At 41.9% G+C, this 115343-nt stretch carries 93 protein-coding genes, 5 tRNA genes and 1 pseudogene; 65 read left to right on the top strand and 34 right to left on the bottom strand.

The annotated features are described in order from the left end of the window. Positions 1 to 91 precede the first annotated feature (91 nt). Positions 92 to 748, top strand: a complete 657-nt coding sequence (locus Q7J63_RS16315) for a hypothetical protein (protein ID WP_304887656.1) — start codon at positions 92 to 94, stop codon at positions 746 to 748. Positions 749 to 913: 165 nt separating this feature from the next. Here the strand turns inward: Q7J63_RS16315 and Q7J63_RS16310 are convergent, their stop codons facing one another. After that, positions 914 to 1489: a pyridoxamine 5'-phosphate oxidase family protein gene (locus Q7J63_RS16310; protein WP_304887653.1), complete on the bottom strand. Its 576-nt coding sequence runs from the start codon at positions 1487 to 1489 to the stop codon at positions 914 to 916. Between the two features lie 111 nt (positions 1490 to 1600). Further along, positions 1601 to 2329 (bottom strand): SH3 domain-containing protein, encoded by a 729-nt coding sequence (locus tag Q7J63_RS16305; protein ID WP_019598072.1) that lies wholly within the window; start codon positions 2327 to 2329, stop codon positions 1601 to 1603. A 171-nt stretch (positions 2330 to 2500) separates the two neighbouring features. Between Q7J63_RS16305 and Q7J63_RS16300 the strand changes: the two genes are divergently transcribed. The 5 genes from Q7J63_RS16300 (at position 2501) to Q7J63_RS16280 (ending at position 3998) form a co-directional block, all read left to right on the top strand. Beyond that, a tRNA-Lys gene (locus Q7J63_RS16300) sits at positions 2501 to 2573 on the top strand. Between the two features lie 47 nt (positions 2574 to 2620). Beyond that, positions 2621 to 2694: transfer RNA gene (locus Q7J63_RS16295), tRNA-Pro, on the top strand. A gap of 14 nt (positions 2695 to 2708) precedes the next feature. Then, positions 2709 to 2782, top strand: a tRNA-Arg gene (locus Q7J63_RS16290). 227 nt (positions 2783 to 3009) lie between these two features. Continuing rightward, positions 3010 to 3082, top strand: a tRNA-Lys gene (locus Q7J63_RS16285). A 247-nt stretch (positions 3083 to 3329) separates the two neighbouring features. Further along, on the top strand, positions 3330 to 3998 hold the full coding sequence (locus Q7J63_RS16280) for an MCP four helix bundle domain-containing protein (RefSeq protein ID WP_304887651.1): 669 nt from the start codon (positions 3330 to 3332) through the stop codon (positions 3996 to 3998). A gap of 269 nt (positions 3999 to 4267) precedes the next feature. Here Q7J63_RS16280 and Q7J63_RS16275 read toward each other — a convergent pair whose 3' ends face one another. The 4 genes from Q7J63_RS16275 to Q7J63_RS16260 form a co-directional block, all read right to left on the bottom strand. Further along, positions 4268 to 5170 (bottom strand): sugar phosphate isomerase/epimerase, encoded by a 903-nt coding sequence (locus tag Q7J63_RS16275; protein ID WP_304887649.1) that lies wholly within the window; start codon positions 5168 to 5170, stop codon positions 4268 to 4270. A gap of 58 nt (positions 5171 to 5228) precedes the next feature. After that, positions 5229 to 5786 (bottom strand): gluconate 2-dehydrogenase subunit 3 family protein, encoded by a 558-nt coding sequence (locus tag Q7J63_RS16270; RefSeq protein ID WP_304887647.1) that lies wholly within the window; start codon positions 5784 to 5786, stop codon positions 5229 to 5231. 18 nt (positions 5787 to 5804) lie between these two features. Next, positions 5805 to 7487, bottom strand: a complete 1683-nt coding sequence (locus tag Q7J63_RS16265) for a GMC oxidoreductase (RefSeq protein WP_019598067.1) — start codon at positions 7485 to 7487, stop codon at positions 5805 to 5807. A gap of 236 nt (positions 7488 to 7723) precedes the next feature. Further along, positions 7724 to 8971, bottom strand: coding sequence for a nucleoside permease (locus tag Q7J63_RS16260; RefSeq protein WP_304887645.1), 1248 nt, complete (start codon positions 8969 to 8971; stop codon positions 7724 to 7726). A gap of 283 nt (positions 8972 to 9254) precedes the next feature. Between Q7J63_RS16260 and Q7J63_RS16255 the strand changes: the two genes are divergently transcribed. The 6 genes from Q7J63_RS16255 to Q7J63_RS16230 all read left to right on the top strand — a co-directional run bounded on the left by Q7J63_RS16255 (position 9255) and on the right by Q7J63_RS16230 (position 17569). Beyond that, the gene (locus tag Q7J63_RS16255) at positions 9255 to 10424 is read left to right on the top strand and encodes a Gfo/Idh/MocA family protein (protein ID WP_019598064.1); all 1170 of its coding nucleotides are present in this window, start codon (positions 9255 to 9257) and stop codon (positions 10422 to 10424) included. 81 nt (positions 10425 to 10505) lie between these two features. After that, a complete protein-coding gene (locus Q7J63_RS16250; RefSeq protein WP_304887643.1) occupies positions 10506 to 11558 on the top strand; it encodes a sugar phosphate isomerase/epimerase in 1053 nt (350 codons plus the stop codon). A gap of 27 nt (positions 11559 to 11585) precedes the next feature. Next, positions 11586 to 12002, top strand: a complete 417-nt coding sequence (locus Q7J63_RS16245) for a c-type cytochrome (protein WP_019598062.1) — start codon at positions 11586 to 11588, stop codon at positions 12000 to 12002. 6 nt (positions 12003 to 12008) lie between these two features. Further along, positions 12009 to 12743: a DUF1080 domain-containing protein gene (locus Q7J63_RS16240; RefSeq protein ID WP_019598061.1), complete on the top strand. Its 735-nt coding sequence runs from the start codon at positions 12009 to 12011 to the stop codon at positions 12741 to 12743. A gap of 459 nt (positions 12744 to 13202) precedes the next feature. Then, positions 13203 to 16169 carry a SusC/RagA family TonB-linked outer membrane protein gene (locus Q7J63_RS16235; protein WP_304887640.1) on the top strand — a complete coding sequence of 989 codons (2967 nt, stop codon included), beginning with the start codon at positions 13203 to 13205 and terminating at the stop codon, positions 16167 to 16169. Positions 16170 to 16189: 20 nt separating this feature from the next. Further along, complete coding sequence (locus Q7J63_RS16230; RefSeq protein ID WP_019598059.1) at positions 16190 to 17569, top strand: RagB/SusD family nutrient uptake outer membrane protein; 1380 nt, start codon at positions 16190 to 16192, stop codon at positions 17567 to 17569. Between the two features lie 87 nt (positions 17570 to 17656). Here Q7J63_RS16230 and Q7J63_RS16225 read toward each other — a convergent pair whose 3' ends face one another. Continuing rightward, the gene (locus Q7J63_RS16225) at positions 17657 to 18385 is read right to left on the bottom strand and encodes a 1-acyl-sn-glycerol-3-phosphate acyltransferase (RefSeq protein WP_304887637.1); all 729 of its coding nucleotides are present in this window, start codon (positions 18383 to 18385) and stop codon (positions 17657 to 17659) included. Between the two features lie 335 nt (positions 18386 to 18720). Here Q7J63_RS16225 and Q7J63_RS16220 point away from each other — a divergent pair, with 335 nt between their 5' ends. From Q7J63_RS16220 to Q7J63_RS16185, 8 genes are all read left to right on the top strand, one after another. Continuing rightward, positions 18721 to 18948, top strand: coding sequence for a hypothetical protein (locus Q7J63_RS16220; protein ID WP_304887636.1), 228 nt, complete (start codon positions 18721 to 18723; stop codon positions 18946 to 18948). A gap of 17 nt (positions 18949 to 18965) precedes the next feature. Next, positions 18966 to 20168: a 6-bladed beta-propeller gene (locus Q7J63_RS16215; RefSeq protein WP_370691920.1), complete on the top strand. Its 1203-nt coding sequence runs from the start codon at positions 18966 to 18968 to the stop codon at positions 20166 to 20168. A gap of 190 nt (positions 20169 to 20358) precedes the next feature. Then, the gene (gene rpsA, locus Q7J63_RS16210; protein WP_019598055.1) at positions 20359 to 22119 is read left to right on the top strand and encodes a 30S ribosomal protein S1; all 1761 of its coding nucleotides are present in this window, start codon (positions 20359 to 20361) and stop codon (positions 22117 to 22119) included. 222 nt (positions 22120 to 22341) lie between these two features. Then, positions 22342 to 23526: a hypothetical protein gene (locus Q7J63_RS16205; RefSeq protein WP_304887632.1), complete on the top strand. Its 1185-nt coding sequence runs from the start codon at positions 22342 to 22344 to the stop codon at positions 23524 to 23526. After that, positions 23523 to 24656, top strand: a complete 1134-nt coding sequence (locus tag Q7J63_RS16200) for a hypothetical protein (RefSeq protein ID WP_304887630.1) — start codon at positions 23523 to 23525, stop codon at positions 24654 to 24656. The genes Q7J63_RS16205 and Q7J63_RS16200 overlap by 4 nt, the downstream gene beginning before the upstream one ends. 124 nt (positions 24657 to 24780) lie before the next feature. Continuing rightward, positions 24781 to 25362, top strand: a complete 582-nt coding sequence (locus tag Q7J63_RS16195) for a hypothetical protein (protein WP_304887629.1) — start codon at positions 24781 to 24783, stop codon at positions 25360 to 25362. 3 nt (positions 25363 to 25365) lie between these two features. After that, on the top strand, positions 25366 to 26664 hold the full coding sequence (locus Q7J63_RS16190; RefSeq protein ID WP_304887627.1) for a hypothetical protein: 1299 nt from the start codon (positions 25366 to 25368) through the stop codon (positions 26662 to 26664). 55 nt (positions 26665 to 26719) lie between these two features. Further along, the gene (locus tag Q7J63_RS16185) at positions 26720 to 27124 is read left to right on the top strand and encodes a hypothetical protein (RefSeq protein WP_304887625.1); all 405 of its coding nucleotides are present in this window, start codon (positions 26720 to 26722) and stop codon (positions 27122 to 27124) included. A 29-nt stretch (positions 27125 to 27153) separates the two neighbouring features. Here the strand turns inward: Q7J63_RS16185 and Q7J63_RS16180 are convergent, their stop codons facing one another. The 3 genes from Q7J63_RS16180 to Q7J63_RS16170 all read right to left on the bottom strand — a co-directional run bounded on the left by Q7J63_RS16180 (position 27154) and on the right by Q7J63_RS16170 (position 30203). Further along, a complete protein-coding gene (locus tag Q7J63_RS16180; protein WP_304887624.1) occupies positions 27154 to 29379 on the bottom strand; it encodes a molybdopterin cofactor-binding domain-containing protein in 2226 nt (741 codons plus the stop codon). Between the two features lie 3 nt (positions 29380 to 29382). Then, positions 29383 to 29856 (bottom strand): (2Fe-2S)-binding protein, encoded by a 474-nt coding sequence (locus Q7J63_RS16175; RefSeq protein ID WP_019598048.1) that lies wholly within the window; start codon positions 29854 to 29856, stop codon positions 29383 to 29385. Positions 29857 to 30132: 276 nt separating this feature from the next. Next, positions 30133 to 30203: transfer RNA gene (locus tag Q7J63_RS16170), tRNA-Cys, on the bottom strand. 636 nt (positions 30204 to 30839) lie between these two features. On the opposite strand from Q7J63_RS16170, the gene Q7J63_RS16165 reads away from it, so the two are divergent. The 18 genes from Q7J63_RS16165 (at position 30840) to Q7J63_RS16080 (ending at position 54592) form a co-directional block, all read left to right on the top strand. Further along, entirely contained in the window at positions 30840 to 32096 is a 1257-nt protein-coding gene (locus Q7J63_RS16165; protein WP_026333661.1) for a c-type cytochrome, read from the top strand. 39 nt (positions 32097 to 32135) lie between these two features. Next, positions 32136 to 35222 carry a TAT-variant-translocated molybdopterin oxidoreductase gene (locus tag Q7J63_RS16160; protein ID WP_304887621.1) on the top strand — a complete coding sequence of 1029 codons (3087 nt, stop codon included), beginning with the start codon at positions 32136 to 32138 and terminating at the stop codon, positions 35220 to 35222. Positions 35223 to 35240: 18 nt separating this feature from the next. Further along, the gene (gene nrfD, locus Q7J63_RS16155) at positions 35241 to 36605 is read left to right on the top strand and encodes an NrfD/PsrC family molybdoenzyme membrane anchor subunit (RefSeq protein ID WP_019598044.1); all 1365 of its coding nucleotides are present in this window, start codon (positions 35241 to 35243) and stop codon (positions 36603 to 36605) included. After that, positions 36605 to 37135, top strand: a complete 531-nt coding sequence (locus Q7J63_RS16150) for a DUF3341 domain-containing protein (RefSeq protein WP_019598043.1) — start codon at positions 36605 to 36607, stop codon at positions 37133 to 37135. The genes nrfD and Q7J63_RS16150 overlap by 1 nt, the downstream gene beginning before the upstream one ends. Positions 37136 to 37149: 14 nt before the next feature. Further along, a complete protein-coding gene (locus Q7J63_RS16145) occupies positions 37150 to 37776 on the top strand; it encodes a cytochrome c (RefSeq protein ID WP_304887618.1) in 627 nt (208 codons plus the stop codon). A 2-nt stretch (positions 37777 to 37778) separates the two neighbouring features. Then, positions 37779 to 39068 carry a hypothetical protein gene (locus tag Q7J63_RS16140; protein ID WP_026333660.1) on the top strand — a complete coding sequence of 430 codons (1290 nt, stop codon included), beginning with the start codon at positions 37779 to 37781 and terminating at the stop codon, positions 39066 to 39068. Between the two features lie 24 nt (positions 39069 to 39092). Beyond that, positions 39093 to 40127 carry a cytochrome c oxidase subunit II gene (locus tag Q7J63_RS16135; RefSeq protein ID WP_019598040.1) on the top strand — a complete coding sequence of 345 codons (1035 nt, stop codon included), beginning with the start codon at positions 39093 to 39095 and terminating at the stop codon, positions 40125 to 40127. A 16-nt stretch (positions 40128 to 40143) separates the two neighbouring features. Continuing rightward, positions 40144 to 42027 (top strand): cbb3-type cytochrome c oxidase subunit I, encoded by a 1884-nt coding sequence (locus tag Q7J63_RS16130; protein WP_304887614.1) that lies wholly within the window; start codon positions 40144 to 40146, stop codon positions 42025 to 42027. Further along, positions 42008 to 43090, top strand: coding sequence for a heme A synthase (locus Q7J63_RS16125; RefSeq protein ID WP_304887612.1), 1083 nt, complete (start codon positions 42008 to 42010; stop codon positions 43088 to 43090). Before Q7J63_RS16130 ends, Q7J63_RS16125 begins: the two co-directional genes overlap by 20 nt. Further along, positions 43087 to 43992, top strand: coding sequence for a heme o synthase (gene cyoE / locus Q7J63_RS16120; RefSeq protein ID WP_019598037.1), 906 nt, complete (start codon positions 43087 to 43089; stop codon positions 43990 to 43992). The genes Q7J63_RS16125 and cyoE overlap by 4 nt, the downstream gene beginning before the upstream one ends. Continuing rightward, a complete protein-coding gene (locus Q7J63_RS16115) occupies positions 43992 to 44573 on the top strand; it encodes a cytochrome c oxidase subunit 3 (RefSeq protein ID WP_019598036.1) in 582 nt (193 codons plus the stop codon). Before cyoE ends, Q7J63_RS16115 begins: the two co-directional genes overlap by 1 nt. 20 nt (positions 44574 to 44593) lie before the next feature. Beyond that, a complete protein-coding gene (locus Q7J63_RS16110; RefSeq protein WP_019598035.1) occupies positions 44594 to 45370 on the top strand; it encodes a cytochrome c oxidase subunit 3 in 777 nt (258 codons plus the stop codon). A 20-nt stretch (positions 45371 to 45390) separates the two neighbouring features. Then, positions 45391 to 45720 carry a cytochrome C oxidase subunit IV family protein gene (locus tag Q7J63_RS16105; protein ID WP_019598034.1) on the top strand — a complete coding sequence of 110 codons (330 nt, stop codon included), beginning with the start codon at positions 45391 to 45393 and terminating at the stop codon, positions 45718 to 45720. Between the two features lie 85 nt (positions 45721 to 45805). Beyond that, positions 45806 to 46474 (top strand): SCO family protein, encoded by a 669-nt coding sequence (locus Q7J63_RS16100; RefSeq protein ID WP_304887608.1) that lies wholly within the window; start codon positions 45806 to 45808, stop codon positions 46472 to 46474. Next, positions 46461 to 47015: a DUF420 domain-containing protein gene (locus Q7J63_RS16095; RefSeq protein ID WP_304887606.1), complete on the top strand. Its 555-nt coding sequence runs from the start codon at positions 46461 to 46463 to the stop codon at positions 47013 to 47015. Before Q7J63_RS16100 ends, Q7J63_RS16095 begins: the two co-directional genes overlap by 14 nt. A gap of 32 nt (positions 47016 to 47047) precedes the next feature. Beyond that, on the top strand, positions 47048 to 47311 hold the full coding sequence (locus Q7J63_RS16090) for a hypothetical protein (RefSeq protein WP_304887604.1): 264 nt from the start codon (positions 47048 to 47050) through the stop codon (positions 47309 to 47311). A gap of 54 nt (positions 47312 to 47365) precedes the next feature. Then, complete coding sequence (locus Q7J63_RS16085; RefSeq protein ID WP_304887602.1) at positions 47366 to 51067, top strand: ATP-binding protein; 3702 nt, start codon at positions 47366 to 47368, stop codon at positions 51065 to 51067. Positions 51068 to 51115: 48 nt separating this feature from the next. After that, on the top strand, positions 51116 to 54592 hold the full coding sequence (locus Q7J63_RS16080) for a hypothetical protein (RefSeq protein ID WP_304887600.1): 3477 nt from the start codon (positions 51116 to 51118) through the stop codon (positions 54590 to 54592). Positions 54593 to 54646: 54 nt separating this feature from the next. Here the strand turns inward: Q7J63_RS16080 and Q7J63_RS16075 are convergent, their stop codons facing one another. Beyond that, positions 54647 to 55324: a DUF1080 domain-containing protein gene (locus Q7J63_RS16075; RefSeq protein WP_304887598.1), complete on the bottom strand. Its 678-nt coding sequence runs from the start codon at positions 55322 to 55324 to the stop codon at positions 54647 to 54649. A 288-nt stretch (positions 55325 to 55612) separates the two neighbouring features. Here Q7J63_RS16075 and Q7J63_RS16070 point away from each other — a divergent pair, with 288 nt between their 5' ends. The 9 genes from Q7J63_RS16070 (at position 55613) to Q7J63_RS16030 (ending at position 65267) form a co-directional block, all read left to right on the top strand. Continuing rightward, positions 55613 to 56248, top strand: a complete 636-nt coding sequence (locus Q7J63_RS16070) for a hypothetical protein (RefSeq protein ID WP_304887596.1) — start codon at positions 55613 to 55615, stop codon at positions 56246 to 56248. A 62-nt stretch (positions 56249 to 56310) separates the two neighbouring features. Beyond that, positions 56311 to 58800, top strand: a complete 2490-nt coding sequence (locus Q7J63_RS16065) for a heavy metal translocating P-type ATPase metal-binding domain-containing protein (RefSeq protein ID WP_304887595.1) — start codon at positions 56311 to 56313, stop codon at positions 58798 to 58800. Between the two features lie 2 nt (positions 58801 to 58802). Beyond that, on the top strand, positions 58803 to 58985 hold the full coding sequence (gene ccoS / locus Q7J63_RS16060) for a cbb3-type cytochrome oxidase assembly protein CcoS (RefSeq protein WP_019598024.1): 183 nt from the start codon (positions 58803 to 58805) through the stop codon (positions 58983 to 58985). A 3-nt stretch (positions 58986 to 58988) separates the two neighbouring features. Next, positions 58989 to 61121, top strand: a complete 2133-nt coding sequence (gene ccoN / locus Q7J63_RS16055) for a cytochrome-c oxidase, cbb3-type subunit I (RefSeq protein ID WP_304887592.1) — start codon at positions 58989 to 58991, stop codon at positions 61119 to 61121. Positions 61122 to 61133: 12 nt separating this feature from the next. Then, positions 61134 to 61325, top strand: a complete 192-nt coding sequence (locus Q7J63_RS16050; protein WP_019598022.1) for a hypothetical protein — start codon at positions 61134 to 61136, stop codon at positions 61323 to 61325. Next, a complete protein-coding gene (locus Q7J63_RS16045) occupies positions 61312 to 62268 on the top strand; it encodes a cbb3-type cytochrome c oxidase N-terminal domain-containing protein (protein WP_304887589.1) in 957 nt (318 codons plus the stop codon). The genes Q7J63_RS16050 and Q7J63_RS16045 overlap by 14 nt, the downstream gene beginning before the upstream one ends. A 140-nt stretch (positions 62269 to 62408) precedes the next feature. After that, positions 62409 to 63824: a cytochrome c oxidase accessory protein CcoG gene (gene ccoG / locus Q7J63_RS16040; protein WP_304887587.1), complete on the top strand. Its 1416-nt coding sequence runs from the start codon at positions 62409 to 62411 to the stop codon at positions 63822 to 63824. Positions 63825 to 64131: 307 nt separating this feature from the next. Continuing rightward, the gene (locus Q7J63_RS16035; protein ID WP_019598019.1) at positions 64132 to 64557 is read left to right on the top strand and encodes a FixH family protein; all 426 of its coding nucleotides are present in this window, start codon (positions 64132 to 64134) and stop codon (positions 64555 to 64557) included. A 5-nt stretch (positions 64558 to 64562) separates the two neighbouring features. Beyond that, positions 64563 to 65267 carry a sulfite exporter TauE/SafE family protein gene (locus Q7J63_RS16030; protein ID WP_304887585.1) on the top strand — a complete coding sequence of 235 codons (705 nt, stop codon included), beginning with the start codon at positions 64563 to 64565 and terminating at the stop codon, positions 65265 to 65267. A gap of 311 nt (positions 65268 to 65578) precedes the next feature. Here Q7J63_RS16030 and hemN read toward each other — a convergent pair whose 3' ends face one another. Further along, the gene (gene hemN, locus Q7J63_RS16025) at positions 65579 to 66940 is read right to left on the bottom strand and encodes an oxygen-independent coproporphyrinogen III oxidase (RefSeq protein ID WP_304887583.1); all 1362 of its coding nucleotides are present in this window, start codon (positions 66938 to 66940) and stop codon (positions 65579 to 65581) included. Between the two features lie 181 nt (positions 66941 to 67121). Between hemN and Q7J63_RS16020 the strand changes: the two genes are divergently transcribed. Then, on the top strand, positions 67122 to 68495 hold the full coding sequence (locus tag Q7J63_RS16020) for a Gfo/Idh/MocA family protein (protein WP_304887581.1): 1374 nt from the start codon (positions 67122 to 67124) through the stop codon (positions 68493 to 68495). A gap of 257 nt (positions 68496 to 68752) precedes the next feature. On the opposite strand, the gene Q7J63_RS16015 is transcribed toward Q7J63_RS16020, so the two are convergent. From Q7J63_RS16015 to Q7J63_RS15990, 6 genes are all read right to left on the bottom strand, one after another. Further along, positions 68753 to 69865 (bottom strand): Gfo/Idh/MocA family protein, encoded by a 1113-nt coding sequence (locus Q7J63_RS16015; RefSeq protein ID WP_304887579.1) that lies wholly within the window; start codon positions 69863 to 69865, stop codon positions 68753 to 68755. A gap of 6 nt (positions 69866 to 69871) precedes the next feature. Further along, positions 69872 to 70903 (bottom strand): galactitol-1-phosphate 5-dehydrogenase, encoded by a 1032-nt coding sequence (locus tag Q7J63_RS16010; RefSeq protein ID WP_304887578.1) that lies wholly within the window; start codon positions 70901 to 70903, stop codon positions 69872 to 69874. Between the two features lie 292 nt (positions 70904 to 71195). Continuing rightward, a complete protein-coding gene (locus tag Q7J63_RS16005; RefSeq protein WP_139189695.1) occupies positions 71196 to 71876 on the bottom strand; it encodes a hypothetical protein in 681 nt (226 codons plus the stop codon). Between the two features lie 183 nt (positions 71877 to 72059). Then, entirely contained in the window at positions 72060 to 72935 is an 876-nt protein-coding gene (locus Q7J63_RS16000) for an ROK family protein (RefSeq protein WP_304887576.1), read from the bottom strand. 97 nt (positions 72936 to 73032) lie between these two features. Further along, the gene (locus Q7J63_RS15995) at positions 73033 to 75360 is read right to left on the bottom strand and encodes a glucosamine-6-phosphate isomerase (RefSeq protein WP_304887574.1); all 2328 of its coding nucleotides are present in this window, start codon (positions 75358 to 75360) and stop codon (positions 73033 to 73035) included. A gap of 241 nt (positions 75361 to 75601) precedes the next feature. Next, positions 75602 to 77059: a DUF294 nucleotidyltransferase-like domain-containing protein gene (locus tag Q7J63_RS15990; RefSeq protein ID WP_304887572.1), complete on the bottom strand. Its 1458-nt coding sequence runs from the start codon at positions 77057 to 77059 to the stop codon at positions 75602 to 75604. Positions 77060 to 77109: 50 nt separating this feature from the next. On the opposite strand from Q7J63_RS15990, the gene gndA reads away from it, so the two are divergent. Together gndA and Q7J63_RS15980 are read left to right on the top strand one after the other, a co-directional pair. Continuing rightward, positions 77110 to 79026: an NADP-dependent phosphogluconate dehydrogenase gene (gndA, locus tag Q7J63_RS15985; protein WP_304887570.1), complete on the top strand. Its 1917-nt coding sequence runs from the start codon at positions 77110 to 77112 to the stop codon at positions 79024 to 79026. A gap of 46 nt (positions 79027 to 79072) precedes the next feature. Next, complete coding sequence (locus tag Q7J63_RS15980; RefSeq protein WP_304887569.1) at positions 79073 to 80455, top strand: amidohydrolase family protein; 1383 nt, start codon at positions 79073 to 79075, stop codon at positions 80453 to 80455. A 218-nt stretch (positions 80456 to 80673) separates the two neighbouring features. Here the strand turns inward: Q7J63_RS15980 and Q7J63_RS15975 are convergent, their stop codons facing one another. Beyond that, positions 80674 to 80868: a cold-shock protein gene (locus Q7J63_RS15975; protein ID WP_019598004.1), complete on the bottom strand. Its 195-nt coding sequence runs from the start codon at positions 80866 to 80868 to the stop codon at positions 80674 to 80676. A gap of 94 nt (positions 80869 to 80962) precedes the next feature. On the opposite strand from Q7J63_RS15975, the gene Q7J63_RS15970 reads away from it, so the two are divergent. Beyond that, positions 80963 to 81451, top strand: a complete 489-nt coding sequence (locus Q7J63_RS15970; protein ID WP_304887567.1) for a histidine phosphatase family protein — start codon at positions 80963 to 80965, stop codon at positions 81449 to 81451. On the opposite strand, the gene Q7J63_RS15965 is transcribed toward Q7J63_RS15970, so the two are convergent. The 6 genes from Q7J63_RS15965 to Q7J63_RS15940 all read right to left on the bottom strand — a co-directional run bounded on the left by Q7J63_RS15965 (position 81448) and on the right by Q7J63_RS15940 (position 90999). After that, positions 81448 to 82185 carry an SDR family NAD(P)-dependent oxidoreductase gene (locus Q7J63_RS15965; protein WP_304887566.1) on the bottom strand — a complete coding sequence of 246 codons (738 nt, stop codon included), beginning with the start codon at positions 82183 to 82185 and terminating at the stop codon, positions 81448 to 81450. The two genes, Q7J63_RS15970 and Q7J63_RS15965, sit on opposite strands and share 4 nt — an antisense overlap. Before the next feature lie 281 nt (positions 82186 to 82466). After that, positions 82467 to 83873 (bottom strand): ATP-dependent protease ATPase subunit HslU, encoded by a 1407-nt coding sequence (gene hslU / locus Q7J63_RS15960; protein ID WP_019598001.1) that lies wholly within the window; start codon positions 83871 to 83873, stop codon positions 82467 to 82469. Positions 83874 to 83884: 11 nt separating this feature from the next. After that, the gene (porQ, locus tag Q7J63_RS15955; protein ID WP_304887565.1) at positions 83885 to 84904 is read right to left on the bottom strand and encodes a type IX secretion system protein PorQ; all 1020 of its coding nucleotides are present in this window, start codon (positions 84902 to 84904) and stop codon (positions 83885 to 83887) included. A gap of 53 nt (positions 84905 to 84957) precedes the next feature. Further along, positions 84958 to 87447, bottom strand: coding sequence for an endopeptidase La (gene lon / locus Q7J63_RS15950; RefSeq protein ID WP_019597999.1), 2490 nt, complete (start codon positions 87445 to 87447; stop codon positions 84958 to 84960). Positions 87448 to 88513: 1066 nt separating this feature from the next. Further along, complete coding sequence (gene rseP / locus Q7J63_RS15945) at positions 88514 to 89833, bottom strand: RIP metalloprotease RseP (RefSeq protein ID WP_304887562.1); 1320 nt, start codon at positions 89831 to 89833, stop codon at positions 88514 to 88516. Beyond that, positions 89833 to 90999 carry a 1-deoxy-D-xylulose-5-phosphate reductoisomerase gene (locus Q7J63_RS15940; protein WP_304887561.1) on the bottom strand — a complete coding sequence of 389 codons (1167 nt, stop codon included), beginning with the start codon at positions 90997 to 90999 and terminating at the stop codon, positions 89833 to 89835. The genes rseP and Q7J63_RS15940 overlap by 1 nt, the downstream gene beginning before the upstream one ends. Positions 91000 to 91206: 207 nt before the next feature. Between Q7J63_RS15940 and Q7J63_RS15935 the strand changes: the two genes are divergently transcribed. From Q7J63_RS15935 to Q7J63_RS15895, 9 genes are all read left to right on the top strand, one after another. Beyond that, on the top strand, positions 91207 to 92646 hold the full coding sequence (locus Q7J63_RS15935) for a S1C family serine protease (protein ID WP_370691923.1): 1440 nt from the start codon (positions 91207 to 91209) through the stop codon (positions 92644 to 92646). Between the two features lie 279 nt (positions 92647 to 92925). Then, positions 92926 to 93342, top strand: coding sequence for a nucleotidyltransferase substrate binding protein (locus tag Q7J63_RS15930; protein ID WP_019597993.1), 417 nt, complete (start codon positions 92926 to 92928; stop codon positions 93340 to 93342). A gap of 132 nt (positions 93343 to 93474) precedes the next feature. Then, the gene (locus Q7J63_RS15925) at positions 93475 to 94746 is read left to right on the top strand and encodes an LVIVD repeat-containing protein (protein WP_304887556.1); all 1272 of its coding nucleotides are present in this window, start codon (positions 93475 to 93477) and stop codon (positions 94744 to 94746) included. Between the two features lie 67 nt (positions 94747 to 94813). Beyond that, complete coding sequence (locus Q7J63_RS15920; RefSeq protein ID WP_304887554.1) at positions 94814 to 95419, top strand: hypothetical protein; 606 nt, start codon at positions 94814 to 94816, stop codon at positions 95417 to 95419. Between the two features lie 377 nt (positions 95420 to 95796). Then, positions 95797 to 96513 carry an ABC transporter ATP-binding protein gene (locus tag Q7J63_RS15915; RefSeq protein WP_304887552.1) on the top strand — a complete coding sequence of 239 codons (717 nt, stop codon included), beginning with the start codon at positions 95797 to 95799 and terminating at the stop codon, positions 96511 to 96513. Further along, the gene (locus Q7J63_RS15910) at positions 96506 to 98149 is read left to right on the top strand and encodes a putative ABC exporter domain-containing protein (protein ID WP_304887550.1); all 1644 of its coding nucleotides are present in this window, start codon (positions 96506 to 96508) and stop codon (positions 98147 to 98149) included. The genes Q7J63_RS15915 and Q7J63_RS15910 overlap by 8 nt, the downstream gene beginning before the upstream one ends. 150 nt (positions 98150 to 98299) lie before the next feature. After that, on the top strand, positions 98300 to 99667 hold the full coding sequence (locus Q7J63_RS15905) for a cystathionine beta-synthase (protein WP_304887548.1): 1368 nt from the start codon (positions 98300 to 98302) through the stop codon (positions 99665 to 99667). Positions 99668 to 99831: 164 nt separating this feature from the next. After that, positions 99832 to 100461 carry a hypothetical protein gene (locus tag Q7J63_RS15900; RefSeq protein WP_019597986.1) on the top strand — a complete coding sequence of 210 codons (630 nt, stop codon included), beginning with the start codon at positions 99832 to 99834 and terminating at the stop codon, positions 100459 to 100461. Between the two features lie 52 nt (positions 100462 to 100513). Continuing rightward, positions 100514 to 101593, top strand: coding sequence for an alkane 1-monooxygenase (locus Q7J63_RS15895; protein ID WP_304887546.1), 1080 nt, complete (start codon positions 100514 to 100516; stop codon positions 101591 to 101593). A gap of 8 nt (positions 101594 to 101601) precedes the next feature. Here the strand turns inward: Q7J63_RS15895 and Q7J63_RS15890 are convergent, their stop codons facing one another. The 3 genes from Q7J63_RS15890 to Q7J63_RS15880 are packed head-to-tail and all read right to left on the bottom strand — an operon-like array spanning position 101602 to position 104405. Further along, positions 101602 to 102648: a VWA domain-containing protein gene (locus tag Q7J63_RS15890; protein ID WP_019597984.1), complete on the bottom strand. Its 1047-nt coding sequence runs from the start codon at positions 102646 to 102648 to the stop codon at positions 101602 to 101604. Further along, a complete protein-coding gene (locus Q7J63_RS15885) occupies positions 102635 to 103534 on the bottom strand; it encodes a hypothetical protein (protein ID WP_304887542.1) in 900 nt (299 codons plus the stop codon). Before Q7J63_RS15885 ends, Q7J63_RS15890 begins: the two co-directional genes overlap by 14 nt. Next, positions 103527 to 104405, bottom strand: coding sequence for a DUF58 domain-containing protein (locus Q7J63_RS15880; protein WP_304887540.1), 879 nt, complete (start codon positions 104403 to 104405; stop codon positions 103527 to 103529). The genes Q7J63_RS15885 and Q7J63_RS15880 overlap by 8 nt, the downstream gene beginning before the upstream one ends. A gap of 104 nt (positions 104406 to 104509) precedes the next feature. Between Q7J63_RS15880 and Q7J63_RS15875 the strand changes: the two genes are divergently transcribed. Beyond that, complete coding sequence (locus Q7J63_RS15875; RefSeq protein WP_304887538.1) at positions 104510 to 104872, top strand: DUF4296 domain-containing protein; 363 nt, start codon at positions 104510 to 104512, stop codon at positions 104870 to 104872. After that, entirely contained in the window at positions 104856 to 107240 is a 2385-nt protein-coding gene (locus Q7J63_RS15870) for an endonuclease MutS2 (RefSeq protein WP_304887537.1), read from the top strand. Before Q7J63_RS15875 ends, Q7J63_RS15870 begins: the two co-directional genes overlap by 17 nt. A gap of 197 nt (positions 107241 to 107437) precedes the next feature. Here Q7J63_RS15870 and Q7J63_RS15865 read toward each other — a convergent pair whose 3' ends face one another. The 6 genes from Q7J63_RS15865 to Q7J63_RS15840 are packed head-to-tail and all read right to left on the bottom strand — an operon-like array spanning position 107438 to position 113095. Further along, positions 107438 to 107926, bottom strand: a complete 489-nt coding sequence (locus tag Q7J63_RS15865) for a hypothetical protein (protein ID WP_304887535.1) — start codon at positions 107924 to 107926, stop codon at positions 107438 to 107440. A gap of 48 nt (positions 107927 to 107974) precedes the next feature. Further along, complete coding sequence (locus tag Q7J63_RS15860) at positions 107975 to 108610, bottom strand: ABC transporter ATP-binding protein (RefSeq protein ID WP_019597978.1); 636 nt, start codon at positions 108608 to 108610, stop codon at positions 107975 to 107977. Positions 108611 to 108613: 3 nt separating this feature from the next. Further along, entirely contained in the window at positions 108614 to 109393 is a 780-nt protein-coding gene (gene lpxA / locus Q7J63_RS15855) for an acyl-ACP--UDP-N-acetylglucosamine O-acyltransferase (protein WP_019597977.1), read from the bottom strand. Continuing rightward, on the bottom strand, positions 109390 to 110784 hold the full coding sequence (locus Q7J63_RS15850; protein ID WP_019597976.1) for a bifunctional UDP-3-O-[3-hydroxymyristoyl] N-acetylglucosamine deacetylase/3-hydroxyacyl-ACP dehydratase: 1395 nt from the start codon (positions 110782 to 110784) through the stop codon (positions 109390 to 109392). Before Q7J63_RS15850 ends, lpxA begins: the two co-directional genes overlap by 4 nt. Positions 110785 to 110823: 39 nt before the next feature. Then, a complete protein-coding gene (gene lpxD, locus Q7J63_RS15845) occupies positions 110824 to 111846 on the bottom strand; it encodes a UDP-3-O-(3-hydroxymyristoyl)glucosamine N-acyltransferase (protein ID WP_304887531.1) in 1023 nt (340 codons plus the stop codon). A 22-nt stretch (positions 111847 to 111868) separates the two neighbouring features. Beyond that, positions 111869 to 113095, bottom strand: a complete 1227-nt coding sequence (locus Q7J63_RS15840) for an HD domain-containing protein (protein ID WP_026333649.1) — start codon at positions 113093 to 113095, stop codon at positions 111869 to 111871. A 63-nt stretch (positions 113096 to 113158) separates the two neighbouring features. Between Q7J63_RS15840 and Q7J63_RS15835 the strand changes: the two genes are divergently transcribed. The 3 genes and pseudogenes from Q7J63_RS15835 to Q7J63_RS15825 all read left to right on the top strand — a co-directional run. Further along, positions 113159 to 114718: a bifunctional response regulator/alkaline phosphatase family protein gene (locus Q7J63_RS15835; RefSeq protein WP_019597973.1), complete on the top strand. Its 1560-nt coding sequence runs from the start codon at positions 113159 to 113161 to the stop codon at positions 114716 to 114718. Between the two features lies 1 nt (position 114719). Beyond that, positions 114720 to 115163 (top strand): tRNA (adenosine(37)-N6)-threonylcarbamoyltransferase complex ATPase subunit type 1 TsaE, encoded by a 444-nt coding sequence (gene tsaE, locus Q7J63_RS15830; RefSeq protein WP_304887528.1) that lies wholly within the window; start codon positions 114720 to 114722, stop codon positions 115161 to 115163. Then, positions 115144 to 115343: pseudogene (locus tag Q7J63_RS15825) on the top strand (alanine dehydrogenase); the annotation flags it as partial. The gene tsaE and the pseudogene Q7J63_RS15825, both read left to right, overlap by 20 nt.

The following is a 115343-nucleotide window of genomic DNA, read 5'->3' as shown; positions in this document are numbered from 1 at the left end:
GCTTTGTGGGATTTTATTTTTTTATTCAAAGGGTTTTTAGCTTTTGGCTCGTTTTTTTCTTAATATAAGCTGTCATCCAAACTCATTACCCATGCATTCTCTCTTCCTTTGGCTTATCCTATCAGGAATGCCTATCGAACATCAATATCCTTCTGGAATTGATCAAGAAATTCTTGAAAGCGCTGCCGATTCAAGCTATTTAAAGAACAAGGTTATCCCTGAAGAAATAAAAAAACCCGTAATGCAGGCATTGTCCTATTTTCCGGAGTTAGCGGAAGTGGACATAACCTTTGCGTTTAAAGATAAAATCAGCGGATCCATCATGCAGGCACAACCCAGGATGTTTTCTTTGCTCGTGGATACCAAAGAGAACAGAAAGTATAAAATCAATATCACGAGGTATTTGGATTTTGAGGATAAAAGTATTCCCATAGAGGAAGTGCCTTATGATGCCCTAGTGGGTTGGATTGGTCATGAATTGGGGCATATCATGGATTATTTAGACAGAAGCACCACCGGGATGATGCGTTTTGGGGTCAAATACATGTTGTCTGACAAAAAAGTGATTGAAGCGGAATTGACCGCAGATGGATATGCGATCGGTTGCGGTATGGGACATCAGATTGTCGCCAATAAAAATTTCATCCTCAACAATGATAACTTCGAAGAGGCTTATAAAGATAAAATCAGGAATCTATACATGTCGCCAAGTCAAATTTTGAGTATCCAAGAAGCTTTGGGTAAATAATTGAGCTTGCGATTTTGTGAAAGAGGGCAACAAAGTTTTTCTGCTCAAATTCTCAGCACTTATTTTTCGGGAAATATTGTAAGCGATTCTGTAAGCATAGGGAACGTCATGCGTTGGATTGTTCGAAAGCAAGAGAACGGTCAGCCAGTTAATCTTTTTTTTTGCCTACGGCATCATCCAACTGGCTGAAACCAAAGAACTGTCCTGATAGCTTAAAATAGCCCTCTTGTGAAAAGCCCGATTCAGTTCTAAAAAGTCAATCGATAGAATTTTTAACCTGATGACAACAAAATGTTTTTTGGAGTTTTCTTCGACATAGTTTGCGGATTTTTGGATATCAATTTTTCCTTTTGTTCCCGGATCTGTGTCTAATCCATATAAATTCTTTCCATGGGCAGATAGGGTGTCCAAAACCTGAAATGAAACAGGATTTTGATGGTCTATCATGGCTGCTGCCCGCATCCTCACCTGACGTTGATTTTTAGGGTCGTAGAAGAGGAGAGAGGCATTTGGGTTGGAAATCAATTGCCGGTACTTTTCAGACCTGCTGTCGGTGTGGATTTCAATGGTTTTTGACGCATGATAGGCACGTCTCAGCACTACAATTCTGGATTCTGGAAAGCCATCCATTCCTGTGGTGCTCAGGCAAACAGTCCTCAAAGGGTTTTGGGGATCAGAAACTGCCGCGTGTAGCGCGTTCCAAATTTCATTTTCAAGCGAAATCAAAGATTTTTCAATCATTTTAATTCAAGGGGTTTTCCTGGTTGACCAAAGGGGTATAAGCCCTTTGGTTCTTGGAGCTATTTGGTTTCCGCATATCCTTTTGAGGGATGACAGCTATATTGATCCGATTTACAATCGCGTGATGTTTTCCTTTTTCACGTAGCCGATTTTATCTCCCCATTTGATTTCATACCAAATGTCCTTGGAGGACTTGATGATCACTCTATGGCCGGGATCTACATTCACAATCAAATTGCCACCTGCGGTCGGCCTGTCCATTATCAGGGTGGGGCTTCCCGTCACGATTCCCCTTGGTTTTCCCACGAGAAAATTGTTGGACACAAAAACCAGGATCAAAAGGACAGCTGTTGGAAGATAATATTTAGGTTTATTGGCTTTGCTTTTGAAAATCACCAAAAGTATCAGGGAGATAATCAGCAACAGCGCCAAAGCCGCAGTTATTTCTTCTCGTAGGTCTGTCAGGAATTTAAAAAAGCGATCCCTATCACTGAGATCATAGCCAACCAGATTGGTTTGTTGTGTCAATGATTTGATTTTGGTGATGACTCTTGGGTTGGGATTAACATCATAATATTTGGTCAAAAAGAAACTTGCTTTTGCAAAATCGCCCTTCCCTTCTGATATAAAAGCCATCTTCAGTAGCATCGCAGAAGAGAAAGATTCGTCTTTTTCAAGGATCTCCTCGTAACCAATCATCGCTTCTTGGTAATTCTTGCTGCTAAACAAAGAATCCGCGTTTTGAAGCTTGGATATATTGGCTTGACAATTAAAGCTTTGTGAAAAAGCGAATAAAAATATTGTAAATTTTGTAAGAAAGATTCGATTTAGGTTTGGCATTTTGAAAATGTAGGCTTAAATTTGCAGTCCAATAACGACAAAGATTAGAAAAAAAACAAGCCTTGTCAAGAAAGAGTATTGGATTGAAAAGTCACCTGAATTAATTTGGAAGGCCTTTTAAGAATGTTAAACTTGAAAATCGAAAGGGTTTTCGCATCGAAATTTCTACTTGATTCCGTAGCTCAGCTGGTAGAGCAATACACTTTTAATGTATGGGTCCTGGGTTCGAATCCCAGCGGGATCACTACAAACTCACAAGGAGTTTGCTCAAAGTATTGGAAAGTAATTGCTCGGGGTGTAGCGTAGCCCGGTATCGCGCCTCGTTTGGGACGAGGAGGTCGTAGGTTCGAATCCTGCCACCCCGACAAAACAATGGCATGGTCCTGTAGCTCAATTGGATAGAGCAACTGCCTTCTAAGCAGTAGGTTTCAGGTTCGATCCCTGACAGGATCACAATTCTTGATCCCCAAATCATAGAATTTGTATTCCAAACTCTTGTTGAAATACCAAGCAAAAATCTATTCCAACGATTTGTTTCCAGTTGTCCAATTCAATTGTGAACAATGCTGTAGAATGACAGTTTTTGTTTGGACGCCAAAAACAATTTTGCACTAGGCATGTTGTAAGAAGCCAAAGAGTGATTGAAAATCAAAAGGATTTTCAACTAAATTAATAACAATGATTCCGTAGCTCAGCTGGTAGAGCAATACACTTTTAATGTATGGGTCCTGGGTTCGAATCCCAGCGGGATCACACAATTGAAACGGATGGTTTCAATCATCTGTTTCAACAGATTTTAAAAATCTGGTAATTCATTCAAGTTCAAAAACAAAAAAGCCTTTGATTCGTCAAAGGCTTTTTTGTTTTGCTTTTTTTATTGATTTCATTCCCTCATTTACATTTTTAAATTTGTAATTCTTGATTACTTTCACTTTATTCAATTTTTGAATTTCGGAATAAAATACGAGTGACTGAACGCTAACAAATCCAACAATAAAAGATGAGTTCCCCAAAATCCGTTAACAACAAACTTAAATTCGCCATAGCCCTCACTTTTATTCTAATGCTGATTTTCGGGAAAAATTTTCTGGAGCGCAGGTATTTCAATGAACTTGGAGAAGCTTTTGTGTCCGTCTACGAGGACAGGTTGGTGGTAGAGAGCTATATTTTTTCCATTTCGGAAAATCTTTTTAGGATCAAATTGCTTGTAAATCATTGCCAACAGGAAAGTGATTACACCAATGTCCTTGCTGAGATTGTGGCATATGAAGAAAACATTCTTAAAACTGTCGATACATTTGAAAAAACAAACCTCACTACACCTGAGGATGAGTTTTTGACTAGTTTTAGAAGTATCATTGAAAATAACCTAAGAATATCTGATTATAATTTTTTGTATTCTGAAGAGACAGGAATCAACCAGAAAAAAGTGGAGGAGTACAATTCCGCTATTGAAAGAGCAATTCTTGACTTGGAAAAGCTATCCCAAATCCAAATTGAAGAAGGAAGGAAATTGGCCATGAATTCATCCAAAGTCGTAAATAAATCGAGGATATGGGCTCAATTTGAAGTGGCTGCTTTGGTTATTCTTTTGATCTTGATCTACCTTCTCATCTATACCACCCGTAAAATCAAGTCCGCCATAGAGGATGAGGAAGAGGAATATTAAGATTTTTAAGGAAGCTGTGAGAAGGTCGCCATTTCGGCCCTAGATATAATGGTCCAGTTGGAGTCACCTATGTGTCTCAAAAAGCTTGAGTTTTCCCGACTTCAAGCCCGGGAATGACTGAGAATCCGTAATCAGTAAGAAAAGCGTAGAGTCAGATTTCTAATTTAAAATCCCGCTGACCAAAGTGGCCTTTTGTTCTTTTCCATATGCATGGAGAATAGGGTTTTTTGGACCAAGTATGTCAGCGGTTTTTTTGTATCTAAAGAATTCTAGAAAACGAGCGCTTTCATATAATTTGCATTTTTTTCAGCAGCTTCCATTGGATTTGTTCCCTCAAATCGTTCTTGTTCCACGATAAAATATTTCATTCCATTGTCCATGCCTTTTCTCAGGATGTTTGAAAAATCCAAGGTTCCAGTGCCGATGAGCGTGGATCCGGTTGGTTCTGATGGATCAATACTTCCGTCTTTGTCCTTTACATGTCCCAGAGTAAACCGGTTTGGGTATTTTTGTAAGTACTGGATGGGGTCATAGCCGGCAGTCTTAACCCAATAGATATCCATTTCAAAATCCACCAATTCAGGGTCTGTGTTTTCCAGTAAATAATCCTGGGGAACCTGCCCCTCAAGATCCATAAAGGTGTAGCCATGGTTATGGTAAGCAAATCTCAACCCATTGTCCTTGCAGACTTGGCCCATTCTGTTAAAGTCATCCGCGAATTTCTTGAAATCATCCATCTTTTTCTGCGGACCGATGTAGGGACAGATGAGGTACTTCATGCCGATGGCACCTGCCTCTGCGGCTTGTTTTTCCAGGTTTTCAAAGGTGTTCGCATGAGAAGCTATAAAATCCAAGCCAAGGTCATCGGTCATGCTCTTGAACTCGGTGTTTTTCATGCCCCAAAAGATTCCTTTTCCTCCATCGAATCCTTCGATCTGTTTGTACCCATATCCTGCGATGGATTTGATGGTTTCCACGGCATTCTCCGCCATGTTCTCTTTTACCGAATAGAGTTGAAGGCCGAATGCTGACAAGGTCCCCTTTGCCGCACCAATCGCCGGTGTTACTGCGGTGCCCTCATTTTCTTTTTTTGGGGTGCAAAATTGGAAAGGAAGGAAAGCTCCCACACCCAGAGCAGTGCTCAATTGAATGAATTTTCTTCTGTTTTTCATGTTGGGTCAAATTAAAAGAGACTGCTTGAAAAGCAGTCTCTTGATTTTTAAGTTAGCATTAGAGGGCATATGCTCGGTCACCTTTTTTGTAATCGGCACATCCATCAAACCTGCCAGGCGCTTCCACGTAGCGAAGTTGTTGGGTGGCGCCAATCTCAGAGGTGAAATAACCCAAGATCGTCAGGTCTTTCAACATCCCAATCACTTTTGGCTCTTTGTCCTCACTGGTCATCGCTTTTTGGTTAAGCTCATTCAGGTATGCAGTTCTTTCTTCCTGAGTGGCTTCCATGAATTTACTCCCGTTTACTTTTTTGAAGTCGGTTTTGATCATGTTCAATCCAGAGACAAAGGATTCCTGTTGTTCACCGCTGTAGGTTTCTTTTACCATCATCACCATGAATTGACCGATACCAACAGCTTTGGCTCCTGGAGTATCTGTTGCGGGAATGATGGCTTCTCCGATCTCATCCAAGAACGATATGTCCTCTGGGGAGAATTCAAGGCCTACGATTTGATTCTCAGGGGAGCAGCCTGTCAAAAGGACATTTGCACCGACCATCGTTCCGCCCATCATCAAGACAAAGCTTTTCAATGCATCTCTTCTATTCATTGCCATAATTAATTCATTTTAAGATTATAAATTGCCCTTTTTCATTTCTTCCACAGCAAAGCTTACTGCCCTTGCTGTCAAAGCCATATAAGTCAATGACGGATTCTGTGCTGCTGCAGAAGTCATTGCGGCACCATCTGTCACGAACACGTTCTTGGCATCCCAAACCTGGTTGTTGCCATTCAACACGGAAGTTTTTGGATCCCTTCCCATTCTGGCGGTTCCCATTTCATGGATTCCTTGACCAAAAGTGTAGCCGGCATCAAAGCCCTTCACATTTTTCATTCCAGCAGCTTCCAGCATTTCCACGGCATCGTTCATCATGTCCACACGCATTTTCTTTTCATTGTCCTTGATTTCCGCATCCATTTCCAAGATGGATAAACCCCATTTGTCCTTTTCTGTAGCACTGAGTTTGATGGTGTTTTCATGGTAAGGTAGGATCTCACCAAATGCAGTTATGCCCATGCTCCAAGGTCCCGGCTCGCTGAGCGCCTCTTTCATAGGGGCTCCAAAGTTGATTTCTGCAACGTTTCTGCTCCATCCGCTTCTGCTGGCGCCACCTTGATAACCAAAACCTCTGATATAGTCTCGGGGCTGCTCGCCTTCCACATTTCGGAATCTTGGAATGTAGATCCCGTTTGGCCTTCGGCCAAAAAGATATTTATCCTCATAACCTTCCATGGTTCCGTTGGCTCCCAATCTGAAATGGTGATCCATTACATTGTGGCCCAATTCTCCGGAACTACTTCCCAAACCTTCTGGCCAGATGTCTGTGGCAGTCCGCATGAGGATGGCAGTGGAGTTAAAAGCGGAAGCGCAAAGGAATACGATTTTTGCATCGTACTCTACGGTCTGGTTGGTTTCGGAATCCAAAACTTCAACTCCCGTGGCTTTTTTGCTGTCTTTGTCATAAATCAATCTGGTGACAATGGACATTGGTCTTAAAGTCAGATTGCCCGTTTTCATCGCTGCAGGAAGCGTAGAGGATTGGGTGCTGAAATATCCCCCAAATGGGCAGCCTAACCAGCATTTGTTTCTGTATTGGCATTGAACCCTTCCTTCCAGGGGTTGGGTCAAATTGGCAACCCTACCGATGGTCATCAGTCTGGCACCTTTGTAATAGTTTTTGATTCTTTCGGCTACATCCTTTTCTACACAGTTCAAGTCCATTGGCGGTTGGAATTCTCCGTCTGGAAGAAGGGCTAGGCCATCCTTGTTTCCGGAAATACCCGCAAATTTCTCCACGTAACTGTACCAGGGAGCCAAATCCTTATATCTCACAGGCCAATCTACGGCAATTCCCTCCTTCAAATTGGCATTGAAGTCAATGTCTGACAAGCGATAGCTTTGGCGTCCCCAAAGCAGGGATCTTCCACCGACTTGGTATCCTCTAAACCAAGTGAATGGCTTTTTTTCAATGTAGGGGGAGTCTGATTCGTGTGCCCACCAGTCCAGATTCAGTTCATTCAAAACATAATCCCTTTTCAGATTGGGATGATTTTCTATCATTTCCACTGTCCTTCTGCCTCTGTGGGGGATTTCCCAAGGGGGAGTGGTGGCTGTCTTGTAATCTTTGACATGCTCCACGTTTGGTCCTCTTTCCAACAATAAGACCTTGAGTCCTTTTTCCGTCAATTCTTTTGCCGCCCAACCTCCACTGATTCCGGAACCGACAACGATTGCATCATACGATTGATTTGCCATAATTATATGTTTGTCTACTTCAAATTAATTTTTATGTTGTTTTAAGAAGGATTTCATTGCTCCATGAAGTCCCATTTGCTGCTTCTGTTGGGAAAGGGTAGGTAAATTATTTCCTTTTTCTCCAAAATCCAAATAGATTTGGATGGAATGACTTAGAGGTGAAAGAAACTTTGGATTTCCTTTTGTCATAGTCAAAGAGGTTTGATTTTTTTGGGATCTTTTTTCAATCCATTCAATCATCCCACGCCTTTTTCTTTAAATGGAGGAACGATCTTGTTTTCCCGGAATAGAAAGAAGAAAAACAGAACGGCCAATACTGCAATGCCAGAAGGAATCATCCAAATCGATTTCCAATCATGAAGTCCATCAACGCCCAGGTATAAGTCAGAAACCTCTCCGGCAATGGCAAAACCAATCAGCATACCCACTCCGTAGGTAGCAAGTGTGATCAGCCCTTGGGCCGATGACCTGAATTGAACTCCTGCTTTTGAGTTGGTGTAAATTTGTCCTGCCACAAAGAAAAAATCGTAGCAAAGGCCATGAAGGGCAATCCCGATGATGAGTAAGAACAAGCCTCCTTCTGCATCTCCGATGGCAAACAATGCATAGCGGATTACCCAAGCAATCATGCCTGCCAACAGTGTCTTTTTAAAGCCAAAGCGGCTAAAAAACATGGGAAGCAGAAGAAGGAACAAAGCCTCTGATATTTGACCGATTGTCATCTTGCCTGTTGGATCGGAAACACCAATCTCGGCAAGGAAAGGATTTGCATTTTGGTAATAGAATGCCAGAGGAATACAGATCAGTATGGATGACACAAAGAATACAGCAAAATTCCTGTCTTTCAGCATTTTTAAGGCATCCAGTCCCAAAAGGGTGGAAAGAGAAACTTTCTCCCCTTTTTTTGCTTTTGGAGGGGTGTTTGGCAGGGAAAAGCTAAACAAGCCCAGCACCAAAGACGCTATGGAAGCCATCAAAAAGGTGTTTTTGAGCATTCCAGAGGCCATGTTGTCAGCACTGTCCCAATAAAAAAGGTAGCTTATCGCCAAACCGGCGGTGATCCAACCAATCGTTCCCCAAACCCGGATTGGAGAAAATTCCTTTTCCGGATCCTTCATCTGGTTGAAAGAGACAGAATTGACCAATGCCAAAGTGGGCATGTACAAAACCATGTAAGTGAACACAAGGGGATAGAAGCTGCCAAAATCAGTGGATTGGTACATCAGATACATGAGTACTGCACCGGATAAATGGAGCAAGCCGAGTATTTTTTCCGCATTGAAATAGCGGTCTGCAATCAAACCTATAATAAAAGGAGCGATGATGGCACCAAAGGATTGGGTCGAGAATGCAGCTCCTGTTTGTGATCCAGTGGCTTGTAAATTGGTTCCTAAAAAAGTCCCTAAAGTAACGAACCAAGCCCCCCAGATAAAAAATTCAAGAAACATCATTAGGGAAAGACGGAATTTGATTCCAAAATTCATTCAAGCAGTTGGTTATAGGGTTAAAATAGGTTTTGAGGTAATCAGAAAGCCAAACTAATTGATTTTAAATTCAATATTAAAGGTTTTTCTATTAAATTTATTTTTTGCAAAATCGCCTGCCAAAACATGCCAAAATATCGCTAGGGTCTTTACCGCTCATAACTGAATACCGCAGTAGGTAAAGTAATCTATTTCGTTTTACAGGGAAATCAAACGATAAATTATCTTTCAGGAAATTTAAGGCGAAATAATAGACTTTTAAACCATTATACCGACAATAAAAATGACAATACACAAAAAACTCAAAATGGGAATGGTGGGAGGAGGTCCGGGATCTTTTATAGGAGCCATCCACAGGAGTGCTTCCCAGATGGATGGGCTTATTGAGCTGTGTGCTGGAGCTTTTAGCAGTTCACCCGAAAAATCCCGACAAAGCGGAGAGGAATTGATGCTGGACCCTTCCAGGGTTTATTCTTCTTACGATGAAATGTTCGAAAAGGAACTGGCTCTTCCTGAATCCGAACGGATAGATATCGTGAGTATCGTGACACCTAACAATGTCCATTTTGATCCCACCAAGAAAGCGTTGGAAAAAGGCTTTCATGTTGTACTGGACAAACCCATGACACTGAATTATGAGGAGGCAATGGAGTTGCATCAAATCATCAAATCCAGTGATAAGCTTTTTTGCCTTACACACACGTATACAGGGTATCCGATGATCAAGCAGGCCAAGCAAATGGTGGCCGATGGAGCGATTGGTGAAATCAGAAAAGTGTACGTAGAGTACCCCCAGGGTTGGTTGTGGAAACTCCTGGAACACGAAGACAACAAACAGGCGGAATGGAGAACTGATCCTTTGAGGAATGGCAAAGCCGGATGCTTTGGAGATATCGGGACCCATGCTTTCAATTTGGCAGAGTACGTGTCCGGGTTGAAAGTGGCCAAAATCTGTGCAGACCTTTCCATTAAGATTCCAGGGAGAATGATCGATGATGACGGAGCCATCCTAATGCGTTTTGAAAATGATGCGTCGGGGATTTTGACCGCTTCACAAGTAGACACGGGGGTGGAGAACAATCTTAAAATTAGGATTTATGGCGACAAAGGGGGCTTGGAATGGCAACAGGAGGATTGTAACTCCCTGATCGCAAGATGGCCGAATCAGCCCAGCCAGATTTTTAGGGCGGGAACAGGCTATCTCACGGCTCTTGCGAATGAAAACATCAGGACTCCAGCTGGACATCCGGAAGGATACATGGAAGCATTTGCCAATATTTACAGGAATTTTGCAAGATGCATTTATGCATTGGAAAAAGGGGAGGAGCCAAAACCAGAATGGAAGGATTTTCCTGGAGCAGAGGATGGAATCAGAGGGATGGCATTCATTGACCATGTCTTGGCATCAAATGTGTCGGAAATGAAATGGACACCCTTGGTGGTGAAATACTGAGACCGAAATTCTTTTGAATCCGGGAGGCTCTCAATCAAATAAATATGAAAAAGAAATTCAAATAATAAACCAAATCAACCTATGAAAACCATTAAAGGACCAGCGATATTTTTGGCCCAGTTTGCAGATGATAAAGCACCTTTCAACAGCCTAAAAAGTATTTGCGAGTGGATGGCAGAAATCGGCTATTACGGCGTACAAATCCCCTCTTGGGATGGACGCCTGATCGATCTTCAAAAAGCGGCCGAGAGTCAAACTTATGCAGATGAAATCAAGGGGATAGTAAACGAAGCGGGACTGGAAATCACAGAGCTTTCCACTCACTTACAAGGCCAATTGGTAGCGGTTCATCCTGCTTACAATGAACTGTTTGATGGATTTGCGCCTGCATCACTCAAAGGAGATATCAAAGGCAAGTCCGAATGGGCCACCCAACAACTGAAGTATGCCGCAAAAGCCTCTTCCAACCTAGGATTGACTGCCCACGCGACGTTCAGTGGCGCTTTGATGTGGCAGACGGTCTATCCATGGCCTCAGCGACCTGCTGGATTGGTGGAGACTGGATTTAAAGAATTGGCCAGAAGATGGTTGCCCATTTTGGATACTTTTGAGGACAATGGAGTTGATTTATGTTACGAACTTCATCCAGGAGAAGATTTGCACGATGGCATTACCTTTGAAATGTTTCTGGAGAAAGTCAACAACCATAAAAGAGCGAATATTCTATATGATCCAAGCCATTTCATCCTTCAGTGCCTTGACTATCTCCAATTCATTGACTTATACCATGAAAGGATAAAAATGTTCCATGTAAAAGATGCGGAATTCAACCCCACAGGCAAACAAGGTGTTTACGGAGGCTATCAAAATTGGATAGACCGAGCCGGAAGATTCCGATCCTTAGGTGATGGTCAAGTTGATTTTAGTGGTATCTTTAGCAAACTTTCTCAGTACGATTATGACGGTTGGGCAGTGTTGGAGTGGGAATGTGCGATCAAGCATCCAGAACAGGGAGCAATAGAAGGTGCCCAGTTTATTTCCGACCATATCATCAGGGTAACGGAAAAAGCATTTGACGATTTCGCTTCCACAGGATCAGATGAGGCTTTCAACAAAAAAATATTAGGAATTTAAACCATCAAACATAAACGAACAACACAAATGAAATTATTAAAAACCTTATCCATCGGCGTAATCGCTTTGTCTGCTTTGACCTATTCCTGCGGTGGCGGTACGGAAAAAACTTCCGAAACCACTGTCTCTACCCCAGCAGCGGCCCCAGCCAAAGTTAGTTTGGAAGACAAACACAAGGATAATCCCATTTATATCAAGGGATTGGCCAAACTTAAAGAATCAGATTGTCTAAGCTGTCACATGGTGGAGCGAAAAATCGTTGGGCCATCTTATGCTGAAGTTGCAGCAAAATATGAGAATACAGAAGAGAATGTGAAAATGTTGGCTGGAACTGTGATCAATGGGAATGTTGGCAACTGGGGTGAAGTGCCTATGCCTGCCCATCCGGCCTTAAGTCAAGAAGATGCGGAAGACATGATCCGTTATGTTTTATTGTTGAAATAAACCAAAATGTACAAACCTTTATATACAATCCTAACCGCATCGGTACTTGCATTTTCTTGCGGAGGCAATCAACAGGAAATCGTGGTCGATGACTCTGAATTTGAAGTTGTGGAAAGTGAATGGATCAGTTTGTTTGATGGTTCGACATTAAACGGTTGGGCCAAATATGGTGGAGGGGAAGTAGGAAAAGCTTGGAAAGTCCAAGATGGATCCATTTACCTCGATGCTACCAACAAAGCGGATTGGCAAACCGGAGACGGTGGAGATATTGTAACGACGGAAGAATTTGACAATTTTCACCTGAAATATGAGTGGAGAATAGCGCCAAATGGAAACAGTGGTTTGATCTTTTTTGTCCATGAAGCCCCTGAGTTCAGTTATCCTTGGCAGACCGGTTTGGAGATGCAAGTCTTGGACAATGATGGTCATCCTGACGCCAAAATCCCTACCCACCGTGCGGGAGATCTTTATGATCTGATCGAATCCAGTGAAGAGACGGTAAAACCTGTTGGTGAATGGAACTTGGCTGAAATCATTGCAGATAATGGAGAATTAGAACTGTATCTAAACGGAGTGATGGTTGTTTCCACCACGATGTGGACTCCGGAATGGGAGGCATTGGTAGCCAAAAGCAAGTTTAAGGACATGCCTGGATTCAGTAAATTCAAAAAGGGTAAAATTTCTTTGCAAGATCATGGTGACGAAGTTTGGTTCAGAAACATAGAAATCAAAAAACTTTAAAAGTACAATAAAGTGAATAGGAGGTAAGTCAGGTTTTGTAATAAAACCTTTCAATACCGACCAAACCAAAAAAAACACCAAAAGCCATCGGTTTTTGGTGTTTTTTTGGTTTGGGGTGTTGCTCAAACCGAGAAATGAACGTTAATCATAGCGGTTTTTAAAATTCACATCATTTTTATATCCTGAGATTCAGGTTTTGCCAAATGTCACCAATGGAAAAAAAACAGTCGTTTTGTTGTGTTTTTTTATTTCTATTAAGTTTGAAAAATGCAAATAAATATTGTAATTAGAATTGAAAATTGAGATGATCCTTCAATCCATGCGATGATTTAGGACAAAGTTATTGCAGACTTGGTTTCTGTTTGATAAGGAATGTTTTTACCTGACAGAATGATATTGGTTTTTTGAAGGGTCTTTTTGATTTGATTTTTGTGTTCGGATTTATTTAAACTAAAAACTATGCGAAAAATCTACAAATTTCCATTGATTCTGGCGTTGCTGATGATCGGTTCCGGAGTCTCCATGGCGCAGTACACCGTGACCGGTGTGGTGAAAGATGATCGGCGGGGAGAGCCCCTGCTTGGTGCCAACATCCTTGTGAGAAACACGACCAGGGGAACCATTACTGATTTAGAGGGCAGATTTACCATCAGCTTCGACAACAATCAGTCTGCAGTATTGGTGATTTCCTCTTTGGGCTTCCTTAGCCAGACTTTTGCGGTAAGTCCAAGCAATAACAATCTTCAGGTGAGTCTAATCGAAGATGCGACCAGCCTGGAAGAGGTAGTGATCACCGGTTTGGCCTCCTCTGTGAAAAGGTCCAACTTGGCAAACGCCGTTTCTTCCGTGTCCTCAAAAGACCTGATGGGAACGACAACTGTTCAGACCACCGATGGAGCACTGTACGGAAAAGTGGCCGGTGCTACGATCCGGTCAAATGGAGGTGCACCCGGAGGAGGAATTTCCATCCAATTGAGAGGAATTTCCAGCTTGTCGGGGGCATCGCAGCCACTGATCATTCTAGATGGGGTTTATATCAACAACTCTTTTCAAAGAAGTGGAAGAGCAACGGTTTCCGGAGCGGGTGGGGCAAATCAAGATGATGGTGCCAACAGGCTTGCCGATTTGAATCCATCGGATATTGAATCCATAGAGGTATTGAAAGGACCCTCGGCAGCAGCGATTTATGGGACCCGGGCCAATGCAGGGGTAATCATCATTACCACCAAAAGAGGCGCCGAAGGGAAAACAAAAGTCTCCTTCTCCCAGGATATTGGATTTGCACAACCCCTTAGACTATTAGGAGTAGATGACTGGAGTGAGGAGAAAATAAATTTCTTTTTTCCGGAAGCCAGAAGACCTGTGGAATTGGAAAGATTCAGACAAGGGACAAAGATTGATTATGAGGATTATTTCTACAACAACACAGCGCTGCTGTCCAATTCAAGGATTACGATCTCTGGAGGTACTGATAAAACCAAATTCTTTGTTTCCGGAAATATCAATACAGAGGATGGAACGGTGAGAAAAACAGGCTTTGACCGCTACTCCATCAGAACCAACATTGACCATAAAATATCGGACAAGATCAAATTGGGGGTTTCCTCCAATTATATCAAATCCAATACAGATAGGGGATTCACGGGTAATCAAAACAATTCGGGAGCAAGTATCGGTTACAGCATCGCCTACGTCCCCAATTATTTTGACTTGAGACCCGATGCAAATGGGATATATCCAGTCAATCCCTATTTTTCGGAAAACCCCATTGCGGTCACCGACAATGCCGTCAACAATTCAGAAGTCAACAGATTTATCCAAGCTTTCAACTTGGATATCGATTTGTTGAAAACCAATACCAGTTTTTTGAAGGCATCATTTGCCGGAGGATTGGATTTTCTGCAGAATTCCACCTTGGTGTATTTACCGGAATTTCTCCAATTCCAAAGGGGGCAGGCCAATCCAGGAGATGCTTTTTGGGGAAAGCAGGAAAGTTTCAACACGAATTTTCAGGCAGCTTTGGTTTACAATTGGAATCTGGGAAAAGTGAACATGAACTCTCAGGCAGGCCTGGTTAGATTGGATTTCAAAAACAGCTCTCTTTTCACTAGAGGGCGTGGGCTTACCCCGGGTCAAAGAAATTTGCAGCAGGCCACAGTTCAGGAAATCAACGAACAGTTCAACAGCGAAATACAAGAAGCAGGCGTCTTTTTGCAACAGGAAGCCAATTTTGATGATAAAATCATAGGTACCGTTGGGATCCGTTGGGATAAATCTACCTTAAATGGCAATCCAAATGAGTTTTATGCTTTCCCAAGGGCATCATTGGCTGTAAACATCGCCAATTTTGATTTTTGGAATTCGACAGTGGTCAATCAGCTGAAACCAAGGATTGCCTATGGTGAGACAGCGGGTCCGGTTGCTTTTGGAAGCACTTTTACACCACTTGGAGGAGCCAATATTGGAGGATTGCTGGGTTCTGTTGTTTCCACACAAATAGGCAATACCCAAATAAGACCAGAAACAGCAAAGGAACTTGAATTTGGAGTGGATGTAGGGTTTTTCAGGAACAGGGTGTCCTTAGAAGCTACCTATTACATCAAGACCACCCAAAACAACATCCAAAGCCTTAACCTTGCCCCTTCCACCGGAGTGAACACAACGCCCAGCAATGAAGCGGAACTGGAGAATAAGGGTTTTGAATTTGGCCTTTCAGGAAATGTGATCGACAAGTCCAACTTTAGGTGGTTTTCCAGGGTTTTGTACTGGCAAAACAGAGTGAATTTGACAAGGTTGGGGATTCCGACTTACATTGCCGGTGCATTCGGATCGGGATTGGGTACTTTTTTATATGCACAGGGATATGCGCCGACCACTATCGTTGGTTCTCCAGCTGACCCCAGCAATCCAGGAGGTTTTACCTTCTGGGGCAATGCCCAGCCTAAATTCAACCTTTCTTTTTACAATACCGTCAACATCGCCAGAAATCTGGAACTCTCCTTCCTTTTGGATTGGAGGCAAGGCGGTGACAATATTAACTTGACTTCTTTTCTGACCGATGGAGGTGGTACGACCAATGGATGGTTCGATGACGATGATGGGGACGGGATTCCAAATGGCAGACAAAGACCTCCTGCTCCATTCAACAATGCTGGTCGCTGGGTACAAGATGCCTCATTTATGAAAGTAAGGGAAATAGGACTTTACTATACTATCCCAAAAACAGCCATTACCAATACATTTGGTAGCTCAGTTGAGAACATCAAAATAGGTGCATCTGCGAACAATGTTTTTCTGTTTACCAAGTATAAGGGATATGACCCAGAGACCTCCACTTTTGGTGCACAGTCCGTGGCAAACAACGTAGATATCGCACCCTACCCAACCCCTAGAAGAATCTTTTTTCATCTAACGGTTGATTTTTAATCACTTAAACCTGATAAGTCATGAAAAGAATAAATATAAATATAGCAATAGCGATACTGTTGGCTTCCGTCGTTTTGTCCTGTAACCCCTTGGATCTCGACCAAATCGATGACCCAAACAATCCTTCAGTATCCAGTGTGACTAACAATGCCTCCAAAGAGCAAATCCAGTTTTTGCTTACAGGATTGGAATCGAGGCACAGAGGATATGTGACCAATATTTCACAAGCTTGGAATACCTTTGGTCGAGAAACCTGGTATTTGAATGCCTCTGATCCTCGGTTTCAAACGGATTGGCTTGGACAAGCAGGAAGGGTGCCGGACAGATCCTATTTTGGTTTTGGGAATACGGGAGGTGGCTCTTGGGCAGCCCCGTACCAAGCCATCAAACAAGCGGATGTTTTGGTGACTTCCGCCGAAAATGCCAGTGTCCTCACAGATGCTGAACGACGGGCAGTATCCGGTTTTGCCAAAATGATCCAAGGTTTCCAATTTATGATCCCTGCCAATTTTGTTTATCAAAATGGGATCAGGATAGATGTAAAGGATCCACTTAATCCCGGCCCATTTGTTGGTTATGAAGCAGCAATGGATCACGTGAAGAGTTTGTTGGACCAGGCAGATCAGGAGCTATCCAGCGCAGGGACTGGTAATTTCCCCTTCAGATTGACGCCAGGATTCAGTGGCTTTAACACAGTGGAGGGAATTAGGCAAGTCAACAAGGCAATCACCGCCCGCGCAAATGCTTATAGGGCAGATTGGCAGGGGGTTTTGACTGCCCTTGACGGGTCATTTATAAACTTGACTGGGAATTTAAATGCTGGACCGTCACATCCTTATAACGGGCCGCCAGATGCTTTCAATCCACTTTTCTATGTCCCAAATGCAGCCATCAATACCATTGTCGTAGTGCATCCGTCCGTCCTGGATGATGCAACCCCGGGTGATTTGCGGGTTGCCAGGAAGTTCTTGCAGAGAACCACTGCGGTCACCATCACCACGGATGCCACACCTTTGGTGGGTACCCATCAGGACGCAAGGTGGGCCAGTAATACAACTCCGATACCCTTTATCAAAAACGAAGAGTTGATTTTGCTGAAAGCCGAAGCCCATGCGAATCTGAACCAAACCGCCCAGGCAGTGGAAGCAATCAATATTATCCGTAGTGCAGCTGGAATAGGGGTTTATTCGGGAAGTACTGCCCAGGCAGCACTGATAGATGAAATCCTGTACCAAAGAAGGTATTCCCTTTGGGCAGAACCTTGGGGCCATCGGTGGATAGATGCTAGGCGGTATAACAAACTCAATGAAATCCCAACTTCTTATGATCAAGGCACCATATTCACCCAGTTTCCACATCCACAGGCGGAATTGAGTTGGGATCAATACGTTGGGAATTGATTTTAAATTGAAAGATTAGTCGCGATTGATTTTTTTACCGAGGCTTTCGAATGGGATTTCCCATTCGAAAGCCTCGGTTTTTTTTGCCTATTCGTGGGTCAAAATCATGGCCTCCAGTCTTGAATAGCATTTTTCGGACAAATGCTCCACTGGGTTTTCAGCCTTCAAGGAGGTAGGCAGGATAGGGGCGGAAAAGTAAATTTCGATCACCCCTGGGCGGAGCAATAGAGATCCTTTGGGTAGCAATTTGTCTGCTCCGATCACAGCCATTGGAAGGATGGGTGTTTGGGTGTCGATGGCCAAGCGGAAAGCACCTTTCTGAAAAGGCAGCAAGGTCTTATCGGTGTCATTTCGGGTTCCTTCCGGTGCCACGATGATGGAAATTCCTTGCTGAAGTATTTCCTGCATCTTTGTCAAAGATGCCTTTCTCGATTGGCTGTCTTTGCGGTCCACCCACACAGCGACCCTTGAGATGATCAGTCCAAAAATCGGAATCTTGGAGAGCTCTTTTTTTCCCAGTCCCCGAAGCTCCTGTTTGATGGTCATCGGGATGAGGGGCGCATCCAAAAATGAGCGGTGATTGAAGATGTAGATATAGGCTTGATTGAGATCAATGTGCGCTGTCCCAAAAGTGCGGAATCGAATGCCAATCAAAAATGACCAGAGGATGGCCCAAACCCTAAGGAAAAAAAAGGAGATTTTCCCTCCTCTGGGACTGATCAAAAGTGGAAGGACAATGAACAATCCGAAAACCAACATCAGCAATATGAACAGCAGGACGGCGTACAAAGTGTAAATGGACCTGATTATTTTCATTTTTGAATCTCTTTTGTTATTTTTGGGTAATTTAAATCAATTTACTCACTCTTTGCTTGCAAACAACCCCTGAAAGCGATTTCGGGGGTTTCGTTTTTTGAGGAGGTTGGGGTGGGAATGAGAATTTTTATATAGGTTTCCCTTTAAGATTCGTTTCAAGAGATAAAATAAAATGAACTGCAAATTAAAAATATTATATCTGTTTAGGTAAAGCGAATAATCCTAAAATCTAAAAACATCTTTCTTTTTTTTAAAAATGTTGCGAATATTTTGCAGTTCGTTTTTTTTTTATTTTTAGTGAACTAATTTATTTTTAACAATTAATAATTAATCTTATGAAAAAGTTCATTTTATCCACCACCTTAGGTTTTGCAATGGTGGTAATGTTGTTTTCTTCAGGGAACGTGCAAAGTCAAGCAGCTTTGCCTGAAGAAGGCTATGAACCAAAACTTGAACCGTGTAGCTATCCTGTAGTTGCTGGTACACTTTGGGTGGTAAAATGCAGGCCAATGGAATATGCATCATGTACAGTTTCTTCTCAAATACCATGTGGGGAAGGTTAAATTTTAAATAAACCTGAATGAAATACCATTTCATTCAGGTTTATTTTCTCAAAAATTGTAATATGAAAACAAATTTCTTTTGCATTATATTGTTCGTTTTTCTTAGTTGTACAAAAGAATTCGACAAAGAAAAAATTTCAATTAATTTGAACGATACCAAAGAGTTAAAGTATTCGGATATTTTTGAAAGTTTTGAGTATATTTTTCTCCAAATACCTGATAGTGTACCGCTTATAAATCCATCCAAATTAACAGCAAATGAATTTGGGGTTTTTGTTCAGGATAGAGAACCAAATAATCTATTAATATTTAATAGTTCGGGAAAATTTGAAAAGATAATTAAATCTTCCGGGCCTGGACCAGGTGAATTCTTAAATCTGGAAGATTTCCAAATACTCCAAGGTGAAATTTTAATATTGGACAATAATTTAAAGAAATTAATAAAGTTTGATTTGTTGGGAGCATTCAAAGAGGAAAATAAAATTGAATTTCACCCTTACAACATTCATCAATCAAGCAATCAACTTTTAATGTATTTTGCGAATAGACCTGAGTACGAGAACTTTTCTATTGTAGGAAAAAATAGAAATGATCTTTTAGGGATGAAAAAAGTACAAGAAGAGTTCATAGGGATTAATTATTCTTCAACTTCTGGTTTCATAAAAGATGATCTAAGTAAAAAGATTTTTTTGAAGCTTGACACATCTTACGAAGTTGTTGTATTTGATGAAACTGGGAATATCGAAAATGAGATTGAATTCGATTTTGGACGGTATAATTTTCCAAATCAAAAGAGAATGGAATTTGGACTTTCTCCTGAAAGATATACCTACCTTAGGGAGAACAATATGGTAGAAAATTTATTTTCATTTCTTCCTCTTAAGAATAATTTCTTGGCAACAATTGTTCAAATAGGATTAAAAACCAAATACATTCTTTTAGATGAAGACTTAAAAAGATATACCGTTATTTCAAAATTCATAAATGATTTTGATCATTTTGAAGGAGATTTTTCGCCAATTTCCCAATTCAATGGGAATATTATTTTATTCAAAGATTCAAGAAGTTTTCAAAAAGAGTATCTCAAAAGTTTTGGGGGAAAATCAATCAGTTCCAATATTTTTAATAAACCGGATGGAATTCATCAGTTTTATAAAATAAATGAACATGATTTTCAAAATGATAACTTTGTTGTAATTAAAGCTATTGTGAGAGAATGAACTGTTTTTTGATTTGCAAATAGCTGAATAAACTTATCACCCGTTATTCTCCTTTTCCAAAAATTCCCTACCTTTGCAATCCATTCGATTGAATGGGGTCTCTTTGGCTGACAGTCAGGGACTTTGTTATTTACTAAAAACCTCAACCCGATGATCCTAGGGTGGTTGAAAATCAGGATTGACTTACAATATGTCGAATAAAGAAGAATTTAACTGGGACAATTTTGCCACCAAAGGTTTTGGCGAAGGTTACTCCAAGGAAAAAAGAGCCGAAATGGAGGCCCTTTACACTGGAACCCTGAACGAAATCACTGAAAAGGAAGTCATCAAAGGTACCGTAGTAGGCATCAATGATAAGGACGTGATCATCAATATCGGTTTCAAATCCGATGGATTGGTGCCCGTAAGTGAATTCCGCGATCTTCCAGATCTGAAAATCGGAGATGTAGTGGATTTGTTCATCGAAGAACAAGAAAACTCTCTTGGCCAATTGGTCCTTTCCAGAAAGAAAGCCAGAATGGTTCGTGCATGGCAAGACATCGAAGATGCGCTTGAAAACGACAAGGTGATCGAAGGATTGGTGAAGAGAAGGACAAAAGGTGGATTGATCGTAGATATCTACGGTGTTGAAGCTTTCTTGCCAGGTTCTCAAATCGATGTGAAACCTATCAGGGATTTTGATATCTATGTAGGTAAGAAAATGGAAGTAAAAGTGGTTAAAATCAACCACGCTAACGATAACGTTGTCGTTTCTCATAAAATCCTCATCGAGAAGGATTTGGAGAAACAAAAAGCAGAAATCCTCAACAACCTAGAGAAAGGTCAGATTTTGGAAGGTGTGATCAAAAACATGACCAATTTCGGTGTATTCATCGACTTGGGTGGTGTAGATGGTCTACTTCACATTACAGATATCTCTTGGGGACGTATCAATCATCCGGAAGAAGTGCTTAACCTGGACGACAAAGTTCAGATCGTTGTGCTTGATTTCGATGATGACAAGAAAAGAATTTCTTTGGGCATGAAGCAATTGACTCCACATCCATGGGATTCTCTTTCTGCTAACCTTGAAATCGGTTCTAGAGTCAAAGGTAGGATTGTAAACGTAGCAGATTACGGTGCATTCCTTGAATTGGCTCCAGGTGTTGAAGGTTTGATCCACGTTTCTGAAATGAGCTGGTCTCAGCATTTGAGAAATCCAGCGGATTTCGTAAAAGTAAACGACGAGATCGAAGCAGTTGTCTTGACTTTGGACAAAGACGAAAGAAAAATGTCTTTGGGTATCAAACAATTGACTGAAGATCCTTGGACCAAAGGTGATATGGCTACTAAATATGCCGTAGGTACCAAGCACAAGGGAGTGGTAAGAAACTTGACCAACTTTGGTTTGTTCCTTGAATTGGAAGAAGGAATTGACGGATTGGTTCACGTATCTGATCTTTCTTGGACCAAGAAAATCAAACATCCATCTGAGTTTGTAAAAGTCGGTGATGAATTGAGTGTTGCGGTATTGGAACTTGACGTTGACAACAGAAGGTTGGCATTGGGTCACAAGCAATTGGAAGAAAATCCTTGGGATACTTTCGAAACCGTATTCCCAATCGGTTCTGACCACAAGTGTACCGTTGTTTCCAAAAATGACAAAGGTGCGGTTCTTGAATTGCCATACGGCTTGGAAGGATTCGCAACGATCAAAAACCTTGAAAAAGAAGACGGTTCTTCTGTAGAAGTTGGTGAATCATTGGATTTCAAAGTATCCGAATTCTCCAAAGAAGACAAGAGAATAGTACTTTCCCATACTGCTACTTTCAGAGAGGAAGCAAAAGCTCCAAAGAAAGCCAAGAAGAAAGAAGATGCTCCTTCATCCGCTGCTCCAGCTGAAAAATCCACCCTTGGTGATTTGGATGCTTTGGCAGAATTGAAAGAGAAAATGGAAGGCGGAAAGAAATAAGACACCAGGCGCGAGATGCGTGAGTATCTTATGTCGAAGTGGAAATTTCAAATTTCTTATCCAATACAAAAAGTGGCTGTCGCGAGATGGCCACTTTTTTTATGCCTTGCTCCATCCTATGCTTTGATAGGAGCAGCGAAAGAGTCTATAAATGGGCAAATTTTTTTAAAAAAATGAACTAATAACTCATTATTTAGAGCCAAAAGTTTTTTATATTGGACAATGAAACATCTTCAACTGTGCCTATTCGCAACCCTATTTTTTTATTCCTGTGCGGATCCCAAAGAAAAGGGACAGGAAATTCCAACCGCTTATTCCTTTCAGGTTGTAGATTCATTGGATTTGAAGATTTTGGGAAATCCCATGATCACCGATGTCAGTCCAAAGGCAGATCGATTTGCTTTCCATGATTTTGCCAACAAAGAATTTATCATCACCGATAATTCAGGTAGTATTGTCAGCCGATTTTCGAAAAAAGAGGATACACCTGATTCTTATGGGTTTCTTATGGAATTTCCAGGTTTCGTCAATGAAAATCAACTCGCTCTAGTCGGAATGAAGGGGATTTTTATCTATGATTTGGAAGGCAATATGGTTAAAAGGCTAGCGCATCCTGAGTCTATGGGAGGAGCGGGTTTTATGAGTTTTTCTGGAAAGGGAATTGAAATTGTGTCACTTAATGGAAAGCAGTATTTGCTTAGTAAATCGGTCCGAACACGGGATTCTTTCGCGGGAGAACAAAGATTTTATGACAACTTCAAGGCTCTGGAACTTATCGATATTGAGGAAGAAAAATTCATTGAGATTGTACCCTTTGAGCAGGGAAGCCATTTTTTGGATGGGGGTGGTTATTTTGAAAGTGATTATGCGCCGGCACTAGAGGCTACAGACGAGAAACTTTACATCGCTTTGGGTGCGGAGCAGCGACTGAATGTCTATGACCTAAGTTCTGAAGGAGTTAAGTTGGATACCATTGTCCAACTGAGTATACCTGGTTTTGAGAAATTACCGGTAACTCCAAGAGCAGAATTTTCCAAAGGTTCAATTACGATTAAAGGCAATACTCCAGCCATCAGAAATATTCATATCGTAGATGGAAAGCTACTGATTCATTACTATGGAGGTGTTCCGGAGGAAAAAATGAAAGAATTAGAAGCCCTTTGGATCTCCGGAGATAAAGAAGAATCGGAGAAACTTTACAATCAAGTGGAAAATGAAGTAAAACAGGGTGTTTTGATTTTAGATCAAAACACCCTAAATATCATTGGAAATCTTGATTTTCCTGACAAAGTGAATAAGAGCGGTTTTGCTTCAGCAGGAGGGTTTCTATGGATGGAAAAAGCTCCAAATGATGAATTGGAAGAGGATTTTTTAAGAATTTACAAAGTAAAATTAGTTGAGAAATGATCAGATTTAAAATAATAATACTCGTGATTGGAGCATTGATTTTTGGGTGTTCAGAGCGAAACAAAGATTCCCAAGATATAGCAGATTCAAACGAATGGGAACTTGTGATTTTGGATTCAATTCAAGTGGGTTTTTTAGCTGATATAAGAGAGGGTACATTTTCTAATGGAATAGGTCTAATTAAAGATATTTCAAGTAGCACATTGATTAAGTTTGATTCTTTGGGTAATATCTTGGTGAAGAAGGAATTTCCAAAAGAAGGCCCAGGGTCAGTAACGATGTTAGAGACTTTACTTGAACATAACGGGGGATTCTTTGGAACGACTTCATTTAAAAACATTTATCATTTCGATGCCGATCTTAATTTAAAAGAAAGTTTGGAAATGCCTTTTTCGGGTGAGGCGAGAGGCGGAGCCTACAACAGAAGGAATATAGCAGTTTGGGATGAGAAAATTCTTCTTTGGTATCCCGGCCGTAATGGGATCAGTCCTTATTTAGATTGTTTTTATCGAGATTACACGCTTTTGGAATTATATGATCTTAAGACAAAATCATCAATACCAGTTGTTAGAACACCTCCATCTTCTAAATTTAGTGGTGATGACTTTTTTGGTCGACCTTATATAAATTTTACCATAGAAAACGACAGCTTGTACCTTACCTTTTCAAATGAGCCCATTTTGCATATTTATGCCTTAGGAGATAGTATTTTATGGGAAAGGAGTATTGATATCAATCCTATCGATTTTAAATTATTGCCTGGACAAAAAACTCCTGTGACGTACGAAGAATCAATGAAAATGAATGAAGCCCAGATTCACGGCATTTATTCAGATTCGAACAATATCATTGTCACCTATTATGGCGGAATAGATGAGGATACTTTTGTGAATAACAACTTAAAGGAAAGAGAAAATTTTTTCAGATATCCAGAATTCCGCAAGAATTATCTCAAAATTTACAGGGTTGGAAAAGGTTGGTCAAACGAGGTGATTCTTCCTTCAAAGATTAAATTAATACTCAATATCGAGTCTGTGGATAAATCATTCTATGCCCTCAGAGATGATGATTACCTCGGGGAAGAGCAGGATTACATTACCTTTTACAAACTTCAATTGGTTAAAAAATGAAAATCCATGCAGTTGATGCTTTTTAGTTTATTCAGATTGAAGTTTCGCGTTTTGGAAATGTTTAGCGTTGTCGCATTTCATGTTCATTTTTCGTACAGGTAGAAAGATGATAAATTCCATCAAAATGACTAAAAAACTTCTATTTTTTGCAGGGCTGTTGCTGATCAGTTTTGGAGCTTTTGCTCAAAATGAGAATGAGATTAAAGTGTATGCCGGCACTTCAAAGGCTTTTATACAAAGACAAATCCCGTGGTTTGGAGAAGGGAGTATTGAAGCCAGTAATTTCTGGGAATTGGGAATAGGGTATTCAAGAACTCTTTTAGGAAATCTTGGTGTAAGTTCTGGATTTAATTTCTCTCGGTCAGATATATTGCTCAAGCCTGCCCCTGGAGTGGAAATTCCTACAAGAGATGAAAAATTTGAAATGCTTTCAATCCCCTTGATTTTTGAATATACTTTTTTTAAATATGGATTTCTGGCTGCTGGACCATTGTTGGATTTTCAACTGACAGAAAACAACTTTTCGGACCAAAGTGGAATTGGATATCTGTTGGGTCTGGGAGGGAAATATGAAACAGGGAATCTATCATTTTCCCTTTTCCCAAATCTTAAAAGACATTCGGCCATTCCTTTTAACGGAACAGAGAACTCTAAATATATCCTGACAGAACTGGGTATACAGCTTGGCGTTGGGGTTAAATTTTAAACCATGAAAACGCGATACTTTCCTCTACTGCTAATCTTTGCATTATTAAGTTGTGAAAAGCAATACGAAGATGCCATTCCTGAAGGCGCAATTCTTGGATTCCCCAATTTGGTCGCAAACCTCAATGAGGAAGGAAGGGTTATGTTAATTTGGGATATTTCAAGATTTTGTGCGGGCTGGTCCTGCGATCCAATTGTGGAGGGAAGCAGCTATGAGGTTTTTGTGAAATTACCTGATGAAAGTAATTTTGTCAGAATAGAGCGACTAGGGGAAGAGGAAAATGAATATATGGTTCCCAATACTGAGTATGGTAAGGCTTACGAATTTTATGTGACCTCACGTCGGGCTGGACAAATAGCGACCTCAAATACAGTGATGATAGTTCCAAATCCTTTTCCTGAGTTTGAAACTGTAATGGAATTGGAGAGTTGGAATGCTATGTATTTTCCAAAAGTCAATATTCAAGGGGATAAGGTGGCTTATATTTCAGACTACCGATGGACTGAATTAGGTCAAGAATATGGTGTTTCAAGTCTTTTTCTAAAAGATTTAATAACCGGAGATACTGAGATGATTCGAAAGCGCTGTTATCATCCACAATGGTCAAGAGATGGAAGCCAATTAATATATGGAACTACTGAAGGGCTAAACCAAATAACCCAAGGATATACTCCAATTCATCTAGAAATGTATGATTTGGAGACCAAGGAAATTAGTTTGTTGAAAGGAGGTATGCATCATAATTATTTCCCAACCTTTGCTAAAGACAATGAATCAATTTTGTTTTTGTCAGATTCCTTGGAGAGAGGAGAATTTGGATTGTGGAGGCTAAACAAAAATGGGAATTCTGAAGTGCTCTTGCCACAAATTAAACAAGGTGGTCAAATATCTACTTTGGCATATTTTACCAGTATGGATGCATCCTCCCGAACTGACCTGGTATCAATAGATATTCTTAAGGAGCTTGGGAATAGGTTTATTTACAATATATATGGTTTTGATTTGAATTTTGGTGCGCAAATGCGTGACCTTGTGATTTCTCCTTGGAACGATATTTCTCCATTGTTCTCACCTTCTGGAGAAAACTCGTTGGCATTTGTTTCTGATAGATCAGGAAGAAGACAAGTTTGGGTGATGTACATTTCTAGTGGTAAACTCAAGCAGGTTTCTTTCCTTAAGGATGATTTATATATTTCTTCTAATGGAAATATTAGTTGGGTGGATCAAGGACGAAGTCTTGCTTTTCCTGTTTCCAGTCCAACAGGAGATCAAAAACTAATCAAAATCCAGATTCCAAATTAGAAATTTGTGTAGGTTTTGTTCTTTTAAAGACTGGTTTAGTGATAAATTTTAAATTATGAAAGCATCAAGATTAGTATTTCTTATTTTGGTTTTTGCCTTTGGTTGTGTTGAAGATGATGGAAAGCTAAGTTTGGAAGTAAATCAGGAATTAGCCTTTGATGGGACTTTTCAAACCAGGGGCTCTGATGAGAATCTTTTTGAAGAGGTAACCTTGAAAATCTCAAATGGATTTTATCAATCCACCACAAGTTTACCCTTTGGATATGGTGCTGGCAAGCTTGAGGTTTCTAGAAATTCAATCAATTTTATTGATACTTTATTTTTCCCAGTGCCAGCTTTATATGGTCCTTCTTACGTTTTGAGTGGGGAACATCATTATGAATTCAATGGGCAAGATTTGAAAATTTGGCGCAACAAAAACGTTGGAGCTATTGAGTATAATTTAAGTTTAAAGGAGTGAGAAATTGATTTTCATTACACTTTTTTAATTCATACAAAATACTCCTTCAAGGGCAATTCATAGACCCTTTTTTTCAATATCGAAGATAAAGCATTGACGATCGCGGCTGCAACAGGTCCCTGGGCAGCTTCGCCAGCGCCAAGTGGTGCTTCTTCCGGCCGATTAATGATATGCACTTCGACTTCAGGAACATCATTTGTCCGCATGATGGGGTAGGAGTTCCAGTCTTTGCTCGTGATTCCATTTGCATCGTATTGCACCGCTTCCATGATCGTCCAACTTGCAGATTGGATCATACCTCCTTCGGTTTGGTTTTTTAAACCATCAGGATTGATGCACTGACCGGAATCGACGACTCCTGTGAGTTTGTGCAACCTGAATTTGCCTCCTGTCGGACTTTTATGGATTTCCGCAACTACAGCACAATAAGACGCTGAGTTTTTGTATTGGGCAAATGCTAAGCCATAGCCTACACGTCCACTTTGATCTCGATTTTCCCAATTACATTTACTTTTCAGCGTTTTGATAACTTCAATGGCTCTTGGATTATCGAGGTTTTTGATCCTAAACTCGAAAGGATCGATAGCTGCGAGATTGGCCAATTCATCCATGAATGACTCCAAAGCAAAAATATTCCCATAAGCCCCCAATCCACGGAGCGCAGAAGTTCTGAGTGGACCCTTGTAATTGTGGAGGACAATATTTTTGGCTGGAATGGTGTAGAGGGGAGATGAATTCCGATAACTTCCGCCCGAAAATCCTCCTGGCTGAAATTCAAATGGTTTTTCCAGATGCCTTGCGGCAATAAAATGTCCTGCTTTTCCTCCAGGCCTTGTGCTATGGGTGTCAGACCAGATTCCACAATCCCATTCCGTGATTTTTCCCGACGCATCCAAGCCTGCTTTGAGCTTTAGGAGCATTGCAGATCCATAAGGTTCCCAAGCATGTTCATCCTCTCGCATCCATTGAACGCGGACCGGCTTGCCCGGAAATGATTTGGCAATGAATGCAGCATCTGCCGAAACGTCGTCGGCACCATTGTGCCCGTAACAGCCAGATCCGGGAAGGCCGATACAGCGAATGTCTTTGGTGTCAATTCCCAAAAAATCCGAGAGGGTGGACCTAAGGGGATACACTCCCTGTGTGGGTGTCCACACGGTCAATTTTCCGTCTTTCCACTCGGCCACCGCACAGGATGGTCCAGCGGAAGCATGCATTTGATAGGGTCTTAGATAGGTAGCTTCAAGGATTTGTGGGGAATTGCCGATGATGGTATTGATATGTTTCGCTTCTTCCACTTGCTGCGGTGGGAGGGATTTTTTTTTCATGTCGGAGAAAAGATCCGCCTGTTGGGGAGAAAGTGGTTCCGTTTGCCATTTTGCGGCTGATTTCAAGAATTCCAATGCCTTGATTGCCTGGTATTCTCTTTTTGCAATTACCGCTATAAATCTGCCATCTACCACCAGTTTCAATACTCCGGGTAGGGCAAGGACACTTTCTTTGTCCAAATCAATTAAAATAGATCCGTAACTGGGTGGTCTCAAAACGCGAGCATGCACCATTTCGGGCAAACGGAGATCATGGACAAAAAATGCCTCTCCCTGTGCCATTTTTCTAATGTCTTCTCTAAGGATACCCTTGCCCACCAATGTATGATCTTTTGGGTTTTTGAGCGGGGCATTTCCTGTGACTTTTCCTTCCAGGAATTTTCCATCCAGTAATTCCCAATAGGAGATTTTGTGTTTTCCATTCTTCGATTGGATCAGCCCGTTTTTTACGGAAAGGTTTTCAGGAGATTCATCCCATTTTTCACTGGCCATATTGACCATGAAAAACTTTGCCTCCGCGGCAGCTTTTCTGATGGATGCCCCACTTCTTTCAATCGTCCCGCTTCCTGCTGTGTATCCTTCATCAGCCGTTTGCCCGGTATCTCCATTGATAATGGTGACGATGTCCATATTGACGTCCAGCTCCTCTGCAGCCATCTGCATCAGTGCAGTTCGGATCCCTTGACCCAGCTCCATTTTCCCGGTCAATACCGTCACCTTTCCCTCAGCATCCAACCGGATCCAAGAATCAATGATGTCAGACCCCATACTTGACCTGACTTGACTTCCAGAGGAAATTCCACCATCAAGGATTTCAGATTTTGATTGACAAAAGGTGAGTGGCAGCAAATTGAAACCGATCAATAATTGTCCGGTATTTTTGAGAAATGATCTCCTGCTGGAATTTGGGGAGTTTGGGGAAGTCATGGATTAGGCGTTTTGGGATTTTTCGGAAGCCAGTTGAACAGCTTTGATAAATCTGGAATGGGTGCCACAGCGGCAAAGTACGCGGTTGAGCGCTTCCTTGATCTCCGATATGGAAGGACTTGGGTTTTCTTCCAAAAGGGAAACTGCCGAAATAAGCATTCCATTGAGGCAATATCCGCACTGGGCAGCCTGAACTTCAAAAAATGCCTCCTGAAGTGGATGGGGATTCCCGTTTTTGGCCAATCCCTCAATGGTTTTGATTTTGGCTTCGTGTAGATTTCCGCATGTCAGCAGACAAGAAGGTTGAGCCCTTCCGTCCACGAGCACCATGCAGGCTCCACACTGTCCCATTCCACATCCATATTTTGGGCCATAAAGGTTGGCATCTTCTCTAAGGATATAAAGAAGTGGTTCTTCCAAATCGACTTCGAATTCTCGTTTTTTATCGTTTATCAGCAGTTTTATTTTTTCAATCATAGCCAATGGAGTGGGGGAGTTCAATATTCAATCAAAAAATAAGATACCCATTCAGGCCCAAAAAACCAATCAAACTTATCTTAACGGTTTTGGTTGGATGCTAAATAAGGAGGAGGTCAATTGAGATGTTTTATTCTCAAAGCCTATTATTAAAACGGATATGGGCAAACATAAAAATCCGAAAAATAGATTTTCGCAATGAACAATTAAAAATTTATACCGAACGACTAAAAAAAAATACCATCTCTTTTTGGGAGATGGTATTTATGTAAAGAGAGGTCGAGAGCGGATTCGAACCGCTGTAGAAGGTTTTGCAGACCTCTGCCTAGCCACTCGGCCACTCGACCATTAGTTAACGGAACGCAAATGTAGGGATTATCTAAACTTTACCAAAACCAAAGTTTTAATTTTTTTGATTTTTATTCTTCGAAGTTGGTCTTGTTTGAGATGAAACGAATTGTGCAACATGACTATTCATTTCTTTTTTGGCTGTTTATTATGCCTTTAATCGGAGAAAAATATTGTCTTCAGAAAACAACTGAGGGTGGGAGCGGATTCGAACCACTCTGAAAGATTTTGCGAAACTTTGCCTATCATTCGGCCACTCGACCTTTATTAAATGTATACTTAAATTAAAATAAATTTGGAACGGTTTCAAAAGTGCAAAACGAGATTTCTTGAAATGTTAAAAAAATGGACGTTTTTTTTAACTTAGAGGAATTAATAGGGGCAAGTTTTGAGTGCAAATTTTATTTAGGTTTGATTAATGTCTATAAAGTTTTATTTATAAAGATTCTAAATTAATTATGATTCATTTTAAATGTATTTAAATTCCTGTATTATAGAGTCTTACAATAAAATGCGGTCTGTTTACTGATCTCTGTCCTATATTTTAGTCAAGTTTGAAATATAGAATTGGGGTAGTACATTTGCAGTGTTTATTAAAAACCTCGAAGTAAAACTGTTTAATAAGTAATAAATATATGTCGATCAAACGCTCATTATTAAGTGTTCCCCTGAGAATAAGCACATTGGCTATGGTGTTTTTCCTAATGTTGGGATCACAAGCCTTTGCAGCCAATCCAGATGTTTCTGATAGCGATGAAGCAGTTGCGGCCGGAAAGACCATTTTCAATGCCAATTGTAAATCATGTCACAAGCTGGATCAAAAATATACAGGACCTGCCTTGAGGGGAGTTTCTGACCGAAGATCCATTGATTGGGCAAAAAGCTTTATCAAGAATTCTCAGGCCCTCATCGCCACCGGAGATGCCCAAGCGAACGCGCTTTACAAGGAATACAACAATTTGGCCATGCCTGCCCATGAGTTTTTGTCTGATGATGATGTCATGAATCTGCTTTCTTACATAGAATACGGAGACAAGGCAGAGGCGGTTGTCGAAGGTGCTGCTGGTGAAGGTGCTCAAGTTGGTGGTGGATCGGGTGTTCCAAGTGAATATCTGACAATTATCGTTGCTGTTTTGGTGGTGGTATTGTTGCTGATTCTGATCGTGTTGGGATTGATTATTTCGGTTCTGACCAAATACCTCAACAATCAAAAACTTGATGAGGAAGACGATGAATTCATCAATCAAAAATTCGATGTCAAAAAACTGTTCAAAAGTGATGCTTTTCTAATCATCGTAACGGCCTTGGTCATTGCGTTGGTTGCCAAAACGGCGATTGATGGTTTGTATTCAGTAGGTATTCAGCAAGGTTACCAGCCAAGTCAGCCAATCGCTTTTTCCCATGAGCTTCATGCCGGACAGTATGAAATAGAATGTCAATATTGCCATACAGGCGTTGAAATTGGGAAATCAGCAAATATTCCTTCTGCAAACATTTGTATGAATTGCCACACACATATCCAAAATGTGGGTGGAAAAGAAGGGATCTCTACTGAAATTGCTAAGATATATGCGGCAGTTGACAACAATCAACCCATAGAGTGGGTGAGGGTGCACAATCTTCCCGACCTTGCTTATTTCAATCACTCCCAACACGTGGCTGTAGGGGGTATCGAATGCCAAACCTGTCATGGACCGATACAGGAAATGGAAGTGGTGTATCAACACAGCACCCTGACCATGGGATGGTGTATTGACTGTCACAGACAGACTGAAATAGCCGCACAAGGAAATGAATACTATGACAAATTGATGCAGCTGCATGCTGGATCCAAGGATGCTTTGAAAGTGAAGGATATTGGTGGATTGGAGTGCGCAAAGTGTCATTATTAATTATAAATCAATTAAGAAACTACTTTTCTTGAATATAAAATGAAGGAAAATAAAAAGACATACTGGAAAGGATTGGAGCAATTGACAAACGATCCCGAGTTTGTGAAGCATGCCGATAAAGAATTCCCTGGTTACTTACCAACCAACAATTCTGAAGAAACCGGATCTACCAGAAGGGATTTCCTTAAATTGATGGGATTTAGTCTTGCAGCAGCCTCTTTGGCCTCCTGCGAAGCTCCTATCAGGAAAGCGATCCCATATGTGAACAAGCCGGTGGACATCAATCCATCCATTCCTAATTTCTACGCATCTACATTTTCCTCAGGAGGTGATTATGCTTCTATTGTGGTGAAAACAAGAGAAGGAAGGCCTATCAAAATTGATGGAAATAAGCTCTCGCCCATCAATCAAGGTGGTGTAAATGCGATCGTAGAATCCTCAGTACTTACTTTATACGATAAAGAGCGTCTTTCCGGACCTCATATCAATGGAGAAAAAACCGATTGGACAACATTGGATGCCCAGTTGAAAGCTAAACTTGCCGGTGCTGGTGTAGTCAAAATAGTAACCAATACAGTTCTTTCCCCATCCACTGAAAAGTCCCTGAAACTATTTTCAGACGCTTTTGGTGGGGCCGAGGTAATTGCCTATGATCCGCTTTCTAGCTATGGCATCACCAAAGCAGCGGAAATAGTTTATGGTACTGCCATTTTGCCTACTTACAATTTTGAGAAAGCAAGTGTTATCGTGAATTTTGGAGCGGACTTTTTGGGAACATGGATTTCCCCAATCGAATTCGCCAAACAATACAGTAAAGGCAGGAAAATAACCAAGGAGAAGCCTGTAATGTCCAGGCATTTTCAGTTTGAGTCCAACCTTTCTTTGACGGGTGCAAATGCTGATTATAGAACTGCTATCAAACCATCCCAAAGTGGATTGGCTATTTTGGCTTTATACAATGCAATTGCAAAATCTGCAGGAGCCACCACTTATGCTGCTGCTCCAGTAGCGATCGAGCATTTGGAAAAAGCTGCTCAGGAACTTTGGGCCAATAGAGGCAAATCAATCGTGATCTCTGGATCAAACGATCCAAACGTGCAGGTAGTAGTCAACGGAATCAATGATCTTCTCGGAAACAACGGAGTAACCGTTGATTTTTCAAGACCTTCGAATTTCAGAAAAGGCGATGATGCCAAAATGAACCAATTGCTTTTGGATCTTAATGCAGGAAGAGTTGGCGGGATTGTTTTCTACAACTGTAATCCAGTATATGACTTTGCCAATGGAGCCGTCCTTGCAGATGGTATTGCCAAAGCAAAAGTTTCAGTATCTACGAGTGAAACCTTGAACGAAACTGCATCCTTGGTGCAGTATTTGGCACCAGATCATCATTATTTGGAGTCTTGGAATGATTTCAATCCTAGAAAAGGTGAATATAGCTTGGCCCAGCCAACTATTTCCCCACTTTTCGATACCAGACAAGCCCAAGATTCTTTCCTCGCCTGGGCTGGGGCAGCAACGAATTATTATGATTTCTTACAGGCAAACTGGAGAACATCCTTCTTCGAAACACAATCCGAAGTTTCCGATTTCCAGCAGTTTTGGGATGGATCATTGCACAATGGGGTCCTCACTATTGAGACTGAATCTGCACCTATTGCAGGTGTAGCAGACATCTCCTCAGCGGCTTCGGCTGTTGCGGCCGCTTACAAAGGCGATAATGCAGGAACTGAATTGGCGATGTATGCCAAAGTAGGGATTGGAAATGGCGTATTCGCCAACAATCCTTGGCTTCAGGAAATGTCAGATCCAATATCAAAGGCTACTTGGGACAACTACCTGACCGTTTCTCAGAAATGGGCGGTTGAAAACGGACTGAAAATGTCCGAAGGAGCTACCAAAACTGCAAATATTGTCATTGGAGGAAAAACATTGACAGTTCCGGTATTGGTTCAGCCAGGCCAAGCAAACGGCACAGTAGGATTGGCATTGGGTTATGGTCGTACCAAAGGTGGACGTGTAGCCAATGGAATTGGAGTCAATGCATATGAATTGTTAGATGCTTCCAAAGGCTTCGTGAATTTTGACATTACCGAAGGGGTCAGCATTGAGTTGACTTCAGGTTCTTATAAAATAGCACAGACCCAAACGCACCAAACCTATATGGACAGGTCGTTTGTTGTTCAGGAATCAACACTTGGGGAATACAAGGAAGATGCCTTCGCAGGCAGATACCAACCAAAAGTGTACAAAGATGGTGAATTTGTGAAGCCATCTAAAATTTCCCTTTGGAAAGGACACCAATACAGCCAGCACCACTGGGGACTAGCCATTGACATGAATTCCTGTATCGGCTGTGGTGCATGTACAGTCGCTTGTCAGGTGGAAAACAACGTCGCAGTGGTAGGCAAGCAAGAAGTCTTGAACCGACGTGAAATGGCATGGATCAGGATCGACAGATACTATAGCTCCGATGCCGAAGCTGGTGACAACAAAGCATTGGAAATCGCCGCAGAAAATCCTGAGGTTGTTTTCCAGCCCATGATGTGTCAGCATTGTAACAATGCACCTTGTGAGACGGTTTGTCCAGTTTCTGCGACAACCCATTCTTCCGAAGGTCTCAATCAAATGACTTACAACAGGTGTATCGGTACAAGGTATTGTGCAAACAACTGTCCGTATAAAGTGAGGAGATTCAACTGGTTTAAATACCACGACAATAAAGATTTTGCAACCGTAAACGTTGCCCAAAACAATGATTTGGGTAAAATGGTATTGAATCCAGATGTGACCGTAAGGGCAAGAGGTGTGATGGAAAAATGTACAATGTGTGTGCAAAGAATCCAATCAGGTAAACTGACAGCCAAACGTGAAAGTAGAAAAATCGTGGATGGTGAGATCAATGTGGCTTGTGCTGTAGCTTGTCCAACGGATGCACTCGTATTCGGTGACATGAACGACATGGAAAGCAAAGTCTCTCAGATGCTGAAAATTCAGGAAGATTCAATTTCTGCCATAAAGGAGGTCAATGAAGAAAGGGCATTCCACGTTTTGGAAGAAATCAATGTGAGCCCTAACGTTTGGTATTTTACCAAGATCAGAAATAAGGACAAAAAAGAAGCGTAAATAACAATTTTATAAGATATGCAGGTTACTTCATCCATACGCGAGCCCCTAATTACGGGCGGTAAAACCTTAAAAGACGTTACTCATGATGTTTCGAGACAGGTGGAAGGGAAGCCCAGTTTAGGCTGGATTCTTGGACTTTTGTTTTCGGTGGGTATATTGTTGTTAGGAAGCATTGCGCTTGTTGCCACCCTTTGGGAAGGTATAGGCATGTGGGGACTCAATAAAACCGTAGGTTGGGCTTGGGATATCACCAACTTCGTTTGGTGGGTTGGTATCGGTCACGCCGGAACCCTGATCTCAGCAGTTCTATTGTTGTTCAGACAAAAATGGAGAATGGCCATCAATAGGGCAGCGGAAGCAATGACAATTTTTGCTGTTATTTGTGCCGCCATGTTCCCGGTCATTCACATGGGAAGACCTTGGTTGGGTGCTTATTGGGCACTTCCTCTTCCAAATACTTTCGGTTCACTTTGGGTGAATTTCAATTCACCGCTCCTCTGGGACGTTTTTGCGATCTCTACCTACTTTTCCGTGTCATTGGTTTTCTGGTATATTGGTCTAATTCCTGACTTTGCAACCATCAGAGACAGAGCAAGTGGTTTGAGAAGAACCATTTATGGAGCCTTGGCTTTTGGATGGGATGGAGCTGCCAAAACTTGGTCAAGGTACGAATCTGTGGCTTTGATTCTTGCGGGTCTTGCAACACCATTGGTGCTTTCTGTTCACACGATTGTATCCTTTGATTTTGCAACTTCCGTGATACCTGGATGGCATACGACGATCTTCCCTCCATATTTCGTGGCGGGAGCGATTTTCTCTGGCTTTGCGATGGTGTTGACACTGATGATTGTCACTAGAAAGATGTTCCATTTGGAAGACTACATTACCATTGGGCATATTGAATTGATGAATATTGTCATCATCATCACGGGTTCAATCGTGGGTGTTGCATATATTACTGAGTTTTTCATAGCCTGGTATTCAGGAGTAGCAGCAGAGCAATACGCTTTCATCAACCGAGCAACTGGTCCTTATTGGTGGGCTTATTGGTCCATGATGACTTGTAATGTGATTTCCCCTCAGCTTTTCTGGTTCAAAAAAATCAGAACTTCCATTGTCGCTACCTTCATTTTGTCTTTGGTAGTAAATATCGGGATGTGGTTTGAGCGTTTCGTGATTATTGTAACCTCCTTACATAGGGATTACCTGCCTTCTTCATGGGCAATGTTTTATCCAACTTGGGCGGATGTGGGAATCTACCTCTTTACTTTTGGATTGTTTTTTACCTTGTTCTTGCTGTTTGCCAAGTTCTTCCCGGTAATCAACATGGCAGAGGTTAAATCTATCGTGAAGTCTTCATCGCAAAAAGCTAATAAATAATGGAAAGAGATAAGAATTTTGTCCTCGGTGTTTATGATGATGAGGATGTGTTGTTGGATGCTGTTACCAGAGTGAGAGAAAGTGGCGTTAAAATCCACGAAGTTTATTCGCCATTCCCAGTTCACGGTTTGGATGATGTACTTGGCTACAAGAGAAGTAGATTGCCGATAGCTGCCTTTTTCTTTGGGTTATTGGGGACTACTTTGGCCTTGGTGATGCAATTTTATATGATGAAAATTGACTGGCCGATGATTATCGGAGGTAAGGATTATGCTGCAATACCGGACTTTGTTCCTGTGACTTTCGAATTGACGGTCTTATTGGCTGCATTCGGTATGGTTGGCGTATTTATGATCAGTAGTAATTTAAAGCCTTGGGGTCAAGCGAGAATCTTTGATTTGAGAATCACAGATGACAAGCATGTGATGGCCATCGATATTGCCAACAATGCTGGCTTTGGAGAAGAGGCGATTGGAGATGTCCTGAAAGCTACAGGAGCTACTGAAGTGAATAAAAAAAGTTTTGAATAGGTAATATTGAAAATATGAAATTTACACATTCTATAAATTTAGTTGCTTCTTTTGGTTTGGCCTTTGGTCTTTCCTCTTGTGGGGCATCGGGCGAAAAGCCAGGCTATGAATTTGCGCCTCAAATGTATCATTCAATCGCTTACGAGCCACTTTCCCAAATCCGAAATGAAGAAGAAGGAAGTTGGTTGAGTACGAGAGAAGATGAAAAAGGCGAGTTTTACAACAGTAATCCAAACAATCCTCATGGAATGACGATGAGAGAGCCTGTTGCCAATACAGTCCCAAGAAGCAATAATGGAACACTTCCTTACCGTTTAAAGGCATTTGAATTGGAAAAAGCGGCCTTGATTGAAAATCCTGTGGAATTCAATGATCAGGTTTTGGCTGAAGGGCAGCAACTGTATATTCAGTATTGTTCCACTTGCCATGGTTTAGGTGGAGAGGGTGATGGCAAAGCCGGTGAGGTGATTGGAGGAGTAGCAAATCTAAAAGGTGGTGCTTACATCAATCTTCCAGAAGGCCATATATTCCACGTAATCACGGCAGGAAAAGGAAGAATGCTTCCTCATGGATCCCAGATTTCCCAAGAAAGAAGATGGAAAATCGTTCACTATGTTAAACAAGAAATCCAGAAGCAATAATCATGGCGCACGTTACAAACTATAACTTAAATCAAAAATTCGATTTCACATCGGCTTTTAAGAAATCCATACTCACCGTCATGGTGATTGGAGCGGTATTGCTTGCCATTGGCGTTGTTTTGGCAATTTTTGGAGGTGGACACGATTCTGCCGAAGAGGGAGCAGGCCATGCCTTTCATTGGTATCAAAGGTTATATGCCAACCTTTGGATCAATAATGTTTATTTTACTGGTATCGCCATCATCGGTGTTTTCTTCTTTGCGCTTCAGTATGCCGCGCAGGCAGGATGGTCTACCGGTTTTTTGAGGGTTCCACTTTCTTTTGGATATTGGCTTCCCTATGCTGGTGTCTTGATGATCGTGACTTTCTTCATTGCCAATCATGATTTGTTTCATTGGACACATAGTTATCTATTCGATAAAAATGATGCTCAATATGATAAAATAATCGATGGAAAAGGCAGCTTCTTTTATTGGCCAATGGACAAGGGAACTTTCCCTGTTTTTTACATTGTAAGGATGTTCTTGTTCTTTGGATTCTGGATCTTTTTCTTCAATAAATTGAAAAATCTATCCTACGCAGAAGATCTGAATGGTGGAAACGATTATTGGTATAACATCAGAAAATGGTCTGCATTTTTCATCATTTTCTTCGCTGTTTCTTCTTCGGTTTCTGCTTGGGATTGGGTAATGTCAATTGATACACATTGGTTTTCCACCATGTTTGGTTGGTATGTATTCTCTTCTTGGTTTGTTTCTGGTCTTGCTGCGATTACCTTGATTACCATTTTCCTGAAAGAAAAGGGATATCTGCCGATGGTCAATGAAAACCATATACATGACCTTGGCAAATTTATATTCGGATTTTCGATCTTCTGGGCTTACATCTGGTTTTCCCAGTTCTTGTTGATCTATTATGCCAACATTCCCGAAGAGTCTGTTTACTTTATTGAGAGACTGTCCAGCGATGTATATGGACCGTTCATTTTTGTAAACCTAGGGTTAAACTTTGTTCTTCCTTTCCTTGTTTTAATGACACGAGATTCAAAGAGACACGGGATATTTCTGAAACTGATTTGTTCTCTTATTCTATTTGGTCATTGGATGGATTTCTTCTTAATGGTACAACCGGGAACTTTGGGACACAATGGAGGGATTGGATTTATTGAAATTGGAATGCTGTTGGTATATGTTTCAGGTGCTGCTTATGTAGTGTTTGGAGGATTAGCCAAAGCCAATCTGGTTCCAAAAAATCACCCCATGTTGGAGGAGAGTTATCATCATCACATTTAATATTTATCTGATAAAACGATCATTATGTACGGTTTTCTCATCGCAATAGGCATTCTTTTATTACTTTCCATTGTTTGGATGGTATATAGAATCCAAACCCTGGTCACGGTAGTGAAGGGCTCGGATAAAAAAATCGCATCTGGCAGCAATAAAGTTAACGCTTTCCTATTTGTTGCCTTTATGGTGGTATTTGGAGCGTTAATGACTTGGTATTCAATCAAGGAGTTTGACAATTATCAGCTTCCAATTGGTTCTGAACATGGTGTTATCACAGACAGATTGTTTTGGATTACCATGGCAGTCACTGGTGTAGTTTTCATTATTACACACATTCTTTTGTTCTGGTTTCCTTACAAATACCAATACGATGAAAAAAGAAAAGCTGCCTTTTTCCCCCATAACAATAGACTTGAGGTAATATGGACAGTAGTTCCTGCAGTAGTTTTGGCATTGTTGGTCATCAGTGGATGGAAAGCATGGTCTGATATCACTGGCCCAGCGCCAGAAAATGCACACGTTGTTGAAATCATGGGTTATCAGTTTGCTTGGGAGGTTAGATACCCTGGTATGGATAATGTTTTGGGTGAATATGATTATAGGCTGATCAATGCCACTAACGTTTCGGGTGTGGATTTCTCCGATAAAAATTCATTTGATGATTTCAATACGCCGATTGTGGTTATCCCAAAAGGGGAGCCTGTTATTTTCAAAATCAGGGCGCGTGATGTGCTGCATTCTGTTTTTGCCCCTCACATGAGGCTGAAAATGGATGCGGTTCCAGGTATGCCAACCAGATTCTGGTTTACAGCTACCAAAACAACTGAGGAGATGCGTGCAGAACTCAATGATCCAGAATTTGAATATGAGATCGCTTGTACTGAAGTTTGTGGAAGAGGTCATTTTTCCATGAGAAAAGTAATCACGGTGGTAGAGCCGGCGGAATATAAAAAGTGGTTGGCTGAACAAAAGCCTTACATTGTCAACAACCCTTCTTTGGTTGCCGATTTACCTACAGAATTAAAAGAATTGGCTGAAATATCGATCAGCGAAAACAAATAAATAAATTATTAAAATTATGGCAACAGCTCAATCCGCTTTACACAGTGCTACCGCCCATGATGATCATGAGCACCATGATAATTTCATAACGAAATACATCTTTAGTACTGATCATAAAATGATTGGTAAGCAGTTTTTGGTCACCGGCATTTTCTGGGCTTTGATTGGAGGTTTCTTATCTGTTCTTTTCAGGCTTCAGCTAGGGTTTCCAGAGATGGACATGTCCTTCTTAAAACCAATTTTAGGAGGTTGGATAGATGATACCGGAGCATTGAATCCTGAATTCTATCTTGCTTTGGTGACAATGCACGGGACGATCATGGTCTTCTTCGTATTGACAGCTGGCTTGAGTGGAACATTCTCCAATTTCCTTATTCCTCTTCAGATTGGAGCAAGAGATATGGCCTCGGGATTCATGAACATGTTATCCTATTGGTTCTTCTTCATTTCCGGAGTTATCATGTTTATTTCTCTTTTCCTGGAAACGGGTCCAGCAGCAGGTGGATGGGTGGTTTATCCGCCTTTGTCCGCACTTGAGCAAGCAATACCTGGTTCAGGAATGGGAATGACACTTTGGTTGATTGCAATGACCTTTTTTATTGCTTCCTCCCTATTGGGTGGTATCAATTACATTACGACAGTGATCAACTTGAGAACCAAGGGAATGTCTTTTTCAAAGCTTCCTTTGACGATATGGTCATTTTTCTTGACCGCAGTGATTGGTTTATTGTCTTTCCCTGTTTTGTTTGCCGCCGCTTTACTGTTGGTGTTTGACAGAAGTTTTGGTACAAGTTTCTACTTATCTGACATCTACATCGGTGGAGAAGCCCTTTCAAACACGGGTGGTAGTGCTGTGCTTTATCAGCATTTATTCTGGTTCTTAGGCCATCCTGAGGTATATATCGTTTTGTTGCCTGCTTTGGGTATCACTTCAGAAGTAATTGCAACCAATTCAAGGAAGCCGATTTTTGGTTACAAAGCCATGATTATTTCCATGTTGGGGATTACTATATTGTCTTTCGTTGTTTGGGCGCATCATATGTTCGTGTCAGGATTAAATCCTTTCTTGGGCTCGATTTTTATGTTCTTGACCTTGATTATTGCGATCCCATCGGCGGTGAAAGTATTCAACTATTTGACTACACTTTGGAGGGGTAACTTGATTTTCACTCCTGCCATGTTGTTCTCAATTGGTCTTGTTTCTTTCTTTATCTCTGGTGGCTTGACGGGTATTTTCTTGGGAAATTCTGCCATTGATATTCAATTGCACGATACTTATTTCGTAGTTGCACATTTTCACTTGGTGATGGGCTCGGCCTCCTTCTTTGGATTGATGGCGGGTGTGTATCATTGGTTCCCGAAAATGTTTGGTAGGATGATGGATGCGAAATTGGGTTATATCCACTTTTGGTTGACTTTCATCGGTGTTTATTTAGTCTTCTTCCCAATGCACTACATTGGTATAGCTGGTTTTCCAAGAAGATATTACACTTGGACCAACTTTGAATTCTCTAGTATGTACACTGACTTGAACATGTTCATTTCCATTGCTGCTATTCTTACCTTTGTCGCTCAATTTATCTTCTTGTTCAACTTCTTCTACAGCATGTACAGAGGAAGAAAAGCTTCCCTTAATCCATGGAGATCCAATACTTTGGAGTGGACTACTCCTTTGCATCCAGGGCATGGTAACTGGCCAGGTGAAATCCCTTCTGTTTACAGATGGCCTTATGATTATTCCAAACCTGGAGCGAAAGAAGACTTTATCATGCAAACTGTTCCATTGTCTGCCACGCCTGAATCCAATCTTCCGCATGAGCAGGAATTGGTGAAGCTTGAAAAAGAAATCATTGCGGAAGAAGAGGAGGTTTTGATAGCGAATGAATCAAGAGAATCTTAAAATCATAAACAGCTTTCGCAGGATCAGTTTGATCACTGTGATTGCTGTTTATTTTCTTATTCTGGTCGGTGGAGTTGTACGCAGTACGGGCTCAGGAATGGGTTGTCCCGATTGGCCAAAATGCTTTGGGAGTTGGGTGCCACCTACAAGTGTTGACCAACTTCCATTAAATTACCAAGAGATCTATTTAGCCAAAAGAGTAGAAAAAAACGAGAATTTCGTTTCAATGCTCCAGAATCTTGGCTTCTCCCAAAAAGCGACTGAAATACAACAAGATAAATCCATCCTGGTAGAAGAGGAATTCAATCCCGTCAAAACTTGGATAGAATACTTGAATAGACTGTTGGGTGCTGTCATAGGACTATTTGTTTTGCTTACACTTTACAGATCCATCAGACTTTGGAATCTTGACAAAGTCATTCCCATATTAGCTGGTTTCAATTTGTTGTTGGTCCTGTTCCAAGCATGGATTGGATCCATTGTTGTCTCCACGAATTTACTGACTTGGATGATTACGCTTCACATGGTGTTGGCACTGGTGATAGTTTGTTTGTTGCTTTACATCCATTATAGGTCCCATAGATTGGCTTACGCTGTTAGGTTCAGTACTGAAAAACCAAACAGGTTATTTCTTGTTTTGGGTTTGGGATTTGTGCTCACCATTATTCAAATCGTTCTGGGTACGCAAGTGAGAGAGGAATTGGACATGGTTGCCTTTACGTTCGGGAATATGCTAAGAGGAGAATGGATTGATCATTTGGGGCTTACCTTTGCTATTCACAGATCATATTCCATATTGCTATTGGCCATCCATTTGTTGTTTATTTATAAGATTTATAAGTATTCACTTAGGCACGCAAGTGTTTTCAAATGGTCTCAAATTTTGGTTATTGTGATCTTGTTTGAAATTATATCAGGAGTAGGGATGGCTTATTTTGGGATTCCGGCTTTTCTTCAACCGATTCATTTACTTCTTGGATCTGTAGTCATAGGTATCCAATTCGTAATTTTGCTTCAATTGAACGATCAAAAAAAAATCACCACTGAAAATTCTGGTTCATGAGAACTGTAGATACAATTGACTATTCCTTCATGTTTGCATTGTCTGTTAGGGCGAAGGCTTATTATGAATTGATTAAATTTAGGCTTTCCGCCTTGGTTACTTTCTCCGCGGTTTTTGGGTTTATATTGGGAGACTCCGGAGCGATGTTTTCTTGGGGAAAGTTTTTTGCGCTGATGGTTGGTGGTTTTTTGATCAGTGGTGCTTCTGGCGCGGCAAACGAAATATGGGAGCGGGATTATGACAAGCTGATGAAGCGGACTCAAAACAGACCCCTTCCATTGAATATCATTTCTTTGACGGAAGCCTATTGGTTTACGTCCATAATAGCCGTTATAGGGATAAGCATACTCTGGATTTTCACGAATCCCTTGACCACTGGATTGGGGATTTTGAGTATGATATTGTATGTTTTCGTCTACACACCCTTGAAGCGTGTCGGTCCTATTGCGGTGTTTGTAGGAGCGATTCCCGGTGCAATGCCTCCTTTATTGGGCTGGACTGCTGCCACTGGAGCGATTTCCTATGAAGCCATGATCATTTTTGGCATCCAGTTTATTTGGCAATTCCCACACTTCTGGGCCATTGCCTGGGTAAGTGATGAAGATTATAAAAAGGCCGGCTTCAAGTTGTTGCCGAGTGGAGGAGGAAAAGATCTCAATACTGCCATTCAAATCATGATTTATACCCTGTTTTTATTGCCATTGGGATTGTTGCCTACTTATTTTGGTTTGACCGGATTGAATTCGGGGATTGTGGCAACTGTTTGTGGCGTCTTGTTTTTGGCACAGACTTTTTCTTTAATGAGGGATTGTTCCAGGAAATCAGCATTGAGAATCATGTTCGGTTCATTCCTTTATCTCCCCATTGTACAGATTTCCTATTTATTGGATAAAATATCGTAATGGAAGAAAAACTCAATTATATCGAGGCGGCTGAGCAGCCCATCGCCATGCACCCTAAGAAATTTGCCCTGTGGCTTTTTATTGTGACTGTGGTGATGATATTTGCGGCGCTTACCAGTGCTTATATTGTCAGACAATCGGAGGGAAATTGGTTGGAATTTGACCTTCCCGAAATTTTCTGGTATTCTTCTGGTATTATTGTCCTAAGTAGTTTAACCTTTCATTGGGCTTATATTTCAGCAAAAAAGGACAATCTTCAGAATTTGAGGATCGGAATGGTCATCACATCTGTTTTGGGAGTCGTTTTTTTGGTGAGTCAATGGTATGGTTGGATCGCCCTAGTGGAAAGAGATGTATACTTCGTAGGTAACCCTGCTGGATCATTTTTGTACGTTTTTACAGGATTACATGGATTACACTTGGTGAGTGGTGTGATATTTCTAATTATTGTACTAATTTCGTCCTTTAGATACAAAGTGCATTCAAAGCAATTGGCTACCTTGGAAATGTGTGTCACTTTCTGGCATTTTCTTGGCGGACTTTGGTTATATTTGTTTATGTTCCTACTTCTTAATCATTAATAATTAATTAAAATATACTTATGTCGACGACTGCTACTGCTGTTGGAGTAAGCTCCAAAAGAGGGATCTGGGGAGGCGGTAATGAGCCGCTAAAAGCTAGTTATGGTAAACTCATGATGTGGTTTTTCCTGCTTTCAGATATCTTTACCTTCGCTGCTTTTTTGATCACCTACGCAGCCATTAGGGTAAGTTACCCTGCATACACCGGTTCTGCTGATAATTTTGTTGGTTCAAATGAATATTGGCCAATTCCTGAATTGGTTTTTGAGGCGATTCCGTTTGTCCATGGCCTGCATGCCCCCTTGGTTTTTGTCGGGATAATGACTTTTATTTTGATCTTAAGTTCAGTTACTATGGTGCTGGCTGTTGAAGCTGGTCATAGAAATGATAGAAATGACGTGGTCAAATGGATGCTTTGGACGATCCTTGGTGGTGCTACGTTTTTGAGTTGCCAAGCCTGGGAATGGGGACACTTTATTCATGGAACCGATTCCGGGACAGTTTTGACATATGTAAACAGCCTCAATCAATTGGTCACTGAGACCGTTTTTGGCGCCAATATGTACGTCAATGAATATGGACCAGCTCCTTTCGCACAATTGTTTTTCTTCATTACAGGATTTCACGGTTTTCACGTGACATTGGGAGTGGCTTTGCTGTTCATGGTGTTTTACCAAGCAGCTGTTGGTACCTATGAAGAAAGGGGTCATTACGAAATGGTTGAAAAAATTGGTTTGTATTGGCACTTTGTGGATTTGGTTTGGGTATTTGTTTTTACTTTTTTCTACTTAATTTGAGACTCTAACGTATTAAAGATATGTCATTACAAGAAAATAAATCCGCACTCGAAGTGCTTCCTAGAGATGAGGCAAAGATCAAAAAAATATGGAAGACTGCATTCATCTTATTGGCCATTACGGCAGTTGAGTTTCTTCTTGCTTTCACCATGGATAGGGGCTTGTTTCTCTATTTCATATTCATTGCACTGACAATTTGGAAAGCCAAATATATCATGATGGAATTTATGCACTTGGGTGAAGAAGCTAAACCTCTGTTTTATTCGATCATTGTTCCGCTAATTTTCTTGGTTTGGTTGGTGATCGCATTGGTAAAAGAGGGGACTGAAATTTTCATCATGAGGTGGTAGTCAATAATTTCAATAAAATTTGAAAAAAGTAGGTTGGAGTTAAGATCTTCAACCTACTTTTTTGTTATAGTGACAAAGGAAAAACATGAGAGGTATCAGATTACTTCAGGGCTTGGTATTGCTGTGCATCCTAATGGTGCCAATTTTGATTATTTTATTTCTGAAAACTTTCGGAAACAACCAGTATGAAATTCCGGTTTTATTTGAAAACGGAATAGACAATCAATTCATGGAATGTGACGTAGAGGAAAATGTTCAACACACCATTCCTGAATTTTCCTTTACTTCCCAAGATGGTATTCCTACGGGGCGCGCGGAGATGGAGGGAAAAATCACCATAGTAGATTTCTTCTTTACCTCATGCCCTAGCATTTGTCCAGTGATGTCTACCGAAATGGAAAGAGTCGATGATGTATTTCGGGGAGAAGATCGTGTACAAATTTATTCCATCAGTATTGATCCGGAATATGACAGCCCTGAGGTACTTAAAGAATACGCAGAGAGGCACAATGCCAGTCCAGGGAAGTGGTTTTTCCTAACGGGTGACCAACAGGAAACCTTCAACCTTGCAAGATGCGGTTTTCTTCTTCCAGCTCTTGATGGAAAAGGTGTTCCTGATGATTTTGTGCATTCGGATAAGTTTGTGATCGTTGATGAGCAAGGAAGGATCAGAGGTTTTTACAGTGGTACCACTAGAGAAGATGTTGATTTGTTGATATTGGAAACAAAGATATTATTGTATGGAAAAAAGTAACCCGATTTTAGTAAAGCAGGATTCAGGGATGATCAAATGGATCATAGGAATATCAATCGTGGTCCCGATAGTAGTGGCCATCCTTATTTTCATGCCGGCAAAACTCGATCTCGCCAGTGATTGGGTGTATTTCCTTCCCCATTTGAATGCGGTTATAAATTCTGCTGCCACCGTGGCATTGATTATGGGTTTGGTTTTTATCAAGAAAGGAAATATACAGCTTCACAGGGCGGCCATGACCTCTGCTTTCGGCTTGGGAGCAGTCTTTTTGGTTTCTTATATTATTTATCATGCATCTGCAGAAAGCGCTGTTTTTGGTGGCGAGGGTTGGATAAGACCTGTTTATTATTTTATCCTGATCTCGCATATCATTTTGGCGGCAGTTGCTTTGTTCCCCATTTTGCTGGCCTATTATTATGGGCATACTGATCAATTAGTAAAGCATAGGAAAATCGTGAAATTTGCTTTTCCAATATGGTTGTATGTAACCGTTACTGGGGTAGTGGTTTATTTGATGATCAGTCCTTATTACAATTTCTAAACTTATTCTTCGAGACCTTCGTTTTGTCTACTATGAGTTTCACTGCTAAAATATCACTCCTCACCATAGGTTTTCTTTTGTTGCATTTACAATCCTTTGCGCAATGTGCGATGTGTAGAGCCACGATCGAAACCAATGTGAGTAATGGTGATACTTCCATTGGTGCTGGTTTGAATTTAGGCATCATGTATCTATTGGTAATGCCATATTTGATCGCTGCTGTGATTGGATTTTTTTGGTACAGAAATTCAAAAAAAAGAAAGGCGAAATTCACTTTTCAAGGTGAAAAATTTTAAAAAGGGAAAGCAAAGTTGATATTCAAACTTTGCTTTTTTACTTTTATCACCAACATGTTAAAGAAAAGACGTTTTATTCTATTATTGGCTGTTTTAGGAATCGGTATCCTACTTTCGCTAAACTATTTTTTAAACGAGAAAGGTGGCAATGAAAAGTATTTGAAACCCATTGTCAATAAAATTCAAGTAGTTGATAATAATTTCGATCAGGATTTTGTGGAAATCCTGATGAGGAATCGTCCAGATGAACCTCTTTCTTTTACCAAGCTCACGATCGAAGGAAGCCAACCCTATTATATCTATGATGAAGGGGGTAATATTGTTTACTGGTCAGATTTCACCTGGTTACCGGATTTTGATCTCATCAATCCCTTTAAAACTTACCAGCTTTTGGAGGATCAAAAAGGGATCTATTTTACAAAGGTTCGGCGGCTAACCAGAAACGAGAAGGAGTTTTGGTTGCTTCAATTGTATCCACTGTCTTACAAAAGGGATATCAACAATGAATTCCTTATTTCGGGCTTGAATCCGGAATTGTTCGGGAAGGGCAAAGTGAATTTTTCTGAAGAAAAGCAGGAAAATTTCTTTGATGTGGAGAATGTGAAAGGCGAATTCCTTTTTTCAATTGACTTTGAAGCCGGTTACGAACCTGCAGGACAGTCTACTGATGTGACGATTTTAGTGTTTTTCTTTTCACTTTTATTACTCGTATTGATCATTGGATACGATTTCATCTCCATTATCTGGCGCAAAGGGAAATTTAAAACCGCGATTGTTTATGCGGCGCTTATCCTTTCTTCCATAAGGGGGTTTATGATTTTTTTTAGATTCCCACAAGACTATTTTGATTTCGAACTGTTTGATGCAAGCAAGTATGCTTCTTCGTGGTTAAATCCTAGCCTCGGGGATCTTCTATTGAACGTATTGTGTTCTCTGATCATTTTCTCGATGTTATTGGGCGTTTTGGGAGGGAAAGTGTTTCATGAAAAATTTAAGGGCTTTAGGGAAAAATATCCGGATTGGCTCTTTTTCCTTTTGGCTTATGTATTGTCAACGGTACTTTTGTCCCTGTTTTATGGACTATATATCAATATCCTTAGCAATTCTCAGTGGGACTTGAATATTTTCGCCATTCCGACTTTCGATTATTTCAAAGGGATTAGCCTTTTCATCATTTTCTTGGGAGGTGCTGGGTATCTCCTGTTTTCAATTCTTGGGATTAGCTTGATTTTAGACAGCAATTCTCCCAAGAAAACCTATGCATTAAAGCTGCTGATTTATTTTTCTTTGCCTGTTATTTTGGTGTTAAGTTTTTTCAATTGGATTTTGTTGCTGGTGTACTTGGCTCATTTCATCATGCTGGTATCCATCGTTAGTTTTGAGCTCTATCGCAATGTTTTTCGCTTGGGGCTGAATACTTTTCTTACCTTCTTCTTTGGTTGCCTTATCGGGGCGATTATCACTGGGATAGCTTCTTACCAAGTTTTACTGCAGCGGCAGCATCAATCCAAAATCCGCTTTGGCACCCAGCAATTGGTTGAAAATGACGTCATGGGAGAATTTTTCCTGTCCGATGCCATGGATAGGATTCGCAATGATATTTTTGTAAAAAATACGCTTTTGGATCCCTTGCTTTCAAATGAAGCGATCGAGCGCAAAATCCGCAAGATTCACTTGATTAATTATTTCGACCAGTTTTCTCAACAGATCAAGGTCTTCAATCCAGCAGGTGAAAATATCCTGGACCGAAACGACCCAGTACAATTGCAGGACCTTCGGTTCAATTACGTGAAAAGTGATTATGCTACCTCGGTTAGGGATTTATATTTCATTAAGGGAGTAGATGAAGGAAAAGGGAATAGTTTCTTCTCCTTTATTCCGCTTTACAGGGACGATGTTCTTCTGGGAACGGTGTATTTGGAGCTAAGGCAATTGCGGGTACAACCTGGTTCTGTATTCCCCAAATTATTATTGGACAGTAAGTACATGGCCAATTTCAATGAAAAAGATTTCGATTACGCCGTCTACGGTGATAGTGGATTGCTTTATAGCGTTGGGATTTTTAATTATAGGGCAGAGGATATGGAGGGGTTGATAGAAAATCCCAATCTATTTGATTCCGGAGTAAACAGAAAAAAATACCATCATTTAGGTGTCAAAAACCAAGATCAAGTGGTCATTGTGTCCTCGCCTATTTATTCCGTTTACTATATTCTTGCTGATATATCCTTGTTTTTTGTAGCGTTTATTTTACTCACACTTTTGAGCATTTTATGCTATACCTTGGCAAAAGGTTTTGGGAAATTTAATTTCAACTATGCCGCAAAACTCCAAATGTACTTGAATTTCGCGTTTTTCTTTCCCATTGTGACCATCAGTGTGATCATCATTGGTCTCTTGACCAATTCCTACAGAGAAGAACTTCATCGCCAATATTTTCAAAAGGCTTCCATCATAGGGGGGAATCTCTCGGTGATGTTAGAGCAACAATCCACAGCCGAATTGGGGAGGGAGGATTTTGTGGAGTCCGTGAATATTTTGGCAGGGACCACGAACTCAGACATCAACGTGTACAGCCCAGAAGGGGCATTGATCGCCACTTCTCAACCCAATATTTTTGATAAACGAGTATTGGCAAAAATAATCAACCCCAATGCCATCGTTGAGATAGTGGAAGGCCAAAACAATCTGGCTCTGTTGGAGGAAGTGGTGGATAATTTGACCTACAAAACAGTGTATATGGCCATTCGGTCATCGGATAGCCAAAAAATATTGGCCATCGTGTCCATACCCTTCTTTGAATCCCAGACGGAGTTGGATCTATTGATCGCCGATGTATTCAGTAATATCATCAATATTTTTGTACTGATCTTCATCCTCTTTTTGTTTGTTTCCTATTTTGTTTCTCGAAAATTGACCTTACCCTTTAAGTTGCTCACGCAAAAACTCAAGGCGACCAATCTTGACAACAATGAGCTTATGTACTGGCCATCAAATGATGAAATAGGCCTGCTGGTCAATGAATACAACAACATGCTCTTCAAGCTGGAATCAAGTAAAAAAATATTGGCAAACACTGAAAAGGAAACAGCTTGGAGAGAAATGGCCAAGCAGGTTGCCCATGAGATCAAAAATCCTTTGACACCCATGAAACTGACACTCCAGCATCTGCTCAGGTTGCAGTCGGAAGGAAAACTTGATGATCCCCAAATGCTTAAAAAACCGTTGGGGACTTTGATCCAGCAAGTGGATACACTCAGTGACATAGCGACTTCCTTTTCGACTTTTGCAAAAATGCCACTTCCGAAAAACAAACTGATGGATTTCCGAGAGGTCGTCCAAGCTTCCCTGGAGCTTTTCCAAAACAGGGAAAAGGAGAAAATTGTCTTTGAGGACCATACCAAAAGTGTTTCCCTGATGGTAATGGGTGATGATCAACTGTTTGGTCGGGTGATTTCCAATCTCATTATCAATGGGATTCAGGCAAAAGAGAGGGGCAGACAGACAATCATAAATATATCCCTTCGGGAAATTGATAACCAAGTGATTTTGGAAATCCATGACAACGGAAAGGGAATCCCCGAGGAATTATCCGATAAGATTTTCATTCCGAATTTCAGTACCAAATCCGAAGGTTCCGGACTCGGACTTGCTATAGCCAAAAGAGGAGTCGAAACGGCTGGCGGAAAAATTTGGTTTGAAACCGAACTGGGAAAGGGGACTTCCTTTTTTCTTGCATTCGATCTGGTCAAATAAATATCTGAAAGGTTTTTTATTACCTTAGTGATGGCTTGATCGGTAAGTATGTTTTTGTTTCGGTGTTTTCTTTTTATCCTTCTGTTTTCCATTGCGTTTTCCAATATGTCTTTTGCACAATCGGAATCCTGTAAATGGTTGCCTATAGAAAAAACCAAAAGTGATTTTTTGCTTGATTCGCTCAGTGTCTTTTCAGAGAGTATCCAAGTGCGGGATAGATTCGATAGTACTTATACCTTTTCCTATCAGCTCAATACCGGTAGGATCAAAATCGATTTGGGAAGGGAAACTTTGCCTGACTCTTTGATGATCTGCTACAAGACCTTCCCTTATAGCCTCCATCATGAGGTGGCCAAAAGAACACTGATGACAGACTACGATTCAGGGGCGATCTTCAAGGACAATAGGGTGAAAGCAATACCCACTTTTGATTTTCGCGAAGAACTTTTTCCCAGCACCAATCTGTCTAAATCCGGAAATCTTACCCGAGGTGTTTCATTTGGGAATACACAGAACGTTTTTGTCAACTCTTCATTGAATCTTCAAATGAACGGTCAGCTTGCCGAAAACCTCAATATCAGGGCAAGCATCACGGATCAAAATGTGCCCTTCCAACCAGAGGGAAATACCCAACAACTTCAGGATTTTGACAATGTGCTGGTGGAATTGTACAATGACAAATTCAGTTTGTCTGCAGGGGATGTGGTCTTGCAGCAACGGCAATCCGAATTTCTGCGCTATTACAAAAATGTCCAGGGAGCCCAATTGACCACAAATTATAAAATTGGCGAGAAATGGAAGGCATCCACCCAACTTTCTGCATCGGTAGCCAAAGGTAAATTCGCATCCATTCAGCTGGAAATTGCTGAAGGCACGTTGGGTCCCTATCGGATTCAAGGACCGCAAAATGAACGGTTTGTTATCATTATGGCCAATTCAGAGCGTGTTTTCTTGGATGGGAGACTGTTGCAGCGGGGATTTAACTATGATTATGTGATTGATTACAATCAAGGGGAGATCACCTTTACCCCCAAAGTGCTTATTACCCAATATTCAAGAGTACGCATTGATTATGAATATGCTGAGAGGAATTTTTCGAGATCCATTTTGACTGCCAACCATATTCAGGAATCCGACAAAGTCTCCTTTTTCATGAATTTCTATCGGGAAAAGGACAATAGAAACAGACCTCTCTTTTTTGAGTTTTCGGATGCCGATAAAGTATTGCTTTCTTCAGTCGGGGATGACTTGAATGCGGCATCCATTCCCCGGGTGGACAGTGTGTCCTTTGATCCCAACAGGGTTTTGTATCAAAAAATATATGCAATCGATGATTTTGGAAATCCCATCCAATATTTTGAGTATTCAACTGACCCAGAATTGGCCCGATTTGCGATAGGTTTCAGTGAAGTGGGACAGGGGAATGGAGATTATGTCCGCCAACAGCAATTGACAAATGGACCTGTTTTTGTCTATAGGCCGCAGGTGAATGGTTTGGCCCAGGGAAATTTCTCCATTTCAACACCTTTGCCAGCACCAAATCAAAAGCAAATGTTCACCACAGGTGCGCGTTTAAAAATCAGCCCCTACGAACATGTTTATACTGAAATCGCTTTGTCCAATACAGATCTCAACCTTTTTTCCCCACTGGACAATGAGGACAACAAAGGTTTTGCGATCAAATCAGGGTTTATTTCCGAAAACAGGGTTATTGAGAAGCTGAAGGGGTACAAGTTCAAGGCCTTGACAGAAATGGAATACAACTCCAGCCAATTTTCATTTATCGATCGATTGCGGTATGTTGAGTTTGATAGGGATTGGAGTTTGGGCGCCAAAGAACTATTGGAGTCTGGCAATGAGAGGATTTTTACCGCCCAAGTGGAATTGGAAAAGGATCGGGACAACGGATTGAAATACCGTTTCAATCTCCGGAATCGGGGAGATGTTCTCGCCGGAACCCAGCATTCGGGGAATTGGAACCAGCAGTTCGGCAAAAGATTTTTCCTGAAAAATGATCTTTTTTTGCTCAATGCCGATGTAAATGAACTCAACTCCGATTGGTTGCGGTACACAGGAGATTTCAATTACCGGTCAAAAGTCCTCGTGCCCGGATATCGTTTGATGATGGACAGAAATGCGATCAGGGATATCGAGCGGGATTCAGTGGTCAGCACAGCGATGAACTTTTTGGAGCAGATGGTTTACCTCAAATCCAATGATACTTTGCCCTATTCCTTCTTTGCCGAGGCTTCTTGGCGTCAGGATCAATTTGCGGTCAATGGACTATTGGTTCCCGATACGGAAGCATTTGCAACCAATTTTGGATTGCAGCGCCGATTTGGCAATCATGATTTCAAAGGGACGTTTACCTACCGGAAATTGGAGTTTGTCAGAACCGATCAAAATGCAGAAACCACTGTTTTGGGGAAAATCGATTATCTCAATACGCTGGCAAAAGGAAACGTCAGGAATGAACTCAGCTATGCATTGGGAAATGGGCGGGAGTTTAGACGGGAATATGTGTTCCTGCCCGTACCCGCAGGTGAAGGCACCCACGCTTGGAGAGATGATAACGGAGACGGAATTCAACAACTCAATGAGTTCAATCTCGCCATTAATCCTGAGGAAAAAAGTTATATAAAAGTATTTGTCCCCACTACCGAGTTTATTCAGGCCTATTCCACGATTTTTAATTACCGGTTGAATGCGAAATTTCCGGAGGATTGGAAAAAGCAAAACAAGACACTTCAGTTTCTCCAAAAATTTTCGAATACGACCAGTTTGAGCATTGAGAAAAAAATTACCGCAAATGATTTTTGGGAAAGAATCAATCCCTTTACCGGTGGATTTGCCGATGAGGATTTGGTCTCCGTCCGACAGGTCATTCGATCTTCTTTCTTCTTCAATCGGTCTTCCTCCAAATATGGATTTGACCTTTCGGTTTTCGACAGCCAAAACAAACAGCTCCTGGCTGGTGGATTCGATGATTTGGTCCAAAAAGATTGGCGCCTAAATACCCGATTCAATTTCAGTCCCAACCTCAACTTTCGTTTTGTTCTACAAACAGGGAACCGAGCGGCATCTTCTGATTTTTTAGACAATAGGAATTACGATATCAGCCAGTATGGTTTAGGACCAGAATTGGCATGGCAGCCAAGTAGCCTTTTCCGATCCACTGCCACTTACCAGTTTACTGATAAGCAAAACATAGCCAACCAAGAGGTTCGGGAAACAGCGGTCCTCCACCAAATGGGTTTGGATTTTCGTTTTGCCAGGGTGATCAAGACCACGTTGAATGTCAATCTCAAATACACTTATATTGACTATTCAGGCAATACAAATACACCCGTAGGCTATGAAATGTTACAGGCTTTGACCCCGGGAAGCAATTTGACATGGACAGTCAATTGGCTCCAAAAAATCGGGGAAGGTCTCCAAATGAATATGGTGTACGAAGGTAGAAACTCGGAGGGCTTGGGAAGATTGGTGCACATTGGAAGGATGCAGGTGACGGCTCTTTTTTAAGGTCTTGATTCTGGGATTTGAGAAAAAGAAATGAATTCAATAAAGGGAGAGGATTCAATTCAATTGTGTCAATTCCACTTTCCTGAATTCCACTTCAGCACCTTCCGCTTGCAGGGCTATTTGTCCTTTTTTGGCCGTGGCGGCATATCCTTTGTTGACAAGGTCTCCATTGAGCCAAACAGTGATGTTGTCAGCTTTGCATTCGATCACCATGTGGTTCCATTGGCCCAAAGGCTTTTCTGAATCATCGGTCAGATTTTTGATTCTTCTTTCCATGCCCTCCGTGATCCCCCAATCTTCTTTTGGCCCACGTCTGATCTCCATATCATGCACTTGGATATCCTCTACAATACACCAAAAATCCCCTGCATTTTGATGCATCATTTGTACCTCTATGGATTTTGGGAACATGCCATAAAGTGATCTTGGTGTGGAGGCATGCACCAACACACCGCAATTTCCAGGTTTTCCCGGAAATCTGTACTCTACCTCCAATCGGTAGTTTTCATACTCTTTCTCCGAAATAAGGTGTCCTTGGGGAGTGCCCAGACTCACGAGCATCCCTTCCCTGACGATAAAGGGAATTCTAAGACTGCTGTCTTTTTCAAGATCGGGGATATCCATGTACCAGCCTTTTAGGGTTTTTCCGTCGAAAAGTGAGGTGGTCTGGGAGAATCCCTGGAGGGATAGAAAAGAAAAGAATAGAAGAGGAAGAAAGAAATGAGGTTTCATCACGGCTGTTTAGGTGTTTTTGTTATTTGAAGTTACAATAAATAAAGAGTTTCCAAAAATCCATAGGGATAATGGACAAATGTTGAAAGGTCACCTTTTATTGTGTTGATTGTTTCTATGTCCATTAAAAAATTACAGAAGAACCATAAGAGCATCCCCATATTTAAAGATAAAGGCAATATAGAACAGGAGCCAAAATAGAAACATGATTATTATCATATTCCAAGCTTTCCAAAGTCACAGACCGGCATTCCTGCATAGATTAAATTTACAGAAATGTTTGATGCCATGCAGGGGAAAATTGAGAATAGGGTAAACATGTTGATTCCACAAGAAATCATTTTACAACACTATTGTAATAAGCTGCCATTGGGTTTTCCCGAAAACCTGATCAGTGGAAACGCTGGGCTAATCTGCAGCCCCCAAAAAGTACCTACCTTGATTACCGCTCACCTACCAAAGGTTTTGGATTGGTTGCATGAACAAGATAAACCACTTGTTTTGGAGCAGGAACCATGCAGTGTCCCTGTTTTGCTTTATGATCAGGAATTTTCGACCGAAAGGATTTTGTTTCATTATGACGGAACCCCTGCTTCCGCAAATTTGATTCGGAATTTCATTTCACTTTTTTCGGAAAATATCAAAAGAAGTAAAGCCACCATAATTTCACCAAGTTTTATCCCCAAATCCAAGCAAAGAGAGGAACAGGAGCTTATCCAACTTGTCAGCAATGCTACTGCCGAGACTTCCTTTATCAAATTCAATTTCAACAGAATTGGGGATTTTTGGTCCTATGCAGTCAAGAATGAATGTACATTGTTGGTAACCACTAAAAATCACCAGGCGGAATTGGCGAAGGTGCTTTTTCATTTTTACAAGGGCGGGATGTGGTACGATCGATTGTCTTTTTACATCTCTCTTTAAATCATGCTTTTTAATGATATATATCATGTTTTCGCCTATTGATCCTCATTAACTTGCATGAAATGCCCAAACCGCATAAAATATTGACCGATCACGACACTAAACCATGTTACCATTGTGGGGAGTTTTGTGTGGATGAGATCATACACCATCAGGAGAAGGATTTTTGCTGCACAGGCTGTAAATTGGTCTATGATGTTCTTTCAGAAAATGACCTTTGTGCCTACTATGACATTGCGGAAAGACCGGGCCAAAGTCAAAAAAAGGTCTCCAAAAAGGAGAACCGATTTGATTATCTATTGGATAGAGACATCATCCGCAAGCTGGTGGATTTCCAAAATGAGGAGGAGACCCACATCACTTTCACCATCCCCCTGATCCATTGTGCTTCTTGTATTTGGCTATTGGAAAACCTACATCATTTGGATACCAATATCATTTCTGGAAGGGTGGATTTTATAAGGAAGAAAGTTCAGGTAAAGTTTAAACATGGTCAGCTCAGCCTCAGGGATTTGGTACTTCTTCTTTCCAAAATAGGCTATGAGCCGAGGTTAAACCTGTCGGATGTGGACAGGAAGCCCATTGCCAAAACTGATAAAAAACTCATCTATAAATTAGCCGTGGCAGGGTTCTGCTTCGGAAACATGATGTTCTTTAGCTTGCCAGAATACTTCTCGGGAGCTGAGCTTCTTGGGGAAAATTTTAAGTGGGCATTCAATTACCTGAACATTTTACTTTCACTTCCGGTGTTTTTTTATTCGGCAACGGACTATTACCGTTCGGCTTGGCTTTCTCTTAAAAACAGAGCCGTGAATATGGACGTGCCAATAGCCATTGGGATATTCACGCTCTTTTTTTACAGTCTTTATGAAATCCTGATTGCTGGGCAGGAGGGATACATGGATACCTTGGGCGGTCTGTTGTTCTTTCTGTTGATCGGGAAATTATACCAGCAAAAGACATATGATACCCTTTCATTCGATAGGGATTACAAAGCTTATTTCCCAGTTGCAGTGACCAAATTAACCAAGGATGCGGAAGAGGTGATCCCTCTTACCAAATTGGGGGTTGGGGATATCATTAAAGTAAGGGACCAAGAGTTGGTGCCTGCTGACAGCATACTTTTGGAGGGAGAAGCCTATATAGACTATAGTTTTGTGACAGGTGAGGAAGTACCTGTGGTCAAAAAAAGAGGCGAACTTATTTATGCTGGCGGACGGCAGAAAGGAAAAGCCATTACTCTTACTGTTCAGAAATCTGCTTCTCAAGGATATTTGACCGATTTATGGAACAACGAGGCTTTCCAAAAGGAAAAAGGAACCTCTTTGGAATCCCTGTCAAACCGCATTAGCGGAAAATTCACAGCAGTAGTGCTTTTGATTGCCTTTGCCGCATTGACCTACTGGGCTTTTACAGATTTTTCGGTTGGGATTAAAGCCTTTACAGCAGTGTTGATCATTACCTGTCCTTGTGCTTTGGCCATGTCCACGCCCTTTACCTTGGGCAATACCTTGCGGGTTTTTGGACAAGGGAAATTTTACTTGAAAAATGCTGGAGTCATCGAGAAATTGGCTTTCATAGATACGGTTGTTTTTGATAAGACTGGGACATTGACCGCAACATCTGATGCATCCTTGGAATATTACCATGTGATGGATGAAAAAGGTGCGGTATCCATGGCTTACTCAATGCCAGGGGAGCTTGATACACTCACCGAAGAAACCAAGTCTGTGATCAAATCTATGGTCAACCAATCCACCCATCCACTGAGCAACAGGATCAATTCCTGGCTGGAGGGTGTAAAGGGAGCCAATATAGGAGACGTAGAAGAGATTCAGGGGAGTGGCTTGAGACTGATTTACAAATCACAGGAAATCAAATTGGGATCGGCGGAATATACAGGCGCTAAATTCCAGTATATCAAAAAAGGTGGGAATCAGGTTTTTCTGTCTTTGGAGGGGGTTCTATTGGGTTATTTCTTTATCCAGAGTGGCTTGAGAAAAGGCATTGAAACGGTAGTCGATGAAATCGGGAAAACCCGAGAAGTTCATTTTCTCTCAGGAGACCATGACCACGAAAGGGACAATCTGCGCAAAGTTTTCGGTCCGAGGATTCAAATGAATTTTAGCCAAGGGCCAACGGATAAGCTCCTCTATATTCAAAAACTCAGTCGCAATAAAGCCAATATACTGATGGTTGGCGATGGATTGAATGATGCAGGAGCTTTGAGAGAAAGTCAGGTGGGAATCGCGTTGACCGATAGGGTTACCAATTTCTCTCCTGCAAGTGATGCGATAATGGATGCAGCGGTGATCCATAAATTGCCTGCTTATCTGGAGTTTGCCAAGACCAGCAGGAAAATCATCAAGGCGAGTTTTGGATTGAGTTTTACATATAACCTCATCGGGATATTTTTCGCGGTCCAGGGATTGGTCAGCCCAGTTTTCTGTGCCATCCTCATGCCGCTGAGCAGCCTTTCCGTGGTGATTTTCACTACCGTCTCGACAAATTATCTCGCTTACAAAAAAGGACTTAAAGACCAAATATTCTAATTATGGAAGTACTCTTCATTCTTATCGGAGTCAGCTTAATCATGGCAGGAGGTTTTTTATTCCTGTTTTTCAGGGCGATGAAAGGCGGTCAGTTTGATGACAACTACACCCCTTCGGTTCGGATCTTATTTGACCAAAAAATAAAAACAAAAGAAAAACAATTACCATCAACTAAATCAAAGTAAAATATGTCAGGAGCAATACTGGAAAAGTTCAGTTACGACAACAAAATCGTAAAGTACTTCGGCGCAGCGACCATGATCTGGGGGCTAGCCGGCATGCTGATCGGGCTGTTAGCAGCACTTCAGCTCTTTCTTCCCGAGGCCAATTTGGGAAATCCATACACCACCTATGGGCGGATCAGGCCATTGCATACCAATGCGGTGATTTTTGCCTTTGTGGGCAATGCCATCTTTGCAGGGATTTACTATTCCATGCCGAGGTTGTTGAAAACCCCCATGTGGAACAAAACCATGAGCTGGTTCCATTTCTGGGGTTGGCAGATCATCATTCTTTCTGCTGTTATTACCCTTCCTTTGGGTCTGACCAGTTCCAAAGAATACGCAGAATTGGAATGGCCGATTGATATCGCCATCACCATCGTATGGTTGGCTTTTGGAGCCAACATGATCGGAACACTTCTCAAAAGAAGAGAAAAACACATGTATGTGGCCATCTGGTTTTACCTGGCTTCGTTCATTACCGTTGCGGTGCTCCATGTTTTCAATTCTTTGGCACTTCCAGTTTCCTTTTTCAAAAGCTATTCAGCTTATGCAGGGGTTCAGGATGCTTTGGTTCAATGGTGGTATGGACACAATGCGGTTGCATTTTTCCTAACGACTCCATTTTTGGGATTGATGTATTATTTCCTTCCCAAAGCTGCCAATCGACCTGTCTATTCCTATAAACTGTCTATTGTCCATTTCTGGTCATTGATTTTCCTTTACATCTGGGCAGGACCTCACCATTTGCTGTATACGGCATTGCCCGAATGGGCACAGATCATTGGCGTCGCTTTCTCGGTGATGTTGATCGCTCCTTCATGGGGTGGTATGGTCAACGGTTTGTTGACACTGAGAGGCGCATGGGATAAAGTTCGGGTGGATCCTGTACTGAAATTCATGGTCGTGGCCGTGACTGCCTATGGCATGTCCACCTTCGAGGGGCCATTGCTTTCACTGAAAAACGTAAATGCGATCGCTCACTATACTGACTGGATAGTCGCCCACGTGCACATTGGCGCATTGGGATGGAATGGTTTCTTGACATTCTCTATGCTGTATTGGCTATGGCCAAGAATGTGGAGAACGGACCTTTATTCTACCAAAATGGCCAATACCCACTTTTGGTTGGGAACCTTGGGTATTTTGTTCTATGCCTTACCGCTTTACGTAGCGGCATTGACGCAAAGTTTGATGTGGAAAGAATTCAGTGAAGCGGGAAGATTGGCTTATCCAAACTTCTTGGAGACTGTGATTCAGATCATTCCGATGTACATGCTGCGTGCTTTTGGTGGCTTCCTTTACTTAAGTGGAGCGATTTTAATGTGTTATAACCTTATCAAAACAGCCAAACAAGGTTCCTTCCTGAAAGAAGAGGCCGATGAAGCGCCAGCCTTGGCCAAGCATGTTGAGGTGAAAGGTGAGTTTTGGCACAGGTCATGGGAGAGAAAACCAGTTTTCTTTTCTGTAATGGCCACTGTTGCAATTCTGATCGGTGGGCTTGTGGAAATCGTCCCAACCATTTTGGTGAAATCAAATGTACCGACCATTTCAAGTGTGATGCCTTATAGCGCACTGGAATTACAAGGCAGGGATTTATACATTTCCCATGGTTGTGTGGGTTGTCACTCCCAAATGATCAGGCCATTTAGATCCGAAACGGAGCGATATGGAGAATATTCCAAAGCGGGTGAATTTGTCTACGACAGGCCATTCCTGTGGGGATCCAAACGAACGGGGCCCGATTTGCACAGGCAAGGCGGTAAATACCCGGACAGCTGGCACTATCACCACATGATAGATCCCCAAAGCATGTCTCCAGGTTCTGTGATGCCTCCATATTCTTGGATGAACACCACCATGATGGATCATGGCGATGTTCCAGCCAAAATCAGGACGATGCAAAGACTGGGTGTGCCTTATCCTGAAGGATATGACCAACTGGCACTTGGGGATCTAAAGATCCAAGCGGATATGATCGTGGCCAACCTGAAGGAATCAGGGATTGAAGTCCTGCCGGACACCGAGATTGTCGCCATGATCGCTTATCTACAGCGTCTTGGAACCGATATCAAAAAAACTACTGCTACCAACCCTTAATCACCGAAAATCATGAAAGGAGAAATATTAAGCTCGATAGAAAACATCGAAATCTATCCAATTATCTCACTGACCATCTTTTTTCTGTTTTTTATAGGGATGTTTTGGTGGGTGGTAAGGGTGGATAAAAATTATGTCGATCACATGAAAGAAATGCCTTTGAAAGATGGACCTCAAAATGAGAACAGCTATGAAAAAGTTTAAGTCGTTGCTATTGCTGCTGGGAGGTTTGTTTTTGACCTTTCCAGGATTTGCCCAGAATGCAGATGGAAATTGGATGGAAGCACTCGGTAGTATGAAGAGCAGTCAATTGACATTGTTGATCATTTTGGTGGTTGTTTTGGGTGTGATCTTACTGCTGCTTATTTTGATGGTTTATCTGATGTCTTTTTTGTCATCAGTCTTGAAAAAGCAAAACCCAAAATTTGCCTTGTCAGAAGAGCAGGCACCTTCTTGGTTGGAAAGTTTCAAGGTGAAGTATGTGACTGGAAAACGCAAATCCATTGAGGAAGAAAAAGACATTATGCTCGATCACAGCTATGACGGTATCGTAGAGCTGGATAATTTCATGCCGCCCTGGTTGAAGTACGTCTTTTATTTCAGCATTGCCTTCGCCTTTATCTATGTTGGGAACTATCTCGTATTGGGCATCGGGAAAACCCAGTATGAGGAATACGATGAGGAGTTGAGGCTTGCCAGTATCCAAAAAGAGAAGTATCAGGCATTGGCCTTGGGAAGCATTGATGAAACCAACGTGCTTTTTGATAAATCGGGACCTGCTATCAAAAGTGGACAGACGATTTATGAAAACAATTGTGTCGCTTGCCATGCCTCTGATGGAGGTGGTGGAGTAGGACCAAACTTAACGGACGACTATTGGATCCATGGGGGTTCTATTCAAGATGTGTTTAAGGTGATCAAATACGGGGTTCCCGAAAAGGGAATGATCCCTTGGCAGGATCAGCTGAGCCCGGAAGAAATGCAGCAGGTATCAAGTTTTATCTTGACACTTGTAGGCAACACGTCAGCAAACCCCAAAGAACCACAGGGCGAATTGTATGAAGCTGTCATAGAAAAACCCATCGATGCTTTGACAGAAGAGGGTCTTGGGGTCGAAATAGTTGAACAAGATACGGTAGGCAATTAAATCAGACCATTAAAGTATTGTCCGGAAAGTGGGGAAGGCTTATCAAAGCCTCCCCGCATTTTGGATGCTGGTTTTGAATTGCGATTAAAATTTTAGTGAAAGTCAAATATTGACAACCGAGGCGAAGCAATGAAATCCAAATGAGCAAGCAAAATCCGCATATAGATCCTACCAAATTCCGGGATGCATTGGGAACCGTGAAGGAGGATGGAAAAAGGAACTGGGTTTTCCCAAAAAAAGTATCGGGCAAATTCTATCAATGGAGAAGTTACCTTTCTTATCTTTTATTGGGAATCTTGTTTTTGGGTCCTTTTATCAAGGTGAATGGAAAACCCTGGCTGCTCTTCAATATTTTCGAAAGAAAATTCATCATCTTTGGAGCCGTTTTTTGGCCACAGGATACCCATTTGCTCATCTTTCTTCTGCTGATTTTCTTTGTCTTTGTCATTCTGTTTACGGTGGTCTTTGGGCGGGTTTTCTGCGGATGGGCATGTCCACAAACCTTGTTTATGGAAATGGTCTTTCGCAAAATAGAGTATTGGATAGAGGGCGATGCCAACCAACAAAGGCAGCTTGAGGCAATGCCTTGGAACGGGGAGAAGCTCAGAAAGAAAGGTCTAAAAATGACTATTTTCATCCTGATTTCCTTCATGATTTCCCATATCACGATGGCTTATCTCATCGGAATCGACAATGTAAAAGAGATTGTCACCCAGCCACCTGGCGAAAACATGGCTGGATTCATTGGATTGATGGTCTTCACCGGGATATTCTTGTTTGTCTTTTCCTGGTTTAGGGAGCAAGCATGTATCGTCGTCTGCCCTTATGGAAGATTGCAGGGGGTTTTGCTGGATAACAACTCCATCAACGTCACCTATGATTATGTGAGAGGTGAGCCGAGAGGGCCCATTCGAAAAAATAAGGTGGAGGAAACTCCAAAAGGGGATTGTGTAGAATGTAGTCTTTGCGTACAGGTTTGCCCTACCGGGATCGATATCCGGAATGGTATTCAAATGGAATGTGTCAATTGCACTGCCTGTATTGATGCCTGTGATGAAGTCATGTTGAAAGTGGATAGGCCTGTCGGATTGATTCGATACGCTTCAGAAAACAGTATACAGGAAGGACGACAAAAATTATTGACTGGAAGGGTAAAGGGATATTCCGCAGTGCTTTTGGTTTTGGTCATGGCATTTATAGGTCTTCTGGCCACGAGAGATGATCTTGGGGCAACCATCACCAGATTTAGAGGGATGACCTTTCAGGAAAGGGAAGGGGGATTGGTAAGCAATCTTTATGAAGTCACTTTTATCAACAAGACCTTTGATCAGCAATTGGTGGAGATCAAAGCTGAAGATGACCGGTATAGAATAGAAGTGGTAGGGGATCAAAATTGGTTGTTGGAAGGTCAAACCAAATTTGACGGTCGGTTTTTCATCGTCAAGGATCAAAACGACATCCAAACCAATCAGGAAAACATTACCTTATTGCTCCTTCAAAACGGAGAGGTGATCGATAAAATCAAGACGAGTTTTATGGGGCCGGTCAAGAATTAGCGGGATTTGAAAAGCGGAGTTTTGGTCATTACTCGATTGATGAAATCAGTGAGGAGGCCATTTTCCAAAATATCAATACCGATTTGGGTCTAATTTTAATTAGTTTAACCCGAAAGATGCATTAGGCTTGTTAGTGAAGTTGTAACGGCACGGAAATCAGTCTATTTGGAGAATAAAATTATGTATGGTCCAATAGGGTGAGATTAAAAAAAAATATTGCAACCTACTGATTGTCAATTTATTTCAGGCTGGGATAGGATTCATATTGTATAAAACGGGTTTAACAACCTATAAAAGAAAAATAAAAATGGATTGGGGAAAAGGAATAGTACTCGTATTAATATCTTTTGGAATCTTGATGGGAACGCTGGTGACCATCTGTGTCAGACAAGACGACATGCATTTGGTGACCCAAAATTATTATGCAGAAGAAATCAAATACCAAGAGCATATCGACCGTGTGATCAACACCCATTTGTTGGAACATGAGATTTTGATTTTCGATAGCCAAATGAAAACCGTGGACCTCCATTTGCCAGTAGGAGCCAAAGGAACGCTTCATTTCTTCCGGCCTTCAGATGCGCGCTTGGATAAAAAGCTGGAAGTGAACATTACGGATTCCAAATCAAATGCGATCGATGTCAAAGATCTGAAAGCGGGATACTGGAAAGTAAAACTCACTTGGAGCGAGTCAGGAAAAGATTATTACCAAGAGAAAAACATTACGATCTAAACGCCATGCTCTGGACTGCCTTTTTGCTTGGTTTTTTGGGTTCATTCCACTGTTTGGGAATGTGCGGACCAATTGCTTTGGCCATTTCTGCAAAAGACAACAGCAGGTTTCTGGGAAATAAAATACTTTACAATTTCGGAAGAACAGCGACCTATTCCTTGCTAGGTGCATTGATTGGTTTGGTCGGATTTTCCTTGGCATTGGCAGGTATTCAGCAGTGGATATCGATAGTGATGGGTATCATTATTTTAGTAATGGCATTTTTTTACAAACGATCCGAACGAATGATTACCCAATCAGGATTGTTTGGCTTGGTGTATAAAGTGAAAAATTCCCTTGGGCACTTTCTGAAAAAGGGGGGTCGATTCGCCTTTTTTGGTTCTGGTTTGATCAATGGCTTGTTGCCTTGTGGAATGGTATACATCGCTTTGATCGCCTCACTCGCCCTTCAGAGTCCTTTGCAGGGGGCCTTGTATATGTTCTTTTTTGGAATCGGGACCATTCCCATGCTCTTGGTTCTGATGGTCTCCGGGAAAATGTTTTCTGTTTCCTTAAGGCAAAAAATGGTGAAAGGGATGCCTTATCTCGCGATGTTCATCGGGATTCTGTTTATCGTAAGAGGCTTGGGTTTGGGAGGGCACTTTGGAAGCCCAAAACTTCACCTTTTTGATTATGGAGCCGAAAAGGTGGAAATCACCATGTGCAAATAAGGGTTGTCCCAGATTTCTTTTGGGATAAAAAAAGACACATTTTAACTGAGATTTTAACCCGTTTTATGCATTACGGACTCAACTCAATAATGTGATTGACTGACAATCTATTTTTGATTTCACCCTATTGGTGTCAGGAATTATTCTCCCAATACTCTGATTTTCTTTCAGTTTCAATCCCATTTGGAAACCTATTGCATATTTCGGGTTGAGTAGGTGAAACGCATTCCCATTTCCGAAGAATTGAATGCTTTAAGATGCATGCGAAATGACTGGTCAGATTCAATACCAATTATTTCCAGAAGTGGTTTTCAGATCGCTTTGCTAAAAGTGAATTTTTTCTCGTTTCTAGTCTTCATTCTTTTGTCGAATACCATGCATATATTTCTGATAAAGGGAATTCCCTCCTCTAAGATTTCCATTCCGGAAGTGTCAAATTGAATTAGGCCTTCAAATTGAAATTCTTTCAGTTTTTCCCAAATATCTTTCCCAAGCAAGGTGTAGAAACAAAGGTTCCAGGTGGTTTTTTGATTGCAGATCAATTCCAGAATCAGTTTTTTTATTTGGATGTCCTCTTCAGTCTGCCCATGGGATTTGCTCAAGGCTAGATAGCCAAGTCCCATTTGTTCCTTGTAAAGGTCGATTTCTTTGGTGTTTTGTCCGTAGGCGTAATGCACATCGCTGATGGAACTATTGCCCAATCCCAAAAGGATTTTTGAGGGTGAAGTCGTGTATCCCATGAAATTTCTGTGCAAACTTTTTTCAATCTTTGCCACGTATAAAGCATCCCCAGGGAGTGCAAAATGGTCCATCCCGATTTCCAGATAACCCATTTGGTTTAAAAGTTCCTTTCCTTTTTCGTAGAGGTATCTTTTTTCGGATTCTTTGGGAAGGAATTTTTCAAAACTTTTCTGGGAAGGGAAAGCGGAGGGCAAGTGGGCATAGCTGTAGAACGCTATTCGGTCAGGTCTCAAGTTGCCCACCTCTCGAAAGGTTTCCTCCATGGTTTCCAAAGTTTGGTGCGGCAGGCCGTAGATCAGGTCAAAATTGACCGATTCATAGCCGATTTCCCTTGCCATATCACAGGCTTGCTTTACTTTCTCCAATGGTTGAATCCTATGAATGGCTTTTTGTACGGCAAGATCAAAATCCTGAACCCCGTAGCTGACCCTTCGGAATCCTAGATCGAAAAGAGTTTGCAGGTGTTCCCGGGTGGTATTGTTGGGGTGACCCTCAAAACTGAATTCGGCTTCGGGCAATACTTCAGTGCTTTCGTTGATGAATACGAGCATTTCACGAAGGGATTCCGGAGAAAAAAAAGTGGGCGTACCACCACCCAAGTGAATTCCAGCCAGTTTGGGTTTTTCGGGTAAGATGTCCAAATAGGTTTGCCATTCCTTCATTACGGCAGTGATGTACGGCATTTCCACCGCGTGGTTTTTGGTGATGCGCTTGTTGCAGCCGCAATAGGTGCATAGGCTTTCACAATAAGGAAGGTGGATGTACAGCGTGATTCCTTCTTGGTCGCCAAATTCATGATACGCTTTTTTGACCAAACTGATCCATTGATTGCTTTCCAGATTGATTTCCCAAAAAGGTACCGTAGGGTAACTGGTATACCGGGGTGCGGGAACATTGTATTTCTGTAAGAGTTCAGCGGAAATAGGTCTCATCGTATTGCGTTTATGAAACAAAATTCCTCAATCAAGCCCTTAAATAACATGACATCTGTTTTTTGGAAAACTGATAAAAGTCAGTACTTTCCACTTATCCTTTATATGAGGGATTAATCCAAATGAAAAATGGTTTTTTAGTGATTAATTGATATTTTGTAGATCAATTAACCCAAAACCTATGAAAGCCGATAACCATAATCCCTCCAGAAGAAATTTTATTGCAAAAACAGGATCACTCGCCATGGGCTCCATTTTTTTGAATGGAATAGCAGAAGCATTGACGATTTGGGACAAACCTGACCAAAAGATGAAACTTGCACTTGTAGGGACCGGTGTCAGAGGGGTCAACATGTTTGGAAAAGATGTGACGAGTGTCTATCCGGATAAGATAACCTTCGTGGGCTTGTGTGACAAGAATATTGGTCGTTTGAATTTTGCCAAAGAATATATCGGGGTGAATTGCCCGGTTTTTACCGATTTTGACAAAATGCTGAAGGAAACCAAGCCTGATGTGGTGATCGTGACAACCATGGACAGTACCCACCATGAATTCATCATCAAAGCACTCGAATTTGGAGCCAATGTGATCACCGAAAAACCAATGACCACGGATGAGTTTAAATGCCAAGCCATCCTCGACGCAGAAAGAAAATCAGGTAAAAGTGTCATCGTCACCTTCAATTACCGCTATTCTCCCCATAGACAAAAAATGTTCGAAATGTTAAGAAACGGGGAGATTGGGGAATTGACTTCGGTTGATTTCCATTGGTATCTGAATACCTCCCATGGAGCGGATTATTTCCGGAGATGGCATGGGTTCAAGGATAAGGGTGGGACACTTTTGGTCCACAAGTCCACCCATCATTTTGACCTGCTCAACTGGTGGATAGATTCCGATCCGGAAGAAGTTTTTGCTTACGGCAAACTGGAGTTTTACGGAAAAAACGGACCTTTTCGATCCACGAACTGCCGACCATGTACGCACAAAAACAATTGTGATTTTTATTGGGACATCACCAAAAGCAAGCACATGGTGGACTTGTATGTCAACAATGAACACCACGATGGCTACCTCCGTGATGGCTGTGTCTTCAGGGAGGAAATCGATATTTATGACAAAATGGCTGTGCAGATCCGTTATATGAATGGGGTTCAGGTCAGTTATTCACTTACGACTTATTCTCCCTATGAGGGTTACAGGATTGCTTTCAACGGGACCAAAGGCCGGATGGAGGCTTGGATCAAGGAAAGTCAGCCATGGGAAGAGGCAAATCAGGATGAAATCAGATTGACCAAAAACTTTGCGGAAACCCAAATCATCATCATTCCCCAAGGCGGGGGAGGTCATGGTGGAGGAGATACCCGTCTCAAGGACAAACTCTTCAAAGATCCCACTCTTGCGGACCCATACAGGCAATCCGCAGGCACTAGGGATGGCGCCATGTCGATTCTCGTCGGGATTGCAGCCAGAAACAGCATTGAAACAGGGAAACCGATCAAGATCCAAGAGCTGACTGATATTGAGCTGAAGGAAAGCGGGAGAGGAGCTTGAGAGCGAAAATCAGGTAAGAACATCCTTTCTTTTTAAATCATCTGGATGGTTTTATTTCGGTAATGATAAAAATTCCAAAATCCTTTGAAACCAGATGATTGATAAACCAAAAAAACCACCTGCGAAAGGTGGTTTTTTTGGTTTATCTCGATGGTATTCTATGTACATGAAGAGCGTTAAATCCCTATTATTTATCCAGAAATGACTTTTTACGCACTTGAATATACTGTGAATTTCTGTTTTTTGATATTCCTGGATCAAATCCTCCCATCAAAATCATCCCTGTCCTTTTCGGGAAGCAGTGGAAATTTAATCACAGCATTGTCCCTTGTGGACCGATAGATGGCGGTAAACAATTCGACGGTTTTACGAGCTTGTTCTCCAGTCACCAACGGATCTCTTCCCTTGGAAAGCGCTTCGAGAAAATCTTCAATCTGTCTTTCTATATAATAAACGGTAGGATCGATGGTGTGGAAAAAATCGGTGTCCGCCTTTATCCAATCTTTGAGCATGGCTTCCTCTCCGGGAATGGTCCAAAGGTCATTGACCGGAGGTTCGGCGATGCCAGAAACGCCGGCGATAAACATCGCGCCGCCTTCAGGTTGCACGCCCACGGAAGCGCCGTTGCTGCCATGGATTTGGACTTTTCCGTAGATCCCTGGTTTTTGGGAATTGCTGACAATGATATTCCCAAGGCCTCCATTTTTGAATTTGACGATGGCCAATGCCGTGTCCTCCACTTCGATAAAGGGATGGTTGAGATTGGCCCAAGTGCCATAAACCTCTTGCACATCTCCCATCATCCAAAGCAACAGATCCAATTGATGGGGGGCTTGATTGACCAATACGCCTCCCCCTTCATGTTTCCATGAACCTCTCCAGGGATCGGATTGGTAGTATTTTTCATCTCGCCAGCCCAGCATGTTGATGGTTCCCAATATAGGCTTGCCGATCTTTCCGGCATCAATGGCTTTTTTTACTCTTTGCACGGGAGCATAAAACCTCCTTTGGCTGATCACCGCCAATTTCTTCTGATGGGCTTCCGCAGCATGGATCATGGCATCACAATCTGCCAATGAAGCGGCCAGAGGTTTTTCTACGAGTACGTGGGCACCTGCTTTGAGTGCTTCCAATGTTGGGTCACGGTGATTTGGGTGGGGAGTACAAATGACCACCATGTCCAGTTTTTCATTTTTCACCATTTCGGTGATATTGTCATAGGCTTTTACACCATAGGACGCAGCAAATGAATTGGCCTTGTCGAGGGTTCTGCTAAACACGGCCCTGAAATCCGAATGTGGCAAATGTTGAAGTGCTTTGGCATGCAAATGAGCCACTTTTCCGCAGCCAATGATTCCTGTTTTGTACATGGGATTTTAAGGTTGGAGGACTACTTTATTCAAACCGGGTTCTTTGTCATACAGCCTTTTGAACCATGATGCGCCTTCACTTAGCGGTACTTTGGCACTCAACAATGAATCCACATCAATCAATCCTTTTTCCATCATTTCCAAGACCTTGGCATATTCTCCCGCAATCGCACAACTTCCTTGCAGTCGAATTTCCCTCGTGACCACGGCTTGCAAGGGGAAATCCACTTGCTGGGCAAGATTTCCGACCAAGGTGACCACTCCTCCCTTTCGCACATTTTCGATGGCCAATTTTACGGTGGCACTGATTCCGACAGCTTCGAAAACCACGTCTGTACCCCGATTATGGGTCAGTGCCAAGATGGATTCTTGAATGTCCTCTGTTTTAGAGTTGAATGTATGATCTGCCCCGAATTTCTTCGCCAGTTCCAGTTTTTTGTCATCCAAATCCACCGCAATGATTTTGCCGGCATTGGAAAGCTTCAGCACCTGAATCAGGAAAAGTCCGATCATGCCGGCTCCAACTACCAATACAGTGTCCCGCAAACTTATGGGAGTCAAATCAATTGCATGTGTCGCTACTGCAACGGGTTCGACCATGGCTGCCTGTTCAAAAGAAACCGAATCCGGCAAACGGTAGAGAATATGTTCCGGTACGACTACATATTCGGCAAATGCGCCATCCTGCCGGTATTCTTTGGGTGATACGCCCAATACTTTTCTATTGTCACTCAAGTTGTATTTTCCACGCAAGGTGTACCAATCATTGAGGGCATAAATGGTAGAGTCAAAAGTTACCCGATCCCCTTTTGCAAAAGATTGGACCTCATTTCCAACTTCCACAATCAGCCCTGATGCTTCATGGCCCATGATCAAGGGTGGGTTTCTGCGGCCTGTGCTGCCATCCATTCCATGCACATCGCTTCCACAGATTCCGCAGGCTTTTACCTGTACCAACACCTCATTGTTTTTGAAATCTGGTTTGGGTACATCTTTATAGACTAGGTTGTTGTAGGATTCCAAGACGAGTGCTTTCATGGTTGTTTGTTTTTGGGTTACAAACAAAAATACATTGATTTTCGTGAAATGGAAATCAAATTGTGTAGGAAGGCTAAAACGGATATTTGGGGGAAAATCACTGGTTTTGGTTTATTGAACCATTGGTTGATGTTCCAAAAAAAATATTCATGAATTGATACTTTACTACCGCTATTGAAAGCTGCGAAAGCCAGTTGATGCACCATACACCAAGAGTAGGAGGTTTCAGTTTCACATTTAAAACCCCTCCAATTCCGTTTTTATTTCTTGTTTTGATGAGTGGGTGATAGGATCAAAGCTTTTGTTTCTTTTGAAATAATCTCCGCCATCTTACCGTGCTCATCTTCGGGCAGCTGCAGTCTGCGACGATATATTTGGTGCCTCTTTTTGCGCCCACTCGAAGGGTTCTAAATGAGGTCCCCAGATTATAATACTCCTCCATTCCATCTTTTGTGTTTATGGGAATTTCGCTATCGGAAGTGTTGATATGAATTTTGTACACCACCTCACCGGAACTGGTTTCTACAAGCGCATAATTCAACAAAGAAGAATTGAGCATTGGTGTTCTGGGAATCGGATAAATGGATGAATTGGGATCTACCTGGTCATAGCCTTCCGATTCTCTCATTTCAGAGACATTGGCTTTGAGAATGTATTTGATGTCCAGATTAAGATTTAGGGCTTTCATGTCCTCAAGCTTATCAATGTTCTTTATTCCGTACTTGAAATATTCGTAATCAAGTTCGTATTTATCAAAAACATTGTTGATTCCCATGTTTTTAAATTCTTTTTGAATAATCTCCTTGACATAATCGTTTTGCGAATTGCTCAGCAAGGCACTTTCAGTATCCAGAATAATACCGTCAGCGGTTTCCAGACAGATTTTACAATATTGGCTTTTGGTGATCCTGGTGGTATGGCATGAACTAAGAAAAATCAACAAAATAAGAGTTGAAGGAATGAGTCTTTTCATATGGATCAAAAATATAAAAAAATAGAAGCCACGCAAAGGCATGTATAGAATCAGCCGCTATTTGTTTAGGTGAATTTCCAGGCCCAATTCAAGCCATAAAGGCGACCATTCAGTTTGATCTGAACTGTCAAAATAAGAATAGGGTCCTATGACCCTATTTCAAATAATAAAACGGCAATGAGATCAAACCTCCTTCACCCTATCCACAGCATATTCGTCTACCAATGCCACCGCCCCGTGGATGGCTGTTTCGTCCAGTTCGGAAATCAGGATTTTTAAGTTTTGACTAAGGGAGGGGTACTTAAATGTTGCAAGATTGGCATATAAGCTTTCCTTGAAATAGGGGAATGCTTTCCGGATGGATCCACCCAATACGATGGCTTCAGGAGCAAGGGTATAGAGAATGTTTTTGATCAATTCCCCAAGATGGTTGCCATATTCGGCAAAGGCTTTTAGGGCTTCTGGATCACCCGCATAGGCAAGTTTTGAAAGGGATTTGGGCTTTTTTTGATAGTGGTTGAGAAAGAATTTTCCGCTACAATAGTATTCAAAATCTTGGTCAAGATAAGGAACGGAACACCATTCCCCCGCGGCACAGTTGAATCCGCAATAGAGGTGGCGGTTGACGATGATGCCGCAACCCAAACCTGTACCCAAGGTAATGCCGACAATATGTTTGTGTATTTTTGCTTCGCCAAATTTATATTCCCCCAAGGCAAAACAATTGGCATCATTGTTTATAAAAACCGGTTTTCCAAACCTTGCCTGAAGAAATTCCCGGAGATGTACCTTTCGGAAAGAGGGAATGTTTCCCAGATTGAGCACAATTCCATTTTCGGTATCGATCAATCCAGGAATTCCAATGCCGATGGCTTGGATCTCATGATGCAGGTAAGATGCGATCATTTCGGCAATGGCCTCTAAAATAAACTCCTGGCTTTCTTGTGATGGGGTCGGAATGTTCCGGATATCCTGAAGGACATTGCCGATCATCACACCTGCCTTGATGTTGGTTCCCCCGATATCCATTCCCAAAATTGCCTTTTCCGGATTACTCATGTTTGTATTGCTTGGTTAGAGGTTTGTGGAGGTTAAATTGATAAAGAGGAAGGATTAGTTCCCTTCTTCTTTATCAAAGTTGAATTATTTTTTAATATTAAATCATTCCCTCGATTGATTTTTCCAAATCCCTTGCATGGGCCAGAAATTCTTCCACATTCATGTCCTTGAAGAAAATCAAACCATGACTGGAACGAACGGTTGCTGTTTCGTGGAGATAGAAGTGGTTTTTCCCAAGTAACAATTGAATGTCATCCAACTGACTCACCCAAATCCTCTTGGCCACGGTGCTGAATTTCCCGTTGTGGGAATAGCTCGGAAAGGAGGCGTTCACCTGACTGAGATAGCAATTGGAGAAGGAATCTTCCATGACAGACATATCTCCCAAGGAAACCGGAACGATGACATTGGCCTCATGAGGCTCAAATTTAAACCAAACATTTCGGTAACCAATGATGCGGAGCTTGCTCAAATCTTTTTCTTCAGCCCATTGGCGGACGGCTTCCGCAGTGGCTTGGAGTACCTTGTAATGCGTATCTGGACCGGAACCTTCCGGATCAAGGGTCAAGCTGAGTTTTGTGGGGTTGATTTTTCTCAGCATTTCCAAAATTGGCTCTACATCCCTTTTTTTCTCAGGTTGCTCTGTAAAGATATCGCCGGTATAAAAGCCAAGACGAAGGTGGTGGACATTTTTCACCTGCACACCGAAATGCGCCCAGACCAACTCCTCCTCAAATTCACGGATCATGCCCTTCAGTTTTTGGATTTTGGAAGGGTTCTTTTCACCATCGTAGGAATTTTTCAATATACTGATGATGTCATTGATGGTGTCCCGGAGTTCTTGTCTATTTCTAACTTGATGGATGATCACGATCGCCCGCACTACTCTATGACAAAGACCACGCATTCTTTGGTCAGGATCCTCCGAGGCGACATTGGTCAGATAGTGGTACACGTCCTTGTCTGTTTTCAGCTTGTATCCCACAGAAAAGAAATCTTCGTATCTCACCATTTGTATTTGCCCCTCATCCAGGAGTCTCTTGGTGTGCAAAAGTGTGTCAATCACAAAAATATTCGTGACTGCAGTAAATCCCGAAGTCAGCACAGAAAAGTGGGCCTCATTGCTGTTTTCCTGTAATTGGTTCGTGACGTGGGGCAATATTCCCAAAGAAATATCGTCATGGTGTGGGCCCGTATGGAGCAGCACCTCATTTTTTTCTTTGGTTGTCCCCCTCTTTATTTTTTTCAAAACACTTTCCATGACCTGGTTCACGGTATTTTCTGACAAATCCGGAATCAGAGAGGTGTATTTATCATTTTTGAGGTCATCTATTTTTAAACGATGGCCATATTTTTTCAGTTTTTTGCAGAGGTCCATAATGGAACGCTCTGTTTTTTCCCATGTCCAATCCCCATTGGCATAGTAGCTGTCCATGGAATCTGTCAACTTCACAGCAGCTCCTTTTGTCAGATAAAACCGACCGTTTTTTAGTTTTTGAAGGACCGTTGCAGGATAGACATTGTTCATCGGGGTTTCAAGTGAATCTTTTACAATTGGGGCTTTGGCTTCACCTGCTGCGATGATGATGCCGACAGCATCGGGGTTGTAGGTGATCGTTTCCAATCCGATCGTAATGACCAATCGGTTGGCCGATACCTCGATTCCGCCCAAATCCCCAGCGGCGACGGCCTGGGTTTCGAAGTTGGTTTCGGTCAGTCGGGTGACGGAAAATAAATGTGACCCTCTTGTATTGAAGGCGATATGGCCATCAGGACCAATTCCCCCAAGGAAGAAGCCAATGCCTCCTTTGTCTCTGATCTTTTGTTCATACTCCCCGCACCACTGATCGATTTTGTAGATAGATTGCTGTTGGAGTTTTTCCAAAGGGTTTTTTGGGTCCCTAAATCTAAGGGTAAGATCCACTTTCAAATCCGGGAATATTTCTTTGAAATGCTTTCCCTCGGCAAGTATGATTTCATCTGAATTGATCAGAATCGCATTTTCCTTGCTTAAGCCAAAACCCTCCAGATAGAATTTGTTTACATAGTGGAAAAAACTGTTGTTTTGCTGCGAGGAAATGGGGTAAAACTCATCGATCTGAACAAATGTCAGGTCTTTCAGGACCGGTTTCTTTGTTTCCGACATACCGTATTTTGCCCGGATTTCCTTTCCTTTTTTAGAGTCCCAGTTTCCCAAAAGGTATTGAGTCCATTTGATAAAAAATTCAGGGGTTTTTCCCGTCGGAAGACTGATTACCCCTTTTGGGTTTTCGGAAACCCACTCAAGAAACCTACAAGCAGTGATCAATCCCAGTTTTGGGAAATTGTCCACCATAAGGTAGGGAATCAAAGTGCTGATTTTCTGAACTCCTGACTCTTTTAGAAAAGCTTTTTCGACTTCTGAAAGTGGGTATTGTTGAAGCATAATGGTCTTGCGTATAGTGTTAGGTTTTTTTTCTTTTTTGCTGAACTGAACGTTCTCAGTTTTCTAAGAATTTCAAAACCGAATAATCATTTGACAACCCTGATTGGGGAACAACCAAAACTGGAGGCTTCCATCAGTAAGGAAGGGGTCAATTCGATTTTTATTTCCAATACAAAATAAAAAAACTTTTACTATAAATCATATACTTTTATAAAAAAATTAAAAAAGATATTTCGATTCGTTAAAATATGTTCTTTGTAAATTCTATCTTAATTTTTAGTTGAAAGTCTTTGATCACCTTGAAAATCTCCACCAAGGTCACCATTTGTACTTTGGTCAATTGATGCAGACTGATGTGATTCTCAGGCGTTTTGTGGTCTTTGATGATCTGTAAGGATTGGATTTCCAACCTCAAGGCCATCAGGTAGTAATAGGCATGGATAAGTTCTTGGGCCTCCTTACTCGAAAAGACCCCTTTTTCTTGAAGATGTTTGATTCTTTTCCCGGTATTGGTTTCAAAAACCCTGTTTTTGAGGGAGAAAATCCGAACCAAATCCACGATGGGTGTCATGGTCTTTTTGAGGTCAAAAAACTTTTCCCCATCTATTTTGAATGTTCGGATGTTCTTGAAAAAAGTCAGCGGTGGTTCATATTGGAGGGCATTTGTTCCCATATTGATGTAAAACCGTTCGGTTGGGTTTTGGAGCTGGAGATCCATAAATGATTTCAATTCTTCCAAAAGGGAAAAATCCCCATATATTCCCCTGCAATCAAAAAATGTGGAATATTTGAGGACCGTTTCTTGGGTGGATTCACGGATCCAGCTCTCATAGTTTCTTTTCCAGTGGGAAAGGGAATGGGTCCATTTTGGGTTTTTGGCCATAAATCCGCCCAGACAGAAGCTAAACCCGATGGTGTCCAGAGCCGAGGATATCCTATCGGCAAAATCAAGAAAGTATTCACGGGTTTCCTCCCGGTGTTCGTTGGCTTTGTCTTCGTAAATGATGGCATTGTCTTGGTCCGTTTTTAGTGTCTGTTCGGATCTTCCTTCGCTGCCCAAGACAAAAAATATAAATTTGGCAGGAGGGGAACCGATTTCCGAAATCGTGTTTTCAATCACCCGCAATGTGATCGTATCTGCAATGGTGGTGATGATCTGATTGATGATTTCGGCTTTTAAACCACGGGTGACCAACTGGTGTACGATTTCGGGGACTTGAAGCCATTTTTCCTTCAATTCGTCAATGTCCAACGCTTGTTTTACCGATTGGATGAAAATAAACGGACTTTGGGATTGTTCGGTCAGGATTTTGGTCCGGCTGATCCAACCGACATACTCCGAGCCGTCTTTGACCAATAGATACCGCGTTTTGGTTTGGAACATCATCAACAATGCTTCGTACAGATAAGCGTCTTTGCGAATGTAGATGATATTTCTATCCATGATTTCCCCAATGGCGATATCGTGATTTCGCTTTTTTGCCAATACCTGATCCCGAAGAGTGATGTCGGTCACAAAACCTTTTATTTGCTGGTTGGAGTCGCCTACGAAAAGACATGAAATTTTCTCCTGGGACATCCATTGTGCTGCCTGATAAATTGGGGTGTTTTCAGGACAGGTACGGAGATTTCTGAAATGGAGATCACCTACCTTTTTTGAATAGAAATGATCGGTGCTGATTTCACTGGTTTGTATCATGGTCGCTCGGCTTCTGATGGTGAAAATAATTAAATTTATTAACTTGGGCTATGATTATAATCGTGACGGGAGTATCTGGCAGTGGAAAAACGACCATAGGTTCGCTTTTGGCCAAAAGATTAAATTTGCCTTTTTATGATGCGGATGATTTTCATCCCGCCGTGAATGTTGAAAAGATGCAACAAGGTATTCCGTTGACCGATCATGATCGGGAACCATGGTTGAATCACCTTGCTGAAAAAATCGAAGAATGGAATTCCAAACAAGGAGCGATCTTGGCCTGTTCTGCCTTGAAAGAAGAATATAGAGAAATTCTTCAGGTAGTCCCTCATATCCATTGGATACATTTAAAAGGAGAAAAACAACTTTTGGCAGCACGCCTTAGCAACCGGAAAAACCATTATATGAACCCTGATTTGCTCACTTCACAAATGGAAACATGGGAAGATCCTTCCTATGGACTTCATTTGGATGTGAAGGAAGATCCAGAGAAGTTGGTGGAGCAAGCCTTGAAATACCTGACATCCAATCCATTTTTGTCTAAAATGGGTGTGATCGGTATGGGGGTGATGGGGAAAAGCCTGGCACTCAACCTGGCCGAAAAAGGTGTTCCCGTATCCGTTTTCAACAGACATGTTCCCCAAAAAGAAGAAAAAATAGCATCAGCATTTGCGTCGGTACATTCCGAATTCCATTTGCTGGAAGGATTTGACGAGATGGAAGGGTTTCTGGGGAGCTTAGAAAAGCCCAGAAATATACTGCTGATGATTCCAGCGGGTGCTGCCATTGACCAACAGATTGAACAGCTCATTCCGCTTCTGGAAGAAGGGGATTTGATCATCGATGGAGGAAATTCTTTTTACGAGGATTCCTCAAGACGAAGCCAATACCTCAGGGGGAAAGGATTCCATTTCTTACCGATGGGCGTTTCAGGAGGGGAGGAAGGCGCGAGAAAAGGTCCTTCCATGATGCCCGGCGGTGATCGGGAAGGCTATTTAAGAATAGCTCCATTTTTGGAAAAGATTGCGGCCAAAGACAAGCATGGGAAGCCTTGTGTCACCTATGTTGGTCCAGATGGTTCAGGACACTTTGTCAAGATGGTGCACAACAGTATTGAATATGCAGAAATGCAGGCTTTGGCGGAAACCGTCCACTTAATGAGATATGGATTGAAAATCAATCCCATTGAGATTTCCCAGGTATTGAAAGGGTGGGCTGAAGAAGGGTTGAAAAGTTATTTGTTGGAAATCACGGCAAATATTCTTTTGTTCAAGGAGAATTCAGAGTTCCTGCTTGACCGGATTTTGGATGTGGCGGGTCAGAAGGGAACGGGTGCATGGTCGCTGACCACTGCCTTGAAATACAATGTCCCCTATAGTCCTTTGTCCGAAGCAGTGGCTGCCCGAAATTTATCTGGGTTCAAAAAGGAAAGGGAGGAGCTCGGGGCGGTATTTGGACATAAATTTTTGGCTTTCAGAGAAGACAAGAATCTCCTGTTGGAGTCTTTAAAAAATGCTTATGCCCTGACACGCATCATCAATCATGAGGTTGGATTTTCATTGATGTCAAAGGTTTCTGAAGATGAAAACTGGGGTCTGAACCTCAGTGAAATTGCTAGGATTTGGACGAATGGTTGCATCATCAGGTCAGGTTTGATGGAAGATTTGGTCGATGTTTTTGAGACAGACCAAGCCATCTTCAGAAACAACAAAATGGTGTTGAAAATCAGAGGTCTGAAAAAAGATCTTACCAGCATGATTGGCTTGGGTTTACAGCACGATTTTGCATTGCCGGTCATGTCTGCGGCTGCAAATTATCTCTTTGGGAGAATCACGGCGAATTCTTCGGCCAACCTTCTCCAAGCGCAGCGAGATTATTTTGGGGCCCATACCTACCAAATCAAAGGGGATCCTTCGGGGGCTTATTTCCACACCGATTGGCTGTTGGCACAGAAAAAAACCAGATGAAATCACAGGTAGACCTTTTAATCCTTTAAAACCTAAAAAACCCGAAATGAAAACCTTGAAAAAAAGAACGCTATCCTTTATTTTGCTTCTTTTGGCGGCTTTTTCCACTGACCTCTTTGCTCAGCAATATGCTGTGACCAATGTCCATATCATCAGCATGGAATCCGATCGAGTCTTGAGTGATCATTTCATCCATGTAAAATCCGGAAAAATCCAAGGCATATTTCCAATTGCAAAGGGAATTCCCCTTGATGAGGATTTGAAAGTTATTGACGGGAATGGGGCTTATGTTTTTCCGGGACTTGCGGAGATGCATTCTCATATTCCTATTACCGAAACGGATGATTTTTCTTATGTCCAAGATGTCATGTGGCTTTATCTGGCCAATGGGATCTTGAATGTCAGGGGCATGATAGGCCATCCATCCCATCTGGTCTTAAAAAGGAAGATTGCATCAGGTGAAATAAAAGGACCAAGAATATTTGCAGCAGGCCCTTCCCTTAACGGGACTTCGGTACAAAGCCCTGAAAAAGCCGCCCAAATGGTGAAAGATCAAAAACTTGCTGGGTACAACCATCTAAAGCTTCATCCTGGATTGGATTTGCCAAAATTTCTTGCCATTTCTAAAACAGCAAAGGAAGTAGGGATCATGCTTGGGGGACACATTTCCCTCGATGTGGGGTTGCAAAACTCGCTGAACAATGGATACCGTTCAGTGGAGCACATGGATGGCTATATCGAGGCTATGGTTGCAGATAAGTCTCGGCTGGACCCACAGATCGCCGGCCCTTTCAGTATGCTTTTGGTAGGGGAGGCCGATAAATCAAAAATCCCAGAACTGGTGCAATTGACCTTGGAAAAGAAAGCATGGATTGCCCCAACCCTGACGCTTTTCGAAAGATTTTTCGGGTATGTTCCGGCCGATGAATTCAGGTTGGCTCCCGAAATGAAATACATGCCTGGCCTTCAAGTACAGCAATGGGTAAATCAAAAAAAGATGTTGGAAAACCAAGGGGTGCTAAGTGAAGAGAAGGTGGTGCCTTATCTGGAGTTTAGAAAAGAAATGTTGCTGGCATTGCATGAAGGTGGAGTTCCCTTGGTCATGAGCTCCGATTCACCTCAGGTTTTCAATGTGCCGGGATTCTCCATCCACCACGAAATAGCCTCGATGCATGATGCGGGTGTCAGTCCATTCGAAATCCTGAAATCTGGCTCCATCAATGTAGCTGCATATTTTGAAAAGATTGGAGAATTTGGTTCTATAAGGAAAGGAGCAGCAGCGGACTTTGTTCTGGTCAATGGCAACCCGCTGGAGGATTTGAATGCCCTGAAAAATCTTCATGGCATTATGGTCCGTGGAGAGTGGATCCCACGTGAGGAACTGGATACTGAACTTAACCGGATTGAGGAAAAAAACAGGAGGAAATAAAAACGCTATCATTGTTTGAAGACTAAGCGCCGTTCTGCAATGATTGATCATCGTCGGGTTGTTAATTGGGGAAGGAAGTTGAAAAAGTCAAAAACCTTTATAAAAGGCGGCATTTAATTTGAAAAATAAGGGCGGATTTTTAAAGGTATTTGGTTCAATCCAAAAGAAAACAAGCCTATCGAATGAAGGGCTTGTTTTCTTTTGGATATTTTTAAATACTAATTGTATTTTTTGACATTTACCGCATTTGGTCCTTTTTTTCCTTCTTTTAACTCAAACGTAACGTTATCGTTCTGTCCAACTTTGTCTATCAAGCCCGTGGCATGGACAAAAACCTCACTTTGTGATTGATCGTCAACGATAAAACCAAATCCTTTGGCATCATTGTAAAATTTAACTTTTCCAGTAAGCATAATGATTGAATTTAAATGAATATGTGGTTATATGAATAATAAATGTAAATATTTAATAACTTAAATCAAATAAAAAATTCACTAAATTGGAACCATGAAAAAGCTTGTCATTATTCGCCACGCAAAATCTTCTTGGGAGAGTCCTTATCTTGATGATCATTCTAGACCATTGGCGGAAAGGGGCTTAAGAGATGCCCCAAAAATGGCAAAGAGATTGAAAAAGAAGGATATTATTCCAGATGCAATGCTTTCCTCGGATGCAGAAAGGGCAAAAAATACGGCATTGATCACGGCGGAAATCCTGGATTTCCCAAAAGCTAAAATTCATTTTACGTCCAGGCTTTTCCATTCCTTGGCCGATACGATATTCGACGAAATCAAAAAAACTGAGAACAAAGTTCAGACGCTATTTCTTTTTGGGCACAATCCAGGACTCAATGACTTGATCGAGAAGTTTGGAGGGAAAATCGACAATCTTCCTACATGTGGGCAATTCGGGTTGAATTTTGATGTGAATTCTTGGAAAGAAATCAGTCCTCAAAACGCCAAATTATGGTTTTTTGATTTCCCGAAGAATGATTAAAAATCCCTGACATCTTGAAGTACTTCTCCAAATTTTGAGGGATTCTCGATAAGGAACATTATTTTTTCTGCGGTTTGTTTGGGAGTACTCAACTCCTTATTGGCCTTTAATCCTTGGAATTTTGGAAGCGAGGTAAATCCTTCCAGCGGGGCAGAACGGATGTCTTCCTGCATTTTGGTGTCCACCACACCTGGCGATAGGGCAAAAAATAGGATCCCCGAGGATTGGATAAGCGCTTCTTTTTGGGCGATTTCCGTGAGCATGTTCAAGGCTGCTTTGGAGGCGCAATATCCTGACCAACCATCGACAGGCTTTTTAGCTGCTCCCGAACTGATATTGACTACAATTCTTTCAGCTTCTTTGGAACCTCCATATCTTTTGACAAATTCATTCATCAATAGGGCAGGAGCAAGCGTATTGATATTAAAAATATCTAGGATATTTTTTGGATCAAGTTTACCAAAATGATCTACTTGACCAATCCAACCCGCATTGTTGATCAAGATGATTTTCTCAAATGTCCCAGCAGGAAAAAATTCATCCCATCGATCACCAAGCACTTCCAAATTCCCAAGATCTAAAACAATGGGATGGAAATTTGGTGAATCCATTTTCATTTCGGACCTGGAAATTCCAATAATTTGGTTTTTCTTATCTTGAGAAAGCATTTCCACCAATGCTTTTCCAATTCCCTTGCTTGACCCAGTGATGATGTATAAAGTTGTTGGTTTCATATTGCCTTAGGTTTTGAGTTTAAAGATTCTCATTCATGTTGAGCTGTGATTTAACCCGGGTGATGCATTTCCAATTTTAATCCAGCCTTAAATGTTTTAATAATCATTCAGTTACCCATCATTTTTTACTTCACCCTATCGGTACGCTACTTTATACCCCAAATAGTCTGATTTTTTTGCAATTTCAATCCCATTTGAGAATATTTTGCATATTTCGGTTTTAAAAAATAGAAGTTACCACTGTAATGAAATAAAAGAGGGGCATTTTAGCCCCTCTTTTATCAAAGAATATATTGTGACAAATCCCTGTTTTTGACCAAGGAACTCAGCTTTTCCTGAACCATTTCTCTGGTGATCATGATTTTGGAATTGGCTTCTATGGTGTCCGGTACGTCGAAAAGGTAGTCATTGAGCAGGTGACTCATCACGGTATGCAATCTTCTTGCTCCGATGTTTTCCACATCTTCGTTGATTTTAAAGGCGAGTTTGGCAATTTCTTGCAGAGACTCATCATTGAAATCCAGATATACTTCTTCGGCCTCAAAAAGCGCTTGGTATTGTTTGGTCAAGGCATTTTTGGGTTCTTTCAGGATGCGATAAAAATCCTCCTCCGTCAAGCTGCTCAATTCTACGCGAATCGGGAATCTACCCTGCAATTCCGGGATCAGGTCTGAAGGTTTGCTAACATGAAAAGCTCCTGCTGCAATAAAGAGTACGTGATCCGTGTTGAGTATCCCGTATTTGGTGCTTACTGCACTTCCTTCCACGATAGGCAACAAATCCCTTTGCACGCCTTCTCGGCTTACATCTGGACCTCCGCCGCCCTTTCCACTTTTGGACGCGATTTTATCAATTTCATCGATAAAGATGATGCCATTGTTTTCAGCCAAACGAATGGCTTCTTCCTTAACCTCATCAAAATCAATCAGTTTTCCGGCTTCCTCTTCCATCAGTACCTTTCTGGCTTCGCCAATGGTAAGCTTACGTTTCTTGGTGCGTTTGGGCATCATGCCGCTGATCATTTCCTGTATTCCTGCCATACTGGCATCGTCCATCATGCCGTTGCCCATCATCCCAATACCCACTGGAGCGGATTGCTTCACGTTGATTTCTATCTTTCTGTCTTCCAGTTCTCCGTTTTTCAATTTCTCCCGGAAACGTTCTCGGGTCCTTTCGTTCAATTCATCCTCCGATGCATTTTCGGGGTTGAAATCACTCGGATTTGAAAGCGTTTGTCGATTGAAGCCCGCAGAAGCTTTTACGGGAGGAATCAAAATGTCCAAGATGATTTCCTCTACCGAATGGGCAGCTTTTTCCTTGACCTCTTCATTTTTCTTTTCCCTAACCAAGTGAATGGCTTGCTCAGCCAAATCCCTGACCATGCTTTCCACATCACGGCCCACATAACCCACTTCGGTGAATTTTGAAGCTTCCACTTTTGTGAAGGGTGCATTTGCGACTTTGGCCAACCTTCGGGCAATTTCGGTTTTACCGACACCGGTCGATCCGATCATCAAGATGTTGTTGGGAACGATATCCTTTTGGATGTCTGTTTTGACATTCATCCTCCGGATTCTGTTTCGAAGTGCGATCGCTACATTTCTTTTGGCATCGTGCTGTCCGATAATGTATTTATCCAATTCAGCTACGATTTGCCTTGGTGTCAAATCATTGATTTCGTTTCTCATATCTTATAACGTTAAAACGTTCGTTTTTCATTTATGGTAGTGGACACGCCGAAAATATTCGAACCGCCCGGTACATTGTAAAACATCCTAGAATAGGATAGTTCAAATTTCTTAACCCTAAAAGCAAAACCTCCCGAAAAACCGCCTGCACCGGCTCCAGAGGATGTTTCAAACTCTTTTCGAATCAAGTGATTATAACCCAGTCGCAAAGTGAAATGTTCACTGGGCAAAAGCTCCATTCCTATTACCACCCTCCTGAAGAATTTGTCCGCCGTACTGACACCTTCCCCATTCAGGAATGGGTCGGGAACAAAAAAACCCACTTCCCTGCTTTGTAAATTTCTCAGCGTCAAATGAAATCGAAATGGGGCAAACTCAGGTTTGTAACTCCCTCCGATCCTTAGATCTGTTGGAAGCTGCATTTTTTCTCCTTCAAAATAGGGGATTACCGTAAATCCGATATTCCGAGCATTGATTCCCAATACAATATCTTGATCGGGATGGACAAAATTGACACCGAAATCCAGTGCAATTGCATAGGCCTGATAACTTTCCAGAATTGAGCCCAATAGTTTGAAATTGGCTCCGTATCGGAATACGCCCTGTCCCATGCCATAGCCAATGGTCAATGCGAATTCACGTGCATTGAAATCTCCAGTCGGTATTCCCGATGGATCAAAACCATCAAATTTACCATAATCAAAATATTGCAAGCCGATCCCAATGATTCCTTTTTCGCCGTGGTTGAAATTGAATCCTACTGTTGCTACATGTATTCCTCCGGGGAAATTCAGGTAGTGAAAGGCCGGCATTCCTGTAGATCCACTATCGAGCAGTGCTGGATTGGCTAAAAACATCAAAGGATCATTTCCCGCAGTCAGATTTACACCTCCCAAACCTGCCAATTTGGTGAATGTGGGATTTTCAATGAAATTAAAGGAACGCCTATTGGCTTGTCCCCAGGAAAGGTGTTGGGCTGCCATATAGCAGCCCAACACCATCAGGTAGAGATATGGTTTTGTGTACTTCAAAATGCATTCATTTTGCCGTGCAGATTAGTACTGGGAAATAATCCTCAAGGGATTTATTCGTTCACGACGGCAACTCTATTGGGACTGTCGAAGGTGAATTTCATTGGATCATCCACTTTGGTCTTTAAAAGTGCAATTTCCAGAACCTCCTCTACTTTGTCCACAAAATGGAATGTGATTCCCTTGACGTATTGCTCATCAATCTCATCAATATCCCTTTTGTTTTTATGACAAAGCACGATTTCTTTCAATCCGGCTCTCCGGGCAGCAAGGATTTTTTCCTTGATACCTCCCACGGGCATCACTTTTCCGCGGAGGGTGATTTCACCAGTCATGGCCAATTTGGCTTTGACTTTTCTTTGGGAAAATACGGATGCCATGGCCGTCAGCATCGTGATTCCAGCCGAAGGTCCATCTTTAGGGACAGCACCTGCCGGCACGTGAATGTGAAGGTCGTATTGGTCAAATACCCTATAATCGATTCCGAATTTCTCGGCTTTGGATTTCAGGTAGGAAAGTGCCGTCACTGCAGATTCTTTCATCACTTCCCCAAGCTGACCGGATAGGGTCAACTTGCCTTTTCCCTTGCTCAGCGAGGTTTCGATAAAGAGAATTTCTCCTCCCACAGGTGTCCAGGCAAGGCCCGTGACCACGCCTGCAACGGTATTGTCCTGATACATTTCTTTGTCAAAAATCTCCCCGCCCAAAACTTTTCGGACCTGATCCGGGGTGATTTTCTTGGTGTATTCTTCCTCCATTGCGATGGATTTCGCGACGTTTCGGATCACTTTTCCAACCACCCTTTCGAGACTTCTCACACCGGATTCCCGGGTATAATCTTCAATGAGTTTTACAATGGCACTTCTTTCAAAAGTCACGTCCTTCCCTGTAATCCCATGCTCCTTCCGTTGCTTGGGAATAAGGTGTTTTTTTGCTATTTCAACCTTTTCATCCAAAGTATACCCTGTCACCTCGATGATTTCCATCCTGTCTCTAAGCGCAGGCTGTATGGTGTCCAGCGAGTTTGCAGTGGCGATGAACAGGACTTTGGACAAGTCATACTCCACCTCCAGATAGTTGTCAGTGAAGGTGCTGTTTTGTTCTGGATCCAACACCTCAAGGAAAGCAGAGGAAGGATCTCCCCTGAAATCGGAACTCAATTTATCGATCTCATCCAATACATAAACAGGATTGGATGTCTTTACTTTTTTCATGTTTTGGATAATCTTACCCGGCATTGCGCCTACGTAAGTCTTCCTGTGTCCTCTGATTTCGGCTTCGTCGTGAAGACCACCAAGGGACATTCTGATGTACTTTCTTCCCAATGCTGTGGCAATGGATTTTCCCAAGGAAGTCTTTCCAACACCTGGAGGTCCATAAAGACAGAGAATCGGACCTTTAAGGTCATTTTTTAATTTCAAAACGGCCAAATACTCGATGATCCGCTCCTTTACTTTCTCCAAACCGTGATGGTCCTTGTCCAAGATGGTTTTGGCTCTTTTGAGGTCAAAATTGTCTTTCGTGAATTCATTCCAAGGCAATTCCACCATAGTCTCTGCATAGTTCAGGGATATTGGATATTCGGCAGCAGATGGATTGATGCGCATTATTTTGTCCAGTTCCTTTGCAAAGTGTATGGCGACTTCTTTGGGCCACTTCTTCTTAGCGGCTTTTTTGCGAAGCTCATCCACTTCCTTTTCGGATCCTTCCTCGCCGAGTTCGGTTTGAAGGACCTTCATTTGTTGCCTCAGGAAGTAATCTCTTTGTTGTTGATCAATATCGGTATGGACCTTCTTCTGGATTTCGCTTTTCAGCTCCAGCATCTGAATGTCTTTCATCATAAATTCGAGCAAAAGCGTTGCCCGCTCGATACCGTCATTGATTTCCAAAAGCCGCTGTTTTGCTTCTACTGGAGCATTGATGTTAGAGGAAAGGAAATGGGTGAGAAATGCCGTGTTGTCGATATTGTCCAAGGCAACCTGGGCTTCCCTTGGAATTTCTGGATTGAGGTGGAGGATTTTTGCCGCAGCATCTTTTAAGGATTCTTCCAAAGCCTGTATTTTCTTGCTGTTTTTCGGGAAATTTTCTTCCAAATAATCTACTTTGGCAATAAAATAGGGATCATCGGTGATGGTTTCCTTGATTTTAAAGCGCTTTTTGCCTTGGATGATGATCGTCGTGTTGCCATCAGGCAATACGATCATCTTAATGATCTTGGCGACTGTACCCACCTGATGGATGTCTTCCCATGAGGGATCATCGTTGTTGGGGTTGATTTGGGCACAAACGCCGATATATTTATCTCCCTTTTGGGCTTTTTTGACCAATCTTATGGAGCGTTGCCTTCCCAAAGTGATGGGAATGACCACGCCGGGAAAAAGAACGGTATTTCTTACTGTTAGGATTGGGATTTCTTCTTGGTATTTTTCCAGTTGCAGAGGACTATCATCATCTTCATCCGTAATGAGTTGGATGAGTTCCCCCTCTCCTGAGTAATCCCCTACCATAAGCGCTTGATATAATTGATTTCCGAAATTGTTCATATAGACAATATGACAGTACAAATGTCATGTTAATTTTTATAGAATAGATAATCCCTCAATTTAAGAAGGTTTTTCATTTAATTTCAATGTATATGCCAATGTTGTTTTAGTAACAAATTGGCAGGGTTAGTTGATATTGTTTTATAATTAATTCAGAAGTTGTGTTTTTGTTTTCCAGCGGCCTCATTGCTTCCAATCTATAAGTTTTGTAGATGTCCCTAACTTTCCCAATAGCCCCATTTCGCCAGTAAAAAAAATCCATAAAACCGAGAATTTTGGATCTCTTTGGCCTTCAAGCCCGATAGCGAGAGAATTCGTCAAGGGGCAAAAACGGATAGTCAGAGTAGCATTAAAGGAAATGTTTTCCCCAAAATCTCCTTGGTTTTTTGGAAGGAGGGTGGGGTTGGGTCTGATAGGCTACGGGTCACATCAGGAATCCTGTTTACATTCAACCCGAAATATGCATTCGGTATCCAAATGAGAGCGAAACTGCAGGAAAACCAGACTATCGGGAGACTAATTCCTGACACCAATAGGGTGAAGTCAAAATCAATCAACACCTAATTGAATATCAGTTAATTACAATATTGAAATGAGTTCGTAATGCATAAAACGGGTTCAATTTCCCAAAGTGTTTTGGGATAGATCCCCCCTTGATTTTATAGAATCAGGATTAAAACCTGTTTTATGCGTTTCCAATTCTATTGCACCCTGAAATTGATGATTAATCAATCAGTTGTTTGCTGTTTTTGACTTCACCATTTCGGGACCAGGCCTTATTTCCCAAATGATCTGATTTTCTTGCAGTTTCAACCCCTTTGGGAAACGGAATGCATATTCCATCTAACTTGATTCAAGTTAGATGCGCTACGTTACTTTTCCAATGTCTTAGAATTCGGATTAAACCTACTTGTGAAACCAACCTCTATTCATGAATTGGATAGAGGGTTTATAAATGAATTCCTGGAAAGCTTTGTTACTCGGAATCGGGACAAATTAAAAAAAGCCGTTGGGATCTACTTCCCAACGGCTTTTTTTAATTATTTGATCAGTTTCTTTTCAAAGATTAAGACCCGGTAAACAATTTTAAAATATCGTTTCCGATGGCGAAGACCATCAAGGCAAGCAATAGGACCATTCCTACTTTTTGGGCATTTTCAAGGAACTTATCGGAAGGCGATCTGCCTGAAATCATTTCATACAAAAGGAACATTACATGCCCACCATCCAAAGCGGGGATTGGCAAAAGGTTCATAAAGGCGAGGATCATGGAGATCAAACCTGTGATCGTCCAAAATTTGACCCAATCCCACTGATTTCCATAGATTTGAGCCATTCCAATAGGGCCACTGACATTCTTGGCGGAGACTTCTCCTGTAAACATTTTGCCCAGGGCTTTTGCATTCACGATGACCACACCGAAGGCCCTTTGGGTTCCTTTTGCAATCGATTCACCGATTGCATATTTTTTCACAACGGGGGAGAGCAAAGAATTGATCGCAATCCCAATGGTTCCTTCCTCCGAAACGTCTGCAGTTTTCGATAGAATTTCACCGTTTCTTTGGATGGTCAATTCTGCTTTTTCACCTTTCAATTCACCCAATGAAGTTTGGAGTTCATTGAAGTATTCTATCGGACGATCGTTGACTGCAATGATTTTATCGCCTTTTTGGAGTCCGATAGCCTCAGCTGCACTTTTGGGAGCCACCTCTTGAATTTCAAAAGGAAACCTGATGTTGATGAATTTGGACATGCTTTCCTCGTTGGAAAACGAGTTGATGAAGCCTCTTGGAATATCGATTTTGACGACTTCTCCTCCACGATCCACAGAGTAATATCCACCGCTGCTCAATAATGCTTCGCCACCGCTCAGCTCATTGATGCTCACATACGGTTGCCCGTTGATGTCCAATACTTTGTCACCATCTTGGAAGCCAATTTGTTGTCCGATTTCATAGGCGACAATTCCGTTCTCAATCACTTGATCCCTGGAATAGTAGGTTTCTCCTCTTTGGTGAACCAGCACTACAAAGATGATGATACCGGTCACTACGTTGACAATAATACCACCCAGCATGACAATCAATCGCTGCCAAGCTGGTTTTGAGCGGAACTCCCAGGGTTGGGGTTCTGCTGAAAGCTGATCTTTGTCCATAGATTCATCCACCATTCCGGAGATTTTGACAAATCCGCCCAGAGGGATGGCTCCTATGGAATATTCCGTTTCTCCCCATTGGAATCCGATGATTTTTGGAGGGAATCCAATGGAAAATTTTTCTACTCTCATGCCAAACATCTTGGCGGTAAGAAGGTGGCCCAACTCATGCAAGCCGACCAAAATTGACAAACCCAGTAACAACTGGCCCACCATAATCAATGTATCCATTATACTTTACTCTTTATAAGTTTCTGTGTGATGATTCTGGACATTTTGTCCGTTTCTATGAAATCTTCCAAGGAAGGTTTCGGTATAAAATCCATCTTTACCATCGTTTCTGCGATAAGATCGGACATTTCCAAGAACCCAACCTCTTCCCTCAAAAATGCGGCCACAGCGATTTCGTTCGCAGCGTTCAAGATGCAAGGTGCATTTCCGCCTTTTTCCATGGCATCAAATGCAAGTTGAAGGTTTTGGAAGGTCTCAAAGTCAGGTTGTTCGAAGGTCAAATTGGGGTATTGGGCAAAATTGAATCGCGGGAAATCCGCCTTCAATCTCTCTGGATAACTCAATGCAAACTGAATGGGAATACGCATATCCGGCAATCCAAGTTGTGCTTTAATGGATCCATCCTCAAATTGGATCAAGGAATGGACGATGGATTGCGGGTGAACGATCACCTCAATCTGCTCGGATCTCAATCCGAAAAGCCATTTGGCCTCTATCACCTCTAGACCCTTGTTCATCATGGATGCTGAATCAATGGTGATTTTGGCGCCCATATCCCAGTTGGGATGTTTGAGGGCTTGAGCCTTCGTGACGGTTTCCAGGAATTTCCGGTCCTTGCCGCGGAAGGGGCCGCCGGAGGCTGTAAGAATGATTTTTTCTATTGGGTTGTGGAATTCCCCCACCAGGCATTGAAAAATTGCAGAATGCTCAGAATCAACCGGATAAATATTGACGGCATATTCTTTGGCAAGTTTCGTGATCATTTCGCCGGCGACCACCAAGGTTTCTTTGTTGGCCAAGGCGATTTGTTTGCCGCTTTTGATGGCATGTATGGTCGGGATCAATCCGGAATATCCCACCAAAGCCGTGAGGACCACATCGATGGTGTCCATTTCCACTACCTGATTCAGTGCCTTTTCACCTGTGTAAACCTTTATGTTTATGGGAAGAAGCGCTTCTTTTACCTTTGGATAATGGTCTTCATTGACAATGACCACACAATTGGGGAGAAATTCCCTCGCTTGGGCGATCAGCAAATTCGCATTGTTTTGGGCCGTTAGGACTTCAACCTCAAATTTATCCAGGTGGTTTTTGATCACCTCCAAGGTTTGGGTTCCGATGCTGCCTGTTGAGCCAAGAATGGCAATTCGTTTTTTTTCTGACATGAAATCCTATTGTGTCGATTTGGGCTTATTCTTGAAGGAAAGTGTTTTGAATCCTAAATGTTTTATGCTTTCAAAATGACAAAATTACAACGATCAAAGACTTTTCCTTGCTATTTCCCCTATCATTTCGAAATATCGTATTTTCGGATCAGAAATTTCCCTATTTCGTGTTAACATCAAAATTTAAATTTCGTTATGAAAATTATGATGAAAAATTTAAAATTTGCCATTTTGGCATTTATGTCCGGATTATTGGGTGCTTGGGCTTTCCACCAATTCGCAGATGAATTTTCAGGAAACACCAATATTTCACAAGATCAATTTCCCCAAGCAGAAAATTTCCAGGTAAATTATGCAGATCAAATCCAGCCGAACATTTCAACCATTCCTGTTTCCTTCGTGGAAGCTTCACTGAAAAGCACCCCTTCGGTGGTTTTTATCAAGAATTTTTCGGGCTCGGATACAAGAAGGTATAGTATTTTCGACTATTTTTTTGGTACTGGTCCCACCCAAAGGGTGAGCACTGGTTCCGGTGTGATCATCAGTAAGGATGGATATATCATCACAAATAACCACGTAATAGAACGTGCAGAAACCATTGAAGTGGTACATCAAAAAAGAACATATCCTGCCAAACTGATAGGGACCGATAAAAACACGGACATAGCGGTACTGAAAGTCGAAACCCGAGACCTGCCCGCAATCACCCTGGGCAGTAGCCGAGAACTCAAAATTGGGGAGTGGGTGATCGCCGTGGGGAATCCATTTAACCTGACGTCCACAGTGACTGCAGGGATTGTCTCGGCGAAGGAAAGACAAATCAACATATTGGGAGGAGAATTTCCTTTGGAATCCTTTATCCAGACAGATGCCCCGATCAATCCGGGAAATTCCGGTGGTGCGCTTGTAAACATCAGGGGAGAATTGGTGGGGATCAACACTGCCATTTTGTCTCGAACAGGGTCTTATACAGGATATGGGTTTGCAGTTCCCGGCGATATTGCGATGAAGATCGCGAATGATCTGATCAAGTTCGGCGAGGTTCAAAAAGCATTTTTGGGAGCGGACGTGGTTGAATTGACTCCGGAACTTGCCGAAGAAATGAAACTCAAGACTTTGGATGGAGTGATTGCCGTTCATGTTTTGGGTGGCGGCTCTGCCGAAAAAGCGGGTATCCGAAAGAATGATTTGATTACCCAAATTGAAAGTGTACCCATCACGGGGAAAGGGAGTTTTGAGGAAGTGCTTTCCTATTACTATCCGGGGAATCAGATAAATGTAAAATTGATTCGAAACAATGAGGTCAAAAATCTATCATTGACTCTGCAGAATTTGGAGGGAGGAACAGGGGTTTTGATCAGGGAGTTTTATACCTCAGAACTTCTCGGTGCAAGGCTTGAATCGGTGAATGCCATTGACCGGGACAGATTGAAAATCAGCTTTGGTATCAAAATCACGGGTTTGACAAGGGGATATTTAAGGGAGTTGGGTTTGAATGAAGGTTTTGTCATTACTAAGGTCAATGGCGAACAAGCCCGTGATCCCAAGGACGTGGGTGTGTTTCTGGAGAAATTCAGTGGCCGATTGCTTTTGGAAGGATTTGCGCCAAATGGACAGCCATTTATGCAGTCGTATAGTGTGAGATAGGTATATTCAGATGATTTATTGTGTTTATAAGCTTGTTTTAGAAAGTGTTTTCTGCCTAATCCCTTGGAATTGGAGGGGTATTTTGTTAAACTCGAAATATGCAACAGGTTTTCAATGAGGTTGAAACGGCAAGAAAATCAAGCTGTTTGGAGCATAAGGGACAGTACCGATGTGGTGAAATCAAAAATAGAAAACAGCCCACTGATGAGGAGGTGATTACAGGCTGAAATGGAATTGGAAATGTATTACAGGGGTTGAATTTTATAAAACAAAGAAAAGATGAAGGTATTGCCCAGAAGTGTCGAAAAATGCCTAGCCGATTATAAAGATTCCTTGGAGGAATTAAAGGACATCCGTGATCTGGCAAAATCCAAGGGCTTAAATGAGAAATTGGAACAAAAAATCATCAGGGTTTTTGAAATCACCCATGAATTGGCGCTCACTACAATAGGTGAATATTTCAAAAAAGAAGGTAGAAAGCCATTCTCCGGATCCAGGGATGCGACCGTTGATGCATTTCATGAAGATTTGATCGATGATGGGGAAGGTTGGTTGGATATGATCATCTGTAGGATCAAATACAATCCAATTTACCCAGAGGATTATCAGCCTGTCTTGGTCCAAAACATCCTTGGGAGATACATTAAATTGTTCGAGAATTTTGAGAGAAAGATGTCTGCTAAATTGGGTGATTGAATGGTATCCCATGATTTATTCAGGAGATAATTTTTTTTTCAATTAATTTACAATGGTTTGTAGCGGAATGACAAAATCTTGCGTCATGAATACATAAGCTTTTTATTTTTGAAATTTGACATGCCACAAACTATGAAAAAGACGCTACTTCCTCTCTTCAATTGGCCATTGGGAATTGTTTTTTCCTTGATGCTGATTCTGACCCTTCCCTCCTGTCAAGATCAGGTAGACAGTACATATACTTATCGGACCCAATATCCGGTTTTTATGCAAATGAGCACTTTTCGGGAAGCGGATATCATTATCGGGCCTGGAAAACAACTTGAAAATCCAGGGAAAATTTACATTTATGGCGATTTTCTTCTGATCAATGAACCCCAAAAAGGCATTCATGTCATTGACAACACCAATCCTTCCAACCCGATAGGGATGAATTTTATCAATATTCCCGGAAACGTGGATCTAGCCGTCAATGCCAATATTTTGTATGCGGACAGTTATGTGGATTTATTGGCTTTCGACATCACCAACCCACGGGACATCAAAAAGATCAAAAGGGTGGAGGACGTTTTTGAACACATGTACACTGATTTGGCCACCAGTACTTTTATGACATTCAAGGATACGGTCATGACTTACGAATCAGGATTTATGAGAGGCTGGGGAGGAGGCTGGGGAGTTATGAATGATTCCAGAGCCTTTAGTTCTTCCTCCGGAGGTGGCGAAAGTTATGGTCAGGGTGGATCAATGGCCAGATTTACACTCATGAGTGGACATCTTTATGCCGTGGACGAAACCAAGCTTCGGGTGTTTGATGTCCAAACTGCGACGGATCCAAAATATTTGGAAAACTTTCAGTTGGGTTGGGGAATAGAAACGATTTTCCCTTTCAAAGGAAATCTTTTTATCGGATCCACCACAGGAATGCATATTTATGATGCAAGTGTTCCCTCCAAGCCCAAATTGATGTCGGTATATGCACATCTCACCGCGTGCGACCCCGTTGTGGTCAACGATCAATATGCATTTGTGACTTTAAGATCAGGAATGACCTGCAGACAAGGAGTAGACCAACTCCAGGTTCTCGATATTACAGATCTTTATAATCCTCAATTATTGAAGGCCTATCCGATGGAAAACCCGCATGGATTGGCACTGTCGGGAGATTATCTTTATTTGGCAGAAGGTAATTCGGGTTTAAAAAGTTTTCAAGTGGCTGATGTTTTCAAAATTGCCGAGAATCAATTGGAACACCTCAGGTCCATGAAGTCCGTGGATATTATTCCGGGACCCAAATCCCTGATCGTCATCGGTCCGGATGGTGTTTGCCAGTTTGATTATTCCAATCCAAAGAAATTGAAAAGCCTGAGTTGCATCCAAGTCAAAAATCAAATCGTAGTTTAATAAATTTATAAACCCCTTTTGGACAATTCGTTCGAAAGGGGCTTGTTTTTTTCAGGTCAAAAACCCCATGGTTAGATATTTCATCCTTACGATTTTTGTCGTTTTTATAACCTTTGGAGCCCAATCCCAATCACCCGTATATGTCAATCATACCGAGATTGGACCTATGTTCGGGAAAAGCAACGATTACGATTACCGGGTCAATTTTTCCATCCAGACCTTCAATGGTGTAAAAATCAACCCCAACCATGAAGTGGGTTTTTTGGTCGGTTTGGATACTTATTCGGGTTTGAACTTGATGCCTTTAGCTCTGGGTTGGCGGGGAATCCGGGAAAAGGGAAAAAGAACATCTCCCTATCTGAGTTTGGATTTGGGTTATGGGTCTGCGTTGTTGGAAAAAAGAGATAGACAGGGCCAAAGGGAATCTTGGTACGAAGGTGGTTCCTTATTTAGCCCAGCGATAGGTCTTAGACGGAAATCAAGAGGTGGGAAATCCGCCTTTTCATGGAGTTTGGGTTTCAAGCGCCAAGGTGCTTCTTTTTATGAGGGCGTCAGAGGGGGAGGGCTTTCCACTGGATTTTCAGAGGGCAGACTTCCGCTGGGATTTATTTCTGTTCGTGAAGAAAATTATGTGTTCAACAGTCTTTTGCTGAAGTGGGGTCTCGTTTTTTGAATTTTGGATTTTTTTAAACGTCTGATAGATTGCCAATTCTATTCCAGTCTGAAATTAATTACCAGTCATTTAGTTATTTATAATTTTTGAATTCACGACATCGGTCATTCACGTTATTCCCCAAACAGCCTGATTTTCTTGCGATTTCAATCGAATTGGATTTCCTAATGCCTGTTTCGGATTTAAACCTACACACAAAAGACTTTTTTATATCAATCAAAAAATGGAGGGGGGAAACCATTTCGGCTAACCATTGGATCAAGCCACATTTATGAAAACCCAACATGAGAAAATCATTTGTCCTGGGTGAATAAAAAGAAAAGATCCAACCTTAGTTACATTTTTCTATGTTATTTTTGGTTTCGATAAAAAAGAAAATGCTCGAAGTAAACGGATTGATCAAAAAATACGACAAGCAAAATGCCGTCAACAACATCACTTTTTCCTTGCAAGGCGGGGAAGTCGTAGGGCTTCTTGGTCCCAATGGAGCAGGAAAGAGTACCACGATGAAATGCATCGTCGGTCTTTTGAGAAAGACAGCAGGAGAGGTTTCCATCGGTGGTTATGACCATCTTTCCATGGAAGCCAAGAAATTGTTTTCATATATCCCCGAGACCCCAAATATTTATGACTTGCTGACTGTTCGGGAGCATATGCAATTTATCGCCCAAGCATACGGCGTTAAGGATTGGAAGGAGCGAGCGGAGGTCTATTTTGAAATGTATGATCTGGCTGACAAGCAGGACAAACTCGGTAGGGATTTGTCCAAGGGCATGAAGCAGAAGGTTTCCATTTGTTGTGCCTTGCTCCCTGATCCCCGGATTTTGTTTTTTGACGAACCGATGATCGGTTTGGATCCGAAAGCCATCAAAAACACCAAAAAGATTTTTAAAACACTCAAAGAGGAGGGGAAGACCATCCTGGTAAGTACCCATCTGATGGAAAGTGTGGAGACCATCGCCGACAGGATCATGATCATGAAGGAAGGCAATATTATCGGGAATGATACTTTGTCGAATTTGAAAGCAAATTTTAATGGCGGAAATGATTCCACTTTGGAGGATCTATTTTTAGAATTGACAAAAGATGAATGAGTTCAAATTACTGTTGAGAAAGGATCTCTTTATCCTGATCAACAATCTCAAACTGATCCTGAAAAACCCGGTTAGGCTTTTGCCCTATGCAGCTTTTGTGGGCTATGTTAGTTTTATTTACATTTCACGAAGCCGCAATAGGGTTGAAAATGAATCCGTGAATATGGATGAAGTGAATGATGCTTTGGCCGGTTCGGAGAAGGTGGATTATATCTTCCAGAGTATTACGGGGGGAATCACGCTTTTGGTGCTTGCCTTCTTTATTTTTCAATTGTTCAGGGCGACAAAGAAAAACGTCAGTTTTTTCACCATGGCAGACGTCAACCTCCTCTTTACTTCACCTGTTTCCCCTTCCAATATTTTGATTTATTACATGGTCAGGTCCTTGCTCCCGGCCATCGGTGGAAGTTTGATTTTCTTGGCCTATGGCGGGAGTCAATTGGCTGGGACCTTTGATTTGACCACTTCAAACATTACTTTCATGGCGATTGGGATTGCCTTGTTTTTTTTCATGCTTTCCCCGATCAAGTTTTTGATCTATACCTTAAATACCAAGTACGGCATCTTGCCCACCATTAAAAAAGGAGTATTTGCAATGGCTGTGCTTTTGGGTTTGATGGTGCTGATACCTGGCCTGATGGCCGAAAAATTCTGGCAGGGAATGTTTGCTTGGATTGGTTCGAAATGGTTTGATTTCTTCCCGATTGTGGGTTGGAGCCGAGGGATTTTCACTTTTCTCACGCATGAAAATCCTTGGATTGCTTTGGGCTTTATCCTTTTATATGGAATGGCCTTTTTCTTGATTCTCAAATTGGTCATCCTGCATTCGGGGGCCTACTATGAGGATGTATTGGATTCCACTCAATCCAACGAAGAGGTAAAAGAAAAAGCCAAAGGGAAAAAACAGATGTCTGAGTCGAATTTCAGCCTCAATGCAGGAAAAAAACTGGATTTGGCAGACTTTGGGACAGGCGCAAAAGCTTTATTTTGGAGAAATTATGTGCACAGCTCCAGGCAGGACTTTCATCCATTGTTTGGTCTTTATAGTTTGATCATGGTGGCTCTGGGGATTGTGTTTGCGGTGTTGTCACTTTTTGAATGGTTTCCGCATCAAGTGATCTATGGATATCTTCTTTTCCTCATTTTCATTTACTTTATTGCAGGAATGGGCAAGACCAATGTTGGGGATTTGAAAAAACCATTTTTCATCCTCATTCCGGCAAGTTGGTCTTCCAAATTTTGGAATATGATCAAACTGGATGTCTATCAAATGCTGCTATTCTCAGTTGTCTTGATCGTCCCCACCGTCTTGATTGCTTCTCTGCATTGGGCCCTGATTCCCATTTTCCTGTTTTGTATGGTGGCTTTTTATCTGACGGGTTTTTCGATTAGTCTTTCCACCACGGTGGGTTTTGATGAAGGTTGGGATCGGAAGCTGATCAAGCCATTGATCATCGGTGGTGTGTTGATCTTTGGGATAGTGCCCTCACTTGGCGTAGGCATATTTCTCTTTATCGTTTCCAAGCAGTTTGTTTTTGGGATGTTGGGCATCTCGGTGGGGATGGCAATTGTTGCTGCAGTGATGCTGAATCTCACCTTGGATATCGTCAAGAGAGTGGAATTCAAGGAGGTTTGAGGAATGAAATAGAATTGTTTTGATTTTCAAAAGGCTCCCTCGGTCTGGTAAACTCCAATTGGAGTACAAAATATTATTTGGAAAAAAACAGGGTGCTATTCAAGGCGCTGAAAATATTTGTAACTTGCAGGAAATTAGAACAAGAGATTTATGATTTATAATTCCATAATTGAAACCATTGGAAATACCCCGCTAGTAAGACTTAATAAGGTCAATAAAGGCATCAAAGGTGAGATTCTTGTCAAGGTGGAGTATTTCAATCCAGGAAATTCCATGAAAGACCGAATGGCCATCAAAATGGTGGAGGATGCCGAGATTGCCGGGATTTTGAAGCCTGGAGGGACCATCATTGAGGGTACAAGTGGCAACACCGGAATGGGATTGGCGCTTGCTGCGATCGTCAAAGGATACAAATGTATCTTCACGATGGCCGACAAGCAGTCAAAGGAAAAAATAGATATTCTTAAAGCAGTAGGTGCCGAAGTCATTGTTTGTCCAACCAATGTGGCTTCTGATGATCCAAGGTCCTATTACTCTGTTGCGAAAAAATTGAACCAGGATATTCCAAATTCTTTCTATCCCAATCAATACGACAATCTCTCCAATTGGAAAGCTCATTATGAAACCACGGGTCCTGAAATCTGGAAGGATTCTGAAGGGAAAATCACCCATTACGCAGCTGGAGTGGGCACCGGTGGGTCCATGTCTGGAACGGCCAAATTCTTGAAAGAACAAAACCCCGAGGTCATCACTGTTGGGATCGATACTTACGGATCGGTTTTCAAAAAATATAAGGAAACCGGTGTATTCGACGAAAATGAAATTTATCCTTACCTGACAGAAGGCATCGGAGAAGACATTCTTCCCAAAAACGTTGATTTTTCCTTGATTGACCATTTTGTCAAAGTAACCGATAAGGATGCCGCCATCATGACCCGAAGACTGTCCAGGGAAGAAGGTTTGTTTGTGGGCTGGTCTTGTGGATCTGCAGTTCATGGCGCTTTGGAGTATGCGAAGGAAAACCTGAAGGAGGGCGATCGGATGGTTATCATTTTGCCGGATCATGGCACACGATATCTCGGTAAGGTGTACAATGATGAGTGGATGCGAAACCACGGTTTTCTTGAAAACAAATTCTCTGGAACGGCAAGGGAGATCATCTCATCCAGAAATGGAAGCTACCAACTTATCGTCAGCAACAAATCAGACAAAGTAAAAGATGCCATCGCATTGATGAACGGCAAAAGTGTTTCCCAAATCCCGGTGATGGAAGATGGGAATGTGGTGGGCAGTATTACCGACAACAAGCTCTTGGCCAAAATTATCCTCAACCCTGAACTTAAAGATGCCAACGTATCGGAAGTGATGGAAGATTCGATGAAGTTCGTGGCATTGGACAGTACTTTGGATGTGCTTTCTTCGATGCTGGACAAAGAAAAAGCCATCTTGGTACGCGATGAAAACCATCAGATTCATATCATCACCAAGCATGATATCTTGGAGGCGATTACCAAATAGAAAATCAAATAGCGAAAAATAGATGGGCAAAGTCTTTTCCTATAGAATTTAACCCCAAGTGTTTTTAGTAAACGATCTGAAATGTGAACGCCGAGGATAATTGGTTTGTAGTATTGACTATAACTTGACTATTCTCGGCGTTTTTTTGTGAAACAAACTGAATTATGAGTAAAGAGAAACTTGACGTTCTGATTGCAAAAGGCTACGATTTTGACATCAAAGAGGCATTTGAAAAAGCATGGCAATTGTTTCTGGCGCAGCCCGTATTGAGTATTTCCTATACTTTGCTCATCCTTTCCATTCAGCTCCTTTTTGTGGTGTATTTGAAGGACTTTACCTTGTTGTACAGTATTCTGTTGGCGCCCCCATTCTTTTCAGGATTCTATTTGGCCGCCAATAAAATCAATCAAAACCAGCCCGTGATCTATCCTGATTTTTTCAGGGGATTTATGTTTTTCTTGCCGGTGGTTTCCATTTGGCTGATCGGTCAGATCCTGACGTTTTTTGGCATTGTGTTGTTGGTGATCCCGGGAATATATCTGATGGTGGCTTATAGCTTTGCTGTATTGATGGCAATATTTGGTGGGTTTGATTTCTGGAATGCCTTGGAGGCCAGCAGAAAGCTGATTACCGTGAGGTGGTGGAAATTCTTTTTGCTGACCTTGATCCTGATTGTCATGAATTTTCTCGGATTGTTGCTTTTTGGGATGGGTCTATTGGTTACTGTCCCTATGACTTTCTATGTTACCTATGTGATTTTTGAGGACCTGACCAAAGATGTTTTCTCAGAATAGATTTTCTTTCGCCATTGTTTTATTTTTCGATCTGAAATTCTAAATTGCTGATATGAAGCAATTTAAAAAAATCGGTTTTTACAGCGCATTTATACTGCCTATTCTTCTGGTTGCGGGATTTTATTTGGGGGGATTGAATCTGCTTCTGATCCATGGGTTTGTTTTTATGGTCGTACCCCTGATGGATTTTTTGATCAGCAAAGACAAAGCAAACCTCCCTGCAAACGAAATTTCTCCAGCTTCCAAAGCACGGTTTTACAGATTGGTTACCTATTTCTGGGTCTTTGTTCAAGTGGGGATATTGGTCTGGGGATTTTATGTCGTTTCTCAATTTTCGATGTCACTGGGGAGGTGGATTGCCTTTGTCACTGGAATGGCCTTGGTGACCGGTGGAGTGGGGATTACCGTCGCCCATGAACTCGGCCACAAGCAAGACCCTTTGCAGCAATTCTATGCAAAAATTCTTCTGATGACCGTTTGTTACATGCATTTTATCGTCGAGCACAATCGTGGACATCATGTCCGGGTGGCCACGCCTGCTGACCCCGCAACAAGTAGGTTTGGGGAAAGCTTCTATCGCTTTTGGGGCAGGTCGGTCATTGATGGCTTTCGCAGCGCCATTCAACTGGAGAAGGAGCGTTTGTCCAAAAAGAATTTGTCCGTTTGGTCTGCACAAAACCAGATGTTCCAGTTTGTACTTCTGCCTGTTCTTTTCGTAGGGATTTTTACCCTTGGGTTTTCGGTTTGGCAAGAAAGGTTGGTGTGGGAAATCCCAGTATTTTTCTTTGCCCAGAGCTTTTTTGCATTCAGCCTGCTGGAGTTGGTCAACTATATCGAGCACTATGGGATGGAAAGAAAAATCCTGGAAAATGGTCGCTATGAAAGAGTAACGGCCTTGCATTCCTGGAACGCAAGCCATGTCGTGAGCAATTTCCTGTTGTTTCAGCTGCAGCGGCACTCCGACCACCATGCCAATGCTTATAAACCCTATCAGATTCTCAATCATCACGAGGAAAGCCCCCAATTGCCCAGTGGCTATTCCGCAATGATCATCCTGGCCTTGTTTCCTCCATTATGGTTCAGAGTAATGGACAGACGCTTGGTGGATTGGAAGGAGAAAATTGGGGTTTGATTTTTTTTTTAATCCAACAGGAAATTGTTCAGAAAACTGCTTTTTAAGGTCATCCAAACAAAGAAAAACAACAATCCCCAAAAGAGATACGAGCGGTAATAGTCCACTGTTTCCTTGTATCGGGATTCTATAATTTCTGCTTTCTCCAGATTGTTGATTTGCGAAAAAATCTGGTCCAAAGCATCGTCATCCGATGCCCTGAAGAAGTCACCTTTTCCGATTTTTGAAATCTCACGGAGGGTGGTCTCATCGAGATAACTCTCGATCATCTGCGTTCTTCCAAAGAAATCAACTCCATAAGGCACCATGCCGTCTTTACCGACCGCAATGGTGTAGATTTTGATGTCCATTGCCGCTGCCAGATCAGCTGCGAAAATAGGGTCCACGTTCCCGGCATTGTTTTCCCCATCACTGAGAAGGATCATTACCTTTGATTTGGATTCCGATTCCCGCATTCTGTTGGTGCCAGCGGCAATCGCACTTCCGATGGCAGTACCCTTGGCATCCATCATGTTGAAAGAGACTTCCTTGATCAGGTCAGTGAGCAGGGCGTAATCTGTCGTCAAAGGAGCCAACGAATAGGCTTCTCCCGAAAAAATCACCATGCCGATTCTATCTCCAAATCGCCCGTTGATAAATTGAATGGCCGTTTCCTTGGCGGCCTCCAAGCGATTTGGTTTGAAATCCTGAAGGTCCATGGACTCTGAAATATCCAACACAATCATGATATCGATTCCTTCCGTGTATTGCTCCACTTTTTCGTTGGTGCGCTGTGGTCTTGCCAGTGCGATGACCACCATCCAAAGCGAGAGTATGAAAAACAAGGTTGGGATCAGGCGGAGGTAAGTCCAAGGATTGTTTTGAGACACACTTCCGGGAAGTGAAAGTTCCAGAACTGGGTTCTTAAGGAATTTGATGAATTTCCGGAGGACCAAGAGCAATGGGACTGCCCACAGCAAATGGAGCGCCCATAAATTTTCCCAATCAAAGGATTTCAAAGTTTCAGGAAGGAACCAATACAAAGAAAAAAAATCTAGAATATCACTTCCTCTCATCGCGTTCCACTATTTTTTGTTGATAGGTTTGGGTACAGATCCCCTTTAGGTTTTTGCAGGCTTCCTCTATGTTTTGGCCGCCTTTTCCTGCATAGATGATCATTTCTATTTCCCTGAAATCTTTGATGATTTCTTTGTTTTCCAGGAAATCAGAAATTTCTACAGTTGTCCATTCTCTGAAAGGCTTGTTTTTCAGATGTTCCATATAGGTTTTCCAAAGACTCAAGAGTTCATCCGCATGGCTCATGTCGGAATGGGAAGCAAACGATTTTTCCGCGTTTTCCCATCTTTTAAGGAAACGTTTGTACTTTCTTTTCTCCATCCAAATGATCCATTGTCTCCGGATCGGTTTTCTCAAAAACAACAAAGAGACGATAGCCAAAGCTAGCACGATGGCCAAAATCAGAAATAAAACTGGATAGTTGAAATCAGTAGCGATAGGTTGATACACATTGTTGTCCTGAAATGCCAATTGTTCAGGCAAAGGAGCAATCATGAGTTTCAAAGCAAGTCCTGCCTCTTCTGGATAGTGGGCTACGCTGTCATATTTAAGGACTTCAAAGACAGGCAGGGAAAATTTTCTGATCGGGTCCAACGAGAAGTTGGAAACAAAATACACGGCACTGTCTACCGTGACATTGTTTTTGGTGTGTGAAATGTATGTTTTTTTCTCCAAAAAGGCCATGGAGCCGAAATCAAAAGTAGAGTCGGGAAATATCAAATTTGTTTGTTGGCTGTAGGAAGCTTTGAGGACATAGGCCACACGCTCGCCGAGTTTTGCAGAATCCTGCATAAAATAGCCTTCCACTTTCAATTCCTGTGCAGGAGCCAAATTGGAAATCAGAAGAAATGCGAAACTTATTATTATAAATTGGAGCTTAGCCACGTTTCATCGATTTGTTACGGTACTTGAACATTTCTATCAAAGGACCGACGATATCCTGCTGGGTGTCGATGGCGAGATAGTTGATCTGGTTCTTTTTGCAAAGTTCTTTTAAATGTTCCCTTTCCGTGGTAAAGGTCTGGGATATTTTTTTGGAGAAACCTCCAAATGCAGTGTTGACCCAAGTGGTCCGGCCTTCCTCTTTGTCATAGACGGGGATAATCCCCAAAGAAGGGAGCAGCGATTCCCTGGGATCGGTCAATTGGATGGCCACCAAATCGTGTTTTTCGGCTAAGGCCTTGAAAGGGCGCTCGTACCCCTCATCAATGAAATCGGAAATGACGATGATGATGCTTCTCTTTTTGATCAGGTTGAGACCAAAGGTAAACATTTCTTTGAGGTTGGTTTTAAGGGATTTGTTTTGGTGGTTAAATATTCCCTGGATCATCTTCACACCTTGTTTTGGACCTTTTCCGGGGAGCAAAATATTTTCTTTCTGATCAGAATAAGAAATGAGGCCCACTTGGCTTCCTTCAAAAATGGCAGCCAAAGTCAACACTCCCGCAATTTCCTTTCCCAAGTCAATCTTCTTCCTTCCGTCTTCCCCAATGTCTTGTGAACCACTGATATCCAGTAAAAAATAGACCGATTGGTCCTTGTCTTCCTTGAAGGTTTTTACAAATGTGCCGTGGCCTTTTGCGGATACTTTCCACTCAATTGTCCTCACATCATCCCCATATTGGTAGGGTCTCAAATCATCGAATTCCAAACCTGCGCCCTTGAAAATGGATTGGTAATCTCCCTGAAGGTGATTATTGGCCACCTTTCGGATCATGATTTCGTATTTTCGCAGTTTTTTGAGGAGTTGATTCATTGGTTTGGTTTTCGGATGCGTAATTTAGCAGGATAGGTCGAATAATAAAAAGAGTAATGGTGAAGGCTTGTCTTTTATTTCACGGAATTGGCTAATTTTGGAACGTGAAAAATCTCAAAATCATATTCATATGCATCTTCTTTCTCGTCGGTTGTGGAAAAAACCGACCACCCGTAGGAATCTTGGGGGAGGATAAAATGGTCGATATCTTGATCGATATCCATTTGGCCGAAGGGCTCGTGAGTACTTTCCCCATTCCGTATGATTCCTCCAGAAAGCTCTACCCATATTTGGAAACCGAAGTTTTTTCCAAACATCAGGTCCCGGATAGTGTTTTCACACAAAGTTTGGAATACTATATGAGGGATCCTGCAATTATGGACAGATTGTATGCAAGGACCATTGATTCCTTGAACGTTTACGAAAAAGTAGGAAATCTAAAATCGACAGATGCTTTACCCGAATAACTTAGAAGAGAAGATTAATTTTTCGAAAATAAAAGAGCTGATCAAAAACGATTGTACAAGTTCTTTGGGAAGGGGTTTTGTCGACAAGATGAATTTCTCCAAGGATTTCAACTTGGTTACCAAGCTGCTCGATCAAACCCAAGAATTCAAAAAAATACTCGTGTCGGGAGAAGCTTTCCCTTCCTCCAACTATACAGATGTTTATCCATATTTGGAAAAAGCCAAGATTGAGGGGACTTTCCTGTACGAAGATGAATTCCATGAGATTAAACTTTCCCTTTTCACCTTAAAAGGATGCATGGACTTTTTCAACAAGCATGCGGAGGAGTACCCAAACCTCTTTCAGCTTCTTGGCTTGGTCAATATGGATCAAACGCTTTTAAAAGCCATCGAGCGTATCATTGACGAAAAGGGGAAAATCAGGAACAATGCTTCCAAGGAATTGTCCCTGATCAGGGCACAGATCATTTACGAGGAGAGTCGTTTAAGAAAAGTATTGGACAGCATCTTTAGGGATGCACGGTCCAAAGGATACACGCCTGAAGACGCCTCCGTCACCATCAGGGGAGGCAGAATGGTGATCCCGGTATTGGCCGAGAGCAAAAGGAAAATCAAGGGTTTTATCCATGATGAATCCGCCACCGGACAAACCGTCTATATGGAACCGGCCGAAGTGCTCGACATCAACAATGAGCTCAAGGACTTGGAATACATGGAAAAGCGGGAGATCCAAAGGATCCTTATGGCGCTCACAGATACGCTCAGGCCTTTCATCTCGGAATTGAGAAGGGCTTTTTATTTCTTGGGAATGGTGGATTTTATCCGTGCCAAAGCAAAATTCGCCATCAAAACCGATTCACACAGGCCTATTTTGGAAAAGGCCAAGCTGATCGATTGGTACAATGCAAGGCACCCACTCTTGGAGTTTGCGCTGAAAGAGCAGGGAAAAAAAATTGTTCCATTGAATGTTCAACTGGATCACAACAGACGTTTGCTGGTGATTTCGGGGCCAAATGCGGGAGGGAAGTCAGTGACGCTCAAGACCGTTTCCATCATCCAATTCATGCTGCAGTGTGGCCTATTGATCCCCGTTGATCCGCATTCCAAATGCACTTTGTTCGATAATTTCTTCATTGATATTGGAGATGAACAAAACATCGAGAATGACCTGAGTACCTACAGTTCTCATTTGATGAGCATGAAGTATTTCACCCAGTTTGCCGATAAGAAAACGATTTTCTTCATCGATGAATTTGGTACCGGTACCGAGCCGCTTTTCGGTGGGGCCATCGCGGAAGCAATTCTGTTGGCTTTGAATAAATTGGGGGCTTATGGTATCGTGACCACCCACTATGGGAATCTCAAGGAAATCGCCTCAAAAAACCAGGGTTTGGTCAATGGCGCGATGCGTTACGATGTGGATAAATTGGAGCCGCTCTATCAACTCGACATTGGCAAACCGGGCAGTTCCTTTGCCTTGGAAATTGCTTCCAAAATCGGAATCTCCAAAGATATCATTGCCTATGCCAAGGAAAATATTGGAGAAGAAAGGGTACGGTATGACAAAATGCTCAACAAACTTGAAAATGAAAAGACCAAATACGAACAGTTGGTCATCGAAAACGAGAAAAAGGAAAGACTGCTCCAGCAGCGGATGAAAGAGTACCATCAGCTGAAGGAAACCATCGAGACCAATAAAAAGCAATATATCCAAGAAGCGAAAGCCGAAGCCAAGGCACTCTTGGATGATGTCAACAAACAGATCGAGGCGACCATCCGAACCATCAAGGAAAACAAAGCGGACAAGGAAGCAACCAAAAAGGCCAGGCTTGAGCTGGAGGAACTGAAAGTCAAAATCAAACCTGAAAAAACCGTGGTGCTTACGCCCGAGATCAAGGTGATAGGCGGAGAAATCAATGTTGGTGATTTTGTTAGGCTAAAGGACAACGGCGCCGTGGCGGAAGTTTTGGCACTGAAAAACAAGGAGGTGGAAATCAGCATTGGGGAATTGAAGTCAAACGTAAAGTTGAGCCGTTTGGAGAAAATTTCGCACGCTGAGGTGAAAAAGGAGAAGAAAGCTTATTCGAAGCGAATTGGCTATGATACCAACGAAAAGATGATGGCGTATTCCACCAATTTGGATATACGTGGAAAAAGGGTGGAGGAAATACTCCCCATCATCCAGACCTTCATTGATGAAGGATACATGCTGGGGATGAAAGAACTCAGAATAGTCCATGGGAAGGGCAACGGCGTGCTCAAGGACATTACACGCAATCTATTGCGCAACATGAATCAAGTCAGTAGGATGGACGATGAACATGCCGACAGGGGAGGTGCAGGGGTCACAGTGGTACAGATGAAATAAAAAAAGGAGCCATCAGCTCCTTTTTTTATTTCGATATATTGTCTTTTCTGCATATCCGCAATACTACCGGTAGATGCTGAAATTCAGATGATCCTTTGCAGAAACCTTAATTAGAGGTTTCTTCCGGCTTCCGGCTTCCATCCCTTTTATTAAAAAATTGATTTTACTGGCACAGTCGCGGACGATCAAAATGTCTTTTATTTTCTCTTCAGGGTAAATGTATACGACCCAGCAACGGCATTGCTGCGTAAATTTCTTCCGCTTGGTACAGCGATACTGAAATTCAAAATCAAATCATTTCCCGTTCGGGTAAAGGATATTTCATTTCCAGCCACTGGCTGGCTTCCGCTCAGTCGGATTTTATCAAAATTATCTCCTACAAAAGTCCAGTTTCCATTGTTGTCAAAAAGACTGTTGTTGTTGACTGTTGCGTAGGTTTTACTGCTTGCATTTGTTGTAAATTGGATTTCGAAGGTTTGATAAATGCTTGTCTCAGACCTGCCATCCCTTACCACGGATCCACCCCCAGCAATCGTCCAAGCAATGGAGGATGTTCCTGCGAGATCTTCGATTGCCAATTGTTCTGTGGTTTTGCTCGGGGTAGGCTCATCCTTTTTTTCTTTGCAGGAAATCATTCCAATTCCTAACACAGCAATCAATAATAAACCAAGGATGGACTTTTGCATTTTGGGTGAAATTTGGTGTCTGGTAAATTTAAACAATAGGTTGAATAATCAAATACTTTGTTTGATCTTATACTCTTCAACATTGATGTGGTTTTGGCAGAAAGTATATTCTTTGGCATCATTGGAACAAACCAGGATGGTTCTTTCTTTTCCAAATTCCTTCACCATATCCAAATACCAATTTATCCCTCTTTCGTCTAGGTTGGAGGTGGGTTCATCCAACAAAACGAAAGGAGCATCCGAGAAAAAACAAAGACCGATTTTGAGTCTTTGTTTCATGCCTGATGAAAACTGGCTGATCGGCTTGTTTTGATGCTCTTTCAGGAACATGTTCTCCATCATTTTATCGAAGCTGATGTTTTCAATGATTTTTTTGAATTTGAAGTGGAACCTTAAAAGTTCTATCAAAGTAAATTCTTCAGGCAGTTCCAAATAGGGTGCGCTGAGGACCAAATGCCGATAAATTTCAGCATCCGGAATTTGGATTCCCTTCAAAAAATAGGTGATTTTGCCTTCAGTGGTTGGGATCAATCCTGAAATGCATTTTAACAAGGTGGATTTACCCGAACCATTGCTCCCTCTGATAGCGGTTTTTGATCCGGCAGCGAGATCCAAAGTGATGTTTTTGAAAATCCATTCGTATTGGAATCTTTTGGATGCTTCCTGCATCTTGATTTCCAACATGTCTTAATTGATGTATCCTTTCATAACACCTCTTTCGGATGAACGGATGAAGTTCACGATTTCATCTCTTTCCTTGGTAGCGGGCAGATTGACTTCTATTTCCTCTAGGGCGCGACTGTTGTTTAGGCTGTTTAGGAAAAGATACCTATAAACCTCCTGGATATGGCTGATGGATTCATTGGAAAACCCTCTTCTTCTCAATCCCAAACTGTTGACACCGGCATAGCTTAATGGCTCTCTTGCAGCTTTGGTGAAGGGTGGTACATCTTTTCGGACCAAGGATCCACCTGATATCATGGAGTGCATGCCTACCTTTACAAATTGATGAATGGCACTGCTGCCACCTACGATTGCCCAGTCATCCACGGTGACGTGTCCAGCTACCTGCACTGCATTTGCAATGATCACATTGTTTCCGATCAAACAATCGTGTGCGATGTGTACATAGGCCATCAAAAGACAGTTGGCTCCTATTTTGGTCGTTCTTTTGTCAATGGTGCCACGACTAATAGTGACACACTCACGGATGGTGGTATTGTCCCCGATTTCGACAGTAGAATCCTCACCTTGGAATTTTAAATCCTGAGGTATGGCAGAAATGACTGATCCAGGAAAAATTTTACAGTTTTTACCGATTCGGGCTCCTGGATAGATGGTCACGTTCGAGCCAATCCAAGTTCCTTCACCGATCACGACATTGTCATGGATCATGGTGAAAGGATCTATTTGGACTCCGTTTTCCAAAATTGCGCCTTCATGGACATGTGAGAGTTTGTTGATCATGATTCTTTTCTAACGATACTTGCTGTCATAACGGCTTCGCAAACAAGAGTATTGCCGACGTATGCTTCTCCTTTCATTTTAGCGATACCTCTTCTAATGGGAGCCAATAGTTCGCATTTGAATACCAATGTGTCTCCCGGAAGTACCATTTTCCTGAATTTGCAATTTTCAATTCCCAGAAAATAAGTCCAATAATTTTCAGGATCCGGAACGGTGCTCAACACCAATATGCCACCGGTCTGGGCCATTGCCTCTACCTGCAAAACGCCGGGCATAATCGGGTTATTGGGAAAGTGCCCCATGAAAAAGGGTTCATTGATGGTGACGTTTTTTACTCCAGCCACCACGGTTTCATCTAAATAGATGATTTTATCCAAAAGCTGAAAAGGGTATCTATGCGGTAAAATCTCGCTGATCTGGTTGATATCCATCACAGGAGGCAACTTGGGGTCATAATGTGGAATATGGCTTGGTCCTGCCTTTTCCATTGCTCTTTTGATTTTTTTGGCAAAGGCCACGTTTGCAGCATGTCCTGGTCTGGCAGCCAAAATCTGGGCCTTCAGCGGTCTTCCGACCAAGGCCAAATCTCCAACCACATCCAATAATTTATGTCTTGCGGGTTCGTTTTTGTAACGGAGTTCGACATTGTTTAGGATTCCTTCTTTGCGGACTTCAACTTTTTCTTTGTTGAACATTTTGGCCAAATGGGCCAATTCTTTTTCCTCGACGACTCGGTCCACGACCACGATGGCATTGTTGAGGTCTCCACCCCGAATGAGGTTTTGGTTGTAGAGCATCTCCAATTCATGGAGAAAACAAAAAGTGCGGCAGGAGGAGATTTCCGATTTGAATTGACTGATGTCGGTAATGGAAGCATGCTGACTTCCCAAAACTGGTGAATTGTAATCGACCATCACAGTGACTCTGTAATCGTCCAAGGGCAATGCGGCCATTTCCACCTCTCTGGCTGCATCTCTATACGTGATGCTTTCGGGAACTTCAAAAAATCGCCTCAGGGCATTTTGTTCTTCCAGTTCGGCTTCCTCCAAAATCTCAATGAATTTTATGGAGGATCCATCCAAAATTGGAGGTTCTGGCCCATCCAGCTGAATCAATACATTGTCAATCTCCATGCCGACCAAAGCCGCCAAGACATGTTCTACAGTGAATACCCTTGCTCCACTTTGTTCTAAAGTAGTCCCTCTGGAGACATCGACCACATTGTCTACATCGGCATCAATGATTGGCCGACCTTCTAAATCTATCCTTTGGAATTTATAGCCGTGATTGGGGGGGGCAGGCATAAAAGTCATATTGGAAATCACCCCGGTATGGAGGCCTACGCCCGATAAAGTGACTTGTTTTTTAATGGTATGTTGTTTTACCCTCATAGGTATGCAATTCTTACAGAAAATTTTGAAAACGTAAATTTATAGTTTTTTTTCCAGTTCTTTTAATTTGTCTTGAAGCTGGGGCAGATTTTTGAAAACTGCATAGGACTTCAGGAAGCTTTTGAAGTCAAAACCCATGTATCCCAAAATGGTCTGTCCGCTCTTTTCGATGGATTTGCTGATGCCTGTGTTGGCACCGATGTTGGTGTAATCCGCAATTTTTAAATGCCCGACGATTCCGGCTTTACCTCCGATCATACAGTTTTTTCCGATTTCGGTAGAGCCAGAGATTCCTGCCTGCGCGGCGATGACGGTATTTTCTCCGATGATCACATTGTGCGCTATCTGCACCATGTTGTCGATTTTGGCTCCTTTTTTTATGATTGTCGAACCCATGGTGGCCCGGTCTATGGTGGAATTGGCCCCAACACTGACATTGTCCTCTATAATGACATTTCCGATTTGGGGAATTGCTTTGAAGGTACCGTCTTCCATTGGAGCAAAGCCAAAACCATCCGAACCGATCACCACTCCTGGGTGGAATTCACAATTGTTCCCTATTTGACTGTCATTGCAAATCTTCACGCCGGGGTGAAAAATACAATTGTCACCGATGGTGACATTGTCTCCAATATATACTTGGGAATGTATTTTGACATTGTTTCCAATCTTGGAATTCTTTCCAATAGACGAAAAAGCACCTCTGTAAAAACCCTCCCCGATTGTGCTGCTTTCATCCATGTAACAGGGTTGGGTAGTGCCTGTCAGCTGCATTTTTGTGATTTGGGAATAGGCTTCCAATAATTGGGTAAAACCCACATAGGCATTTTTAACCCTGATTAATGTCGGTTTGATGGCTTTATTGGGAGTGAAGTTTTCTGAGACGATGATCGCTGAACAATCTGTCTCGTAAACGTAATTTTCGTATTTCTCATTTGAAAAAAAACTGATTCCACCTGGCTTTCCTTCTTGGATCTTGTCCAGCCTGTTTACTTTTATATTTCCTTCTCCTTCTACCTTTCCATTTATGAGTAAAGCAACCTGATCGATGGTGAATTCCATATTCAATAATATTATTTATAGTCTACAAAGTTAAATTTTTAGCGCGACAGACATAATGTTTTTTGACAATTTTACTCATTGCCTTGATATTTGGAAGGTCGGCGGCTTGGGCCAAATCTATGATTTGACCCTTCTTGGTCAGTATCAAAATCCGTTCCTTGGCCACGTATGCATGGTTGCTGATGGATCCGTGATTGAAAAAATAGGGGAGATCTGATTCATCAATGTTAAGGTTTTTTAAGGTTTTTTCCCTCATTCCCTCCAGCTCTTCCTCTTGGAAGGCATCGTTGCTCAGGTTGATTTTGAATAAATTCCTGTGCAGAAACATCTGGGAAATATTCTTGATTACATAATCATCGTTGTTTTTCCACAGTTTGATCGCACCCCAAATGTCGAAATCATCAAGCGCCAAAAACATCTTGAGAAGTGCGTCTGAGTTTTTGAAATCTTCCAAGGTATAATCATGGTCCAAGAAATGGGTGAATTCCTCGGTTCCCGAAAGCCTAGTTCCAGCTTGTTGCACATGTTTTCCTCGTTTGATCAAATTGATCAGCATTTTTTCGGCGCTGACGGTGGTTTTGTGGAGATAAACCTGCCAATACATCAGCCTTCGGGCATTCAGGAAATTCTCAATGCTGTAAATACCCTTTTCTTCGACCACCAGTTGATCGTTTTTGATATCCATCATTTTGATGATTCTGTCAGCCCCAATGGTGCCTTCAGAAACGCCCGTAAAAAAACAATCACGCTGGAGATAATCCAGTCGATCAATGTCCAGCTGGCTGGAAACGAGCTGATGAAAGAATTTTCTTTCATAAAGATTCTTAAAAATCCGCAGGGCCAAGTCAAGTTGGCCATTGAATTGCCTGTTGAGTAGATCGATCACCAAAAGGGAAAGGGACTCATGTGGAATGTCCTTGAGAAGGCTGAATTCCAGTGCGTGGGAAAATGGACCATGTCCAATATCATGGAGCAAAATGGCAATAAGTGCAGCTTCGTATTCTTTGTCGCTGATTTCGTTACCTTTATTCCTGAGGTTGTCCAAAGTGATGCTCATCAGGTGCATGGCACCGATGGCGTGGTGAAATCTGGTGTGAAGCGCGCCTGGATAGACGAAATCAGTTAAACCCAGTTGTTTGATCCGACGTAACCTTTGAAAGTAGGGATGATCGATGATTGAAAAAATCAATTCACTGGGAATGGTAATGAACCCATAAACAGGATCATTCAATATTTTAGTGCTTTTCAATGTCTTCGACATTTGATTGAACTCAAAAGTAATTATAATTTTAAGAGAAATAAACCAAATTTTATGCAAAAATATAAAATCCTGTGGGCGGACGACGAAATTGATCTTCTAAAGCCCCATATACTTTTTCTCGAGCAGCGAGGCTATGAGATCACGACCGTCAACAGCGGTCTTGATGCCATAGAAATGGTTGAAAATGAAAATTATGACGTAATATTTTTGGATGAAATGATGCCGGGCATGACAGGCCTGGAGACTCTTCAACAAATCAAACTGACAAAGGCGCATATTCCAGTCGTGATGATCACCAAAAGTGAGGAAGAACACATTATGGAAGATGCCATTGGAGGTAAAATAGCAGATTACCTCATCAAACCGATAAATCCCAACCAAATACTTTTGTCGGTTAAAAAAATCCTACAAAACAAACAGCTGATCTCCGAAAAGACCAACCTTTCCTACCGACAGGATTTCAGGAACATCAGCATGGCCTGTGATGAAGCCACCTCCCATCAGGAATGGACGGATATCTACAAAAAGATAACGTATTGGGAATTAGAGATCGATAAGACCGAAAACAAAAGTATGCGGGAGGTTTTGGAAACCCAAAAAATCGAGGCAAACGCTGCATTTGCAAAGTTTATCAAGGCCAATTACATCGATTGGATCAATGATCCAAAGGTGGACAAACCCATTTTGTCCCATAAATTGATGAAAGAAAAGGTTTTCCCACACATTGTTCCGGGTAAACCCCTGTTTTTTGTAGTGATTGATAACCTCAGATTGGACCAATGGGAGGTTCTGGAGCCTCTGATAAATGAATATTTCATTACCAAAGAGGAAGGTACTTATTTCAGTATTTTGCCAACGACCACAGCATTTTCAAGGAATGCATTGTTTAGCGGCATGATGCCTTCGGATATGGCGAGGTTTCATCCAGATCTTTGGGAAGGCGAGGATACCGACGAAGGAAAAAACAACAATGAGGAGGAGTTTTTGGGAGAGAATCTTCACAAAAATAAATTGAATATCAAGTTTAGTTACCATAAAGTGCTTCAGGTCCATCAGGGAAAAGTAATATTAGACCAGTTTCACAATTTATTGACCAACGACCTGAATGTGGTGGTCTATAATTTTGTGGACATGATGTCACATGCCCGGACCGACATGAAGATGATCCGAGAATTGGCACCTGACGAATCCGCTTACCGTTCCTTGACCAAAAGTTGGTTTGAGCATTCCACTCTTTTTGACCTCTTCAAAAAAATCCATGATGTGGGAGCAGAAGTGATCGTGACCACCGATCACGGCACGAAGAGAGTAAATCGACCCTACAAAATCATCGGGGATAAGAACATCACCACGAACCTGAGATACAAACAAGGCAAAAATCTAAACTTTGAAAGTGGTAAGGTCTTCGAGATCCATAGACCGGAAGATGCCAAACTCCCAAAATTTAATGTCTCGACAAGTTATGTTTTTGCCGTAGAAGATTATTTCTTTGCATATCCAAACAATTACAATTATTACGTAAATTACTACAAGGATACATTTCAGCACGGCGGTGTATCTTTGGAAGAAATTATTTTACCGGTAGTCCACTTGGTGCCAAAGAAAAATTAATTTGAAAAATATTTATTGTCAAGATATTGAAGACCTTCCTGAGGTTGCCAAAAAGCTCGTTGAAATTTGTAAAAATCAACCGATCTGGGTGTTTAAGGGAAGAATGGGGGCAGGCAAAACCACGCTCATCAAGGCAGTCGGAGAAGTTTTTGGGATACATGAATTGATCTCAAGCCCAACTTTTTCGCTTGTCAATGAATATCAAAATGATCTGGGTGAGATTTTCTATCATTTCGATTTTTACAGAATCGAGGATCCTACCGAAATTTTGGAGGTTGGGATCGATGAATATTTCTTTAGTGGACATTATTGTTGGATAGAATGGGCGGAAAGAATTCCTGAATATATTCCAGAATCTTTTATGCTGATCAATATTGAGACGGAAGAGGAAGGCGGGAGAAAAATTACCATACATCAAATAGAAAATGGGAAAGATCATGGTTGAGGTGACCGAAGCGGTAGGGGTATATCCAAAAGAAGCAGTGGCAAAAGTGAAAAAATCCAAAAATTCACTCCTCATCGGATTGCCCAGAGAGACAGCTGCCCAAGAAAAGCGGGTACTGTTGACCCCTGAAGCGGTCTCACTCCAGGTAAACAACGGCCTTAAGGTGTTGGTCGAAACACT

Origin of the sequence: Rhodonellum sp., from assembly GCF_030656585.1 — a bacterium.
Lineage (GTDB): Bacteria > Bacteroidota > Bacteroidia > Cytophagales > Cyclobacteriaceae > Rhodonellum > Rhodonellum psychrophilum.
The sequence above is the reverse complement of the archived record's forward strand: the minus strand, read 5'-3'. Positions and strand labels throughout refer to the sequence as shown.

Bases quoted from the DNA above. Each gene is read 5' to 3' on its own strand.
- Q7J63_RS16315 (WP_304887656.1), top strand. From the start codon at position 92: ATGCATTCTCTCTTCCTTTGGCTTATCCTATCAGGAATGCCTATCGAA.
- Q7J63_RS16310 (WP_304887653.1), bottom strand. From the start codon at position 1,489: ATGATTGAAAAATCTTTGATTTCGCTTGAAAATGAAATTTGGAACGCG.
- Q7J63_RS16305 (WP_019598072.1), bottom strand. From the start codon at position 2,329: ATGCCAAACCTAAATCGAATCTTTCTTACAAAATTTACAATATTTTTA.
- Q7J63_RS16280 (WP_304887651.1), top strand. From the start codon at position 3,330: ATGAGTTCCCCAAAATCCGTTAACAACAAACTTAAATTCGCCATAGCC.
- Q7J63_RS16275 (WP_304887649.1), bottom strand. From the start codon at position 5,170: ATGAAAAACAGAAGAAAATTCATTCAATTGAGCACTGCTCTGGGTGTG.
- Q7J63_RS16270 (WP_304887647.1), bottom strand. From the start codon at position 5,786: ATGGCAATGAATAGAAGAGATGCATTGAAAAGCTTTGTCTTGATGATG.
- Q7J63_RS16265 (WP_019598067.1), bottom strand. From the start codon at position 7,487: ATGGCAAATCAATCGTATGATGCAATCGTTGTCGGTTCCGGAATCAGT.
- Q7J63_RS16260 (WP_304887645.1), bottom strand. From the start codon at position 8,971: ATGAATTTTGGAATCAAATTCCGTCTTTCCCTAATGATGTTTCTTGAA.
- Q7J63_RS16255 (WP_019598064.1), top strand. From the start codon at position 9,255: ATGACAATACACAAAAAACTCAAAATGGGAATGGTGGGAGGAGGTCCG.
- Q7J63_RS16250 (WP_304887643.1), top strand. From the start codon at position 10,506: ATGAAAACCATTAAAGGACCAGCGATATTTTTGGCCCAGTTTGCAGAT.
- Q7J63_RS16245 (WP_019598062.1), top strand. From the start codon at position 11,586: ATGAAATTATTAAAAACCTTATCCATCGGCGTAATCGCTTTGTCTGCT.
- Q7J63_RS16240 (WP_019598061.1), top strand. From the start codon at position 12,009: ATGTACAAACCTTTATATACAATCCTAACCGCATCGGTACTTGCATTT.
- Q7J63_RS16235 (WP_304887640.1), top strand. From the start codon at position 13,203: ATGCGAAAAATCTACAAATTTCCATTGATTCTGGCGTTGCTGATGATC.
- Q7J63_RS16230 (WP_019598059.1), top strand. From the start codon at position 16,190: ATGAAAAGAATAAATATAAATATAGCAATAGCGATACTGTTGGCTTCC.
- Q7J63_RS16225 (WP_304887637.1), bottom strand. From the start codon at position 18,385: ATGAAAATAATCAGGTCCATTTACACTTTGTACGCCGTCCTGCTGTTC.
- Q7J63_RS16220 (WP_304887636.1), top strand. From the start codon at position 18,721: ATGAAAAAGTTCATTTTATCCACCACCTTAGGTTTTGCAATGGTGGTA.
- Q7J63_RS16215 (WP_370691920.1), top strand. From the start codon at position 18,966: ATGAAATACCATTTCATTCAGGTTTATTTTCTCAAAAATTGTAATATG.
- rpsA (WP_019598055.1), top strand. From the start codon at position 20,359: ATGTCGAATAAAGAAGAATTTAACTGGGACAATTTTGCCACCAAAGGT.
- Q7J63_RS16205 (WP_304887632.1), top strand. From the start codon at position 22,342: ATGAAACATCTTCAACTGTGCCTATTCGCAACCCTATTTTTTTATTCC.
- Q7J63_RS16200 (WP_304887630.1), top strand. From the start codon at position 23,523: ATGATCAGATTTAAAATAATAATACTCGTGATTGGAGCATTGATTTTT.
- Q7J63_RS16195 (WP_304887629.1), top strand. From the start codon at position 24,781: ATGACTAAAAAACTTCTATTTTTTGCAGGGCTGTTGCTGATCAGTTTT.
- Q7J63_RS16190 (WP_304887627.1), top strand. From the start codon at position 25,366: ATGAAAACGCGATACTTTCCTCTACTGCTAATCTTTGCATTATTAAGT.
- Q7J63_RS16185 (WP_304887625.1), top strand. From the start codon at position 26,720: ATGAAAGCATCAAGATTAGTATTTCTTATTTTGGTTTTTGCCTTTGGT.
- Q7J63_RS16180 (WP_304887624.1), bottom strand. From the start codon at position 29,379: ATGACTTCCCCAAACTCCCCAAATTCCAGCAGGAGATCATTTCTCAAA.
- Q7J63_RS16175 (WP_019598048.1), bottom strand. From the start codon at position 29,856: ATGATTGAAAAAATAAAACTGCTGATAAACGATAAAAAACGAGAATTC.
- Q7J63_RS16165 (WP_026333661.1), top strand. From the start codon at position 30,840: ATGTCGATCAAACGCTCATTATTAAGTGTTCCCCTGAGAATAAGCACA.
- Q7J63_RS16160 (WP_304887621.1), top strand. From the start codon at position 32,136: ATGAAGGAAAATAAAAAGACATACTGGAAAGGATTGGAGCAATTGACA.
- nrfD (WP_019598044.1), top strand. From the start codon at position 35,241: ATGCAGGTTACTTCATCCATACGCGAGCCCCTAATTACGGGCGGTAAA.
- Q7J63_RS16150 (WP_019598043.1), top strand. From the start codon at position 36,605: ATGGAAAGAGATAAGAATTTTGTCCTCGGTGTTTATGATGATGAGGAT.
- Q7J63_RS16145 (WP_304887618.1), top strand. From the start codon at position 37,150: ATGAAATTTACACATTCTATAAATTTAGTTGCTTCTTTTGGTTTGGCC.
- Q7J63_RS16140 (WP_026333660.1), top strand. From the start codon at position 37,779: ATGGCGCACGTTACAAACTATAACTTAAATCAAAAATTCGATTTCACA.
- Q7J63_RS16135 (WP_019598040.1), top strand. From the start codon at position 39,093: ATGTACGGTTTTCTCATCGCAATAGGCATTCTTTTATTACTTTCCATT.
- Q7J63_RS16130 (WP_304887614.1), top strand. From the start codon at position 40,144: ATGGCAACAGCTCAATCCGCTTTACACAGTGCTACCGCCCATGATGAT.
- Q7J63_RS16125 (WP_304887612.1), top strand. From the start codon at position 42,008: ATGAATCAAGAGAATCTTAAAATCATAAACAGCTTTCGCAGGATCAGT.
- cyoE (WP_019598037.1), top strand. From the start codon at position 43,087: ATGAGAACTGTAGATACAATTGACTATTCCTTCATGTTTGCATTGTCT.
- Q7J63_RS16115 (WP_019598036.1), top strand. From the start codon at position 43,992: ATGGAAGAAAAACTCAATTATATCGAGGCGGCTGAGCAGCCCATCGCC.
- Q7J63_RS16110 (WP_019598035.1), top strand. From the start codon at position 44,594: ATGTCGACGACTGCTACTGCTGTTGGAGTAAGCTCCAAAAGAGGGATC.
- Q7J63_RS16105 (WP_019598034.1), top strand. From the start codon at position 45,391: ATGTCATTACAAGAAAATAAATCCGCACTCGAAGTGCTTCCTAGAGAT.
- Q7J63_RS16100 (WP_304887608.1), top strand. From the start codon at position 45,806: ATGAGAGGTATCAGATTACTTCAGGGCTTGGTATTGCTGTGCATCCTA.
- Q7J63_RS16095 (WP_304887606.1), top strand. From the start codon at position 46,461: ATGGAAAAAAGTAACCCGATTTTAGTAAAGCAGGATTCAGGGATGATC.
- Q7J63_RS16090 (WP_304887604.1), top strand. From the start codon at position 47,048: ATGAGTTTCACTGCTAAAATATCACTCCTCACCATAGGTTTTCTTTTG.
- Q7J63_RS16085 (WP_304887602.1), top strand. From the start codon at position 47,366: ATGTTAAAGAAAAGACGTTTTATTCTATTATTGGCTGTTTTAGGAATC.
- Q7J63_RS16080 (WP_304887600.1), top strand. From the start codon at position 51,116: ATGTTTTTGTTTCGGTGTTTTCTTTTTATCCTTCTGTTTTCCATTGCG.
- Q7J63_RS16075 (WP_304887598.1), bottom strand. From the start codon at position 55,324: ATGAAACCTCATTTCTTTCTTCCTCTTCTATTCTTTTCTTTTCTATCC.
- Q7J63_RS16070 (WP_304887596.1), top strand. From the start codon at position 55,613: ATGCAGGGGAAAATTGAGAATAGGGTAAACATGTTGATTCCACAAGAA.
- Q7J63_RS16065 (WP_304887595.1), top strand. From the start codon at position 56,311: ATGCCCAAACCGCATAAAATATTGACCGATCACGACACTAAACCATGT.
- ccoS (WP_019598024.1), top strand. From the start codon at position 58,803: ATGGAAGTACTCTTCATTCTTATCGGAGTCAGCTTAATCATGGCAGGA.
- ccoN (WP_304887592.1), top strand. From the start codon at position 58,989: ATGTCAGGAGCAATACTGGAAAAGTTCAGTTACGACAACAAAATCGTA.
- Q7J63_RS16050 (WP_019598022.1), top strand. From the start codon at position 61,134: ATGAAAGGAGAAATATTAAGCTCGATAGAAAACATCGAAATCTATCCA.
- Q7J63_RS16045 (WP_304887589.1), top strand. From the start codon at position 61,312: ATGAAAAAGTTTAAGTCGTTGCTATTGCTGCTGGGAGGTTTGTTTTTG.
- ccoG (WP_304887587.1), top strand. From the start codon at position 62,409: ATGAGCAAGCAAAATCCGCATATAGATCCTACCAAATTCCGGGATGCA.
- Q7J63_RS16035 (WP_019598019.1), top strand. From the start codon at position 64,132: ATGGATTGGGGAAAAGGAATAGTACTCGTATTAATATCTTTTGGAATC.
- Q7J63_RS16030 (WP_304887585.1), top strand. From the start codon at position 64,563: ATGCTCTGGACTGCCTTTTTGCTTGGTTTTTTGGGTTCATTCCACTGT.
- hemN (WP_304887583.1), bottom strand. From the start codon at position 66,940: ATGAGACCTATTTCCGCTGAACTCTTACAGAAATACAATGTTCCCGCA.
- Q7J63_RS16020 (WP_304887581.1), top strand. From the start codon at position 67,122: ATGAAAGCCGATAACCATAATCCCTCCAGAAGAAATTTTATTGCAAAA.
- Q7J63_RS16015 (WP_304887579.1), bottom strand. From the start codon at position 69,865: ATGTACAAAACAGGAATCATTGGCTGCGGAAAAGTGGCTCATTTGCAT.
- Q7J63_RS16010 (WP_304887578.1), bottom strand. From the start codon at position 70,903: ATGAAAGCACTCGTCTTGGAATCCTACAACAACCTAGTCTATAAAGAT.
- Q7J63_RS16005 (WP_139189695.1), bottom strand. From the start codon at position 71,876: ATGAAAAGACTCATTCCTTCAACTCTTATTTTGTTGATTTTTCTTAGT.
- Q7J63_RS16000 (WP_304887576.1), bottom strand. From the start codon at position 72,935: ATGAGTAATCCGGAAAAGGCAATTTTGGGAATGGATATCGGGGGAACC.
- Q7J63_RS15995 (WP_304887574.1), bottom strand. From the start codon at position 75,360: ATGCTTCAACAATACCCACTTTCAGAAGTCGAAAAAGCTTTTCTAAAA.
- Q7J63_RS15990 (WP_304887572.1), bottom strand. From the start codon at position 77,059: ATGATACAAACCAGTGAAATCAGCACCGATCATTTCTATTCAAAAAAG.
- gndA (WP_304887570.1), top strand. From the start codon at position 77,110: ATGATTATAATCGTGACGGGAGTATCTGGCAGTGGAAAAACGACCATA.
- Q7J63_RS15980 (WP_304887569.1), top strand. From the start codon at position 79,073: ATGAAAACCTTGAAAAAAAGAACGCTATCCTTTATTTTGCTTCTTTTG.
- Q7J63_RS15975 (WP_019598004.1), bottom strand. From the start codon at position 80,868: ATGCTTACTGGAAAAGTTAAATTTTACAATGATGCCAAAGGATTTGGT.
- Q7J63_RS15970 (WP_304887567.1), top strand. From the start codon at position 80,963: ATGAAAAAGCTTGTCATTATTCGCCACGCAAAATCTTCTTGGGAGAGT.
- Q7J63_RS15965 (WP_304887566.1), bottom strand. From the start codon at position 82,185: ATGAAACCAACAACTTTATACATCATCACTGGGTCAAGCAAGGGAATT.
- hslU (WP_019598001.1), bottom strand. From the start codon at position 83,873: ATGAGAAACGAAATCAATGATTTGACACCAAGGCAAATCGTAGCTGAA.
- lon (WP_019597999.1), bottom strand. From the start codon at position 87,447: ATGAACAATTTCGGAAATCAATTATATCAAGCGCTTATGGTAGGGGAT.
- rseP (WP_304887562.1), bottom strand. From the start codon at position 89,833: ATGGATACATTGATTATGGTGGGCCAGTTGTTACTGGGTTTGTCAATT.
- Q7J63_RS15940 (WP_304887561.1), bottom strand. From the start codon at position 90,999: ATGTCAGAAAAAAAACGAATTGCCATTCTTGGCTCAACAGGCAGCATC.
- Q7J63_RS15935 (WP_370691923.1), top strand. From the start codon at position 91,207: ATGAAAAATTTAAAATTTGCCATTTTGGCATTTATGTCCGGATTATTG.
- Q7J63_RS15930 (WP_019597993.1), top strand. From the start codon at position 92,926: ATGAAGGTATTGCCCAGAAGTGTCGAAAAATGCCTAGCCGATTATAAA.
- Q7J63_RS15925 (WP_304887556.1), top strand. From the start codon at position 93,475: ATGAAAAAGACGCTACTTCCTCTCTTCAATTGGCCATTGGGAATTGTT.
- Q7J63_RS15920 (WP_304887554.1), top strand. From the start codon at position 94,814: ATGGTTAGATATTTCATCCTTACGATTTTTGTCGTTTTTATAACCTTT.
- Q7J63_RS15915 (WP_304887552.1), top strand. From the start codon at position 95,797: ATGCTCGAAGTAAACGGATTGATCAAAAAATACGACAAGCAAAATGCC.
- Q7J63_RS15910 (WP_304887550.1), top strand. From the start codon at position 96,506: ATGAATGAGTTCAAATTACTGTTGAGAAAGGATCTCTTTATCCTGATC.
- Q7J63_RS15905 (WP_304887548.1), top strand. From the start codon at position 98,300: ATGATTTATAATTCCATAATTGAAACCATTGGAAATACCCCGCTAGTA.
- Q7J63_RS15900 (WP_019597986.1), top strand. From the start codon at position 99,832: ATGAGTAAAGAGAAACTTGACGTTCTGATTGCAAAAGGCTACGATTTT.
- Q7J63_RS15895 (WP_304887546.1), top strand. From the start codon at position 100,514: ATGAAGCAATTTAAAAAAATCGGTTTTTACAGCGCATTTATACTGCCT.
- Q7J63_RS15890 (WP_019597984.1), bottom strand. From the start codon at position 102,648: ATGAGAGGAAGTGATATTCTAGATTTTTTTTCTTTGTATTGGTTCCTT.
- Q7J63_RS15880 (WP_304887540.1), bottom strand. From the start codon at position 104,405: ATGAATCAACTCCTCAAAAAACTGCGAAAATACGAAATCATGATCCGA.
- Q7J63_RS15870 (WP_304887537.1), top strand. From the start codon at position 104,856: ATGCTTTACCCGAATAACTTAGAAGAGAAGATTAATTTTTCGAAAATA.
- Q7J63_RS15865 (WP_304887535.1), bottom strand. From the start codon at position 107,926: ATGCAAAAGTCCATCCTTGGTTTATTATTGATTGCTGTGTTAGGAATT.
- Q7J63_RS15860 (WP_019597978.1), bottom strand. From the start codon at position 108,610: ATGTTGGAAATCAAGATGCAGGAAGCATCCAAAAGATTCCAATACGAA.
- lpxA (WP_019597977.1), bottom strand. From the start codon at position 109,393: ATGATCAACAAACTCTCACATGTCCATGAAGGCGCAATTTTGGAAAAC.
- Q7J63_RS15850 (WP_019597976.1), bottom strand. From the start codon at position 110,784: ATGAGGGTAAAACAACATACCATTAAAAAACAAGTCACTTTATCGGGC.
- lpxD (WP_304887531.1), bottom strand. From the start codon at position 111,846: ATGGAATTCACCATCGATCAGGTTGCTTTACTCATAAATGGAAAGGTA.
- Q7J63_RS15835 (WP_019597973.1), top strand. From the start codon at position 113,159: ATGCAAAAATATAAAATCCTGTGGGCGGACGACGAAATTGATCTTCTA.